Below are 115343 nucleotides of genomic sequence, written 5' to 3'. Positions count from 1 at the left end.
CAACGGAAGTAATCTTCGTTGAGTAGGCGACAAACGGCTCGATGTGCACGGGAACGATCGGCACAAGGTTAGTGCCTCGCTCACGATTATAATCGTTGAGGAATGGACGGTACTGATAATAGTTACCGTCGAGCTCTTTCGAGACGAGCTGCGCGTTAGGCTGTATGTAGTCCGAGAAAACACGGATATCTAGATCCACGCCTTCCTTGGCTACGATCGGCTTGACGAACTCGAGGATCTCAGCGTGCGGCACGGCGGTCGCGCCGATGACGAATTTTGTTCCGGCATGCGCTGTCGTTACTGCTGCGACAGTTGAAAGCGCCGCCGTCAGAAGCGTCCAAATCTTCATTGGTCCCCACCTGTTATGACAAATGCACGTTGTGCTGATCGCTCTCATTAAAGGTGAATGGCGATCACCGGTAACGATCGAGCAAGTCAAGCCGCTATGGCTCGGCGTTATGGTTCAGCCGTTAGGGGGCGGCAACGAACTAAAAAATCTAACCAAATCAGCCTGCGTGATAATAGAAACGATGAAACGCGCTCACTTTATTCGAAGCCAGGTGCTCGCGACGCTTGTTTCCGTGTTTGGATTCATCGGAAAAATATGAAAGCCTAGAGCGCTCGGGCCTTTGAGGCGATCAATCGAACCCTATTCCGTCCACATTGTTAAGCCGTCGGCGCCTGACATGTCTCCGATAGGCATCGTCGACTACAAACTTTTCCGTAGATATCCAATCGAGAATAGGCGCTGGTCCTGGCGCGAATGTCGATTCGGATTCCTGTGTACGGGCCGATCAAGTTTCCGATAAATTCCAGCTATAACTCGGCATCGCTCAAATTCGAAGGAGCAACTGGCACCGCAAGGAAAAAAACTTGACCGCTCAAGATCGACGCCGGACTGTACTCTTACGCCTCGCTATTGCAGCCGTATTACTAAGCGCGGCCGTGGGCAAAGCCCAGTCGCTTGAAATTTTCGATCGAGCGAAATTTCGGCAACCTCGCCATTTCAATCGCTCGTTTCTGAGTTTTTTTTCGAAGGACGCCGTAACGACAAACGTAACTTGATGCGGGATAACGGCCCCTCAAAGTTCCGATATTGGCGTTCTCGGCTTTGCAAAAGCACAGCATCAATCTACCACCTTTACGCCCTAGTCGACTTTCAGCTGAAAAAACGAGAAATGGCCGAAAAGAGCGGAAAAGTGAAAACGCAAGGCCTTTACTGCCAAATTTATTCAGGACTCGGTGCTCGTCGACGGATTGTTCGATGATATCAACGACGAGGCGCGTGGTGTTCTGTACGTGTGACTTCTGTGCTGAGGTCTTTGATTTTGGCGTGGATTCGATATCAGCGATCGACATTTGTATGACTCCAGGATAGGCGGCGTCCCAATTGACGCTTCCAGTACCCGAAGCCCCGCGGCGCGAGGTGATTCCTTAGTTTTCAGCAAGCCAACGTGTCGGCTGCCGATATCCCAGACCAATGCGTGCTTTCCGGCTGAAGTCCAGACTCGTTTTCGCTGCGGCGGCTAACTTCGAAATATCGGTTAATCGCTCTGTCAGCGAGTTAGTGATTTAACTCGGATCATCAGCGGCTGAAGACGAGTGTTTAAGTTTTCGGATTATTGAGATGGACTCCGCAGCCCGCGTTAGGTAGCGAACAGCTAATCTGGGAACAATAGTCGGACAAAATGGAGGCAAAGCGTGCGGGATCTCCCTTAGCCAATTGTGCAAGGCCAAGATATTGTCGCGAAGGTGAAATTTGGGAAATGCTGCTTGTATGCATCCAACATTGGCCGGCACAGACCATGAGTATGAATACCCCCTCTATGGCGGGGTGAACCTCTACCTTTCGGATCGCTTTACGCGCGAGCATGGCATCACCGTAGATCGCGATCGGTATTTCGTTGACGAGTCATGGCGATACAACAGCGGTGACGCCCTCGGCCCCTTCTCGCGGCCAGACTTCATCGGCATCACGATGCACCGCCTTAAGTATCTAAACACGTCAATCCTTGAGCTGCACGCTTTCCAGGTCAAACGCTTCCGTACCGACGTGAAGAACTCCCTCATCGGTGCTCTCGAGGCGAGTTACTATCAAAAGTGGGCTCATTATTCCTATTTGGTGATGCACTACCCCTCTGATGAACGCGAAAAGGCGAGCTTCTACGATGTTGTCGCAGAGTGCACCAAGCACGGGGTTGGCTTTGTCGTTTTCGATCACGCCGACCACTTGGATTCTTTTCACGTGTACCTGAGACCGGTCGTCTCCAACCCCTATGGGCCCAACACCGAGAGGTTCATTGTGAATCGCGTGACCGAAGGTGGCCGCCAGGTCATTGAAGGATGGCACAGAGCATGAAGGTCATCGTATCGGCCAACAGCAAGGGTGGCGTCGGCAAGACCACAGCGGCAGTCCTAATGGCAGAAGGTTTGGCAACTTTCAACGGACAGCGCGTGCTGTGCATTGACCTCGATCCCCAAGCTAATATGACGACAGTTCTGATGGCCGAGGATCTGCGCGAAAAGCTCCGGAAGAACAACCACACCATCGATCAGTACTTTCTTGGAGCGATCAACGCCAATCACGCTACTCTCAAGGACTTCATCGCCCGGCCCACCGGCCACCTTTCACTTGGTAAGGTCAGAAACCCTGGACACGTACACGCTGTACCTTCTGCCACCCGCGTGATCGACACTGACCGCGCGATCGTACGCCGCTGCGCGGACCTTGGCCGCGAGCTGTCCTCGGTACGTGCAGATTTGCTTAAGCGCCTCAAGGCCGATTTAGAAGCGCTGAGCGGACAATACGAGGTGGTTATCTTCGACACGCCGCCGGCCATGAATATCTTCACCGAGGTGGCTCTCCTCGCCGCCGATTACGTATTCTTACCCGTCGTGCCCGAGGACCTATCGACCATTGGCTTCCGGGAGTTTGTCGGCCGCGTCCACAGCAACAACCTGCTGTCACCGGCCGCCAAGCAAAACCTCGTCATCATGTTGAGCAAATATCAGAAGAAATGGCTGAGCCACGGCAAGACCATCGATAAGATCAATGGCTACGCAGCAGCCCTCAACAAGGATTTCGGCGTGCGCTTCCGGTTGCTCGACAGTGAGATCACCCATCATGAGGCATTCGCCCAAGCGTCGGAGTTCAGGGGTAAGTCACCGACGTTCGATACGAAGTACGGGAAGGCTAAAGCCAACGCGAAGGCCGTTGCCAAAGCAGTATGGACAGCGATCAATTGAGGGGAGCATGAACAAGGAACCCACCGACGTCACCAACGAAGTACTGCGCCTTGTCGGCGAGATCATTACGGAGAAGCCGCAAGTGGCGAAAGCGTTCGCTGAACGACTCGCGGGGTTACTCAACAAGCCAACCATCAAACCGTTTGAGATGTTTGGGAGGGAGGGTGAGGCTGCCACCCGCAAGAACCTCGGGAAGCTGACCAACGACCAGCTTTTCTCGATCATCTATGCGTACGATTTTGACGCGGATACCATCCCGCTCAAGAGCGCAAAGAAGCCGGCGCTCATTGAACATGTCGTCAGCCATTTAAAAGCGAGCTTCAGAGAAAACCGGCAGTTGGTAGAGGGATGATTTGCGATGGTGCCATAGAATTTTGCTTCAAAGTCTGCACCATCTATGTGAACTCTCAGTCGATACTACTATAAGTCGGTGACCTCGGCGCACGCCTAACAATCAGAGTCGCTCGATGTTGTAGCCCTCGAGCTCGTGCTTGCGTGGCCATGACTGGCCATACGACATTGATGTAGCCTTCAGCGACACGATAGGGCTACGCCTTTGACTTTGGAGTTGCTGAATTCGATGCGAGCCCCAATCTTCGGTAGCCGCTTAGGAAGCGAGAACGGCAAATGACAAAACCGGAAGAAAACATGCTGGAGACAGAGCTCAAAAAGAAGCCCAGCATCGAACATCTGGCGTGGGCCATTGAGCAACGTAAAGAAGTTCAGTTGACTATGCTGGCTCTCTACCAGTTCGTCCAAACGCATAAGGCCGAGCACCTCACAATTGAGTATCTCAGCTTTACGGCCATGCATCGCAAACAATCGGTGAAGTATCTTTCTTAATTCCAAATAAGTGACGTTTCGGCGTGTGGTTGTTTACGACTTCGATCGCCACCGTCTCACGTTTTGGCGATTCGCAAGTTCGGGCTTGCGATAACTCGGTCCTCCGACATTGACACGCAAAAAACCCTCCTGTGCGCGCACGCTTGACCGGACATAAAGAGGATAGGTGAGATCCCTTCTCGGCCTCTCGTACGCGCCGAGTTCCGCCTTTGAGGTGATAGCCTACGCGATGGTTTCGGTCCCGGATCTTTGTCTTTCAGGTGGGACAACCACGCCTGCTGCAAGCCATTTCTAGAGACCCATTTTTTTTCGAGTCTCCACAAAGTCGTCACCTGAGTGCAAGTAGTGGTCTGGCCTATCCTGAAGGTCAATGCCACTCAGATAGAGAATTGCATCCCAAATTTTTCTCTCATGAGCTTGCCCCCATCTGCAAAGTTCTATCATCGTTGGCCATCATTACACGGACAGCAATTTCGCAATATCTTCACGGGATTCGGACCCACTACATAGAGCTTCAAATTTCTGCTGTACGTCCTCCAATGTTACCTTCATATCATCATTTCCCAATGTAATTATAATCCGCATCAAATTGGTAATGAACCTTCGCGCGCTCAGAAATTACGGGCCGAAGTCTTTTTGACTAGTGGCTTTCGTGCATGCACTTTGCGTGATCTGCCAAAACTTCGATGACACGGCACTCGTTGAGTTCTCCGTGGCCACAGCCATCGATCATGCGCTTAAGCTCTTTTTGCAAAGCTCTGAGGCTGCGTAAGCGCCGCTCCACTTCTTCCAATCTTTCTCGCGCGAGAGCGTCAGCCGTATCGCAAGGTTGCTTGGGATTATCCTGAAGCTTTAACAGCGCACGTATCGCATCAAGTTCAAACCCGAGTTCGCGACAATGGCGAATGAAAGCCAGGCGTCGGAGATCTTCGTTGGCGAACAGGCGACGATTGGCATGGGTCCGCGCGGGACGCGGCAACAGCCCGATTTCCTCGTAAAATCGAATAGTCGGGACTTTGACTCCGCTTAGCTTGGCGGCTTCTCCGATGGACACCTCATTCATTTCAATTTGCTCCTCTAGGTACTAGAGCATGTAGCAGTGACGCGTGAGCGGTCAAGGTGCCGAGTTCCGGCAAGAGCAATAGGGGGCAGGAAGTGTCGTTAACTACGGCGATATTGATCTCACTTATTCCGGTAACGGCGGCTGTAGTTGGTTGCTTTGCCGCCGCTTGGTACCGCCCGGGCCCGTTGATTTCGAGCGCGATCCAACATTTCGCGGCCGGTGTTGTGTTTGCGGCGGCTGCGGGAGAGGTCTTGCCCGAACTCAAGCACGCTTCCTCGGTGTGGTCGATTGCGATAGGCGGCAGCATCGGCATTGCGGTCATGTTGGCGATCGAAGATTTGGGGAAGCGCGTGAACGGCCCAGCAAGCATCACCGCGCTTGTCGCTCTTGATTTCCTCATCGATGGTCTCGTGCTCGGACTTGGGTTTGCCGGCAGCACAAAAGTCGGCGTCCTACTGACAGTCGCACTCACACTTGAAGTTCTATTTCTCGGATTGTCGCTCACACTCAAGCTTGGGCAGCAAAAAGTTACGCCCATTGCCATCGTTGCGACCGTAGCCGCTGTCGGCATGCTGCTTCCCGTGGGGACAATCGCCGCCGGAGTGGTCGCAAAATTTTCTCCGGTCATGCTCAGCGGCTTTTTTGCGTTCGCACTCGTGTCTCTGCTTTACCTTGTGACGGAGGAGCTGTTGGTTGAGGCGCATGAAAGCGGCGACGCGCCTTGGGTGACGGCGATGTTTTTCGCGGGTTTTCTGCTTCTCCTCGTTCTAGACGGGCTTATGGGGTGAGCGTCACCGTCGACAAGGTCGCGCATTCACATCGCAGCCCCAGTTTCCGGTTCCGCCGTTGGTGCAGTTGATGCTCTTGGTTCCAGAGCGAGCCCAACTGGTCCACGCCGCACCGTATTCAAAATCCACGAAGTCAGCCCAGGATTGGATAGCGGCGCGGGTGGCCAATGCTTTTGAGGCCATTCCCGAACTCGACCCATAATGGAAATGATCGATCATGCAGATGAGACCGCGTTCGCGGTGTTGCGCGTGGAGATCGGACACTTCCTGAGCCACGCTTGTTGATGCCGTAAGCAATAGCAATGATGCGATCGTCATGCCTCGATATATCATATCAAAAACTCCCAAATCAGCCCAAGTGACCCGCAATAAGGGAGTGAAGAAAATCAGTTGTCGACTAAAATTCGCAACAACCAAAGCTTTTTCGGCCGACGCGTTGCAAAGAAAAAAAAGCGCCTCTTGCTCCTCTAGTCGCTTGAGGAGCTACCGTCGCAAACAGCGTGCGCTGCAGTCATGACGGCCCGGCTTACCCAACCCAAAAAAAACCGAAACATATGGCTCACGATCACGATCACGATCACGATCACGATCATCACGGCTTTAATGGCCACGACCATCCCCATGGCGATCGCCACGCCGATGACCACAGTCACGGTGGCCACGCGCACGTTCACGCACCCAAAGACTTTGGCTGGGCGTTTGCGGTGGGCACGGCACTGAACGTCGGCATCGTTGTGCTGGAGGCGTCTTTTGGCTTTTGGTCGAACTCGATGGCCCTCTTGGCGGATGCTGGTCACAACTTGAGCGATGTGTTTGGGCTGCTGTTGGCATGGGGCGCGAGCGCGCTCGTAAGGAGAAAGCCGACTGCCCGCTTCACTTATGGATTGGGCGCCTCGTCCATCCTAGCGGCACTAGCGAACGGGATTTTGCTGTTGGTCGCGACGGGAGCAATCGCATGGGAGGCGATTGAACGCTTGAGTGCGCCTCAGCCGGTGGCAGGTTTCACCGTGATGATTGTCGCTGCGATCGGCATTCTCGGAAATGGTTTCACCGCTTGGCTGTTCACCTCAGGACGTCACGATGACATCAACGTGCGTGGAGCTTTCCTGCATATGGCGGGCGACGCGGCCATCTCACTTGGTGTGGTGATTGCGGGCGGTCTAACCCTGTATACCGGTTGGCTTGTGCTTGACCCGATCGTGAGCCTTGTGATTGCAGTGCTCATCGTGTGGAACACGTGGGGTTTGCTCAAAGACTCCTTGATTATGGCGATGCAAGCTGTCCCCCCGGGCATTAATACCGATGAGGTTCGCCAATGCCTCGAAAAAATGCCGGGAGTGGCACGGCTCCATGACTTGCATATTTGGGCAATGAGCACGACCACCATCGCGCTCACATGCCATTTGGTAATGCCCGAGGGGCATCCAGGAGATGCCTTCCTGGTGGAGGTTTCCCGCACGCTGAAGAACAAATTCAAGATCGCTCACTCCACGTTTCAAATCGAAGTTTCGGAAAATGCCGATTGCGAACTCAGGCCAGATGACGTCGTTTAAGGCGTGGCGCGAGGGCAACGAAAGGTTCGCCACTTGCTTATGAAAGAGCCGGAGGGCCGTGGCGAAGTCATTTTTTTAGGTCAAGCTAGGACAAATATGTTTATATGCTGACATGCTGAGTAAGCTTCTCAGATATGTGGTCACCGTATCGGTCCTGCTAGCGACGACGATTGCAGGCTTACCGCTTGTCGTTTGTGTAAGCGAAGCTCACGGCGCGGCAATCGAAGTTGATCGGACTCACCATTGCACCGATAAAACGTCGGCAGGCCATGCCATCTTATTCAGGAAGGTTGAGACGTCCGCTCGGTCGGTGCCGTGCCGCGATTATCGACTGGAGCGGGACGTCTACTTCGACCAGATCCGCGAAATTGAGTCTGCTGCAACCATTGACGCCTCCGGAAGCGACGTTCCTTATCTCACCGCCGCGGACGTTTCGCTCCCTCTCGGGGGGATCAACTTAGCTTCGATTTCGCCTCGTCCATTCGCAAGCGAGTTGCGCACGAGCTTAAGCGACCTGCGCACGATCGTTCTCCAGATTTAGATCTCCGCCAGCTTTAGATCATGGCTGAGCTTTGAGCCCTGGGCTCGAGGCTGAGCTAGGCTTTGCTTGGGGGATTTGATGGATGCCAGTTCAGACTGGTCGTTGGAGACAACGTGCGATGGCGCTTGCCCTTCTAGGTGCGTCGGGCTGCTCGAATGAGCCAACCCTGCTCACGACTGGATCTGCGATGGTTTTGGCAACGGACCGAGATTTGCCAAGGCGCCCTTGGGTGCCGCCGGCGAATGCACCTCCTGGAAAGCCGGGGAAACCCCTTGCCTCCCGCGCTCTCTCACTGCGAGAGGCAGTAGCGCGCGCCGTCGAATACAGTCCTGCAGTCAAAGCTGCATACTCCGAGATCGACGCTCGGATGGCAGACGCTGCTCAAGCTTCTTACAAGCCCAATCCCCAGCTTTCGGTTGAAGTCGAGAATTTTGGTGGCAGCCAAAGCAAAGCGGCATTTGACCAGGCAGAAACCACTGTAGGCCTAAGCCAAGTCATCGAACTCGGCGACAAGAGAGTTAAACGATTGGCGGCCGCTCGGCTTGAAGCTTCGCTCGCAGGTTGGGATTACGAAATGGCGCGCGTCTTGGCTGCCAGCCGGGTAGCCGACGCTTTTGTCGACGTGTTGGCGGCGAAAGAACGATTGGCCGTCCTAGAGGACTTCGCGCGCATCGCGGAAGTTGTTCGCAGCGGTGTCGACGAGCGCGTTCGCGGAGGTAAAGCCAGCGCGATTGATCTCGATCGCGCGGTCGTCGGCACGGCGAGGGCAAAGGCCCTGGCAGACTCGGAGCGGCTGAAATTTGAGGCCGCCCGCGCAAAGCTTGCCGCTCTTTGGGGCGCCGAGAAACCGGATTTTCAGACGGCGACGGGCCGCTTGGGCCAGAACAGGCGCGTGCCAACGCTCTTCGCCGTTCGCGCGTTGTTGGACGGCAATCCTCAATTGGCGCGGTGGTCCGATGAGCTGAACCGCCGCAACGCGGCATTGTCGTTGGAAAGATCCAAGGGAGTGCCGGACCTGACAGTCGGCGCCGGCGTAAGACAGCTCAACGACGACAACGCCACGGCGTTGGTTGCCTCCGTATCGGTCCCGCTTAAGGTATTTGATGGCAATCAAGGGGCCATTGCCGCCGCAGAACGCCGCGCCGCCAAAGCCAATTTTGAGGCGGATGCTGTGCGCAACGAACTCGTTAGCTCGCTCGTCGAGACGCTTGGAGAACTCGCTGCCTCCAATGCTCAAGTCACGGCTTTCGAGAGCAGGGTTCTACCCGCGGCTCAATCGGCATTTGACCGGACGCGGATCGGTTACGACGAAGGAAAATTTGATTTCCTGAACGTTCTCGATACGCAGCGCTCTCTCTTTGAAGTGCGCCTTGATCTCGTCAACGCCCGCGCGAACTACGAGAAAGCGCGTGTCAAAGTCGAGGCGTTGATTGGCCGAGATCTCACGACGTTTGAGAACTCGGCTCCCTCTCACTCAAAACCCGAAGGACGTTGATCCGCTGTGCACCGCTTTCTGAGCATATTTGTCGTCGCTTTATCGTTCGGAACGAGTGGTCTCGACGCCGAAGAGCAAGCCGGCGCGCAGCCGAAAGAAGTGAAACTATCCGCCGCGCAGGCCGAACTGATCGGTCTTGAGACCGCCTACGCCAAGAAGACGACATTGGCTCGCGAGATTTGGCTCAATGGGGAAGTCACGGCCGACCAAGATCGGACCCTTCAGGTCCTGCCAAGAGCCGGCGGAGTCGTGGTGGAGGTCAAGAAGGCGCTCGGCGACGAGGTTCGGACCAACGACGTTCTCGCCTTTATTGAAAGTCAGGAAATTTCATCATCATCGGCAGCCTATCTCGTGGCGAAGTCAAAGGCGTCACTCGCGCAACGTCAGCTCGAGCGCCACGAAACCCTCTGGAAAAAGAACGTCATCGCGGAGGAGGAATATCTCATTTCACAACAAGGCGCAGCGGAAGCGCAAGCGCAACTCCGAGCGGCCGCGCAAAAACTGGCATTGCTGGGAATCGATGCGGCGACTGTGGACAATTCGGCGCCTCCTTCAGTTTCGACGCGTGTTCCGGTGCTTGCGCCGATGAGCGGCACGATCATCGAGAAGAAGATCGCCGTGGGTGACCAAGTGACCGACCAGACGCCCCTGTTTCGCCTAGCGGATCTCGAAAAGGTGTGGGTGATTGCAAGCGCGTTCGAGCAAGACATGGGTCAACTCGCTGTGGGGTTGCCTGCAACGGTCGTTTTGCGCGCTTACCCGGACCGGAAGTTTCAGGGGCGTGTGACATGGGTTTCCCAGGTCGTCGACGAGCGTACCCGCACGTTGGCTATTCGCGTCGAGTTAGACAATAGCGATAAGCTGTTGCGGCCCGGCAGCTTCGCCAGGGTGCTGATCAAAGTCCCGATGCGGGAGGCATCGGTGAGTATTCCCCCCAACGCCGTCCAACGCCACAACCAGGAGCAGATCGTATTCGTAGACGCGGGCGGCGGCGTTTACAAATTGCGATCGGTCAAGACGAACCTGAAAACGCCGAACGAAGTGGAAATCGTCTCTGGACTTGCCGCTGGCGAGAAAGTCGTCACCGATGGGAGCTTCATGCTGAAATCTGAACTCGAGAAATCGAGCTTCGGCGGAGAGTGAGGCGGCATGATCAATAACATCATTGCAGCTGCACTCTCCCAGCGTGTTTTGGTCGTTCTCGCGGCTTTGTCTTTGTCGGCTTATGGCACCTACTCCATCCAGAAACTCAATCTGGATGCGTTTCCTGACGTTACCAATATCCAGGTCCAGGTAAATACGGTGGCGCCTGGCCTCGCCGCGGTTGAAGTGGAAAAGCTGATCACTTTTCCCATCGAAACGGTGATGAGTGGCCTGCCCGGACTTCAACAGGTGCGGTCGATTTCAAAAACAGGATTGTCCGTTATCACGATCGTGTTCAACGACAACGTGGACACTTATTTCGCGCGGCAGCTTGTCAGTGAGCGGCTTTCGACCGCCAAGGAGAGGATACCGAACGGCCTCGGCGCGCCTGAGCTCGGACCGATTACGACGGGACTGGGTCAGGTATACAAATACATCCTAACGAGTTCGACGCTCGACGCGATGGAGCTGAGGGCGATCAATGATTGGATCGTGAAGTTTCAACTTCGTACCGTACCCGGTGTAACGGATGTCCTGAGCTTTGGCGGTTCGGTGCGACAGTACCAGGTCAACGTCAACCCCGATCGGTTGATCAGTTATGGACTGTCGATAAACGACGTGAAGACCGCCATTCAGGCCAACAATGCCAACGCAGGCGGCTGGTACATCGAAGGTTCTCAGGAACAGCTCGTCGTTAGAGGAGAAGGCCTGGTTCGTGGCGGTCGAGATGGCATTACAGATATCGGCGACGTCGTTCTGAAATCGGTCGATGGCGTGCCGGTCTATGTGCGCGACGTTGCGGAAGTCGAATTCGGGAGCGAGATACGCCAAGGCGCCGTGTCCATGAATGGGAACGGCGAAGTTGTGATGGGCGTGATCCTGCAGTTGAAGGGCGCCAACACCAAGAACGTCATCGAGAAGCTGCGAAAAAAAATAGCGATCGTTCAGAAATCTTTGCCAGAAGGAGTAAAGATCGAGTCCGTCTATGACCAGGCTGATCTTATCGAAAAGGCCGTTGCTACGGTCACGAAGGCGCTCAGCGAAGCGGCCATTTTGATAATCGTGGTGCTGTTTTTATTCCTGTGGAACGTCCGCTCCGCCCTCGTCGTGCTGTGCTCCATCCCACTCTCCATGCTCGTCGCCATTATCATGATGCGGTGGTTCGGGCTATCGGCGAACCTCCAGTCCCTGGGCGGGTTGGCTATCGGAATTGGTATGATGGTCGATGGCTCGCTGGTCATGATCGAAAATATCATGCGGCATCTCGCCGAGCCAAATCGCGGAAATAGCACGATCACCTCACGTGTACTGCACGCAGCGGAAGAAGTAGGCGAGCCGATTTTTTTCGCTGTCCTCATCATCGTCGTCGTCTTTCTTCCGCTTTTCACGCTTGAGGGTGTCGAGGGCAAGCTGTTCAGTCCCATGGCATTTGTCGTGGCATTCGCCATGCTGGGATCGCTCCTTGTCGCCTTGACCATCGTGCCGGTGCTCGCATCTTTGGTATTCAGGGGACAACTGTCAGAGGAAGACAGCTTTGTCGTTCGAGGCGCCAAAGCCATTTATGAGCCTGTTTTGAACTTTGCCCTTCGTCGGAAGATTTTCGTCGTCGGAGCAGCGCTGGCTTCTTTAGTGGCGACCGGCGTCATCATCCCTCGCCTCGGCAGTGAATTCGTACCTGAGCTCGATGAAGGCACATTGAGTGTTCGTGTTACCGCAAATCCCAGCATCTCGATTGAAGAGGCGCTAAGAATCGCTGGACGCGTCGAGAAAAGGCTTCGCGCTTATCCCGAGGTCAAATACGCGATTAGTCAAATCGGTCGGCCGGAATTGGGTGGCGATCCGGAAGCGCTCAACAACAACGAGATTTGGGTTGGGCTTAAGCCCCAATCGGAATGGACCACGGCCCATACCCGTAGCGAGCTCATCGATGTTCTGACCAAAGACCTTTCGGAATATCCAGGCATCGCCATCAATTTTTCACAGCCGATTGCGACGCGGGTCGATGAGCTTCTTTCCGGCGTCAAAGCGCAACTTGCCGTTAAACTCTTCGGCGACGACTTGAAAGTTCTTGAGCTAAAAGGCCAAGAAATCGAGAAAATTGTCGCCTCGATCCAAGGCGCGGCCGATGTTCAGACGGAACAGATCAGCGGCGAAGCTCAGGTCGTAGTTAAGGCGAACAGGGATGAAATAGCCAGATACGGGCTCAACGTCGCGGACGTCATGGAACTCGTATCGTTGGCGGTAGGCGGTGAGGCAGTGACCGATGTACTCGATGGTCAGCGCCGCTTTTCGATCTACCTCCGTGTTGCAAAGGAGTTCCGCTCCAGCACCGACGAAATTGGCAAGCTCTGGGTGGCGAATAAGGAGGGGGCGCACGTACAGCTATCGCAAGTCGCGGACATCGGCCTTATCGAAGGGTCTCCAACTGTTAGCAGAGAAGATGCTCAACGCCGCATCGTCATTCAGGCAAACGTTCGCGGTCGGGACCTTGGCGGCTTCGTCGCGGAAGCACAGAAGCTTGTCGAGGCTAAAGTCGATCTGCCGTCGGGATATTATGTGACTTGGGGCGGTCAATTTGAAAATCAGCAGCGCGCGCAGCGCACCCTGATGATCGTCGTGCCGATCTGTTTGGGGCTTATTTTCGCGCTTCTATTCTTTTCCTTTGGTTCGGTGCGAAACGCACTGCTTATCATTTTGAATGTCCCGTTCGCCCTCGTGGGCGGGGTGTTCGCCCTCTGGGGATCTGGTCAATTTCTGAGCGTCCCGTCATCGGTCGGATTTATCGCGCTGTTCGGCGTGGCCGTATTAAACGGCGTGGTGATGGTCTCGTATTTCAATCAGCTCTTGGCCGAAGGATACAAGCTGGAGGAGGCCGTAAGAAAGGGCGCCATGCTCCGTCTCCGGCCGGTATTGATGACAGCGACCGTGGCAAGTCTCGGCCTTATCCCGCTTCTATTGGCAACCGGTATTGGATCGGAGGTCCAACGCCCGCTCGCCACCGTAGTTGTTGGTGGGTTGCTTACCTCGACGTTGCTTACCCTGATTGTTCTTCCGGTTCTTTACACGTGGTTCCCTGCGCGAGGGCGTGAGCTCGCGCGCGCGGAAGCCGCGAGCCATGGATACGGTTCGATCCACGACAAAAAAGAAGGAGAACACCGTCATGCTTCGAGCTGATACTCTTAGTGGGGCACTTCTTGCTTTAATCGCTCTGCAGCCAGGCGCCGCGCTTGCCTCAACGTCCAGTAAAACCCCGACGGTCCAATCAGATGCGCAGGACGATGAGCGGGCACAGATTCTCGCCAATAATGCAAACATCGCGTATGAAACGGGCGACTACGCGAAAGCCGTGCAGCTCTACACGGAACTATTGCGGGTGAAGCCCGTAGACGCACGTGTCCTCCACAATAGGGGGAATAGCTACTCAAAGATCGCCGATTGGGAACACGCTCTTAGCGATTACACCTCGGCGTTGCTTCTCGTCCCTCATTTAGTGCCTGCGCTCGTCAATCGTGCAGGCGTCTATGACCGTTTGGGACGTCTGGATGAGGCATTGGCCGACTATGAAGCGGCAGCGCGACTGAGTCCGAGGGATGGCTTCATAGCTTATCACAAGGGCGTCATCCTTATGGGCCTTGGCCGCCGCGCTTCGGCCGCGCAAATTTTCGATCACATCATCAGTTCCTCACCTACATTCGCCTCTGCGCATGTCGAGCGGGGCTTCCTCTATCTCGCGGAGGGCTCAACCAAGGATGCGGAGAACGAATTTAGGGCGGCTCTTTTGTATGAGCCGGGGAATGCGCGTGCTGAAGACGGACTAATACAGCTACGCCTAAATGCTGTTGGCGCTTCAGACCAGTCGCGGGAAAAGGTTCATGACCAAGTCGTAGGGGAACTTATCGAGACACTCGACCGAACATGTTTCTCAAACGGCGAGGATGCCGGGGCGCTACTGGAAGTTACGCGCGGAACATCGTGGAAAGAATCCCCTCCCCAAGTAGGCGGTGTGGTGAGGATTTGGACAGGCTCAACGCCATTTGGCAGCGGAAGACTTGCGTTCGTGCGAACGGTGGACAGCGCATCCTCGGTGTGTTCACTCAGCGCAGACGGCGTAACGCCTCACCTTTTCGAGGACTTCCGTGCAAAATTCAGCCGCCGGTACCGCCCGACGCCTGTGGCGGAACCCGGCGGAGATACGCCGTCTGTTGCGCAGTACCAGATCGCGCATCGTGCCAACTGCAACGTGAAGGTCATCCTTCTTCAATCGTCGGCTGACGTCAACCGGCTGACCGTGAGGCTGAAGCACGCGCCCGCGTATTCGCGGGAAATGTGAAAAAGGGAAGCAAAAATGACAATGGCCCACCGACAGGGCGTCGCAGCGGCGATCCCACTGTTGAGTTCGACGACTTTCTCCATTGCGGTTGCCACGCAGTATACGCCGCCAGTGCCATCCATAGAAATGGAGCGCCGATTGAGGCCGGTTGATGCGCGCAACAACCGCCACGGCCGGAACATCAGTACGAAGGTATACTGCCTAAAAAGAGATCGGCTGCTGAAGAGTTGGCTGCCCCTTATCGACACGCCCGGCCCGGGGTTGATCGCACAAAGCCGCCGGCATCTCGAATGTCTTTCTGATCAATCTTGATTGATCCATGCGAGGCCTCCGCCGACGACCTCGCAGCAATTGAGCACAGCTAATTTATTTACTAGAGCGTTTCAGCCTTAGGCGGAATCTGAGGATTCCCAAATTAGTCGCTATCTGATTCAACATGCATGCTGGAGAGGGGGCCAGCATGCATGGCGAAGCCTTACTCGAACGATCTCAGGAAGCGGGTGGCGAAAACGATCGCCGCGGGCGAGACGTGCCGGGTGATCGCGGCCCAATATGAGGTTGCCCCGTCGACGGTGGTGAAATGGTCGAAGCGGCTGAAGGAGACGGGCAGCCCGGCTCCGGCCAAGTTCGGCGGCCACAAGAAATGCAGCCTCGAGCCGCACCGTGACTTCGTGCTGGCGCAGGTCGAGGAGGTTCCTCACCTGACGCTGCACAAGCTCAAGGACATGCTCGCCGACCAGGGCATTGCCGTATCGCACGATACGGTCTGGCGCTTCCTCAAGCGCGAGGGCCGCTCGTTCAAAAAAACCGCATACGCCAGTGAGCAGCACCGCGTCGACGTTGCGCGCAAGCGCCAGCGCGGTTTTTTTTGAAGTTCAAGCGCTCGCGATGCCCAAAGCTCCACACCGCGCCGTAGCTGACGACGATGCCGCGCTTCTTGAGTTCCGCGGCCAGCGCCCTCAGCGAGATCTCCGGGATCTGCTCGATACGCTCAAGGATATAGGCGCGCTGTCCGGCGAGCAGAACCGGCCGCTTGCCACCCATCGGGTTGGGGGCGGCGCTGCCCGTGGCGCGATGGCGTTGCGACCACTTCACGACGCTGGCCACGCTGACGCCGAACGTCTCGGCCACGGCGCGGCACGATTGACCGCTTTCGACGGCGGCGACGACACGCTCTCTGAGGTCGAGGGAGTAGGGTCGAACCATGGGGGCTGGCCTCCGCTCCAGCCCTCATCGTGAATCATATTCGCGACCCCTTCGGAATCCCCCACGATTCAATCAAAGACGATCATGCTCTAAAGGGGCTTTGCTCCGGACGGCCGCTGGCGCACGCTGACCTTCCTCGCCGCCCTCAGGGCCGCTGCACTCACCGCGCCCTGTGTCATCCGATGGGCCGATCAACGGCGTCATCTTCCGCAGCTATGTCGAGCAGATGCTGGTGCCGGAGCTGCGCCCCGGCGACATCGTCGTGCTCGACAATCTCGGCTCTCATCGGGCGCAAGTTATCCGTCAGGCCGTGCGTGCCGCCGGCGCCAAGCTCGCCTACCTGCCCCCCTACTCGCCCGACCTCAACCCCATCGAGCAGGTCTTCGCCAAGGTGAAGCACTGGCTGCGCATGGCCGAGGCGCGAACCATCGAGGCGCTCCACGAGCACGTTGGTAAGCTCGTTGCCGCCATTGGAGCGCACGAATGCGCAAACAATCTCAGCAACGCTGGATATGCTTCCAGCTAATCCTGAAAGGCTCTAGAACGGTAAAGAACGTTGTTTCTGTCGATGGGGGTGTACATGTCACGATCTCAAAAGCGGGCTCTTCAAAACGCAGCAACTCTGCCATTCTCATGTCTGATATCGGTTGGCTCGTTCGACGGATGGGGATCGATCAAGGCGAAAGGGCAACAATCCACACCGGCAGAGTTGCCTCCCGTCTCCATCGAAGTGAGCAAAGAGGAAAGCAAGCCAACAAAAAAAAGGTCGAGTGCTTCTCAGCGCACCCAACTGAAGAACTCCGTCTGCAGTTTGGAGCGGAAGCTCATGCGCTATCTTTTCTTTTCGATCGCGCCCGTTATCGCGACGACAGGCGCTCTTTTTATCAGCCCCGCGGCTAGGGGTGGAGACGATTCGAAAGACCCATCGGTCAGCGTCGCCGCTAAACAGGTGCGTAAACAGGGCTACCCTTGCGGAACGGGCATCAGCGCCGACAAGGACCAGCGCCACCCTAAGCTAAAAGGCGGCTGGATCCTTAAATGTGACAACGCGATATACCACGTGCATCTGGTACCGCGGCGCCGCGCAGAGGTCGAGCGCGTTGATTGACCAGACGGAGGTCATGGACGGGAGACCGTCCGCCTAGGTTTGCGACATCTGCGATCGTCAAAATTTGCAGTGCTCTTTCGGTCACCGAAAAAGAGGCTCTGGCGTGAGTTCCTCAGACGCGCTTCTCCTAAATCGGAACACCCACAGTGCGATCCCGATATGCAAGAAGGCGAAGCGCGTTCAAGACCACGACCAGCGTTGACCCTTCATGCATCGCAACGGCTTCGCCGATCCCAAGTCCCAGAATCGTCGAAGGAACCAGCAACCCAACCATCCCCAGGCTGATGAACACATTCTGTAGGATGACCTTACGGGTGCGGCGGCTCAATCCCACCGCGAATGGCAGATGGGTGAGATCGTCGGCCATGAGTGCCACGTCAGCTGTCTCCAATGCGACGTCGGAACCTGCCGCACCCATCGCTATGCCCACGGTGGCGTTCGCCATAGCAGGTGCGTCGTTCACGCCGTCACCGACCATGGCGACTTTCGCTTCCTGCCTTAACTTTTGAATGGCCTTGACCTTATCCTCGGGCATCAGGTCGCCCCAGGCTTCGTCCAAGCCCACTTCCCTGGCAATAGCTTCGGCAACTTTCCCGTGGTCGCCTGAAATCATGATCAAGCGGGTGATCCCGAGCGACCGCAGCCTATCGAGCGCTTCACGCGCTCCTGTGCGCGGCGTGTCCATCAGACCGATCGCTCCAAGGTCCCGATCGGCCCGACGCACGGCCATCGTCGTGCGACCGGACTGGCGAAGCCGTTCGATCGCTTCAGCAACCTCTTTGCTCAGCGCAGGGATGCCTTCTGATCCGAACATCTCAGCCTTGCCGATCCAGACCGGATCGCCAGCAAGCATTGCCTTGACGCCGCGTCCGGTAAGACTCTGCAGGTCGTTCGCCGGGGTTAAATTCCGGTTACCGAGAGCAGCACGGCCATCGCGGGCAATCGCCGCCGCAAGCGGATGATCGCTAAGAGATTCCACGGCGATGGCAACAGCCAGCAGCTCATCCTTCGCAACTCCATCTACGGTGACGATATCCGTGATGCGCGGGCGCCCTGCCGTTAATGTGCCGGTCTTATCGAACGCAATGGCATTCAATGAACCGAGATTCTCGAGCGGCGCGCCGCCCTTGATCAGCACGCCGCCGCGGGCCGCGCGCGCGACGCCCGAAAGCACCGCGCTTGGAGTCGCGATCGCGAGCGCGCAAGGGCTTGCCGCCACAAGTACCGCCATGGAGCGGTAAAAGCTATCGCGGAACGGCTCATCGATCACCACCCAGGCGAATAGCAAGACAACGGCGAGCAACAGGACCGCGGGAACGAATACACGCTCGAATTTGTCCGTGAATCGTTGGGTAGGCGACTTCTGTGTTTCGGCCTCGCTCACCATCTTCACCACTTTGGCTAACGCCGTGTCCGAAGAGCGGCGAGTAACCTCGATCTCGATGGCGCCCCCGCCGTTTATCGTCCCCGCAAATACACGGGAGTTGGCTTCTACGGTTTCTGGCCGAGACCGCGCTGTTGCGGCGTCGTCGACCGCGCGCTTGTCGACGGGAATGCTTTCACCTGTCACTGGTGCCTGGTTGACGCTTGTGACACCCCTTATCAGAAAGCCGTCGGCGGGAAGCCGCTCGTTGGGGCGAACAAGCACGACATCTCCGACTGCAAGTTCCTCGACCGAAATTTCGCGTATGTCTCCGTCTCGGCGAACGGTGGCGGTACGCGGCGCGAGCTCGGCAAGAGCTTCGATGGCGCGCTTTGCACGCCCCATCGCATAGTGTTCAAGCGCATGACCGAGGCTGAACAGGAAGAGGAGCAGCGCTCCTTCGGCAAAGGCGCCGAGAGCCGCCGCGCCGGCTGCCGCAACCAGCATGAGCGTGTCGATCTCGAACCGCTTGAGACGCAGATTATCGATTGCCTCACGAATCGTGAAGAAGCCGCCGAAGAAATAAGCCGCCAGAAAGAACACCATGGGCAACCACGCCGGTGCCGAAGCCGACAGTTTGCCGATCAAATAGCCGCTAGCGAGGAGGACACCGCAAGCCAGTGAAAATAACAGCTCGGCATTTTCACCGAGCACGCCGCCGTGCGAATGGCCGTGATCGTTCTCTTCGCCGGTCTCATGCCGATCTTCCCACTGGCTGCGGTTAACACCAGTTTGGACCCGATTGGCTTGGTTGGACTTCGCGAGTGAACTCCTCGAAGATTTTCGTGGCCCGACTCCCATCTGGGAAAGGGCTTCCAATATGGCAGGCTCGGAGCCGACCATACGGTCGAACTCGACGCGCACGACGCCCGATGCGGAAGCCTCTACCTCGAGCACCCCTGGTAGTGTTTGCAGGCGCTTCTCGATAGTGCGCGCGCGGCGCTCATGGGCGATACCGTCGACTTGCCAGAACGCGTGCCCGAAGCGTTCGGTGATCGCGGCACCAGATGCCTGGATGATCTCGCGGATACGCGCCAGCGACACGAGACTGGGATCATAATGGGCGCACAGCCTCGCAGGCGTTGAACCCTGGCCTCCAAGAACGTGGACTTTTTCAATACCTGATCTCCCATCCAAATCTGCAATCAGACGGCGGATGCATGCATCGGACGCGTCGGTCACCTCGGGCAGGACCAGCGGAACATCGAGTTCGGTCTTCTCTGTCATCAGAAATTCCAGTCAATGAAGGAAGGGATCTGTTGAAGTCGGCGACGGCCTGCGGTCAGCACATTTCGCTTGTGGCGCGGTATGGAGGGGGCATCGTCGGTACAACGCGGATACCTCACGATGCCCCTTCCGTTAATTACTTCTTGTCGTGACCGTGTTTTTCGTCCTTGTGATCTTCACCGCCATGTCCGGAAGCTTCGAACTTAGCTCCGTCAATTTTGGAACATTGGTCTTTCGTCATATCCTTGTAACCCTGTTTCTCGCAGTTAGCATCACCGCCACAGACATTCGCGCCAGAGCAATGTCCGTGCTCCTCTGCAGCGAGAACCGGCGAGCCAAGCATACCCATGCTTACGGCAGCCACAGCAGTCAGCGAAATGATCGATCTCATATTAGTCTCCTAGAATTGTTGTTACCCTCTGGGCCCCAATGGCCCTAACCGAGTGAGCTTGAATTCAGGTGATTGTGCTCTGGCTCCTTTCCTGTTTGTGGCTGCCGCGTTCAAGGATTGCGGCACCGTCCCAGCTTGCGTTGGCGCGACGGCAGCCACGTCTTCTTTGCTGCCCGCAGAAAAATGTTCTGAGAGTCCCGCGGGCTTTCGAGGCCATGCGGTCAGCGTCAGGACCAACCGTCATCGATCGACGGTCACGAATTTCCGAGGGCAGTGCTGGAGATCTGGCGCGTTCAAGAGCGCATGGCGCGGCAGCGGGTTCGACCGCGGTTACGCGCCAACTCGCTTGGATTTAAATCCGGAGAACGACTGTATATCGTGCAGAAACACGCGGGTCGGTTCGGATTAGGCGGATTGCCCTTGTCGGAACCGAAGAAAAGAGAGGTGAGACAAGAGAGGGCTTGGAAATCGCAACGTGCTGCTGGAGCGCGGGCACGGGAATCAGCTGCATTTTGCCCAACGGAGGCATAAAAGCCGAATCCACAAGGCTCGTGTCGGCGCAGCCGTTGTCATCGGCGACTTGGACCGCCTGCTCTACGCCCGATACGCCGGACGCAGAGTGATAAGCCGCCTTGTGTCCTCCGTGGGCGACGCCCTCGACTACGAACTCGAGCGCTTGATGCCTAACGGCGTCATTGCAAAGTCGCACTGACATCGCTGCCAGAGCCAAGGTCGGCACTGAGGCAATCAGAAGTAAAACAGCGATTAGGCGGCGGGCCTGCGTCATGCTTGGAACCTGACGTATCAATTCACGCGCATCGTTTCATCCAATATCGTGTCGGTTGTTTGGCACTATCATCGTTTCACAGAATTGGTGTCGAATGAGCAACATGGATTTCGTTGAGCGTTAAGCAGCCCCTATGATATAATCGAGCGGCTGTCACAAATGATAAATTCAGAATTGGGGATTTCTAAACGCTGCGGCAGTTGGGTAGTTGCATTCGATAAACCTTCGCGACCTGCGTCACCCCGTCGGCTGATTTATCGCAACCGCCGAGCGGTTTTCGTCTTGACTTTAACACCATCCGAAAACACCTTAGAGCCTATGATTGGCGCGACAGGGACCATGGTAAAGTTCGTACGCGGCTCGCGCATATTGGGCGGGTCGGATAACGCACGAGCAGACATGTTAACCTCGTTGGGCCGGTTTCTAAGGATGTTTCTGGCGGCGATAATCTTATTTTCTTGTGCGCCGGTGTCCGCATCACACGTAAAATCGCACTTCGCTTCGGATAGTGATCAGGCGCAAGTGACTATGGCAGAGGTTTCTTTCGCAAATTCCTCTGCGCAACCCAGCCCGGACGATGGTGCGATGCCGATGGGCGGACTGGGACACCATTATTTTTGCGGTGGCCCTTGCCTTGAGGCGTTTCCGGCGCGGTCTTCTTATGAGTCCGCGTATTCGGACGGAATGCGTGTCCGCTATCCGGCTTACCTTGATGCCCTTGCCCCGATGTTTGAGCCCACTCCGCTTCGCGAACCGCCGCGAGCAGCCGTTAGCGCATAAGCGTTTCTCCCGGGTGGTCTATCTTGGCCGCGGGACAGAATTGTCATCCTCCTGAAACTGAAATCGGACGCGCATAAGGCGGCGCACTATCCGACATGGATTGTCCTATCATGAATCGACTTAGTTGGGCGGCCGGCGGTCTCATCGTCGGCACGTTGGCGGGGGCGTATTTTTTTCATAAAGATACGCCCGGAATTAAAGACCTTCTCGGCCTCGCTTCTAAAGCCGAAACGGCTCATTCCGCGAAAGACGAGGATGACGGGCACGATCACTCCGAAAAGGCGGAGGCAACGCCGCACGCCGCGGAGAAAGGTGCCGCTCAGCCGACGGAGGAAAGTGAAAAGCTCGTGATGGCCAGCGAGCAAATCGATCGGTCGAAAATCGCGATCGAAGACGTGAAGGCCGGTCTGATAAGCAAGCGTCTTCGTGTGCCTGGAACCGTCATACCGGACCGGAATCGCGTGGGACGGGTACCGTCGAAAGTCGTTGGCACGGTAGTCGAGCTTAAAAAGGGTCTGGGCGATCCGGTCAAAGCGGGTGAGGTCATTGCGATCCTCGACAGTCGCGAGGTCGCGGATGCAAAAAGTGAATTCATTGCGGCGCTTGTAAATTTCAACCTGCAGGAAACGCTTTACCAGCGCGAAAAGACGCTTTGGGAAAAGCAGGTCTCCTCGGAACAGCGGCTTCTGCGGGCGGACGCGACCTTCAAAGAGGCGCAAGTCCGCCGCGATGTGGCGAAACAAAAGCTTTCGGCGTTGGGCGTCAGCGATGAAGATATCTTGAAGCTCGCGGATGCCGGCCAAGCCGCAACGGGACTTCAGCGCTACGAGATTAAAGCTCCGATTGGCGGCCGTATCGTCGATCAGCTCGTCTATATCGGCACACCGATGGGTGGTGAAGGCCAGGCCCACGAACTGTATGCTATTGCCGACCTCTCCAAAGTCTGGGTTGAGCTGACGGTATCGCCTCAGGATCTTCCGCAAATCAAAGAGGGTCAGAAGCTCGTAATAGGCGATGCTGTTAAGTCCGAAGGGACGATCATCTTCACCAATCCGGTCCTGAATCAGGATACGAGCTCCGCACGCGTGATCGCTTCGGTCGAAAACCCGGATAGTGTCTGGCGTCCCGGATCATTCGTGACGGCGGACATTGCTGTGGCGGAATCGAAGGCCGATCTCGTCATTCCAAAATCCGCACTTCAGACCATTGAAGGCGGCACGCGCGTTTTCGTCCGCACCCCAGAGGGATTTGAGTCGCGGCAGGTCACCATTGGCAACGATGACGGGGAACGCGTGGAGGTGACCTCAGGCCTTAAGGCCGGCGAGCCGATCGCAACGTCGAATACATTTTTGCTTAAAGCCGAGCTCGGGAAATCCGAGGCCGAGCATGGCCATTAATTAGTTTAGGAACCTGAAATGATTGCTCGGATACTCTCTTTCTCGGTGCATCAGCGCTGGCTCGTTGTCATGCTGACGTTTGCGGCGGCGGCATACGGAATCTATTCGTTGAACAGGCTGCCGATCGATGCCGTTCCCGACATTACGAACAACCAGGTCCAGATCAACACGATCGCGCCGTCGCTCTCACCAGTCGACATCGAAAAGCAGGTAACGTTCCCTATCGAGACCGCTCTTGCCGGCATTTCCGGTCTTGAATACACGCGTTCGCTGTCGCGCAATGGCTTCTCACAGGTCACTGCGGTTTTTTCGGAAAAGACCGACATCTATTTCGCCCGGCAACAGGTTGGCGAGCGCTTGCGTCAAGCCGAGAAGAATCTCCCGGACGATGTAGCTCCCAAGCTCGGTCCGATTTCTACGGGACTTGGCGAGATCTACATGTGGACGGTGCAGTATGCACCGGCATCTTCTGCTGAAGTTGCAAACGGCAAACCCGGTCCGCAAGGCGACGGCAGCTACCTCACTCCAGAGGGACAACGGCTGACGACAGACATCGAACGTGCCGCGTATCTGCGAACCGTCCAGGATTGGATCATTCGCCCTCAGATGATCACGGTGCCGGGAATTGCCGGCATCGACGTGATAGGCGGCTTCGAGAAGCAGTATTTGGTTCAGCCGGATCCCGCGCGCCTCACGGCATTGAACCTATCTTTCGGCGATGTGGCTCTGGCCCTTCAGCAAAACAACGTCAACAGGGGTGCTGGGTACGTCGAGAAAAACGGCGAAGGCTTCGCAGTCTTGAGTACCGGCCGGTTGATGACGCTGGAGCAGATTGCGAACGTCGTCATAACTACGCGGGGCGGCATCGCTATTCGCATCAAGGATGTCGCGACGGTGGGCATCGGCCGCGAGATCCGAACGGGCAGCGCCAGCGAAAATGGCCAAGAAGTCGTTGTAGGAACGGCACTCATGCTGATCGGTGGCAATAGCCGCACCGTATCCGCAGCCGTTGACGCTAAAATGCAGGAGATACGACGCAGCCTTCCGCCGGGTGTTGAGGCGCAAACAGTTCTCAATCGCACACTTTTGGTCGATGCGACGGTCGCGACCGTTAGCAAGAACCTTGCCGAGGGTGCGCTATTGGTCATCGTGGTGCTGTTCCTCCTGCTCGGAAACTTCCGCGCCGCCCTGATCACGGCTTTCGTCATCCCACTCGCGATGCTCTTGACGATGACAGGGATGGTTCAAGCCAAAATCAGCGCCAATCTGATGAGTCTCGGTGCACTCGATTTCGGTCTCATCGTGGATGGCGCGGTCATCATTGCGGAGAACACGCTCCGAAGAATAGCGGAGCATCAGCATGAAATCGGGCGCAAGCTGAAATTGGAGGAGCGTCTAAGAACGGTCATCGAATCAGCTGAGGAAATGATCAAGCCGTCCGTCTATGGGCAAGCGATTATTATTCTTGTCTACGTTCCTCTGCTTACTTTCACGGGGGTCGAAGGCAAAATGTTCGAGCCGATGGCTCTGACTGTCATTATCGCGTTGGTTGCCGCGTTTGCGCTCTCGATAACTTTTGTTCCGGCCGCAATCGCCATCGCACTTTCCGGGCGCGTCGAGGAAAAGGAGAATTTGTTCGTCCGCTTTTTCAAGCGCATTTACGAGCCGGCTCTTCGAATGGCGCTAATTCGGCCATTGGCTTTCATCTTCGGCGCAGTTGTACTGCTGGTTCTGGCCGGCTCACTCTTTTCCAAACTTGGTCAGGAATTCATTCCGACACTCGACGAAAAGAATCTCGCGATGCAGGCGATTCGCATACCGAGTACGTCTCTCTCGCAATCACAGCAGATGCAAATCGAGCTTGAAAAGGTTATAAGCGGGTTCGGAGAGGTCGCATTCATATTTTCGAAAACGGGCACGGCGGAGGTAGCCTCCGATCCCATGCCGCCCAATGCCTCCGACACTTTTATTATTCTGAAGCCGACAAAAGAGTGGCCGGACCCCACCCTCGGGAAGGATGCACTTGTTGCGAAAATCCAAGCAGCAATCGAGAAGCAGCCAGGTAATAACCTCGTGTTTTCGCAACCCATTCAGATGCGGTTCAACGAGCTTCTAGCAGGCGCCCGCGGAGATCTCGCCGTTAAAATCTTCGGCGAGGAATTTGAGCCGATGCTGCGGGTCGCCAACCAGGTCGCGTCCATCTTACGGAGCACGCCGGGCGCCACCGATGTCAGTGTCGAGCAGGCGTCGGGACTTCCATTTCTTTCAATCAAGATCAATCAGGACGAAATCGCCCGACTGGGCCTTAGCGTTCTGGCCGTTCAGGATGTGATCGGAGCCGCGATCGGTGGTCGTGAAGCCGGTGTGGTGTTCGAAGGGGATCGCCGCTATCCGATCATCGTCCGCCTGCCCGACGGCATGCGAGAGGATCTGGAGAAGCTCAAGCATCTGCCGGTATCTTTGCCGCCCGATCGTAACGGCAAGACATCGTCCGTCTTGTTAGAGCAAGTGGCCAGCTTCGAATTCACTGAAGGTCCCAACCAAATCAGCCGCGAGAATGGCAAAAGGCGCGTTATCGTGACGGCCAACATTCGTGGACGCGACATAGCTTCTGTCGTGACCGAGGCCCAGCAGAAAGTGGCGAACCAAATCCAATTGCCGCCGGGGAATTATATTTCCTGGGGCGGCCAATTCGAGAATCTCGCCGCTGCACAGAAACGCATGATGATCGTTGTGCCAGCGTGTTTCTTCTTGATCTTTCTGCTGCTCTATTCGGCACTCGGATCCCCTCGCGATGCACTGCTGGTTTTCTCAGCCGTCCCGCTCGCTTTGACCGGCGGAATCATAGCCTTGTGGCTGCGCGGTATGCCGTTCTCGGTATCGGCGGCAGTTGGCTTCATTGCCCTGTCAGGCGTCGCAGTCCTCAACGGTCTCGTGATGATGACGAGCATCAATCAGCTCGTGGAACAAGGGGTCGAGCGCAGCAAGGCGATATACGCGGGTGCCGTCACTCGGCTCCGGCCGGTCGTGATGACAGCACTCGTCGCCTCGCTCGGCTTCGTTCCCATGGCCCTTTCGACCGGGACTGGAGCGGAAGTCCAGAAGCCCCTCGCGACGGTTGTCATCGGCGGCTTGGTCAGTGCTACCATACTTACGCTCCTCGTCCTGCCGGCGTTGTGCAGCAGGTTCGGAAGCAAACCTGCCGTGATGAAAGAACGCGCCGCAGAAATACCGCCGTTAGAGTCGTCTCCGGAAGTGACATGATCATGGGCAAGTCAAAACATGACCTGCGCGAGCCGCGAGCGAAATCGATGCGGAGCCAGGCCCGCAATGGAAATGGATGGCTATTCCGTCTCGTGGCGGGCCTCATGCTCGCCGTCATGCTGCCGGCGTCGGTATTCGCCGCGCCGCTGCGTTATTGCGTGGGACAAAACGGCCATCGCGGTCTCGAATTCGTTCACGCCAAGGAGTGCTCGCACGCGGACGCAGAAGCGAAGAGCTGTGCTCGGCTTATCGACGTCGAATTTGGTGCTCTTGTTCTTGGTTCGCACTGTCAAGATAGAGTTCTCCTTCCAGAGGCCGCCAAACCGGAAGCATGTAGCATTACAGGGCCGGGCGCAGAGCCTTCCGGGGCCGCGCCGGAGCGTCTACAGGTTCAATCCAATCCGAGAAAATGGACGAAGTGGTCACCTCGACAATCGGTAGCGCATGTCCGGCACCTCGATCCTCGTCTTGTTTCACTAAAGACTGTTGTGCTCCTGAACTAGGATAGCACCAACGAAGTACCAGCCGCGCCTACTGGGCTCAAAAGTTATCGCGGCTCAGTAGAGCTTCCACCCATCACATCGAGTCGGAGATACGGCACATTCTTCAAGAAGGACACCGCAGATGCGTACGATCCTTTCCTCCCACCTTCTCCCTCGCTCCGTGGCGACCGTTGCGGTCCTCGGAATGAGTCTCGTTCCACTAGCGGCGCAGAGCGCACAAGGCGTCGCGGCGGCAAGCTCGTCTGGCAACCTGGTCGTTGCCGATGCTCATTCCTATCGCCACTGCCACAATATCTTTACGAGAACGTATTGCCATAAAGCCGATCGGCTCCCTCAGAATTGGCCTCCGAATACCGACACGCCCCACCGTGGGAAACGCGGAACCGACATGCAAAAGGAATGTCCAGAGGGCTCAACGCGGTGTGGTTCGAACGTCCGCTCCAGCAAAGGATAAGTGAGCGATGAGCAAAGCACAAAGCGAAGTGGTGAGGTTTGGCGCCAATTCCAAACGATCAGCATTCAAGTTTGGAAAACAACCATCATTGGCGATTCGGACCCCATACTCAGCACGACGCAGATAGGCCGAATTGCAGAATCGCTCGTTGCTTCGACACTAATGTTGGCATCTGGTGGACGCTTATCACCATTCACGGCGCTGTCGGATGATTGCGGCGTAGATCTCGTCGTTCTTGACAAACTCACGTCGCGCACGCTCTGCATCCAGATGAAGTGCCGGAGTGAGAACGATCGAAGGCGCGCTGCGCAATTCGGGGTACGAAAGGCGTCCTTTCGCGGTGACGCGCAGCCTTATTTACTTGCTTTCCCGTTTAACCCGGAGAAACCAGCTCTGACGCGCTCGTGGTTCATACCAATGGCCCGCGTCCCCTATGTTGCAGTCAAAAAGAAGGATCGATATGCGATATCACCTTCAACCGCCACGGGCTCCAAGGATCGCTGCAGCAAATACAGACAAGATCAGGTCAGCGATCTTGTCAGCGCTATTTTTGAAGCGCTCGAAGGAAGAACTCAGGTCGTAGACTCGGGGATGCCGTGACCGCTTTAGTGTTTATCGGTTTTGGCACGATCTCGGTTACGCAATAGGTGCGCTTTCGGCTGGCCTGATAGCCGACCGGTTTGGCTTCAGCGCAGCGATCCTCACAATTTCTGCGGTCACCTTCCTCTCCGGGTTGATCGCAGCCCTCGTGATGCAAGAAAAACGCGCTCTGCCGTGACCATGATACGGGGATCCGATGCGTTGGGCATTGTGTTACTTGGACCGCGTTTCCGTATTTTATTTTCCTCGGACGTTGTACGGCCCGGCGGACCTACGCTCACTCGACCAGTTCGGTTACGACGTTCGCTGCAATCAGCTCCTTGGGGCTCGGATACCAAGCGCTTTCGACCGGCGTCGCGAGCATTCGCTGTATGAATGGCTCAGGCACATTCGCGGTCCGATAAACCGACAACACTTTTTCGGTGCCTGCTGCAATCGAGTTGCCCGCTTCGCCACCGACCGCGTGGAAGCCCAACTTCGCGCCCTTCTGCAGATACCTGTTGTTGCCTGCGAGGAACGGTATGAGGCACGCGCTTGCACACTGCTCCGTTGTATAGGTATCGAGCCCGCGCGACTTGATCACGTTGTAGAGGCGCGTACCGACGCCGACATGGCCGCCCGGACTGTTCAAGATAAACATTTGAATGCCGGGATTAGCTGAGAGTTCACGCGACACGGCATCGAGAACACCCCACGCGAGATATCCCGAGATGACGAGATTCTCATCCTCGATCGTAACCGAGTAGCCGTTCTGGCCAATCCGATCTTGATCCGTCGCCTCGAGATAGAGCGATGACATACCCTTAGGGATCGCACTCAGCATCAATAGCCCGCCGATGCAGACGATGACCGCCACCGAGCGCGCGATCCAGCGGCTGATCCACCAGCGCTGCGGCGCTTTCGTGCGCGCACTCGCCCGCCATGTGCCGACCAGCTGCCAGATCGCAACACTTCCGATCAGCATTGTTACGATCACGCCCTGCATCATGCGCGAGACAGGCGTATCCTGCAGCGACCATTGTGTCAGCCACAGTGTGGCAACGACATAGACCGATATCGTCAGCGCCAGCGTCCACCCGAGAAGACTCAACCAGAATGGGGCTTCGCCCTTCCAATGCCGTCCGATGAAGGCCGGCGGGAAACTCCACCGCGACCGGTCAGCGCTTAAGCTCTCCAGCATCGTTGAGTTCCCCCATAAGGCTCGGCATCGGTCACAATAATGTCTGCGGCGCCACGCGCGTCGTGATAGCCGACAACACTCCATAGATCGCAATTGCTGTCAAAACGCCAGAATAGATCGTCACATAAATCAGTGTACGATTTATATTCCGCCCAATTCGTCAGCCCGTTATGGATACTAGGGATAGGTTTTTGAGGCCGTCCGCGAAATCGCGCCTGGAGAACCTGAGTTGGGGGAAATAGAACTCGTTGATGGACGCAAAAAACGAATAAGACGTGCCGAAACTAAACCTCAGCCGGAAGAATTTCGGCCAACATTTGGTTTCATGTAGCTGCCGTAGAGCAGATACTCGGCATTTATCGGGGTGAACATGCAGACTTCGAACGCACCGTCCATCGTCAACGAAGCCACCGAAATCACGGGCGAAGCCGCAACGCACGGAACGGGCAATTGGCTGGCGGTTCTGATATCGGGATTGGCGTTGACGGGGTCTGCCGTATCTTTGTGGGAGACCACACTGAGACAGCCGGAAATCAAGCTCTATGTTTCGGAAAACATTCAGTATACGCGCGATCCCTACGGCCCTTTTGAGGTCCTGGCCGTTCCCGTCACCATAACCAATAGCGGAGCGCGCGATGGGGCTGTTCTCTCTCTTCAACTTGAAGCGAAGAACTCAGCAACCGGCCAAACAGAAAAATTCAAGAGCAGCTATGTTGCTGACGCCCAGTATTTCGGCAGCCGGGACGACGTTGCGGAGCGGCTGAAGCGTCCCAAAAGTCCATTTGCGCCGATCTCCGTGTCGGGCCGCAGCGCCTTCACCGGCACGATATTATTTTATCGTTCGGCCTCGGGCGGGAAAAATCTCATCGAACCCGCCTCGAAACTCGACATGACGATTTCCGTCACGCTACCCGCCGAGAGCGGATGGCTCGACAAAGCCCTGGCTACCGATCCGCCTGCCGTCACCGTCAAAGCCGACGTGCCAACATTCTTCCCCGGCGCCCTGCTGAGCGGAGACAACGCGCCTCTGCAAGTAACATCGGGCGCGTTCTAGAGATTGATGCGGCCAGACTGCTCCGCTGCCAACGGTTCTCTCCTATTCGACTTTCACACCACGATCAGGGCACCAAGGAAAATCCGTCATGAACATTCTGACGTGTACCGCCGCGGCCTTTCTCTTGGTCCTCGTAGGATTGCAACCGGCGACGACCCAGGCTGGTGACATTTCCGAGGCGGGAAAGCGGCTCGCCGAAAAGCTCGACAGCTTTGAAGTCGAGAAGCATTGGCCTGCCGGCCAACACATCAATTGGGAGACTGGTGTCCCAACCGGGGTGCCGGAAACGACCCCGGGCAAGCATACGCACTGCAGTGCCTTCGTAGCATCAGCGGCGAAGCAATTGGGTGTCTACATTCTCCGACCACCTGAACACGGTCAAAAGCTTCTTGCCAATGCCCAGAGCGAATGGCTCGCGGGTGAAGGGCCGGCACAAGGCTGGCGTCAGCTCAAAGATGGGTTCGAGGCTCAGAACGCTGCCAATGCCGGCGAGTTCGTCGTCGCCTCCTATCACAATCATCACGACGATAAGCCAGGCCACATTGCGATCGTTCGGCCCAGCGCCAAGAGCACCGAAGCAATTGCAGAAGAAGGCCCCGACGTTGTCCAGGCCGGCGAACACAATTACAATGTCGTCAGTACCAAGAAGGGTTTTGCCGGCCATCCGGCAGCGTGGCGCGACAATGAAATCGAGTATTTCGCGCACCGTCGCGAGTGAAGCAGCAGATCTCGACGGCATCGTCACGGCCGCTTCGGTCAGTTCAAAGTCGCCGAACCCGCCCGGGAAGTTTTTCCCGATTTCTCAGAGACTTTTTCCTGACTCGCCTCGATAGTATCAATTCTACAACACTTGAATTCGGAACGACTTCTACGAATCACCGGGAATATTGACCTAATATACTCAAGAACTTTTCCTGCTTTTGGGAACAAGAGTCGCGATTGCCGGGTCACTGCTGAGGCAATGGTCCGAGCGATATGTGTCCGGGAGCAGGGGGTTGTTGATGTCCACGCGCATGGTCACCATGGCGCCGGGAGTGGCGCTTGCATGCGTCATGTTCGGAGCGTCCGCCGTTCTGGCTCAAGATACTGGCGGCGCAACGACAACCGCAAATCCTCCAAGCGGCCAGGCATCCCCCGCACAAGCACCATCGACCGACACACCGGCCTCGCAATCGACACCACCGGGCCAAACCGCCGCTCCGGGTACGACGTTGCCGAATGTGGAAGTGATTCAGCAACAACCGAAAGCTCAACCCAAGCCAGTCAAGCAGGCCGCCAAACCAAAGAAAGAGCCGGCCACGCCAGCGCCTCCGCCGAGCCCGGCCGCTATCGAAGCGGCTGAGCCATCTCAGATAAAGATGTCCCCGGTTGCTGGAAGCGAAATTCCGCTCGAAAAAGTCCCGAACGGGGTCGCCAGCACGACGGCTGCGGATATTCAACGCACTGGCGCGGTGACCGCCCAGGACGTTTTGCAATCACGCGTGCCTGGGGTGATCGTCAGCGATTTGCAGGGCAACGAGTTTCAAACCGATGTGCAGTATCGTGGATTTTCATCCTCGCCTGTCAACGGTGTGCCCCAAGGCTTAGCCGTCTATCAAAACGGCGTCCGCATCAACGAGGCGTTCGGCGACATCGTCAATTGGGATTTCCTGCCATCGAACGCCGTCTCCAGCATGACGGTGATGGGCAGCAACCCCGTGTTCGGATTGAACGCCATCGGCGGTGCGATCAGCGTCGACATGCGAGACGGCTTCAATTTCCAGGGCGCGGAATTTGACGTTCGCGGCGGTTCGTTCGGGCGCATCCAAGGTTCGGGAGCGGCCGGCGCACAAAGCGGCAACTGGGCCATGTTCATTGCGGCCGAGGACATCAATGACAACGGCTGGCGCCAATTTTCACCCTCCGAAGTTCACCGCATGTACGCCGACCTTGGGTTCAAGAATCGCGAGGCCGAGTTCCACATCAATTTCACGGGCGCTGATAACTTCGTCGGCGCTGTATCGGCTACGCCCGTCCAGTTGCTCGATGAAGGCTGGAATCGCGTCTATACCAATCCACAGACCACTCAGAACGCCATGGAGATGGTCTCGATCAATGGCTCGGTGAAGGCAACGAATACGCTCACGTTCTCCGGCGTTACGTACTACCGCCATTTCCAGCAAGCTCGTACCGACGGCAATATTTTGGAGGTGGAGGAGTGCGGCAACCTCCTTTGTCTTGATGGCGAACCGTTGACCTCAGCAAGCGGTACCGTCCCTTCGTCCGCCGACGGCGGCGCTCCGCTCGGATCAATAGATCGAACATCTCAAAATGCCGACAGTTTCGGCGGGTCGCTGCAGGCTGTCGAGAAGGCAAAGCTTTTCGACCACAACAACCAGTTCCTGATTGGCGGCAGCATCGATTACGGTCGCGTCGCGTATGGTGCAAGGAGCAGCCTCGGGGCAATCGGGCCGGATTTCACCGTCTCGCCGCTCGGCATCGATCTGACTGGGCCGAATGATATTTCGCCGCGCAGCTTGACGACGACCAACAATTATTACGGCCTCTATTTCACCGACACTTTCGACGTCACTGATCGGCTCAGCCTGACTGTCGGCGGACGCTATAACTACGCAAGAGTGACGTTGGAAGACAAAACCGGCGACGATCCGTTCTTGAACGGGTCGCATACGTATCAGCGCTTCAACCCAATGGGCGGGCTAACCTACCAGCTGTCAAAAGGGCTGACCTTTTATACCAGCTATGCCGAGGCCAACCGCGCACCGACGCCGGCAGAGCTTGCGTGCGCCGACCCTGACAATCCCTGTCTCATTGAGAGCTTCCTCACCGGCGATCCTCCACTGAAACAGGTGGTGTCGCGTACCGGTGAAATCGGATTCCGCGGCGAAACGTCGAACGTTCTGAAGAGCGACAAGATCGACTGGAGCTTCGGATTCTTCAGAACGCTCAATCAGGACGATATCATTAGCGTTGCCTCCCCGACATCCGGGCGTGGCTACTTCAAAAATGCGGGCGACACGCTACGCCAGGGCATTGAAGCTTCGATCAGCTACCAGACGCAGCGTTTGTTCCTCTATGCAAACTATGCCTTCATCGATCCGACATTCCAATCGTCGCTGGAACTCGCATCACCGAACAATCCGTCAGACGACGTGGTGCCTTGCTCAGGCGATCCGGCAGAGAACTGCATCAATGTGCGTCCGGGCGACAGGATCCCGGGCATACCTCGCCACCGCTTCAAGGCAGGGTTTGATTATTGGCTGACGCCAAAATGGAAATTCGGTTCGGATCTCGTCGCGGCAAGCGATCAGGTCTTCTTCGGTGACGAGTCAAACCTGAACAAACCTCTCGCAGGATACGGGCAGGTCAACCTTCACACGTCATACGACATCACCAATCACATCCAGATTTACGGGTTGATCAACAATCTCTTCGACCATCACTACGGAACGTTCGGAAATTATTTCAACACGGCGGAAGGCTCCGAAGCGTCTCTCGGTACGATCGATTTCACCGACGCGCGAACCATCGTCCCCGCGATGCCATTTGCGGCTTACGGAGGCATGAAGTTCAAGTTTTAGGGGCGGTGCTATGGTGCGAAAGTGGGCAATCCCGCGCGTCAGGTTTGTTGAGAAACCGAATCCCAGACGGGCTCCTGCCAAAGCCGCACCCCGCCGGTAATGCCGGCATCGTTCGACGCGATGTGGACGTTCGGCGGCAAATCGCGGGCTTCGACGTGAACCGAGTTTCCGCCACCAAGATACAGAACGTCGAAATGAATGAGTGACGAGACCACATCTACCATATGGCGAACGCGGCTGTTCCATTTCTCGCGGCCATGAGCTTTCCGAGCGGCCTCACCGACATACTCATTGTACGTTTCATCCTTGTGTATCGGGTGATGAGCAAGTTCGAGATGCGGCGTGAGCCGTCCGTTGGAGAATATCGCACTCCCAATGCCGGTCCCCAAAGTCAGCACGACTTCCAAACCCTTTCCGGTGATGATGCCAAGTCCCTGCACTTCGGCGTCGTTGAGAACCCGTGCCGGCTTGCCGAAGCGCTCCGATAGAGCTTGCGCAAGAGCGTAGTTTGACCAGCCCGGTCCGTCGAAATGCGGCGCCGTCAGGATATGTCCGTCGCGAACTACACCTGGAAAGCCTGCAGAGATCCTGTCGCTTGGCGGCAGCGGTGCGACCAGTCTCTCGAGCGCCGCCAAAAGAGTTTCAGGCTGACACGGATGGGGCGTATCGATGCGAACTCTTGGCGCAATCATTCGACCGGCGCTGTCCAAAACCGATGCCTTGAGTCCGGTTCCTCCGATATCGATTGCAAGCGTGAGGGGACCGCTCGCCTCGGCGCGGCTCCCATCAATTTTGGGTGCGTTCATGCAAATCGCGTGCTCCGGCGGCCCTCTCGTCGGCAACGACCCGCAGTTCTCCGAGAGGCTTGAAATGCACGGCGGGTAGCGTTTCATCGTGGCGGCGAAACCGGTCGAGCACCTTATTTTTTCCCTCGCCCGCGACGAGGAACGCGGTGTTTGCGCTGTTCTCGAGAGCAGGATAGGTCAGCGTGATGCGTGTCTCCGCTTTGACGCCGGAGACAGCGACGACCCATTTCTCTCGCTCCTGCAGTGCATCTGTTCCGGGAAAGAGCGATGCCAAGTGGCCGCCCTCGCCGAGACCGAGGAGCGTTACATAAAACAGCCGTCGCATCGTCTCGCCGCGGGTCGCTTCATGGAATGACTTCAGTTCCTGCTCATATCGCTGTGCGGATTCTTCCGGAGTGAGACCCTCCGTGGGAATTGGATGAATGTTGGCCGCCGGGATCGGCACCCTCGAGAGCAAGGCGTTATTTGTCATCCGATAGTTGCTCAGCGGATCGTCGTGAGGCACGAAGCGCTCGTCGCCCCAGAAAAAATGTGTTCGCGACCATGGAAAACGATCCCGGTAAGGCGCTCCGGCCAGTCGCCCATAAAGCTTTCGCGGTGTATTCCCACCAGACAAACAGATGGCAACCGTGCCCGAAGTTCCAGCGGCTAGGCCGAGCAGCCAGTCGGCAACCTGCTTCGAGAGCGCGTCGGCATCCGCGACGGTCTCATATTTTATCTTCGGAAATTCAGTCACGAACCTGCATTCCTGTTGAGCAACGAAACACCAGAACTCGGCATGTCTCTTTGCCGCGAAGCCGATTACTGAACTCCTGTTTGAGCCAAGACATATCGGCTCACAGCTTTGGCGAACCCTTCGTTTTCGTTGCTGTCAGTGACCGCGTCCGCCTTGATCTTGACGTCGTCGCTTGCCTGGCCCATCGCGATCGAATAGCCGCTTTCATTGAACATAGGGATGTCATTGGGCATGTTGCCGATCGTTGCGATCTCTGCCGCCGGAATCCCGAGAAGCCTCGATAACGTTTTGACCACGCTGCCCTTGTTGGCTTCAGAAGGCGTGATGTCGAGATAATAGGGCTGAGAATGCGCAACGCTGGCGTCTCGCCCCAAATCATGTGCCAAAGCGCGTTCGGTATCCGTGATGAGCTTCGGATTGTCGGACACGCCGACTATTTTGGCGCAGTGCGAAAGGTGATCGGCAGTAAAGGATCTGACGACTTTCGGTCCGAATTTCACGGTGTTCGTCTCGCGTTCGACGTGCGGAGCGCGGCTGTCCCGGATCAGCCATTCGTCCTCTGTGTAAACCCAGACGTCTGTTCCCCGGTCCATGAGAAATTGAAGCGTATGCGCAGCCACCTTGGGCGGGAGAAGATGGGCTTCGATCACCGAGAGATCTGGCTTCACGAAGATGCCGCCGTTGAACGCAGCTATTGGCGTGCGAATCGCGAGAGGCGCGACGAGCATGGCCATTCCGCGCGGCGGACGACCGCTCGTTATCGCGAAGGTGATGCCCGCATCATCGAGATCGCGAACAGCATGCTTGGCCGCTTCCGTCAGGACCTTCTCGGTTGTCACGAGAGTGCCGTCGACATCGGCAAGCAGCAGACGTATGGCGCGGTTCCCACTCATTTGTTGCATTTCGCTGGTTGATCGATCGGACGCCAGGCGCGATTGCCATCGCGTGTCAACAACTCGTCGGCCGCAACAGGGCCATTGCTGCCTGATGGATAGGTGGGAATATCTGCTGGCTTCTTGCTCCACTCATCGAGCACAGGCTGGACGATGCGCCAGCTGTCCTCAATCATGTCCGCGCGCATGAAGAGCGTTTGATCGCCGATCATCACGTCATAGAGCAACGTCTCGTACCCGACGTTCGGCTCCTTCGAAAACCAATCGTTGTAGCAAAAATCCATTTTGACCGCTGCGAGATCGACGACAGGTCCGCGGCGCTTGACTTCAAATTGCAGAGAAATGCTTTCCTCCGGTGCGATGCTCAACACCAACCAATTAGGGCGCAGCGCGTCGACAAGCGTATTCTGGAAAGCCGTATAAGGCGCCGGCTTGAAGCAAATGGCGATCTCCGTATTGCGCGCAACCAGATGCTTTCCCGTGCGAATGAAGAAGGGAACGCCCGCCCACCGCCAATTGTCGATCTCGACCTTCAGTGCGGCGTATGTTTCGACATTCGACTGCGGTGCAACGTTCGGCTCCTGACGATATCCCTGTACCGGCTTGCCGAGCACTTTGCCGGCGGTGTATTGGCCGCGCACCGGACATTTGGGATCGATCGCGGGGATGGCAGCAAGGACGTCAGCCTTCATATTGCGAATGGAAGCCGCGTCGAAGCCCACAGGCGGTTCCATGGCCACCATCGACAACAGTGAGAATGCGTGGTTCGGAATCATATCGCGAAGCGCACCAGTCGCTTCGTAAAAGGCGCCGCGTTTCTCAACGCCCAACGTCTCGGCCGCCGTGATCTGCACGTGATCAATGCGGTCGCGGTTCCAGATCGGCTCGAAGATCCCATTGCCGAAGCGGAAGGCCATAATGCTTTGAACGGTATCTTTTCCGAGGAAGTGATCGATCCGGTAGATCTGGTCCTCCTGCAAAGTTCTGCGGATGCGCGTGTTGAGCCGGCGCGCCGAGTCGAGGCTATGGCCGAAAGGTTTTTCGATAACGACCCGGCGCCAACGGCGTTGTTTGCCGTCACGATCCTCGGACTGCTCCGCGAGCCCAGCCTTGCCGAGCTGATCCACCGTCGGTCCGAATAGTTGATCCGCCACTGCGAGGTAGAAAATCGCGTTCCCGTGGGTGCGGAGGTTTTTTTCGACCCTATCGAGTTCGCGACGAAGGCCGGCATACATCTCCGGATCGTTCAGATCACCCTGCAAGTATGAGATGGACTGCGAGAGGCGCTTCCATGCCGCCTCATCGACACGATCGATTTCGAACTCTCCTGCGGAATCCCCGACAAAATGCTTGAGCATGTCGTAGAGTTCGTCGCGCCAGCTTTCTGCTGTAATTTCCTTTCGCGCCACGCCTATCAAGGCGAATTGCGCAGGGAGCAGTCCAGTCCGAGCCAAATTATACAGCGCCGGGACGATCAACCGCTTCGTCAGGTCACCCGAGGCGCCGAAAATCACCATCGCACACGGATCAGCCGGCTTCGGCTTGCGATACTGCGGGCACTTTATCAGTGCTGAGGTTTGAGAAGGCCGGACGAGCGTATCGACTGTCATTTTCTACTCTGCTGCGTTTTGTGCAGTTGCATGACCTTCCGGTGCATGAACTCCGGGCTCGCCGCCTTCGATGTGTCCGCCAAATCCGAGACGCATGGCCGACAGCATTTTCTCGGCGAAGGTGTGCTCCTGCCGCGACCGGAAACGCGTGTAGAGCGCGCTCGAAAGAACTTCGGCCGGCACCGCCTGTTCGATTGCCGCCTCTATGGTCCAGCGGCCTTCGCCGGAGTCCTCGACGAATCCCGAAAAGCTTTTGAGTTGCGGATCCTTCGCCAGAGCGGCTGCGCTGAGGTCCAAAAGCCAGGAGGATATGACGCTGCCACGACGCCAAACTTCCGCGATATCCGGAATGTTCAGCGTGAACCGTTCCTCTTCGGGCAGTTCGGCCGAGTCCTTGCTGCGCAGGATATCGAAACCTTCGGCGTAGGCCTGCATCAGCCCGTATTCGATGCCGTTGTGGATCATCTTGACGAAATGCCCGGCGCCCGCGGGCCCAGTGTGGACGTAGCCGCGCTCGGCGCGCTGATCGTATTTGGCTCGGCCAGGGGTCTTCGGGATGTCGCCCAATCCAGGAGCGAGCGCTGCAAAGATTGGATCGAGGTGCTCGACGGCTTCGTTCGGACCGCCGATCATAAGGCAATAGCCACGATCCAAGCCCCAAACGCCACCGGACGTCCCGCAGTCCACATAATGGACGCCGAGTTCAGCCAATCGCTTCGCGCGCCTGATATCGTCCTTATAAAATGAATTGCCGCCATCGATGATGATGTCGCCGGCCGCGAGAATCCGCGCGAAATTCTCGACCGTCTCTTCCGTGATCCGCCCGGCCGGCAACATGATCCAGACAGCACGTGGCTTGCCGGTCAGCGCGGTGACAACGCCCTCAAGCGATGCTGCCGCCTTAGCGCCCACCTGCGCGAGCGCGTCCCGCGCTTTGGAGTCGACATCGTATACGACGCAGCGATGGCCAGCCTTCATCAGCCGGCGTGCGATATTGCCGCCCATGCGGCCGAGGCCAATAACGCCGATCTCCATGACCGCAAACTCCATTTGGCTCGCCGGGGTCAGGCTAGCGCGTCGGCGACCGCTCGCTCCAACTCCGCCAGTCCGGCATCGACATCTTTCAGATGAATTCGCAAGGCGCGCCGGCCCCGCTCGACGAGAACATCGAGATCGCCCTGCGCCTGCGCGGCCTTCACGACGCCGAAGCTCAAACGGTGCCCCGGTATCTCGATATCGTCCGGGTCATCGCTCGTAATTTGCATGAAAACGCCGGTATTCGGTCCGCCTTTGTAAGCCTGGCCTGTCGAATGCTGAAAGCGCGGACCAAAGCCAAGGCAGGTTGCAGCATGCGTTTTGTCGCGAATGCTTTCACGCATCGCGCTCATCGTTCTCGTGTGGGCGTTGTTGCGCTCGATATAGGCGAGAATGGCAACGTAATCGTTCGGTTCTACGCGGTCGAAATAGCTCTTCAATATGCCTTGAAGGGTATTGTGGCGGCCGAGCGCAGACGCATTAAGCGGATCCGCATAGACAGCAATTCCATTCTCGCGAAAAAGCGGATGCTCGACCACCAGCTCCCGTGTTTTCTCGTACGCGGTGGTCAACGCCGCCGTCTTGACCTTGCTCGCCTCGACGTCCGGTTGATCGAACGGATTGATACCGATAACCGCGCCGGCGACTGCGGTCGCGATCTCCCAGCGGAAGAATTCCTGTCCGAGATGCCAGATGTCTTTAACCGTGATCCGTGCAACGGGATGGCCGGCCCCTTCCAATGCCGAAATCGCCTCGCGCTGATAACTATCAGCCATTCCCTCGAGCTCGACGTAAACGAAAAACCGATCTGCGCTGTACTTGTCCGGTGTGCCTAGCGGCTCGTCCGTGAGCGGGATAAGCCCTCGTCCGTCTTTGCCGGTACTCTCGGCGAGCAGCTGTTCGAGCCATGCACCAAGATCATCGATCTTGGGTGACGCGACGATCGTCACCTTGTTGCAGCCGAATGAGGCGGCGGCAACGCCGAGCGCAATGCCAAGTTCGACGCCGGGATTCTCGGAAGGCGGAACATCAGGACCGCACGATCGCTCCATGACCGATGCTGTTTCAAGCAGGCGCTTGATATCTACGCCCATGAGAGCGGCCGGAACGAGCCCGAAATTCGATAGCACCGAATAGCGGCCGCCGATGCCCGGCAAGCCATAAAAGATGTGACGGAAGCCTGATCGCTTCGCGCGTTTCTCGAGCGAGGAGCCCGGATCCGTCACAGCGACGAAATGCGATCCAGCATGCTCCCTGCCGATCGCCGCGCTGACGCGTGCAAAGAAATAATCGAGGAGAATATTGGGCTCGACAGTGCTCCCCGACTTCGACGAAACGATGAAGATCGTCTTGTCCAACTGCACCGCTTCTTCGATCGTGTGGATTTGCGCGGGATCCGTGCTGTCCAACACATGCAGAAGCGGCCATCCCGATTGGCGGCCAAACGTCTCGGCGATCACCTCGGGTCCAAGACTGGACCCGCCCATGCCGAGAAGAACCGCATCACTGAAACCTGCTCGTCTCACGTTGTTCGCGAAGACCTCGAGTGCGCCGACGTCTCGAAGCTCCCGATCGACAATCTGCAGCCAGCCGACCCATTTTTCTTCGCCCTTGTTGGTCCAAAGCGCGGCGTCGCCGGACCAAAGAGATCTTACAAGGCCCTTCTTGCGCCAAACGTCGCGTTCCCGGTCAATGGCAGCCTGAATCGCGGGAAAGCCCGCGGAGATTTTCTGGCCAATGTGATCGCCATCGAGCAAAGCGAGGCGCCTTCGCGCGATGGCCCCGCAAAGCTGGTCGAAGGCGTCGGCGAACTGCTGCACTCCATCGACAACGAGCTGATCCGTAATATCCTTGAGCGAAATCCCTTGTTTGTCGAGCGTCGCAAGAACAGAACGGGCATCGGCGATACGATCTTCGATGGCGTCCGCCTTTGCATCTCCATGATCGCGGAACGCATCCATCGTCGCGGGCGGCATCGTGTCGACCGTATCGCGTCCGATCAAAGCCTCGACGTAAAGAGTGTCTTTGTACGCGGGATTTTTCGTACTCGTCGAAGCCCATAGCAAACGCTGGGTTTTGGCTCCGGCTCCTGCAAGCCGGTGCCAACGCTCGCTTAAGAAAATCGACTTGTATCGTTCGAACGCGAGCTTCGCATTGGCGATCGCCACTTTGCCGCGCAATGCATCTGCGATTTTTCTGTCCGCGAGAGCGTCCAATTTCTTGTCCGCCGCGGTATCGATGCGACTGACAAAAAAGCTTGCAACACTCGCGATGCGCGATACGTCGCCGCCGGTCTTGGAAAAGTCTTCGAGGCCCGCAATGAAAGCGTCGGACACCCTCTCGTAGACGGCGATCGAGAAAAGCAGCGTGATATTGATATTGAGGCCAGCGCCGATCAACTTGCGTATGGCAGGGATTCCGGCGGGTGTGCCGGGGACCTTCACCATCAAATTCGGGCGGTCGACCGCGGCCCAAAGCCTCTTCGCTTCAGCAACGGTCGCCTCGGTATCGTTAGCAATATAGGGCGAGCATTCGAGGCTAACATAGCCGTCCCGCCCGCCGGTCTGATCGTACACGGTGCGAAATACATCCGCCGCGTCCCGAATATCGGCCAGCGCCAAATGCTCGTAGATGTCAATGACGCGATGATCGCCGCGCGCCTGGAATTTCTTCAGCGCATCGGCATACTCATCGGTCTCGGCGATGGCCTTTTCAAAAATCGATGGATTCGACGTGATACCTTTCAGGCCATCACGTTCGACGAGCGAACGAAGTTTTCCGCTCGTGATGAGGTCGCGCTTCAGATCATCCAACCAGATCGATTGGCCGAAGCTTTCGAGTTGTTTCAGCCGGTTCACTTCGCGCCCCCCTCAATCAGCGCCAACTGGTGTTTGGCTGCGGCGACAACGGCTTCTGCGGTGAAGCCAAAATTACGCATTGTATCCTTCACCGGAGCCGACGCTCCGAACGTACGCATTCCGATCCGCGCGCCATCAGGGCCGACATACCGATCCCACCCGATCACCGATCCTGCTTCGACGGAAACACGCGCCTTGACACTTCTCGGCAAGACGCTCTCGCGATACGCGTCATCCTGTTCTTCGAACAGCTCCCAAGACGGCATGCTGACGAGCCGCGCTGCAACGCCCTTTCGCTTCAACTCTTCGAACGCTTCTGCGCAGATCGAGACCTCGCTTCCGGTGCCAATCAGGATCACCGCGGGTGTGCCCTGCTTGGCGTCCGCCATCACATAGGCACCGCGTGCAACGCCATTCGCGGACGCGTACGTCTTGCGATCGAAGGTCGGCAGGGGTTGGCGGCTAAGAGCGAGACAGGCGGGGTGCTTCTTCAGCTGCATCACGCGCCAGGCCTCGACCGTTTCATTCGCATCGGCAGGTCGCAATGTGACGAGCCCCGGAATGCCGCGCAAAGCCAGGAGCTGTTCGATGGGCTGATGCGTCGGACCATCTTCGCCTAGCCCGATCGAGTCGTGCGTGAAGACGAATATCGCCGGGACCTCCATCAACGCGCTCAAGCGAATGGCCGCTTTCATGTAGTCTGAAAAATTGAGGAAGGTGGACCCGTAAGCTCGCAAACCGCTCAGCACGAGCCCGTTGACGATGGCGCCCATCGCATGTTCGCGAATGCCAAAATGCAAATTCCGCGCGCTGTAGTTGTTTGCCTCGACGTCGCCGCCGCCCTCGATGTTGGTTTTCGTCGAGGGAGCAAGGTCGGCAGCGCCGCCGATGAGGAGTGGATCATGCGCAGCGATCGCGTTTAATGCCTTGGCTCCAGAGGCGCGTGTTGCCAGGCCTTTTGCGTCGGCAGGAAAGCTCGGGAGATCCGCATCCCATCCTTGCGGTAAGCCCATGGATTCGAGCAGGTCGTATTCCGCAGAGAGCTCGGAATACTTGGTTCTGAAGTCTTTGAGAATTTTGTTCCAAGCTTGCCAGGCTTGTTTGCCGCGCGCCCCGATACCCGTCTCGAAATGCTTCGTTACACCATCCGGGACAAGGAACGTCGCATCCTCTGGCCAACCGTAGCTGCGTTTTGCCAGACGAACTTCTTCCTCGCCTAGCGGTTCGCCATGCGCCGCGCTGGTATCGTGCTTGTGCGGAGCGCCGTAGCCAATATGGCTGTCGACGATAATCAACGACGGAACATCGGGCGTCTCGCGGAATTTCGTCAGCGCCTGCGCAAGCCTTTCGGTGTCGTTAACATCGCCTACGCGGTCGACGTTCCAACCGTAGCTCAGAAAGCGGGCGCCGACGTTTTCGCTAAAAGCGAGATCCGTGTGGCCCTCGATGGTCACGCGATTGTTGTCATAGATCCAGCAAAGATTGCCGAGCATCAGATGACCGGCGAGCGAGGCTGCTTCGCTCGCGACGCCTTCCATCATATCGCCGTCGCCGCAGACCGTGAAAACATCGTAGTCGAATATGGTGAGGCCGGGCTTATTGAACTTCTTCGCCAACCACTTCCCCGCGAGAGCCATGCCCACACTCATGCCGCAGCCCTGCCCTAGCGGCCCCGTCGTCGCTTCGACGCCGGTCGTGCGGCCATACTCCGGGTGTCCCGGACATTTGCTGTCGAGCTGGCGGAAGGCTTTTATATCTTCCAACGTGACGGCTAAGCCGTCCGGTCTACCTCCTTTGGCGTCGCGCTCTTTCACTCCTGCGAGATGCAGAATAGCGTAGAGAAGCATCGAGGCGTGGCCGTTCGATAAAACAAAGCGATCCCGATTGGGCCAACCTGGATTGTCGGGATCGAAGCGCAGAAAGCGCTGCCAAAGAGTATAAACGAGGGGCGCCAGAGCCATTGGCGTGCCGGGATGACCGGAGTTCGCCTTTTGCACGGCGTCCATGGATAACGTGCGGATCGTATTGATGCACACATCATCGATATTAAGTTCAAATGGCGAAACTTGTGGTTTTGTTGCGGTGCCGCGGCTCATTGGGCAGATCCAGAAGACTATTCGTCGAATGGCGGCAGCTGGAGCAGGCTGAAAAACAGACCTTACGAACAGGGCCGGCACGACAGCCGCCACATTGATCGACGTCTAGGGGGGAAACGGATCGGGGCTCAACTCGTTCCAGACGTGGCGGCTTTCTAAAAGCCACAACCTCTCTCGCTGGCTTCTTCGATGTCGTTCAAAGTACAGGTCGGTCCGGCCCAAATTGCCATTCATCAGGGGCAGACGGTTTTCGTCACGCGTCCCGATGGCCAAGTGAAATCTCCCGGCAACCACGGACTCTATTTCCGCGATACCCGGCTCATCAGTACGTGGGCGATCTACGTAAACGGCGAGAAATGGGATCTGCTGAACGGCGGCGCCGTGGCGTCTCACGCCGCTCGCATCCACGCGACGAACCCGAGCTTCATGACCGAAGACGGACCCATCGCGGCCCGCACGCTGGGTTTACTCATCGGCCGTCATATCGAAGGAGGAATGCACGAAGACATCTACGTCTCCAACAATGGACTCGGAGCCGTCCGCTTCAACTTGGAAATCGCCATTCGCGCGGATTTCGCCGACATATTCGAAGTGAAAGCCAACGCTGTCGTTCGTCGCGGCTCTATAACGACGACGTGGTCGCCGCAGAGACAGATGGTCCACGACAGTTACCGGAATAGAGATTTCCATCGCGAAATTATCGTGCGAGCGGACGCCGGCGACGGTGAACATGCCGTCTACGCCAATGGCCGGCTGACTTTCGAGATCGCCTTAAAGCCGGGCGACGTTTGGCATCGCTGTCTGTACTACGAATTCATTGACGGGAAGGAACGCATTCTTGCGCCGCGCGGGTGCATCGACACAAGCAGCGAGGCGCGCCACTCCCAGAAAATTTCTGAATGGCAAACCACAGTTCTCAAGATCGTGACCAGCAACGAGGAGTTCTACCGAAACTTCAATCAAGGCGTACTCGATATGGCAGCGCTGCGGTTGCCGCTCAAGGGAACAAGCGGAATGGTATTTGTTCCCGCAGCGGGTTTGCCTTGGTTCCTGACTTTATTCGGCCGCGATACATTGATCGCTTCGTTGCAGACCATGATCGTCTATCCCGAATTCGCAGAAGGAACGCTCGACGTCTTGGCGCAGTACCAAGCGCATGAACGTGATGATTATCGCGACGCGGAACCGGGGAAAATTCTGCACGAACTTCGCTACGGAGAGCTGGCCCATTTTCGCCAAATTCCGCATACGCCGTATTATGGCACGGCCGACGCTACGCCGCTATATCTCGTGGCACTGCATGCCGCCTGGCGGGCGAGTGGTGACGCGGATCTTATCGAGCGACTTCTTCCCACCGCAGAAGCCTGCCTCGACTGGATCGATAAATACGGTGATCGCGACGGCGATGGATTTCAGGAATACCAGACGCGCTCATCCGCCGGTTACGAAAACATGAGCTGGAAGGACGCCGGTAATTCGATTGTTTATCCCGACGGGACTCTGGTCGAGGGACCCAAGGCACTCTGCGAATTGCAGGGCTACGTTTACGATGCATGGCTTCGGATGGCCGAGATCTACGAAGCATTCGACAATGGCCGGCGCGCCGGCGTCTTGCGCCGGAAGGCGCACCGCCTGTTCCAAAAGTTCAACGAAGATTTCTGGGATGAGGAGTTGGGCTTCTATGCCCTGGCGCTCGACGGCGAAAAGAAGAAGGTCCTGACGGTCGCTTCCAACGTGGGACACTGTCTCTGGTCGGGCATCATCGCGCCGGAGCGAGCAGAGCAGGTCGTAAAACGTTTGATGCGCAAGGACATGCTTTCGGGCTGGGGCATCCGCACGCTATCGGCGGATCATCCATCGTTTAACCCATATGATTACCAGACGGGCGCTGTCTGGCCGCACGATAATTCCCTCATCGCGCTCGGCATGAAGCGATATGGCTTTCCGCGCGAAGCCGCCCTGGTCGCCCGGGAAGTGAGCGGCGCGGCGAGTCATTTCCTTTTGAACCAACTTCCGGAGCTTTATGGTGGACTGCAGCGCGAGGAGGATGGCTTCGCGGTTCAATATCTCGGCGCCAATGTCCCGCAAGCCTGGGCGGCGGGCACGCCGTTTCTGCTGCTTCAAGCGCTATTAGGACTGCAGCAGGACGCTCCTCGCGGCAAAATTTACGTCGATCCCGTCCTGCCCGATTGGTTGCCCGATATCACGCTGAAGGACTTGCGGCTCGGGCGAGCGCGGTTCGATATCCACTTCTGGCGAGATGGAAGAGAAACCCAGTTCGAGGTTCTCAAGGGGAATGCCGCAGCCGTCGAAAAGGCCGCGCTCGCCACACTCGCGTCCGTCGGAGGTGTGGAACATGTCCCAACCTGATGCCCTGTGGATAGAAGATTACGCGCTGATCAGCGACTGCGAATCTGCCGCTTTGGTCGGACGCAATGGTTCGATCGATTGGCTTTGCTGGCCGCGTTTCGACTCCAGTGCGTGCTTTGCCGCTCTCTTGGGAAATCCCGAGCACGGACGATGGCTCATCGCGCCGAAAGCACCTGCCAAGCGGATCACACGCCGGTATATCGACAGCTCTCAGGTTCTCGTCACGACATTCGAAACGGCGTGTGGGACCGCAGAACTCATAGATTTCATGCCGCCGCACGACGAGAGCGCGGATCTGGTCCGCATCGTCCGCGGTGTCGAAGGGAATGTCCCCCTGCATATGGAGTTCATTGTTCGCTTCGAGTATGGCGCCTTTGTCCCGTGGGTCGAACGTTTCGACGAGAGTCTCCGTGCGATCGCCGGCCCCGACATGGTCATTCTGCGAGCGCCGGTGGATTTGCGTGGAGAGGAGCTAACGACAGTCGCAGACTTTCACGTTTCTGCAGGTGAAAATGTGCCCTTCGTTTTGAGCTACGGTCCCTCACAGCGCAAGCCGCCCGATGGGGTGGACCCTGAGGGCGCACTCAAAAGCACGGAAGCATATTGGCGTGCCTGGTCAAGTCGCTGCGTTTCCGCAGGACTTGGACACCCCTCGTCAAACGCTCGCTCACCGTATTGAAAGGCTTAACCTATGCTCCAACCGGCGGCATCGTCGCTGCCCCTACGACATCACTGCCGGAGCAAGAGGGCGGCGTCCGGAACTGGGACTATCGGTTCTGCTGGTTGCGCGACGCGACGTTGACACTGCTCGCTCTCGGAAGCGCCGGCTACTACGAAGAAGCGCGCGACTGGCGCGATTGGCTTGTTCGGGCCATCGCAGGCAGCCCGGATCAACTTCAGATCATGTACGGGATCAATGGCAAGCGTCGTCTGCAGGAATGGGAGGTCGAATGGCTGCCTGGCTTCCGGGGCACACGCCCTGTCCGAGTCGGAAACGCCGCCGCTACTCAACTCCAACTCGACGTTTACGGCGAGATCACCGATGCCATCTACCAAGCCCGTGCGCACGGATTACCCCCTGCGGATCGTTGGCACGCAATCTCTCTCGCGCTCCTTGATCACCTCGAAACGGCCTGGCGCCAGCCCGACGAAGGGATTTGGGAAGTGCGAGGGCCCCGACAGCATTTCGTGCATTCGAAAGTCCTCGCATGGGTCGCGTTCGATCGTATGGTGAGGTGGGCCGAGGCGCACGGCGAAGAGGCACCTCTGGATCGATGGCGCGCGTTGCGCGACGAAATTCACAACGACGTCTGTTGCAACGGCTTCGACACCGAACTGAACAGTTTTGTGCAGGCCTATGGCTCGAAGTTTCTCGACGCGAGCCTGTTGTTACTTCCGATCGTCGGCTTCTTGCCGCCGTCCGACCCGCGAATAGAGGGCACTGTCGAAGCGATCGAACGCCGTCTTCTACGCAACGGATTGATCTACCGCTACGCGACGACCGAGACTGAAGATGGCTTGCCACCCGGTGAAGGCGCGTTCCTCGCGTGCAGCTTCTGGTTTGTAGACAATCTTGTCATGCAGGGCCGCGTCGACGAGGGGGAAGCAATGTTCGAACGTCTCGTGGCACTCTGCAATGATGTCGGACTTCTCGCCGAGGAATATGATCCCGTCTCGAAGCATCAGATGGGCAATTTTCCGCAAGCCTTCAGCCACGTCTCCCTCATCAATTCCGCCTATAATCTCACGCTCTACAAAGGCATGTCCGAAGAATGTGCGGACTGGAACTCACGACGAGCGACAATGCGACGTGGCCGCACATCGACCGGCCGTTGAAAGTTTCACTCACAATACGCTGGGAACTTTCTCAATTGCGATGGGGCCGCGTCGAGTTAGGATAGACGCTCGTATCGCGGGGACGCTAGGGTCACAAATCTCGGCACGAGCTCACGACACCCGGGGGGAATAGTTCGATGGATACCGGAAAATTGGCGGGCAACGCATCACCATGATCGAGAACCCGGTTCCCTGGCCGAATGGGGCTCGATGCGCGGTCGCCCTGACGTTCGATATCGACTCCGAAAGCCCGCTGCACCTAGAACATCGCAATCGCGTTCCCGATCTCGTGGCGACCACTTCCTGGATGCGTTACGACGAAATTGCCGTGCCTCGTATCCTGCGCCTTTATCGCGATCTCGGATTGAAGCAGACCTTCTTCTATCCGGCGTGGTGCATGAAGACCTATCCGCATCTCGTCGAGCAGATCCTCGCGGACGGTCACGAAATCGGCCATCACGGCTACATCCACGAGAACTACAATCAGCTGCCGCGCGAGGAGCAGGAGGCGTTCTTCGTACGAGCGCTGGAGACCATGGTCAGCATCACGGGGCAGAAGCCGCGCGGGTTTCGCGCGCCCATTTATAATTTCTCACGCTACACGGCGGAGATGCTCGTCCGGCATGGTTTCGAATATGACGCCTCGCTGATGACCGACGATGTGCCTCATCTTGTGGATGCCGCCGGCGGCTCGTTCGTGGAGATTCCATCTCATTGGTCGCTCGACGATTGGCCGCAATACGTCCACGCGACGGACTTCGGCTATCAGATGACGATACGGTCACCGGACGAAGCGTGTGCGGTCTACATGGCCGATTTCGAAGCGGCGTATCGCTACGGCGGACTTTGGGTCGGCGTTTGGCATCCATGGGTCAGCGGCCGTCCTGCGCGTCTCGATGGCATTGCGCGGATGGTGGAGACTATGCAGGCGCGCGGCAACGTCTGGTTTGCGCGGCTGGACGAGATTGCTGCCCACGTCAGGAAAGTCACTGAAGAAGGCAGCTATCAGCCCCGTCGCATTCGGCTTCCCTACTACGAGGAAGGTCTGCCGGAGAGCGAGTTTCCACGCCTGTAGGGACGTGTCTATCTTGAAGCGACGCCGGATGGGCGGCGGAGGTAGCGCGCGCGGCTAGCGAATAATGTGGCCGCCGTCGATTACGAGATCGCTGCCTGTCACGTACTTCGATTCATCCGAAGCGAGATAGAGAATGCCATCCGCGATGTCGCTGGCTTCGCCGATTCCCAGCGGACAAATGCGGCCCCATTCGCTTTCGACGGCGCTGGTATCCGGCAAGCCGCGATCTGCCGTCACCGCGGCGATCTCGCGCTCCAGCATCGGAGTCATCACCACACCCGGATGAACCGCGTTGACACGAATATTGTATTTCCTATCGGCGCAGTAGAGAGCTGCAGCCTTCGTGAAATGCCGCGATGCTGCTTTGGACGCGCAATAGGCGGCGTTCAATCCGTCCGCGACCATCGAGTACGTCGAGCACACGTTGATGATCGAGCCGCCGCGATCCTTCATGCTCTCGACTGCAACGCGGGTTCCGATGAAGGTGCCCTCGGCATTGACGCTGAACACCCGGCGCCAGTCGTCGAGCGTCGTCTCCTCCAATCCTCGCGTAAGCTGGATGCCGGCGTTGTTCACCAGAATATTCGGCGGTCCGAAACGCTGCATCGTCGCATTGATGATCAGGCGCCAATTGGCTTCGCTCGCAACGTCGTGCTGTTCAAAATGGACGGTGCCGAAACGCGCCAGTTCCCTCGCGGCGGCCTCTCCCGAGACCGTATCACAATCGGTCATCATCACCGAGGCGCCCTCGCGCGCGAAGACTTTTGCCGTCGCGAGGCCTATTCCTGCCGCCGCACCCGTTACGATTGCGACCTTACCGCTCAACCGGTCCAAAGCGTCTCTCCCCCATCAACCAATGAAACTGCCACGATCGACGCCGAAGCATTGGCCGGTGATATCCGCGGCCGCCTCCGAAGCCAGAAAAAGGTACATCGGCGCAATTGTCGTTGTCGGCATGACGCCCGGTATCGGCTGACCGCGCAGATGGCTTTCAATCACTGCTTCTACCGAGGCGCCGGTTACTGCCGCCTCGTCTCGGATGGTCCACATCGCGCCTTCCGTCTCAACCAAGCCTGGGCAAACGGCGTTGACAATGATGCCTTCGCGGCCGAGCTCCATGGCGAGTGATCGCATGAAACCCACAACGGCGTGCTTCGAGGCGGCATAGCCAGAATATCCCGCAGCGCCCGTTCGACCCCATATTGAAGCAGTAATGATGATGGAGCCACCTCGGGGAATACGCGGAAGCGCTTCGCGCGTGACGTAGTAGGTGCCCATGACGTTCACATCGATAACTTTGCGGAATTCGGCATCGACTTTGTCATTGGCCGCCGAAATTGGCGTCGCCGGCTGATATCCGGCGTTGTTGATGACGACGTCAAAGCGTTCGATACCGGCGAGCGACGTTCGCACCTGCTCCTGATCGGAGATATCGCATTGGAGTGCCCGGACCGGCCGCCCGAAGCGCTTCTCGAGATCTGCACCTGCGCGGTGAATGCCGTCGTTCTCTGCGAGTATGCAAATGTCCGCGCCAGCGTCTGCGAATGCTTCAGCGACTGCCAAACCAATGCCCTGGCTTGCTCCGGTGATCAGGACTGACTTTCCTTCGAAGGCGAATTTGACCATTCGTCAGCCTCTGTAGCGCGTGAGTTTGAACGCAATGACGCTGAGCCCAAGCGTCAGGACGAGCACCAGCGTGCCGAGCGCGTTGATTGTCGGGTCCAGGTGCGTTCGCAGCATTCCCCAGATCAAGGTGGGTAGCGTCATCCCGCCGCCGATCGTGAAGAACGTGATGACGAAATCGTCGAGCGAGATTGCCATCGCGAGAAGCGTCGCGCCGATGAGGCTCGGGGCGATCAGCGGCAGCGTTATCGTGCAGAAAATCTGCAGCGACGAGGCTCCAAGATCGCGGGCGCTGTCGATGAGGGAGCGGTCGAACGAGGTCAGGCGCGCGTAGATGATCAGGAGAACGAACGGCTGGGTGAAGATGAGGTGACTCGGGATGACGGTGCCGAGCCCTAAGGGGATGCGGGTCGCAGAAAACGCCGTGGCGAGCGCCAAGGCAAGCACGAGCGGCGGCAGCATCACGGGAAGCGAGATCAATTGGACGCCCAATCGCGACACCTTCCGATCGATGGCGGTAAAGCCGAAGGCGGCCGCTGTTCCGAGTACCGCCGACAACATACCCACGCAGGACGTTACGATCGCGCTGTTGCGAAGCGCGGCCAGGAAGTCGTCTCCCGCAAAGAGCTCGCGATACCATTGCAGCGTGGGATTTCCGAAGGGTAGCGTCGCGTGCGGGTTCTCACCGAACGAGAACGCGACAACCAACGCGAGCGGCGCGACGAGAAAAGCCGCCGATAAGATCCCAAATGTCCACCAACAGGCAGTGCGCAGGGTCATGTCGCGCACGCCTTCAATATGCGGCGGTAAAGCAGCGAGACCAGCGCTACGACGAACAACGTCATTAGAAGCGTGGCAAACGCGAGGGCTGCGCCGACTGGCGCGTTCATGCGGTTGACGAACTGGCTTTGAATGAAGTTTCCGATCATGAACGTATCCGTTCCGCCGACCAGTTGCGGCGTGACGTAATCCCCGGCGCTGACGAAAAACGCGAGCGCGAACGCGGTTAGAATGCCCCGCTCACACTGGGGCAGGATCACGTCGATCAAAATTCTCGAAGGGCGCGCGCCGAGATCGCGCGCTGCTTCTATCGGCGCATCGTCGACGCCCCGAAGCGCTGCATTGATCGGCAGGAGTGCGTAGGGCAGCAGGAAGTGCACGAGCGTTATGACGACCGCGAAAGGGCTATAGAGAAACCACGAGATCGGCTCGGAGATGAGCCCGGCTGCAAGCAATGCCTGATTGATGATGCCGGTTGAACCCAGCAGCCCCTTCCACGCGTAGATTTTGACAAGATAACCGCCAAACAGGGTGGTCAACGCGATAAACAGCAGGACGTTTCCGAAGCGGCCTGCGTGAAAGCGGATCATGTAGGCCATCGCGAACGCGAAAACCGTCGTCACGACACCAACAAGCGCAGCGAGAACCAAGGTGAAAACGATAGCATGGCGATATTCGCCGGCTGCGAGAAGATAATTGTCGAAACTCGCATCGGTCACGAGTTTGTACTGGCGAACTCTCCAGAAGCTCACGACCAAGAGATAGAGGATCGGCGCGAAGAAAAATCCCGTCCAGACAAGGAAGGACGGAGCAACGGCTGCCACATCTCGCGACCGTATGCTGCTCATGACTGTTCCAGAATGTGGCAGGCATCGCGCGACCAAGACGCAAATATTCGCTTGCCACTTTCGATCGGGTCGCTGTGCCATGCCTGACGAGACCGATGCACCGTGAGCATATCGCCCGTCTCGGCCGCAACGATCAGCTTCACATGGTCGCCCATGAAGACGGCGTCGGTGAGTTGTCCGTATAGCGAGATGTCGGCCGCCGGCTTGACCTCAACCAAGCTTATGTCATCGGGTCTGATCATCATCGCGACTGTGCCATCGGGCCCGGACGATGGAATGATATTGCCCGCCAAGAGGCAGCTTCCGGATTGCCGCGTTAGTGAAAGGATGTTGCTTTCGCCGACGAAGCCCGCAACGAAGGCGTTCGAGGGGCGCTGATAGATGTCTTCCGGTGTTCCCTCTTGAACGATCCGCCCCGCGTTCATCACGGCGACGCGGTTGGCCAGCGCAATCGCCTCACCCTGGTCATGCGTCACGCAGATGAAGGTGCCGCCGATCTCGCGATGAAGATTCCGCAATTCGATTTGCATGGACTTGCGGAGTTGTAGATCGAGTGCGGCCAGCGGCTCGTCCAGCAGAAGAACGCTCGGCTTCATGACGAGTGCGCGCGCCAGCGCGACGCGCTGTTGCTGACCGCCGGAAAGCGCGCGCGGCAGACGGTCGGAGAGCCCAGAAATGTGCATCATTTCGAGTATCTCGCCCACGGCCTGGCTCAGCTTCTCAGCCGGAGTGCGCGCGATCTTCAGGCCATAGGCAACATTCTGCCGCACAGTCATGTGGGGAAAGAGCCCGTATCCTTGAAACACCATATTCGTTGGCCGTTGCTCGGGACCCAGGTCCGTCACATCCGCGCCGTTGATCTCGACCCTTCCCTGGTCGGAACGAAGAAAGCCGCCGATGACGCGAAGAAGTGTGGTCTTGCCGCAACCTGAAGGCCCAAGCAGCGCCACGAAATCTCCGCGAGCGACCGACAGATCGAGCGGATGAAGCGCCGCTTGGGTGCCGAAGGACTTGGAAATTCCAGTTAGTCGCAATAGCGGCGTGTGCTCACTTGCGGACAACATCAACTCTTGAGCACCTTCTCCCATGCTTCCTGATAATTGTCCCAGATAGCCAAGTCGCCGTTGCTCTCGAGCGGATACATCGGAACAATCATCGTCTTTTGGGCCAGATAGTCGTCAAGATGGTCGTAGTCGTAAATGGCTTTGTTCGCCGCGTCCGTCGCCTGCATGGCTTCATCGGTTACAACCGGCATCGAGTTCGCGGTCGCACCGGCGAGCTGTCCGTCCTTCGATAGAGCATTGTTGATGAAGCGATGCGCCTCATCGACGTGAGCGGCGCCCTTGCCGATGGCATACCCCTCGATGAAGCCCATGCTCTTTTCCTTGGGATAGGCGACCTTGATCTTCGCGGCTTCGCCGACCCAGGTCGGTACGGGCTCCCAACCCTGACTGATGACCACTTCCTTGCTCGACAGAAGCTGAACCAGATCGCCATAACTTGGCGCTATCGTGCGCAAGTGATTGCGCTTGAGATCGATCAGCAGATCGGTGACCTTTGTCAGCTCGGCTTTCGTCATCCGGTTCGGCTGCTCGATGCCCGCGACGCGCGCCCAGGCAAAGATGTTGCCGACGTAGTCTGCGGTGATCGCACATTTTCCTTTGTATTCAGGCTTAAGCATGTCCGTCCACGACGTCGGCGTGGCCGCGAGATCGGCGTTGTAGAGCATGCAGATCGAGCCATAGGTCATCGGCACCGCGTACCAATGGTCCTTCACCTTCATGTTCGGCTCGCAGTAGCGGAGGATCGTGGCGTTGATCTTCGAAAAGTTCGGAATCTTGGCGAGATCGATCGGCTCCAGCATTCCCTGCTCGGCGAGAAAGCCATCGTGAATGAAGTAGGGCGTACAGATGTCGAGTTGTGACGATCCGAGCCGCAGCTTTGCGATGACCTCGTCGGCGCTCGATATGAACGTCTTTTGCAAGGTCAAACCATCGGACTTGCCGAAATCGCCTGCAGCCAGAAACGAATCGTAGCCTTCCCAACCGAGGTACTTGAGCGCGGTCGCGGCGGATGCCGTGCCGCTACGCAACCCTGCCGCTCCCACAAGCCCAAGACCAGCAGCGCCTTTCAGCAACTGGCGGCGATCGAGAGAGACGTATTGCAGAACGCGCGTTACACCATCAGGCTTTGCAGTATCCGACTTCATCCGTCCCCCCTCGTCAAAAAGATTTTCGAAGATCCTTGCGTTAGACTTGCGTGCTTGTTTGCGCCGTCCTCATTCCGGTAGCCGTCTCAGCTCGTGGCACGAACAGTGGACGCCGCCACCGCCGAGCGCGAACATGTCATAGTCGACCGCGAACACCTCGAAGCCTTCGTCCTTCAGGCGCGCATTGACGTTGAGATTATGTGCCATCGAGAGCACGCGCTTGTTGCCCAAGCTGACGAGATTGCCGCCGAGCTGGACGCAGTCAGCGTATTCGACGCGGATGGATTTGATCCCGTGCTTCGATTTGATGAAGTCGAGGGCGTATGCCGGTAGTGCGTCTTCGCAGATCAGCGCGAGGCCTTTCTCGAGCATTACGACAACGGCATCCATATGCACGAACTGGTGCGGGATCGGCACGACGAAGACTTCCCATCCTTTATCTCTTATCCAGCCCGCGACCTGCTCAGCGCCTTCCTTGGTCGAGCGGCTACCGGAGTATCCAAGAAGAGCGACGCCCGGCTTCAGGATGACGAAATCGCCGCCTTCGAAGTGACCGGCCGTGACCCATTTCCAAATTGGAACGCCGGCGTTGCGATAGAATTCGGAGACCACGGCATAGTCCCGGCGGCGCGGCGGCGTCTGGATGCTTGCGACGACGGCGCCCCATGGCGTCATGAAGCTTGAATCGCGGGTAAATACGCTCGCCTTCAGGCCCTCGTCGGCTTCAACGAAGTGACAGCGGACGCCATTGGCCTCGTAGATGTCGACCATCTGACGGTGCTGACGCATGGCCTTCTGCTTGTCGAAGACGTAGCCCATGCGCTCCTGGTTTTCCTGGGCCACATCTGAAATCGCGTTGAGCTTGGTCCATTCGAAATAGTCGGGTTTTCCGAGCAGGACATCGGTGAGAACGCCGGTTTGCGCAGTGATGCCCCACTGGAGTTGCGCGTCGCCGCTGTTGGCCCCCTGCTCTTTCGTCAACGTCTCATTCAACTGACCGTCTGCTGGCATTGTCCCGTCCCATCGGCGTTTCTTCACGCCCAGGCTAAATGCAAATGAACTTGCTGCAATTGAGAAAAATATCCGTCCTGTGTAAACTGAATTTACAATGGGCCATCTGCAGGGAAACTATGCAGGCACATTTCGTCGATGCCCGGAGAATAGGCAGATGAAGAGATCGCGACTGCCCCTCCACGCTTTCCGAGCTTTCGAGGCCGCTGCGCAATTCAAGAGCCTCACTTTGGCCGCCGACGAACTTGGCGTAACGCACGCAGCGATCAGTCATCACATCAGAGGCCTTGAAGACCAACTTGGGGTCGTTCTCTTCGATCGCACGACGCGCCCGATGAAGCTCACCGACGCAGGCGACCGCCTTCTGGAGGCGGTTCAAGCCGGATTTGATCGCATCTCCGGCGCCATCGCAGAGTTCAGAGGCCAAGAGTTCGAGGGCAATCTTGTTATCGTGAGCGTGCCGGGTCTCGGCGCGAATTGGCTGGCGGAACTCATTGGCGAGTTCATCCTCATGTTTCCGCGGGTCAAGATAAGGATGATGACGAACCCCTGGCATCAACCGAGCCCAATCGAGCATCCGGATATTGCGATTTCATACGGTAGCGCGGAGCAGGCGGGACGGCGCGTGACGCTGCTCGGGCAGTCCGATTTTTTTCCGGTCTGCAGTCCGCGGCTCTCCATCGCGCATCAGAAGAATGTGCGGCCGAAGGATCTGCTTGATTACACCATCATCCACGAGCACAACACCGATACGTGGACTCGCTGGTTCATCAGCTGCGGTGTCGCCATCCCAAGCCTGATGAGAGGCATATATTTCGATGGCGCTCACCTGACGATCCAGGCCGCCCGCGCGGGAGCCGGGATCGCCATGGGGGATATGCTGACGATCGGCACCGATCTCAGAGAAGGCCGTTTGGTTCGATTGACGAACCAAACCGTTCCAATGGCGCATCCCTATTACGTCACGACACCGCCGATCGAGCGGCTCAAACCGGCGGCCAAGGCCTTCGAGGCATTCATTCTCGAGCACTACAAGAAGTTCGAATTAGGCCAGGGCTGAAGGCCTCAACCGCGGAAGGGATGCTGCGCGATCTCCTCAGCTCTTTCCAGATTCGCGTGCGCGGCGGAGAGCTGCGGCGAGTGCCGATTCTCCCTCGGGAACTTTCGTGCTCGACACTGGTGTGTTTGAGCGACGGACATCGGAACGGGGATCGCGCGGGGGCGAGTGAGTCTCGATTGCTCCGGACTTCATCGTGAGCGCCACGCGCTTGCGGTCGACGTCGACGTCTTTCACGCGAACCTTCACCACGTCGCCTGCTTTGACCACCTCGCGCGGATCCTTCACGAACTTGTCGGCGAGTTCCGATATGTGGACCAGCCCGTCTTGATGCACGCCAACATCGACGAAGGCGCCGAACGCCGTCACATTCGTCACCACACCCTCGAGCATCATGCCTGGTCGCAAATCCGCGATTTTCTCGACGCCCTCCTTGAACTCGGCGGTCTTGAACTCGGGACGGGGATCGCGGCCGGGTTTTTCGAGCTCGGCCAGAATGTCCACAACGGTCGGCGTACCGAAGCGCTCGTCGGCGAACTGCTTGGGGTTCAGAGACTTCAGAAAGGCGCTGTCGCCAATCATCGCCTTGATCGGCCGCTTCATCTCTTTTGCGATGCGCTCGACAACCTCGTAAGCCTCCGGGTGAACCGCGGAAGCATCGAGCGGGTTGGCACCATTCGCGATGCGCAAGAAGCCAGCCGCCTGCTCGTAGGCTTTCGGCCCGAGGCGCGCGACTTTTTTGATTTCCGTACGTCTCTTGAAGGCGCCGTTCTCGTTCCGGTGCAAGACGATATTGCTTGCGATCGTTGCGTTCAGTCCGGCAACGCGCGCCAACAGCGGCGCCGACGCCATATTGATATCGACACCAACGGAGTTCACGCAATCCTCGACCACGGCATCGAGTGAACGCGCAAGCTCGGTCTGGTTGACGTCGTGCTGATATTGGCCAACGCCGATGGCTTTCGGTTCGATTTTCACGAGTTCCGCCAACGGATCCTGCAAACGGCGTGCGATCGACACGGCGCCGCGCAGAGAAACATCGAGGTTCGGAAACTCTTGTGCACCGATCTCGGATGCGGAATAGACGGACGCGCCCGCTTCCGAGACCATCACTTTCGTGAGCTTGAGGTCTGGCATTTTCTTCATCAAGTCGCCGGCAAGCTTGTCCGTTTCACGGCTCGCGGTTCCATTGCCGATGGCGATGATATCGACCTTATGTTTCATGCTGAGCGCGGCCAGAGTAGCCAGTGCGCCGTTCCAATCGTTGCGCGGCTCGTGGGGATAGACGGTTGTGGTCTCGAGAACCTTGCCGGTCTGATCGACGACGGCGACCTTGACGCCGGTGCGTATGCCGGGATCAAGCCCCATCGTCACGCGCGCTCCACCGGGCGCCGCCAGCAAGAGATCCTTGAGGTTCGTTTTGAAAACGCCGATGGCGGCAGTGTCGGAGTCTTCCTTTATGCGCGCCAAAAGATCGGCGGCAAGCGAGCCATGCAATCGGGTTTTCCAGGCGAGCTTGGCCGTTTCGATCAGCCATTTGTCGGCTGCGCGATTACGCTCGGCAATGTTGAACGCCGTCATGATTTTTGCTTCGGCGGGATGCGGCTGTCCCGGCTCCAATTCGACATCGAGATCGAGGTCGAGAAATCCTTCGTTGCGGCCACGCAAAAGTGCCAAGGCGCGATGCGACGGGATTTGGCGGGCCGCCTGACGAAAATCGAAGTAATCGGAAAATTTGGCCCCTTCGGTTTCTTTGCCTTTCAGCACTTTCGACGTGACAAGCCCTGTCGACCAAAGCCACTGGCGCAAATCGCCGACGAGCTTGGCGTTCTCAGTCATCCGCTCGATGAGAATGAAACGCGCGCCATCCAGCGCCGTCTTGGCATCGCTCACGCCCTTATCGGCAGCGACGAACTTTTCTGCCTCTCTCGATGGATCGAGCGACGGATTGGCGATCAGCGCGCCGGCCAGAGGTTCAAGTCCGGCTTCGCGCGCGATTTGAGCTTTTGTTCGCCGCTTGGGTTTGAACGGTGCGTAGAGGTCTTCCAGTTCGACCTTGGTATCGGCCGCGCGGAGTGCTCGTTCGAGTTCCGGCGTGAGCTTGCCTTGTTCGGTCATGCTCTTGAGCACCGCAGCGCGCCGGCCTTCGAGTTCGGTCAGGTATCCAAGGCGCTCTTCGAGCTTGCGCAACTGCGTATCATCGAGGCCGCCGGTCTTCTCTTTGCGATAACGTGCGATGAACGGCACAGTCGCGCCATCGCCGAGGAGTTCGACGGCGGCCGTTACTTGGCTAACCTGAACGTTAAGCTCTTTGGCGATGCGGGTGTTGATCGAGTCCAAGCGATATCCTCTAGTGCAGTTTGGTTCTGACGATGATCGGCTGGAAGGCGGAACAAGAAGCGCCCGCCCCAGCGGTGGCCGATGGAAAAAAGTTATAGCATCCGATCGCTCTCATCAAAGCAGGCAAGTGACTTCTTGCGGCCTTGGCGCGCTCTTCCCGGCATCTAGCGCGGGCGATCCTTCGGCGCGTCATCCCCAAGCAAAAGCCTGGAAGAGCTTGTTGCGGATGCGGAGGCTTCGGGCGTCATCGCGCGCGCCCCGAATGTGGAGCAAGACGTTTCGTGCGATCAAAGAAATTTTCTTACGGCTCGCACGGCCTTCAACATTCTTTCGATGCGGCTCCTCGAAATATGCGATCGCCGTCAAAAGCCTTTGTCGAGTTGCATCTTCGAGCAAGCAAAGTCCAGATCGCAGCTCGCCGCACTGCGATGCTTCCACTGAATTCGCAGAAAAGGCCGTTTAGACGATGTGGAATATTCTTGTTACGGCCCATAGGATAACGACAACGGCGAGGACGCCCAGCCAAATGTTTTCGCGCCGGACAAACGCCGCAAGGACCAGCGCAACGCACGCAAGGATCGCGATGATGTCGATTGCTTCGAAATAGGCGGTGAAAAATGTCATGTGAGATTCGCCGCGTTAGCCCATGGATAATTGCATTTACTGCGCATACCCGATTGTCCGCAAGGCGCGACGGTACGCTCATCCACCATCGTGAGGCGATTGATCAAGCTGTGCCACGACGTCATCCATCGGGAGACCGAAATTCGTGAAAATGACGGCGGGCGGATTTGGGGCCACTCATGCGTACCGCTAGCTGGGCTCGCCGACGCTTTGAAGGGCTAACAGCCGGCGAATGTAATCTTCGACCGCGTCGGGTTCGTACGGCTTTGCAAGATGGGGCCCCTCTTCGCAGAGCTTGCCCGCCGCCTTCGCAGCGGTTTTCGGAGAACCTGCCAAAACGACTTTTATCTCCGGACGGTTTTTCCGAGCCCATTGAGAAAGACCAAACGCGTCGATGGCGCCAGGCACGTCGACGTCGCTGAACAGAACGTCAACCGACGAATGGTGTTGCAGAACGAGCAGCGCCTCATCGCTGCTCGCGGCTTCAATTACCCGGTAACCGCAATCGCGCAGGTAAGTCGCGATCGGCATCCGGACCAGCACGGCATCATCCACGATCAATACCGTTGCGAGGCTTGGGTTTTTGGCATCAGGTTTCACGCATCTTTAACGACTGCGCGAATCGCCGTGTTCCGCTTGAGGTAGCAATTGCCGCACGCGACGCACCAGTTCATTGACGCGAACCGGCTTCGTGAAGCCGCCGTCGAACTCCATGAAATTTTCGGCATATAACTCTGCAGAGACGAGTACGATTTTGACTTCCGGAAATTTGGTGCGGATCCAACGGCCAAGAGCCACGCCGTCAAAGTTTCCCGGCATGCGTATATCCGTCAGCACGAGCCCAATATCATCACGGCTCGTCAACACAGTCATCGCTTCACGGCTGTCGGTTGCTTCGACGACCACATATCCAGCGGCCCGCAATTCCTCTGCCAAGTGCAGGCGAATAAGGATCTCATCCTCCACAACGAGTATCGAACTCTGTGTGAGGCCCTCACCCTTTCCTGCAGGTGCCAGTTCGATTGCCGTTCTCCCACGCGCGTAACGCTAAACGGCGTGGCGCCAGATCAGTTCCCGTGAATGGTTTGCGCCATGAATTAAACCAAGCTGCTCCGTATACGCAATATTGTTGCTCCATGCGCAATTGTGCCTGAGGACGATATAACGGGCTGGCAATTCGATCATTGCCGCATGATGCGCCGCATATCGAATACGCGCTGGAATGCCTCGCCGATCAAGACGCGGATGCGATCCATCAGATCCTTGCCACGTTCGCTCTTGACGAAATCCAGAGCTTCAGACGGCTTGCCTGCTTTGGACGCGCTAATGGTCTCCGCTAATTCCCGTAAAAGGCCGCCCGAACATCTTTGAGGCGTTGCCCGATATCCCCGATGGCGATCTCGTATGGCTTGAGATAGCGATCTTCGCTCGTCAGCAAATATCCGCGCTGACCCGTTTCAGCGTCCGCGTGGAACCAATTCCATGATCCTTTGTTGCCCTTGGGGGTGGGCCGTGAGGCTGCAGCCTATTTCGCGTAGTCCCGGCCGAAGGAGCCGATGCGACACCCTGAGGATTTAACCATTATGAGTGAGTGCGAACAGGACGACGCCCGGAAGGCGTATTTATTCGTCAATTCGGCTCGCACACTGATCGCCGTGACGCTGGATCGCGAGGGGCGAAACTTACCGCATCCCACAATTTGCCGATGGAATTTCAGAGGTGAATTCCCATTGGGCATACAGGAAGTGACGCCCTTCGGAGTAGACCCGGAACCGATACTTCGCGGAGTTACCGCGAATGGCTATTTCGTCTGGCCGGTTGAAAATTTGCAGCCGTTTGGAACATCCCAGTGAGTATGACCGTGAGTTTGAGTAATTTGAGTAACCGGCGTCTTCCGCGAAAGCGGTCAGAGTTCGTGCTCGCTGACGAGCGTCAGAAGCACTGGATCGAGATCTTCAAAGATCGCGTGACCGAACCTCTGAAGGAAGTCCTGCAAGAAGATATGGATTGGATGACGTCTCGGCCGATCCTCGAGCGGCTCAACCGCTTGCACGATGTCGAGCAGGCGCACAGAGGCGATACCCGTCGCGATATCATCCGTCCTTCGACCCGAAGACCAGGATCCAGCAAATAATTGCACCCGCTATCGACTGCAGGGCGAGAATAATTTCAAGCGGCAAGAGGTTCGGCGTCATGGCGGCTTTCCTTTTTCCGTTCCTGAAAAAAACGGCATGGTCGTCATGTCAGTTCCTGCTTTGCCAAAACGTCGTTGTGGATAAGCACTGAGTGTTTCGAAGCTTCCAAAGATAAGTCAGAATAAAAAAACGTGCGGCCGAAAAATCGGCCGCACGCCTTTCATTCACGCCTCGATTGATCTTATGCGCGTCGCACCAGTCCCACAACGAAGAGAAGGATCAGCGATCCGACAACGGCGGCTACGATGTTCCCGGCTGTCGATTCCGTATAAAGCCCCATGCTTTGCGCGAGAATGCCGGCGACACCGGCGCCGAGAATGCCGACGATGATATTGCCGATCAATCCGAAGCCATACCCCTTGACGAGAAGACCCGCGAGCCAACCCGCGATTGCACCGATAACTATCCAGGCAAGAATCGATTCTGGGGCAAGCATGTGATCCTCCGTGAGGTGAGCTGTTCCCGATAAGCCTTCGTCAATGCCTTGACGCGTCATTAAGTTCCACGACGCAGGGAACCGGACGCTGACGCGCGGCGTATTAGTCGTCCGCCGGAGGGTGCTGACGCGTGCAGAATTCGGCAAAAACAGGGAAATAGTCCACACGCGGCGCGCTGAACTGTCGTCAAATCAGCTCGTGAACGCTGAATTGCTTCTCCGCGTCGGTCCAAACGCGATTGGCCTTCCAGCCGGCGCTCTCGGCAAGATCACGGAACTCCCGAACCGTATACTTATATGAATTCTCAGTATGGATGCTTTCGCCGGGCGCGAAATGAAACGGACGGCCGCAAGCGATGATGTCCTGCGCGCAATCCGTCACGAGATGCATTTCGATGCGGCCTGCACGAGGATTATAGAGAGCCTTATGGCGGAACGCTTCCGGATCGAACGTGCCGCCGAGTTCGCGATTGATGCGCACGAGCAGGTTCAAATTGAAGTCGGCGGTGACACCGGCCGCGTCGTTGTAGGCGCGAATAAGGACGCTCGGATCTTTCTTCAAATCGACGCCGATGATCAGCCGTCCGCTCTGTCCCAGAACTTTCCTGAAGTTCGACAGCAGGCCTACCGCTTCCTTTGGCGACAGGTTTCCTATGGTCGATCCCGGAAAAAATCCCGTTATGCGCGAATTCGCAAACTCCTCTGGCAGCGTCACCAGCTTCGAAAAATCGGCAACGATCGGCCGGATTTCCAGTGCGGGATAGCGATCCACCAGTCGAGCGGCGGCGTCAGCCAACGCCGCCTCGGAAACATCGAGCGGAACATAGACGACCCGATCAGCGACGCGATCGAGGAGGATCTCGGTCTTGATGCTCGAGCCTGAACCAAATTCGAGAAGTACGTCGCCGGTAGAAAATCCCGCAACGATCTCCGAGGCACATGCTTCGAGGATTCCGATCTCGGTCCGCGTCGGGTAATATTCAGGAAGCTGCGTGATTTCCTCAAACAGGCTGCTACCGCGCGCGTCATAAAAATAGCGGCACGGAAGTGTTTTCGGCGTTCGCGACAATCCTTCGATGACGCTCAGCCCGAAATCGTCAGAGATCGCCGTATCGCTCGCCGGCAACCTTTCAAGCGTTGGCATGTGACGCATTACTCACCCTCCGCCGCGAGGCGCAAGCCGAGGAACTGCCAGCGCTGATGGGGATAAAAGAAGTTGCGATACGTCGCGCGCGAATGACCGGACGGCGTGGCACACGACGACCCGCGCAGGACATGCTGTCCAACCATGAATTTTCCGTTGTATTCGCCTATCGCACCCGCCGGCGGCCGATACCCCGGATAGGGAAGATATGCGCTTGCCGTCCATTGCCAGACCTGGCCAAATAGCTGCTTCGGCCCGGCACCCTGCGAGGCATCGCTTCTTTGTGGTCGCAGCACGTCGGGCGATTTCGCCGTGTGCTTGGATGTCGAGTTGGCCGCGACTTCCCATTCGAATTCCGTCGGCAAACGTTTGCCGGCCCACCGCGCGAACGCATCAGCCTCGTAATAGGAGATGTGCGTAACGGGCTCGGCGCGCACGACGGGAAGCAACCCCTGGAGCGACATCTGTGACCAGCCGCCGTCTGTTCTCTCCCAATAGAGCGGGCTTTCCCAACCCTCGCGATTGATTGCCGACCAGCCGTCCGCCAGCCACAACGTTGGCGTCGCGTAGCCGCCGTCTTCCATGAATGCGAGCCATTCGGCGTTGGTCACCAACCTATTCGCGAGCTTGAACGGCTGCACCAATGCGTCGTGCGACGGCAGCTCGTTGTCCCATGAATAGCCTTCGCCGGAATGACCTATTCCTACGATACCGCCCGTGAATTGTGTCCAGCTCAGCGGTGTTGGTTCGGCGGTATCGAGCCCCACGGGTTGCGCCTGATAGGCGGGGCGCAACGGATTAGATGAAAAGAGCGCAAGAATATCGGTGAGCAGCAGTTCTTGATGTTGCTGCTCGTGGTTGATGCCGATTTCAACGAGCCGGTTGACTTCATCACGATCGATATCTTCTCGCGCGAGAAGACGGCGAAGACCATCGTCGACGTACTCACGATAAGCGAAGACTCTCTCCGACGTTGGCCGCGTCAGCATCCCGCGCTTGGGACGCGGATGGCGCGGCCCTAGCGTTTCGTAATAAGAGTTAAAGCAGTAATTGAAGTTGTCGTCGAAGACCTGGTAATCGGCCAAGTGCGGCCTTAAAACGAAATTCTCGAAAAACCAAGTTACATGCGCCAAATGCCATTTGGTGGGACTAACATCGTCGGACGCTTGCACCACCATATCTTCAGCCGACAGCGGTTCGGCGAGGCGAAGAGAGTGTTGCCGCGTCTCGAACAGACGAGCTTCCAGCGCTTCGCTGACGGGCGCACTAGTCTCGCCATCAGATTGCGAAAACGAGACGTTGCCTTGGTTCGGGGGAGCCTTACCGGCCGCAGGATGTTCCAAACGAAATTCTCTGGATTTCTAACCCGCGCCGCCGCGCGCAGACCGCTGAGACCAAACCGTCAAACGCCATTCTATCCTGGATGGTTCCCTAACCCGCTGCAATAGCGAACAGACGTAGCGGCTTCATTTCTTGGCCGCTGCATTACTCCCATGTTTCGTCTCGGCTTTTTCGTGCTTTTCGCCGTATTTCATGCCCTCGAGCTTGATGCCATCGGGGTCGAGAAAGAAAACTGCATAGTAATCGTCGTAATACTCATCGGCAGGATCCACGATCGTGACGTCATGCTTCTTCAAGTATGTTTGGAGATCGTCGACGTCCTTTCTGTTGCGCAGCTGGAACGCGTAGTGGTGCAGCCCTACGTCGCCGGTTCTGTGCTTGTGCTTTCGTCCTACGGCGTCGGCTTGGGAAATCCAATATCGTGTTTTCCCGTTCGTCCAGCCAATCGAGTCGTCGTATTCGTCCAATACTTCGAATTCGAGAAATTCAAAGAGCCCGCTGTAGAAGGCCTTCGATTTCGAGAAATCGCTCACGCGGACGGAAATATGGTCGATGCCAACGACACGCGACATAGGTGCTTAGATCCTTTCGAGTACGCGGATCCGATCTGGTGAATCCGGCCCGCCTCAATCGATCTGCAAACCCTTCCGCCACGGCGTGGTTCCGCGGCAACGCCGGGAATACGCCCGGCTTTTTAGTTGCGACCCCGATAAATCGCATCGAGCTCCCGCGCCATATCATCGAAGGTACGTTGCGGGCGAATATTGCGGCGGAGCTTACGGAGCTCGCCCGGTGCGGCGAGAACGTACTCAATTGTCTTCGCTAGCTCCGTTGCGTTTCCGGGCGAGAATAACAACCCATCGACTGTGTCGCGAATTCGCTCCGATATGCCGCCCAGGCGACTGCCGATCACCGGAAGTCCCGCGGCCATAGCCTCATAGACGGCTAGCGGCCCCGTCTCCAGGCACACCGACGGCACCAGGCAGGCGTCATGCGTAACGAGCTCGTGGAGCATTTGCTCCGCAGCAACAACCCGCGGCGCGAGCAGTCTTTTGTCTCCCGTAAATGGCCCGAACAGGCGCCTTCCGTAATCAGAGTCCCAGCCCGATCCAAGCAGTGAGATAGATACTGGCGCCTGTTTATCAATTTGTTTCAAGGCGCCGAGAATCGTCTCTACTCCCTTGACGTCGCTGCATCGCCCCGCGAACACCAACCGCAAAGGCCGCGCATCATTGAATGCTTCGCAAATGTGGTCACCGGCCGCGACAGGCTCTTGCGAGACTCCCATCTCGACGAACGCCATTTTATCGTCGGGCACGCCGTTCCGGCGAAGGACGTCAGCGATCCACCGTGACTGGATGTGGAAGACATCTATCAACTCGATCGCCGATTGAAACGAAGCGATAAAAGCTTTTGTCATCGAACGCGATGAGATGAGGCGACCGATGATGGACTCGTCGCCCCCACTGCCCTCTCCGACTTCGATTCGCGCGAGAAGCTCTGCAAGTTTCACCGGCATGCCGCGATTTGCCAGACGGCAGCGCGTGCAGCGAGCAATCTCAAGGCGTCCGTCGCAGGGCGAGAACCCGTTCTCGAGCAACGCGGTTTGCGGGCAGGAAATGCCTCCGGTGTGGTAGGTTACGATTGTTCGAGCTCCGATCGCCTTCGCGGCCTCGAGGTGCAACATGCCGGCCGCGAGACCGAGGGTATGGAAGTGCACGACGGCGGGCATTGTCTCGGCAAATAATTCGCGCACTCCAGGCGCGGCGTTCGGGCGGCGCGCATAATAAGCTTTTCGGTCCGTCCCCAGAACTGGCGGCAGCACGCGCATGTCCAGCGTTGAGGTATTTCGCTCAGGCGGCACGATAGGAAGTGACGGGGCCGCACAATCTCCGTTCGCTTGATTGAGGACAACGATCGGCTTCCAACCGAGATTGGCCTGGCGCCTCGCCAGCGCGCGCACGAACGTATTCGAGCCTCCGCCACCCGTGACGCTCGAAGCTCCGACCAAGTGAAGACATGTCTGAACGCCGGAGATAGACGGCCGTTCGATGGCGAGGACGTTCAACGTTACCCCGGATCTACGCGGCGCTAAGCCGGGTTTTCGGACGCTACGTTTCGCAGTGCCGACCGCACGGGCTTGTGCTGCACGGAACCATGCGCACGAACGCTCTGCACCGTTCGATAGATTTGCCTCTGATCGCTTGTCATCAATCCGGGCAAGCGCAGCGCCGCGAGCAGCGACAGAAACGTTTCTCGTGTCAGTCTGAGAAGCAGAACGTGCTTGGCTATACGAGCACAGCCAACAGCCGCCGCGCGCGACGGAGCTTCGAAAGCCGCGATGATCTTCGTGTATTGACCGGTGACTGCAAACCCCTCTTCGAAGCTTGCGAAAAGGCGTTTCGCATAAGCTGTCGTCAGCCGCGACGGCGCGATGGCATGCTTGAACCGCAGTCTTTCGCTGAAAATCAATTTGTATCCGGCGCAGGCCACACAAGCGGATATCTCAATATCTTCTCCCGACAGCAGCTTCTCGCCTTTCCGCCCGCTCAGCACGGGAAACCCTGGTAGCGTGTATAGATACGCGATGAGATCTCGCCGCGTGACGAGGCCGGCACCCCAAAGGGCATCAACCTGTCTTTCCGTTTCCGGTTCATCGGGCAGATGCGCAATTCTCGATATCGGAACGCCGACTGCGAATCCCCAGGAGAAGGTATAAAACCAGGGCGGCAGGCCATCCGGGTTCGCCGGAGTCGAGCAGCCGCCTGCCGCCCCGATTGTGGGATCCTGCATGATCCTCACAGCGTTGATCAGGTAGTCTTCGGCGAGCCAATTATCGTCGTCACAGAACAGTATGACGTCAAACGACGCGGCACGCGTTCCAGCGCGGCGCGCGTACGACAAGCCGGCCTGCGATTCCCTGATGATTGTGAAAGCGAAGCGGACGTTTCCGCAATCGTTCCAGGCGGCCTTCGCACGCGCCTCCGTGTCGTCGCTCGAATTATTGTCGACGAGAATGATCTCGACCGGAAATTCCGCTTTGCATCGCGCGAGCGCCTGGATCGTTGGCGGAATACGCTCCGCGCTATTGTGCGCGCAAATAACGACGGAGATGCCGTTCGACACTTCGGTTCCTATCAGGCGATGCGGCCCTCGTACATCAGCGAATTGGCAGCCGCATTCCGAAGCGTTTGCCTACGGATCGGTTGAGCAGGCGCAAATAATGAGACGGGTGATACTTGCCTTGAGAGAGATCCAGATGCCGCTTCGCGATGGGCGAGTCGGGAAAATCCATATGTGATGTCATTTCGGGATGAATGAGGTGCTGGATGCGCGGCTCCTTGCCTGCGTATCCGGGATCGAAGCGCGCGGAAAAGATATTCTGCCGGTACCAAGGCTCGATCATGCTGTCGTTCCAGATCATAGGACGCACATCGTCCCGGCACGCGAAGCCACGCTCGTTGAATAGGGCTTGCCAGTATGTCGGCCAACGGCAATTCACATGATGCTCACCGTGCTGGCCCGGTGCTGCAGCGGAGAAGAATATAACCTCTCCGTGCGTGCAGAGAGTCCGCACCAGCGTAGCCGCCCATTCCTCGTGAAGATGCTCCGCAACTTCGAGACAAAGCACGACGTCGAAACGTCTTCCAAGCCACACCGGTTCGCGTAAGTCAAAGACCCTGATGCGACTGGCTTCGACATGAAGATCTGCCAAATTCGCCGCAACGCCGTCGATACCTAGCACATCATCGATGCCCATCTCGCGCGCGGCACGCAGCCAGTTTCCAACCCCTGCACCAACATCCAGAAGGCTCGAGAATTCGTTCACGGATAGAAGATACGCCAGCGCATGCCTCGCGCCGGAAAGCGAATGCAGGTTGTTCTGGTGGTTGTATGGAATGTCTCTCATGGGAGGATCTCGACGGGATATGATGGTGGGAAAATTCTCACGGCTCAAGCAGCGGGAAGCACGGACGCCGCTTCGGCCGTGCCCCATTCCGCTGGCCAATCAAGGTGACCCACTGCGGATACCGGCGGGCGTAGGACGTGCGCGTCTTCCTCTCCGATGACGAAACTCAAAACATCGATCCTGGCGTCATAGTCCTCGTGCCAATCGCCGAGCCATGCCGACAGGGAATACCGGCCGGAGCGAATTGGTAATCGGCGTGCTTCGCATCGCAGAACTCCGTGCGTGAGGCCTTTGACGATCTTTACGCTTGGATGAAACCGGCTGTTGGAGCCCCAGACGGGCTCGCCGGTATCGGCTCGCAGCACAAGGCCGCCGACTGCGGTGTGCAGCGGCCGGGGCGACACAAAATGGATGTCGACGATCAAGTCGCGTGCGACGAGCGCCTCGCTACTCACCTCGATCGCCGAGATCGCGGGCCGCCCTTTATTCTCATCAAACGAAATCGAATGAGCAGCATCACTCGCACTGACGTATCGCTTGATGACAGCATCGACTGAACTGTCGCATTCGACACGGCCGGTTCTGAGGAGAATGCTTCGGGTACACAGAGCTTTGACTGCTGCGAGGTTGTGGCTGACGAAGATGACTGTTCTCCCTTGTCCCGCGACATCCTTCATCTTGCCGAGACATTTCCTCTGAAATTCGGCGTCGCCAACCGCCAGCACTTCATCGACAACGAGAATTTCCGGCTCCAGGTGGGCCGCGACAGCGAAAGCCAAGCGCACATACATGCCACTGGAGTAGCGCTTCACCGGCGTGTCGAGGAATTTCTCGACTTCCGCGAACGCTACGATTTCATCGAACTTTCGTTCGATCTCGGCGCGCCTCATGCCGAGGATGGCGCCATTGAGGAAGATGTTTTCTCGCCCGGTCAGTTCGGGATGAAAGCCTGTGCCGACTTCCAGCAGGCTCGCGATGCGCCCCTTGATTTCAACCCTGCCGCTCGTCGGTGCTGTAATGCGTGACAGCACCTTCAGAAGCGTCGATTTTCCCGCTCCGTTGCGGCCGATGACCCCGACGACATCGCCGCGCTTGAGCTCGAACGAGACATCCTTCAGCGCCCAGAATTCCTCTATTTCATCACCTGAAATGAGCTGACGGCCCCGCGCAACGTCAACTGCCGTGCGCAAAAATCGCGTTGTCGTGCGCGCCACCACATCACGCAGCGAGCTGTAACGCTCGCGCGGGGCGTGGTGTCCGATGACGTAACGCTTGCCGAGGTGTTCGGCGCGTATGACGACGTCTCTCCTCAACGGAACGAAGCCTTACACGAGATCCGCGAATGCACGTTCGGCGCCGCGAAAGTATCTGAGCCCGTACCACATCATAAAAGCCGTAACGCCGAGGCTCGCCAAAAAACCCGGGATGTAGAGCTGGCTCTCGCCTCCGAGAAGGCTCCAACGAAATCCATCAATAACGCCGACGACCGGGTTGAGACTGTAAAGGAACCGCATATCCGCGGGGATGATCTCGCTCGAGAAGCCCACTGGCGAAACGTAGAGGCCAAACTGGATCGCAAAGGGGATCGCATACCGGACGTCACGGTATTTGACGTTCAGCGCTGTGATGAAGAGCGCCGGTCCAAGGCTCGCCACGACGGCAAACGCAATAAACGCGGGAAGAAACACAATGTGCCAGCCCGGTACAAACTCATACCACGCCATCAAGCCAAAAAGGATTGCGAGGTTGATCATGAAATCGACGAGCGCGACGACACCTGCGGACACCGGCACGATCAGGCGCGGGAAATAGACCTTACTGATCAGGCTGGCGTTGCTTATGAGGCTGTTCGAAGCTTCGCTCAGAATGCTCGAAAACAGGAACCACGGAAGCATGCCGGCGAACACGAGGATGGGATACGGCACATCCCCGTCGCTCGGAAGTTTCGCGAGCTTGCCGAACACGATTGTGAAGATGATCATCGTCACCAGCGGCCGGACGATTGCCCAGGCGACACCCATGACCGTCTGTTTGTAGCGCACCGCGACGTCGCGCCAGGCAAGGATGGCAAACAGCTCGCGATAATGCCAAAGGTCGGACCAGTAATTCCGCTCGGTCCGCGATGCTTCGAGGACAAGAACGCGGGTTTGCTCAGATTGTGAAATAGGACAATCCACTCGCTATCAGCTTGCGATGTTTGGTGAGCACAGACCGCGGTTTTCTGTCTGCCGGCGGGCAGACGATTCCGTCACGTTCATATTTGGCTAGGGAGAAAATCTTCCGAACAACGGGTGAAACATGTTCACCCGCTTTCAGGTCAGCGGCTATTCAACCGCAGATACGAACAATTCTTCATTCGTTCATAGCGCTTGTCGCAGACAACAACCTCTGCGGTCAACCATATTTTGATGCCACCTGTGGACACTCGATCCGCCGGCCCGTCACCGGTTTCAACTTCTGATATGCGAGAATGGCTTCGCTGAACGGCCGTCAGACGGACAAGATCGGCCTTTAAAATAAATTATACGCTGTACACTGAACGTTGGCAAGAATCCGTCAACCCTGCTGAGTAATACCTCTGCAACGATTTATTTCGCGGTCTATTGCTTTCAGAAGCACATCGCATTTTTTGCTAATTTACAGCCCAATCGAGCATTTCTTTAATCAGGAAACTCACCACGTGGCGGCCGACGGTCATAAAGACAATGGCAGCGACACCGTACGGCGGCTTCGCGAGCTGCGCTTTGCGCGACCGGCGGAATCCAGCGAATTCCATACCGAGCAGCGCGACTTTCCTGTTTTTCTCAGCGCCTCTACCGATGATGCACAAGCTGATCCACCAGCCGATGTTGCCCCGGCGCCCGTCACAGCTGGCTCGACCTTTGCCAAAATCTTCGACGGTTGGAGTGTCGACGCTTGGAGAGATCATCTAAGCCAACGCTTCGCCGGACTTTCGTTCGAGCGGTGGCGCCCAAAAAATGCGGAGCTCGCCGCGCGGGTCGCGCTTATTTTTCTATTGGTTCCGCTCGCATTCGCATTCGCGCCAAACCGATTGCCTCGTACGGCGAAAATCGAGCCACCCAATTTCATATTGGAAGATCGCCTGAGCTTTGCCGAGGGCTTGCGGCAACAGTTGGCGTTGCAGACCGTCTCTTTTCACCCGAACCGCGAAGACTTCTCCGCGGTAACAGCTGAGGCAGCGACGACCGAAGCACCGCCGGCCGCTTACGCTGGTTCGGACACTCCTTCGCCGGCGGCCCCCGAGACGGCGGCGGAAACTGCGACGCAAGCAAGCAGCACCGCGTTGCCCGCGATCGTGATGGACGAAAGACGCTGGAGTCTGCCGTTCAACAGTCAGGATTACGCAATCGCCGATTTGCCCGACAGCCCGCAGGCGTCGTTCAAGACGAATGTCGAGTTTGCGAGCTTTCCGGAAGGGTTCGGCGGCATTGCTGCTCAGAACGATGATCCGGCCGTCGGTCCTCTCGTCCAGACCAAGCGTCCCGCTGAAAGCCGGAAAAGCAGGGTCCTTGCCTATTCCCGGCGTGCTCCCCGGATCAATCGGCCGGCGCCGGTTGTTGTCGAAACAGTGATCGTCGAGCAGGAGAAGCCTGCACTTCCTCCGCTGCTCTTTTTCCTGGGTAATCCACCGCCGCCAGAGGAGCCTGTTCTTCAAGCGGAGAAGCCGCCCAAAAGCGAACCGTGGTTGCCACAATCGCTTCAGGATATCATCGGGAAGCAGTACTGAGGCCTTCGCGCGCGATAGGAGCAGCCTCAGTTCCGAGAAGCTCTATCGATTTCAACATCGCTTGGTTTTCCGTTGACGCGGAGCTCATCTGGAACGTGAATCGCGACACGCCGCCGAGATCGGCGCTCGCTTCGATCATCTTCTGCGCAACTGTTTCTGGATCGCCAACCAGGAATGCGCCGCCGGGACCGCACATGGCATCAAACTGAGCGCGCGTGACCGGCGGCCATCCTCGCTCGCGTCCGATTCGGGTGAACATGTGTGACCACCCGGGAAAGAATGTGTCTCTTGCCTCGGCCGAACTCTTGGCGACGAAACCGAGAGCATGAACTCCCACTCTTTGGCGCTCTTCTGGATGACCGGCGCGGCGCCACGCCTCGCGATAGAGATCGACAAGCGGGCGGAAACGGCGAAATTCGCCGCCGATTATTGCAACCATCAAGGGCAACCCGAGGAGACCGGCACGAACGAAGGATTGCCTCGTGCCGCCGACACCCAGCCACACGGGAAGTTCGGATTGATATGGCCTCGGATAGATGCCCTGTCCGGTAAGTTCGGGGCGGAATTTTCCCGACCAATGCACTTGCGTGTTGGCGCGTATCTGCAGCAGCAGTTCGAGCTTCTCGACGAACAACGCATCGTAATCGTCGAAGCGCAACCCGAATAAGGGATAGGCTTCGCCGAACGAACCCCGGCCAACGACCAGCTCGGCGCGGCCTTTTGAAATCAGATCGAGCGTTGCGAACTCTTGAAAAACACGCACCGGATCGGCCGCGCTTAAGACCGTGACGGCGCTCGTCAGCCGGATGGTTTTGGTTCGCGTTGCGGCGGCGCTTAGGATAACGGCTGGCGCTGAATCGAGAAACTCGGGCCGATGGTGCTCGCCGATGCCGAATACGTCGAGCCCAGCCCGGTCGGCCGTTTCGATTTCTTCAATGAGATTGGCGATCCGGCCGGCAGGCGACAGTGTCTCATCCGCGGTGCCCGGCATAATTGCCGCAAAACTGTCGATGCCAACTTCCAAGCCGTCTCCTGTCATCTCTCGTTGCTGGAAAAGATCATGTCGAGTTGTGTTTCAAACATCTCACCGATATCGACCGGATTGGATTTATCCAGAAATTTATTGATGACGATACCTGCCCAAATAGGAGCCAAAAGAAAATGAGGATTCTTGACGAGGCGATCGTCGACGAGTTCTCCCGACTTTTTGGCCGAAAGCGCGAGACGCTTGATCTTCTGCACGAGCGGATCGATCACATCGCGGCGATAAATTTCGACGAGCGCCGGAAATCTCGCGCCCTCCGCAATCACGACGCTGGCGATGTCGGCGCGGCTCTTCTTTTCGATGTTGTGAATGGACGGGACTAGTGTCCGCCGCAAGAACGCTTCGACGCCCTCGCCGGCCGCCTTCTTCGAATCGTCAACATCGATGTGCGCGTGGACGATTTCCTGCTGAACCACAGCCGAGAAGAGCGCCTCCTTGGCTTCGAAGTAGCGATAGATCAGTCCTTTCGCGACGCCCGCGCGCTTTGCAACACTTTCTATCGTGGCATCGGCAAAACCTTTTTCGAGGAACTCCGCCAGTGCCGCATCGACAATCGTCTGCCGCGTTTGGGCCGTTTTCTCGGGGCTCGTGCCGCGGCGGCGAACGACCGGCGCACGGCGGCCAGCCGGACGCGTCTCCTGTTGTGCAGCCTTCTGCATGTGACCTCATGTTCCGCCCGCGCGAGCCTTGGCCGCCGAGCCCTTCGTTTTGCGATTATGACCCATGCATTGGATGCATGCTGAGCGTCATTGCGCACCTTGACAAAAGTGACTGCACGGTCATTTATATGCAACAGACGAAATATTCAAGATCTAACTTTAAGCCGCGAGGTATGCCCTTCGGTTTCTAGGAACTTCGATGGGCTTGCCCACACCACAACAATGGCTGTTCTCCATCAAGACGTTCGCGGCCGCCGTGCTGGCGCTGCTGATCAGTCTTTGGATTGCGCTCCCGAACCCCTACTGGGCCGTTGCCACTGTCTATATCGCGTCCAATCCGCTATCGGGCGCGACGCGATCGAAGGCCATCTTTCGCGTTCTCGGAACGGTGATTGGCGCGACCGCGGCCGTCGTCATGGTTCCCAACCTCGCAAACGCACCGGTCTTGCTCGTGCTCGGCATGGCCATCTGGACAACGGTTTGTCTCTATATTTCTCTGCTCGATCGCACGCCGAGAAGCTACGTGTTCTTGCTCGCCGGCTATACCGCCGCGCTGATCGGCTTTCCGACAGTCGATGCTCCCGACACTATTTTTGATGTGGCGCTGTCGCGTGCGGAGGAAATCATCCTTGGCATCGTCTGCGCCGCCGTGGTTTCGAGCGTCGTGTTTCCTCGGCCTGTCGTTACGGCCGTCGCTCAAAGACTGAAGTCCTGGCTGATGAGCGCCGACGCCAGTTCGCGCGATTCCCTCGAAGCGAAGTCTGGATCTGAAGCCGATGCCCATCGCCTGCGCCTCGCAGCCGATACGGGAGAAATCGAAAATCTCGCGAGCCATCTCAACTACGATGCGGGGGGACATCCGGAACTGCCGCGCCTCATCCAAGAAATTCGGCCGCGAATGCTGATGCTGCTCCCAATATTGTCATCCATTTCCGACGGGATGCGCGAGCTTGCTTCGCTCGGCGGTGCATCACGTGCGGTACATGCTCTTATCGAGCGCACGGAGCGTTGGCTGACACCGGAGCATTCGGCCACGCCGCAGGATGTCGACGTTCTTCGCAAGGATATCGATGCGCGCATTGAGGGCCACCCGGCTTCACGGACGTGGCGAGACCTCATCGAGCTCACGCTCCTGATGCGGCTGCGCGATCTCGTTGCGATCCGCGGCGATTGTCAGCACGTGATGGCTGCCATGGAAGGGAACACCGAGCCTCGTCCGAACGATTTCGCTTACCGGATTGCAGATCTTGCCAATCCAGTGCGCCATCGCGACCGCGGCTTGGCGCTCGCTTCCGCCATCGTCAGCTTCGCGACCATCATCGTGTGCTGCACTTTCTGGATCTTGCTTGCATGGCCGGAAGGCGGAGCGGCAGCCATGATGGCCGCCGTCGCGGGAGCACTGTTTGCGGCTCAGGACAATCCGGTGCCGTCCATTGTGGCCTTCGCCAAGTGGGCCGTGATCGCCGCGATCTCAGCTGGCGTATACGTGTTCGGCATTCTTCCGCACGTGCACAACTTCGAAACACTTGTTCTGGTGTTGGCGCCGGCGCTTTTGACGACGGGGTTGTTCATATCAAAGCCCGAAACGTTGCTGATCGGTCTTTCGCTGGGCATCAATTTCATGGCGACGCTCGGTCTCCAGGTTACCTTCAACGTCGATGCCGCCGCATTCATAAATTTGAGCATCGCAACGACGTCCGGTGTCGGTCTTGCGGCTGTCATGACATCGCTGTTGCGCGCAGTCGGTGCTGAATTGAGCATTCGACGCCTCGCAAAGGCGAACAGGGCGACGCTCTCGGAGATCGCAAATTCCAAAGACTCTTCCGATGATGGGCGTTTGACGGGACTGATGCTCGACCGGCTAGTACTCTTGGCGCCGCGCGCGAAGGCCGCCGGTCACATGCTCCCCGATGCGATCGGTCAATTGCGGCAAGGCTTCAATATCGTCGACCTTCGGCGTGCGCGCTCAGATCTCACGACGTATTCGCGACGCAGAGTCGATGCCGTTCTCATCAGGCTGAAGCGGCACTACCGCGGCGGCCATGAGGCTCAGGGGTCGGATCTTCTGCTGACCGCGATTAACGGCGCCCTCGCGGCCGTGCGCAACGAGCAGGGCACTTCCGCGCGTAAGGCGCTCCTTGGACTTGTCGGCTTGAGGCGCAGTCTCTTCCCGCGAGTTTTGCCGCCGCCCGACTTGCCGGATGCGCCCGAATTTTTGGAGGCTGCCGAATGAACCCAGAGATCAGCATCTTCGGTGTCTTCGTGCCGTCCATTCTTGTTTGCGCCATCGTTGCCTATTTGGGGATGGCCGTCCTCTCACGCTGCCTGCGCTACGCCGGTGTCTACCGCTTCGTCTGGCATCAATCGCTTTTCAATCTTGCTGTTTTTGTTTGCCTGCTCGGCCTGAGCGTTCTGCTTCTTACGAAGGATTACTAATGACTTCCCTATTGGCCAAACTCGGCCGCTTGATCGCAACACTCGTGATTGTTGGGTTCGCCATATTCATCGGATGGCGGCTTTGGGTCCATTATGAACTCGAGCCGTGGACCCGCGACGGACGCGTCCGAGCCGATATCATTGAGATTGCCCCCGACGTATCCGGCCTCGTCACCGAAGTTCTCGTGCGTGACAACCAAGCCGTGAAAAAGGGAGACATTCTCTTCCGCATCGACCGCGACCGTTTTGAGCTGGCACTGCGACAGGCCGAAGCCAATGTCGAGGGCGAGAAGGCGACGCTCGACGCTGCCCAAAAGGATCTCGTGCGTTACCACAACATGAGCAACATCGCGGTAAGCCAGCAGAAGGTCGAACAGGTGACCGCAATCGAAGCCAAAGCCGAAGCGGACCTGCATCGCGCAGAGGCTGACCGAGACGTGGCGAAGCTCAATCTCGAGCGGTCCGAAGTTCGCGCGTCGGTCAACGGTCCGATTACGAACTTCGATTTGAAGCCCGGCAATTACGTTACCGCCGGCAAGGGCGTCGCTGCGCTCATCGATCAGGACTCTCTGCACGTCGACGGCTATTTCGAAGAAACGAAATTGCCGCTCATCCGCGTGGGCAACCGGGCGACGGTCCATATGATGGGTGAAGATCGGGACATCATCGGCCACGTCGAAAGCATCGCAGGCGGTATTGAAGATCGCGACAGAACCGATGGCACGAACCTGCTCGCCAACGTCAATCCGACCTTCAGCTGGGTGCGTCTCGCGCAGCGTATTCCTGTGCGGATCGCACTCGACCATATTCCGGAAGGGTTGCGGCTCGTGGCTGGCCGCACGGCGACAGTGGTTATCAATCCCTAACCAATCGGCTGAAAAGGTTCGGCGCAACGACGCGTAATCTCGTCAGACCGGCCGTCGTCATTCCGCCGCCTCATCGTCCAATATATCGTGAAAAGCCGAAGGGCCCATATCGATGTAGACTGACAGTGTGTGAAAGGAATGCTGATATGGCCGCTCACCCGCAAATCGCCTCGGACTTCATCGGACTCATTCGGCGCGCATATCTTTCGAGGCGGCGCTTTATGACGGCGTCTGCGGCGGCCGCTGCGGGCTACACGCTTGCGGCCGGCCCTGTGCGCGCGAACCCCATCACGACCAGCTCGGCAGGACTAGATACCGGAATTGCAAAAATCGACACGGCGGACGGCGTTATGCCGGCCTATTATGCGAAACCTGCGGGCGCGCATAATCCGCCCATTGTTCTGGTCGCGATGGAGGTCTTCGGTCTTCATGAGTATATCAAGGACGTAGCGCGGCGGCTTGCCAAGCTCGGCGCTTTTGCCGTCGCTCCGGACTATTACTTCAGGCTCGGCGACTTGACGAAGATCAGCGACACCAAAGACCTGATGCCGCTCGTCAATTCGAAGCCCGATGCACAGCTTATCTCCGATTTGGATGCAGCCGTCCGCTGGGCCAAAGCCCAAGGCGGGGACGCAGAGAAGCTCGGCATTTTAGGATTTTGCCGTGGCGGCCGCACCGTGTGGGTTTATTCCGCCACCAATCCGGACGTGAAGGCAGGGGTGGCATTCTACGGTTCCCTCGTCGACCCCGCCGGGCAAAAAGGGCTGTGGCCCAAGAGTCCGATCGAGCTGGCTTCCGAGATGAAGGCGCCGGTCTTGGGCCTTTACGGGGGCGACGATCAGGGAATCCCGCCGGAGCAAGTGGATATGATGAAGGCTGCGTTAGCGGCTGCGGGCAAAACCGCCGAATTCAAAATCTATCCGGGCGCGCCCCATGGTTTTCATGCTGATTACCGTCCCAGTTACCATGAGGCGGCCGCCAAGGATGCGTGGATACAGGCTGAAAATTGGTTCAAGCGATGGAAGGTTCTGCCCTGAACCCTTTCATTTGAAATGGTGGTGCACTGCCGGAACTTAGAAGTCCGGTCCCGGTTTTTCGAGATAGAGGCACAAACTGATGAGGTCAGACATGTGCGACTATTCTCTAGAGATGTTTCAGAGCAGGCCGGCCCGACGGGGCGAAGAGTACATCAGCAATAAGTTCCCGAGCGGTACCGTGGGTTTTGTAGCCCGCGGTGATCAGTCGGTCGCTATTTGCATGGCGTGCGACATGGAACTCCAACTTTCCGGCATTTCCTCGTTCATTCAAGAGCATGCAGACGTATCGGACCGGGAACTGACGACGTTCACGCAGGTGGACGGTCCATTCCACCGGGACGCCGTCCGCTTCAGTAATGGCCGGGTGATAACGCTTCAGGCCCTCGGACCAGGCGTCGTGGCGCGTGTTTGCGATACGCAAATCGAGCGTCCGCTGACATTGCCCACGAGCGAAACAGCCGAGAAGGAGGAAGCCCTCGTCTAGAAATAGGCTCCAGGCTTCAACAAGAATTACCGAGAGCACCCGAGCCATTCGGGTGCTCTCGTCGTTTCTGGTTTAGGTTCGGTGTACGGAGATGGCCGTATTTGCTTAAACGCGGCCAGCCCCGTTTGAGGGCGTATTTGCCGGCCGACAGTCCTGACGTCAGCGGAAAAAGAACGGAATGACGTACGCGAGTTGCGTTGGCGACAGGCCGGAAGGCGGTTCGCCGAATGGGGCTGCCCGGCGCACGGCATCCAGCGCAACTTCATCGAGCTTGGCGCTGCCCGACGATTCCGAAAGTCTGACGTATCTCAATTCGCCCGACGCATCGATGCCGAACGACACGCGAACCGTCCCGCGTAAACCGTTCCCGGACGGTTTGTTGCGCTCCACTTGTGCGCGGACGCCAGCAGCGTAGCTCAGAGCGTTACCAGCGCTGGCGGAAACGCGGCCATCGACAGCGGCATGGGCCGTGCTCGACCGCGACGCCGAGCTGCCCGCGACCTGCTGATGCGATTGAGCCTGCTCGATCTTGCGCTCTTTTTCGACCTTCTCTTCCCGCTTGGCCTTTGCGGCGGCGTCCTCTTTGGTCTCGATCTCTTCGGGCGCTTCTTCGACCGGGTTTTCAGAGATCTCTTCGGCCTTGATGGCGCTGGACGCGTCAGGCTCGCCGCCGCCGCGCAGAACCGGCAACGGCTCTTCTGTCGGCGCGAGTGCCGACGGCGTCACGTCGGCGACCTTGATCGGCTTCGGCGGGGGCTGGTCGGTGAGAGGCGTTTCCTTAATTTCCGTCAGTTCCTGAGGCGCGGATTCCGCCGCTTGCACGCTTCCGGCCTGGGAGTCTGCAGAAGCCGCGGACGCCATATCGACCTCGTGGGAAGAGATCGACTCGAGAACGATCGATTGGGTGGTGGAGAGACTGAACGTATCGGACTTGCTCGACAGCGTACCGAACTGCTCGCCTGCGTCGCCCGACATGACCGACGCAATCGCTGCCGCGTGGACGGCTGCGGAAACGATGATTGTGGCCATCAGGATCTTGCGCGACTCGCGTTGCGCAGGCTGGGGTTCGACCGGCGCTTTTGCCACTGCTACCGGTGCACGATCCTGTGCCCTCCGCTCGTTGCCTGCGGCCTTGTCGAAAGCAAACGGGACGACGTTGCCTTGTGTGGGCCAAGGTTCGAACGCGCGGGGTTGGAAGTCCGACGAGCGCGTTTCTCGCGGCCGACGATCGTGGCGTTCAAGGAACGTCAATTTCGCTCGTCTCCCTGGTGAACCCTGCTTTGTGCGAAACACCGGCAGAGCAGAACCCCGCCGGTGAGTAGTTTCTCGATGTCGTTCAACGACCGATCAGAACTGCGCCTTGGCCGTCAGGAAGAAGGTGCGGCCCATTCCTGAAGCGTTGCAGCCCGGAAGATTCGAGCCGTAGCAGTTCGGGCCATCGAAGAATGGCGTGCTCAGCGCGCCTGTGTATTCTTTGTCGAAGACGTTGTTGATGTTGAACCCAACCTCCAACGTCTCGGTGACTTTGTAGCTCGAGAAGAAATCTACGAGCGTGTACCCAGGCATGAATTGGCTGGCGTAAAAGCCTCCGACATTTTGCGTGCCGACGTCGCTTTCGGAGAAGTAAGAGATCCGGCCACCAAGAGTCACCCTTTGGTCGAGCAGGCGCACGCCGCCTGAAGCGACAACCGTGTGCTCGGGAAGGTAGCTATGAGCGCCGAGGCCATCCGTTTGTGCCGGCAGATCGGTATGTGTGTAGGTATAGCTGAGACCCGCGAAGACATAGCCGGCATCGTATGTTCCCTGCAGTTCGACACCCTGAACAGTCGAATTGCCGGGCGTATTGCAGAAGTACATCTGGCCGCCCGTCGTGGCGCATGCGGCGACGTAGTCTTCGACGTCCATCTGATAATAATCGACCTTCATGCGGAAGGCGTCGGTGGGCGTGAAAATTCCGTCCTGCTTGATGTTGGCGCCGACTTCGATGCCCCGCTGGCTTTCCGGACCAAGAAACGGATTGGGCACGAACGAAATTCTTCCGCCGCCGCCCGGATGGTTGCCGCCGATGAACAGCTCCGCAGCGGTCGGCGAGCGCATGGTCTCGGAATAGGTGATGTAAGGCTGCAGCCAATCGGTGACCTGCGCAGCGAGCGTCACCTTCGGGTCGAAGGCTCCGCCGTCTTTATCCACTTTGTAGGGGCCAGGATCGACGCCGGGGGGCAATGGGACCGCGGGTGCAGTGCCGCTGCCATTGATACCGTACATATCGTACTTCAGACCGACGATCAGATCGAAGATGCCCTTCGAGAAGGTCGTTTCGGAGAATACGGCGCTCTTTGATTTGTAGCCCGACGGATTGACGCCGCCAGCCGCCGCAGGCTGAAAGCGATTGTAGGCTTCGACGTTATCGCCGAAGAATTCGTAGCCGTACTCCGACTTCACGCGAATGCCGCCAAGATAGAAGCGCGAGATATTCGAGATATCCATGCCAAGACCCGTATCTTCGATAACGCGGCCCCAGGCAGTCCCCTTCGGCGGGGTTCCGACGGTCGGCGTGGCATCCGCCCCGTACTTCATCGCAACGTCGTTGTAGTAACCGTTGAGCCTGAAATCGATCAGGTCGTTGCCTTTCGGATTGTACGCGTACTTGGCCGTGTAGGTTTGCTGGCGAACATTCTGATTATACGAGTTGGCGAAGAAGTCGTTGTCGTAGATCACGCCGCCGAAACGCAACGTCTGATCATCGGTGGGCCGCAGGTTCACTTTGAACAGGCCTGACGTGAGGTCCTGGCCTGTTTCCGGAATTACTACTCCGTCGCCATTTTTGTAGTTGCCTGGGTCGCGATGGCTGATGGCAGCAGCAATGCCGATGCCGCGCGTTTGTGCTGCGGCTGCAGCCGTTTCGGAGAAGCCGACATTATTGCTTCCCCAGGTGGTCGTTACAAAGCCGCCGACATTCTGGCCCGGCCGGAGGATGTCTTGGACGTCGAGCGTCCGGAGATTTGCAACGCCTGCAAGCGCGCCGGTTCCACCAGCGGTCGTCACGGCGCCGCGCGCGATGTCCATGCCCGCGACAAGACCCGGATCGATATAAGTGAAGCCCTGTGCTTCGTGGCCGGTGAATCCGAAGTTCTGCTGCACGCCGTCAATCAACGTATTCACGCGGCCGGATCCTTCGAAGCCGCGAATGTTGACAGCCATACCGGCATTCTGCGGGTTCATTCGCGTGAACGTGCCCGGCTGGGAGCGGAGTGCGTTATTGAGATCCGTTCCGCCGTATGTGTTCAGGTCGCTTGACGTTACGACGCTGATTCCAGCTGGCGTATTGTAGGGAACGTCTGACGGCGCGACGCCTGCGCCCTCGCTGGCGGCCGGCGGCGGAGCAACAGACTCCGACTGAGCAGCCTGAACGGGCTTCGGCTTTGGCTTGCTTTTCGGCGCGCTGGCTTTCTTCGCTTGAGCGCCCTGGACATTGATGCCCGGCAACTGCGTTTCCTGCGCGAATGCCGTGCCAGCCAGCGTCAGCGCTGCGGCCGATGCCGTGAGCGCGAGAGCGGCTTTACCGAATGATCCGCGCGCGTGAGACGGCCCGGACGCCCCGACACGTATTGATCTCGAACTGATTACATCAAACCCACGCACAGCCATCGCCATAGTCCCCCATGTTTCCCAATTGTTACGGGCTGGCTGGCTGGGCGCTGTTTGCGCTCAAGGCGGGCTTGCCTCCTCCCCTTGCGGAACCTCCCCCCGGGAGGCGCACACAATGAAGACCCGGCCTCAGACCGGGATGATGCACATTATTAAAGTGTACGACGTTAGTCAACAAATGACGAAAACGCCGGTTTCTATAGGAAATTTCGACTTTCTGGTATCCCGCGAAACCGGCTTGGTGGCGCTCCTGCCGACTCAGAAGCCGGTGGAGACGGTTGTAGATCGGCTAGTCCTGATGGCCTTCGGTCGGGAGAGATAGATGGCGCGGTGCGCGTGCATCTACGCTTTGCAAGGATCTGAACGTCTCTCTTTCGGTCGTCCGTAAGAAGTAATTAAATCAAATCCTCAGCATAACGTTATCCATTTGCATTTACCGTATGCGGTGCATCATCCAAATGGATCGCGTGGCCCATGTCGTCGAATCCCTTCCCTGGCAAAGCAGTTAGCTCCCGGTCTCCAAGGCTGCTCGTGTCAGCGTTGCCCGAGTCGCCGGACGTTGCTGAACTCGAAGCGGCGCGGGAGAGCGAGTTCACGACGGACGTCCAAATCGCCTATCTCGAATCCGTCGCAAAAAACTGGCGGAACGGCAGCCCGAGCGAACATCCGGAACCCAGCGTCACGCCGGTTGCCGAACCCGCCGAGAAGCCCGCGAAGGCCGCCAGAACCGTTTCGTTGCCAGCCAATTTCCGGCCCGCGACAATCATCAAATCTCTCGTGGCGATCGCTCTCGCGTTGGGACTTGGCTGGCTGCCAGTTCAGCGCTTACTCGCAACGACAAGCACCGAAGCGGTCGTCAATGCACGGGTGATAACGCTCAGGGCCCCGATCGAGGGCGAGGTCAGCATGGCGGACGCCGACACCGATGTCGGCAGCATGTTCCGTGTCGATCAAAACATTCTCGTCGTCCGCAATCCGCGGGCCGACTCCTCGCACCTTGCGAACCTGATGAGAGATCGCAACCAACTCAGAACGACGATCGGCGCGCTCGAAGGAAAGAAGCAGCTTCTCCTTGCCAGCCTCAATGAACTCTCGCTGCAGCAGGAGCGCTTTCGCATCGGGCGCATCGAACAGCTCGAGCAACGGTTACGCCAGGCGGACACGGATATGGCGGCCGCAGAGGCGCAGCATTCCGTTGCGTCGGATGCGCTGAAGAGAGCCGAAACCTTGCGCAAGACAGACGCCGTGAGCCAGGCATTTCTCGATAAGGCCGCCGGCGACGCCCGTGTCGCGGAGCAGACGGTCAAAGGACACGCCGAGCGCCTCAAGGGCATGCTCGTCGAACTCGAAGCCGCGAAGAAGGGAACGTACGTCGGCGACAGCTATAACGATACGCCTCAATCCGCACAGCGGAAGATGGAAGTTTCGCTCGAGCTGTCCGACGTGCAGGCGCGTCTCGTCGGCACCAGGGCCGAGCTCGAAAGCCTCGACGCGGAACTCGTCAAGGAACAAGGGCGCCGCGACGAACTTGCGAAAGTCGAGATCCGCTCAACCGTAAACGGGCGCGTGTGGGAAATGCTGACTGCGCCGGGCGAACACGTCAATGCCGGTCAGGATCTCGTGAAGCTTCTCGATTGCGGAAGCGCGCTGGTGACGGCGAGCGTCAGCGAAACCGCCTATCAAAGACTGGCTGTCGGACAGACGGCGACATTCAAACCGCGAGACGGGGGAGAAGAGCTGACGGGCACGCTCGTCAGCTTGAACGGTCTCGCAGCCGTCGCATCCAACAGCGCGATCCAGCAAAATGCGCTCAGTCGCGAACCCTATCACGTCACCTTGCGCTTCCCGGATCTCCTGAAGCACGCCGACTGCCGCATCGGGCGGTCGGGGCTCGTGCAATTCGACACCGCCAGCGCGGCTGCCTTCTCCGGCATGCATTGAGCGGGCGCCGGCATGACGTCCGCTTCAGGAATGAGCTATCTCGATGCGTTGATGCCGGCATTGATCATCGGCTTGCTTGCGGCGGCGATACTTCCGTGGGTCAACCGAAACAATACGGTAGTCAGAACTGTCGCCATCGTCATCTGCGTCGGCCTCGGCTGGCGGTACATGACGTGGCGGATGTTCAACACCATCCCTTCCGTGAGCAATCCGGTCGACTTCATGGTCGGCTTCCTCTTCACGGCCGTCGAAGCCATCACCATGGTCGGCGCCACGGCATCGCAGATCTTCCTGACACGCACGCGCAACCGCACCGCAGAAGCCAACCGGAACGTTCCGAAGTTGCTCGCCCTGCCGAAGCTGCCGAAAGTCGACGTTCTCATCTGCACCTATAACGAAGACGAGAACATTCTCGAGCGCACGATCATCGGAACGCTGGCGATCAACTATCCGAACTTCCGGGTGTGGGTTTGCGACGACGGGCGCAGGCCGTGGCTACAGGCGCTTTGTGAGCGCCATAACGTCGGTTATCTGACGCGGAACGACAACGCGCACGCGAAGGCCGGCAACATCAACGCGGCATTGAAGAAGCTTGCCGCGCTCGACGAGAAACCGGATTTCATCTCGATCCTTGATGCCGATTTCGTGCCGCTCCCCGAATTTCTTACACGGGGGCTGTCTCTCGCGCTCGACTCCACCGTGGGTGTCGTGCAGACGCCGCAGCACTTCTTCAATCCAGATCCCATCCAAAGCAATCTGGCATTGACCCGCGTGTGGCCGGACGAGCAACGCTTCTTCTTCGATATCGTCATGGCGTCGAAGGACGCCTGGGGTGCCGCATTCTGCTGCGGAACGTCATCGATCATCAGGTTCGACGCGCTGCAAAGCATTGGCGGTTTCCCGACCGATTCCGTGACCGAAGATTATCTCGTGTCGCTGCGCCTGCGTGAGAAAGGTTTCGGCACGGTCTATTTGAACGAAGTGCTTTCGCTCGGTCTCGCGCCAGAAGGGCTTGCGGAGTACACCGGTCAGCGCGCCCGTTGGTGCCTCGGCTTCGTGCAGATCTGCCGTGGCCCAAGCGGTCCGTTGAAAATCGGGAACGGGCTTCCTTTCGTCGATCGCATTATGCTCTGCGAGACGTTCTTGCACTGGTCGGCGACCCATCTATTTCGCGTGCTCAGCGTCATCGTGCCGGCGCTCTACCTGCTACTCGGGATCGAAGCGGTTCACGCCAACGTCATCGATGCGATCTGGTATCTCGCACCGTTTCTTGCCGCGCAAATTGGTATTTTCCTATGGCTGACCGACGGGCGCGTGATTCCGCTGATGTCAGATCTCTATCAAATGCTGTGCTCGACCGAAGTCTTGAAGGGCGTCGTATCCGGACTTCTGAGACCGAAGGGTCAGAAGTTCAAAGTGACCGCCAAGGGGGGCGATCGAAGCAAGCAATTCATTCAATGGCCGCTTCTTCGAATATTCGGTGTTTTGCTCGCCTTGACCGCAATCGGAATTGCCAATGCCTTTCTTATCGATCCATCTCGGCCGCTCGCTGAATCCAGCGCCATCGCGCTGTTCTGGAGCTGGTACAATATCATCGTCCTCACTCTCTGCTGCTACGTTTGCAGCGAACAGCAGCAGCGACGCAACGGCGAGCGGTTCGATGTTCGAGTGCCGGTGACGATAAGCGCCGGCGGAGTTTCGTACGAATTCTACGCTTCGGACGTTTCAGTCAGCGGCATCCATCTTGTCGGAGAACCGCCCTTACGTATCGGAAGTCCCGTTCGCGTGCGCTTTGCGGACGTTTCGATCGACGCCTGCATCCGACGGAAGACGGAGCACGGATTCGGTCTCGAGTTCGAGAATTCCGCACAGTCGAAAGCGCATCTTCTGAGGTTCATTTTTTCCGGCCGAACCTCCACGTCGGTTGGCAAGATCAAACCTCATCTCGTTGCGACAGCATTAGCCGCACGCATTCTTCGATGAATATCCGCGGCCTCAGAGCTTTGAATAAAAAAGCTCAAATGCGAGGCATGCTGACCAGCAATTAAAAGTCACGTTGCTTAAACTCACGTCGCGCGTTTGCGGTGCACTCGCGCTAAGTGCATGATTTTATTGATTATGCATGCTGCTGTGCAGCATGATTTTGCGCACCGCATCATCGAATTCATGTTTCGTCATACGAAAAAATGTTGACGACGAGCCGCCTCCCTGCGTCACTAAATGTCGCAGCAAGTAACCCACTCTAAGGGGCGAGCGGACGTCGAGCCGATCCCGGCATTGATCGCATCAATGCTTCGATCGGCAAATTGCGATCGACAAGCGCCCCAACGCTAAAAGGAGGGAAAATGCAAAAGTTGAATACCGATCCTCGCATCGCCGGCAAATTCTCCGGTGACCGCGCATGGTCACTGGTTGCGGTTGCCGTTCTGTGGGCGCTCTACGCCTTCGTCTTCGTTGAAGTGAAAGACTACCTGGGCGACCCGCAGGTTGTTTGGACGCTCGCAGTCTTTGGCGGGCTCGTCCTTCTATTCAATACCGCCGCCATCTTGGCGATGGTCGCGCATCTCAGTGAGGAGCGTGAAGAAATCTACGGGCTAGATCTGCACTACATCGATCTAGCGAAGAAAAAATCTTACAGCTGATAGGTGGGAACCGTGGAAAAGCCTCATTACGAACCTCCAAAACAATCTGCTTTCGGGCAGCTTTTCGACAGTCTCTTCCTACTCGTACTCGTGTTCGCCGCTCTCTTCACTCCTCTCTACCTGAAGCTCGCCGGCGGCGGCAAAGTCGATGTTACGGTTGCCGACAAGTCGACGTGGGCCGGACTCGGCCAGAATGCAGTGCAATCTGCACAATGGGAAAAGCTCGGCTTTCATCCGGACACCGCTGCTCCGCTCATCACGTCAAGATTTGATTACAGCTTCAGCCCGCTTGAACTCGCCATCACTGCAATCGTCGTGATCGGCTATTTCATGCTGCTGTTTGCGTTCTCGAAGAGAGAATACATCGAAGTCATCGAAGAACGTTTCGGCAAAAAGTGAGTCTCCTAAATGGATAATTGGCAACTCCTCGAATACGGGGCCTGGGCCCTGTCGATCTTGCTTGGTCTCTACATGCTCTTCGATACGATCAAGACCAATCGTGCATACAGTGAAGACCTTCTGACTTCCTCCAAGGAAGGCGAAACCGATGATGCGCTCGTCATCGACCCACCACATCAAGGGGGACATAAGTGACTCAAACAACTGCTGTTCACGGAGAGAAAATTTCTCTTCTCCGCGTGCTGGGCCCCGCGCATGTGTGGGCACTAGGCGTCGGTATCGTGCTCGTCGGCGAGTACATGGGGTGGAACTTCGCCGTCGGCAAGGGCGGCGCCATCGCCGCTCTTATCGCCTGCTGGGCTGCAGGCCTTCTTTACACCTGCGTCGCCATGATCGACTCGGAAGTGACGTCCACCGTCGCTGCCGCTGGCGGTCAATATGCGCAGTCGAAACACATCATCGGACCGTTGATGGCGTTCAACGTCGGCCTCTACCTCGTGTTCGCATACACGATGCTTGAAGCCGCGAATGCCATCACGCTCGGCTATCTCGTCCAAACAGTGGGACAAATGGCCGGATTCGCGGAAGCTCACGACAAGCCGTTCATCGTCTTGACTATCGTGTTTTTGGCCTGGCTCAACTACCGGGGCGTCTACGCGACCTTGACGGTGAACCTGATCCTCACCGCCATTGCGTTCATCGCCGTCGTCATCCTGTTCATGGGTGTGAAGCCGTGGTCCACCGAGTTGCTCAACCATAAGGAAATCCTGAACGGACTCCCATATGGCTGGATCGGCGTCCTGGCATCACTGCACTTCGGTCTCTGGTACTATCTGGGTATCGAAGGAACGTGTCAGGCGGCCGAAGAAGTCCGGTCACCGGCACGATCTCTGCCGCTCGGAACGATGACCGGCATTATGACGCTGCTCATCGCCGCAACGATGACGTGGTACCTCTGCTCAGGCTTGATGCCGTGGGAATACCTCGGCCAAGCAACGACGCCGCTATTCGATGCCGCACGGCTGACGAACTCGACGCCGTTGATGGTGCTGCTCTTCATCGGCACGATGTTCTCGACGCTGGCTTCGGCTAACGGCTGCATCAACGACGCATCGCGAGCATGGTTCTCGATGGGTCGCGACCGGTACCTGCCGACCTGGTTCGGCGCCGTGCATCCGAAGAACAGGACGCCATTCCGGGCGATCGTGTTCCTCGTGCCTGTGGCGTTGATCTTCGCGTACTTCGCGCCGCTTGATCAGGTGATCACATTCTCGATCCTGTCAGGTCTGCTCGAATACACGTACATGTCGATCCAGGTGATCTTCTTCCGGCGGATGTGGCCGCTTGACTCGATCAAGCGCGGATACGTGCATCCGTTCCATCCGCTGCCGGCTCTTGTGCTACTGGCTATCTGCTCCACGACGTACTTCGCAGTGTTCCTCGGGTATGGCACCCAGCTCGTCGCGATGATGGTGTTCTTCATCGTCGCTTCGCTCTGGTTCCATTTCCACCGCTACAAGTACGTTCGCCGCGGCGACCAGTTCACGATGAACTGGCCGCGGCCGGTAGGTTACTGAGGTCCCAAGGTGGCGCATCTTCGCGATGCGCCACCTCTTTTTCGAGTGAGAACCATTCATGCCTCCTGAACTCGCTGCTTTGCTGTTGGCCGCGGCAGTTTCAATTCTCGTCCTGTTCGGTCGCCGCGAGGCGCGAGTGGCCGCAGCCGCCCGTCATTCCATGCTCGATCCTTCCCTGAACGTTCTCGAAACGCCGAAGGTCGAAATCGACCCTTGCGGCTTTCCGAAGATGGAAGGGAAATTTCGCGGACGCTCGTTCCGCGTCTCGCTCGTTCCCGACACACTGACGTTTCGCCGCTTGCCGCAGCTTTGGCTCGACGTCACCTTGAAGCGCAAACTGCCAGTCGAGGGGAGCGTCGCAATCCTCGTCCGACAATCGGGCGCGGACTATTTTTCGCTAACCGACCACTTCAACGAACGGCTGGCGCCGCCTGAAAACTTTCCGGACGTGTGCCTTATCAGGGGCGATGGCCCGGGCGCCCGTCACGTTCTCGATCGGATCGCGCCTTACGTGGCGACCCTTCTTCGCGACCCCCATTTCAAGGAAATCGCCGTCACCCCGCGCGGCGTCCGCATCATGCGCCAGCTTGCGGAAGGCAAGCGCGGCGCCCATCTCATTCTCCGGCAAATCGTCTTCGAAGGCGCGCAACTCGACCCTGAAGGGCTTGAGGACATCATCGCGGCGGTGCTCGAAATCGAGTACCTCCTTCTCAACGTCAAGCTGGAGTCTGCCGCATGAATGCACTGCAAGTCGAGCGCAAGCCGATGAACCCCTATCTGGTTCTCGCTCTCGCCATCGTGCTCCCCGGCATGGGACACGTCGCAATTGGCCAACAGCAGCGCGGATTTATGTTCGCGATGTTTACGCTGCTGCTGGCGCTCATCACCTGGCAGATCGCCCCGCCGGACAGGTCGATAATCGGGCGATTCGCATTGGGGCTATTCGTCTGGGCGCTTTCGATACCGGACGCCTACAAGCTCGCGCGGGTCCAATACGAACAGTGGAAATCGAAGGGGTTCCGGGGCTAAATATGGGGCTCCGGCAATGGAGCCTACCCCGTGCCTCATAGTCTCCGCGCTTTGGCAACCACGGCCTTTATCGCTGCTTCCTGCTGCATTGGCTCAGCCAGCAATGCACTCGCAAAAGTGCGCGTCTGTCAGGAACAGGAGCAACATTATGCTCAGATAGAGCAGGCAGCCGGACCGCTGGAAATCAACGCTGCACTTGCCGCTGCGGCCGACAAAGGCTGTATCCAACTCGCTCGTAGACTGCTCGACGATGGCGCTTCGCTCGCGTCACGCGATCGCTCCGGCGCGATGCCGCTCACGCACGCGGCAAGGACCGGGCATACGGATATTGTGGAGCTCTTCCTCGCACACGGCGCGGATATCAATGCCCGCGATCTTGATGGAGGAACCGCACTCTTTGCGGCTTCAGAGAACGACAATCCTTCCGCCGTGCAAGCTCTCGTCGCGCATGGTGCGGACGTGAACCTTCCCGGTCGAACGGGTCTGACGCCGATCGCAGCAGCATCGTTTGCCGGTAATGCGCGAGTCATCCGGCTGCTGCTCGACGAAGGCGCCGATCCCAAAAAAGCCGATGCGACCGGCAAGGCGCCGATATGCTACGCGGTTGCCCGCGGCTTCCCTCCCGTCGTGAATTTGCTTCTCGATCATGCCGTCGACGTCAACGCCCGATACGGCAACGATCTAACGGCTCTGATGTGGGCCGCAGGGCATGAAGATGCGGCGGGCTCGAACGACGTAGCGGACGTACTCGCGATTCTGATCGATCACGGCGCACGCATCAACGAGAAGGACAACCGCGGGCGCACGGCGTTGATGATCGCGGCGTCGCTCGGACACGAGAAGGCCGTCGACGTTCTCCTCGCTCGCGGCGCGGACAAGACGTTGCGCGACTCCACCGGAAAGACTGCGGCCGACCTCGCCGCCAGCGATGCTCTGCGCAGGAAACTCGCAGTCAGCTAGCGGTATCACTCACTGTTGACCGCCGACGACCTGAAGGCTCGCAAGATACTCAGCGAGGGGTTTGATGTCGGACGGCTGCACTGCTTTCATGAGATCCGACATGCCGGGATTATTGGCGCGTGATCCGTCGCGAAATGCAGTCATGGTATTGAACAGATATTCGGACTGCTGGCCGGCAAGTCGCGCCGTCGTACCGTCACCTTGAAATTGATCGAGATGGCACGAGGTGCAGCCAACCGAGCCGATGACTGTCAGCGCCGCCTTCGCCGCATCCTTCGGTGGTGACGGCTGGCCGAGGATTGGCCACTTCAGGCCAGCGAAGTGAGCGGCCAAAGCCTTGAAATCAGCCTTCTCGAGGCTTGCGACGACGGCAGACATTTGATCGCTCTTCCGCGCGCCGCTCTTGAAGTCGCGCAGCTGGATGTAGAGGTAGCCCTCATTCTGTCCCCAAATGATGGGCGTGGTTTTCGCTTGGGGGACGCCGTTCTCGCCGTGACAACCCGCGCAGGTCTGAGCGTTTTCCTCGACGCTCGCGGCTGACACTGCCGTTGGAACAAGCGGGAATGCCGCAACGATGCCGGCAATCGCGATTTGGGCCGATCGCATCGCACTCATCATTTCTGATCTCCGGTTGACCGGTCTGGTCATGCATTTGAACGGATGCTCGGCAGGGATCCTATGCGGTCCTTCCGAGCCATCCACGTTCGATCAGTCAAGCGTGAAGGCGATAATATTGTTGCCGCGCTTGAAATCGATCTGCGTGTTTCCGCCGGCGCCGACGACGACGTATTCCTTGCCGTCGATCGCATATGCCGACGGCGGAGCGTTGACACCGGCGCCGGACTGGAACGACCACAGGATCTTGCCGCTTTCGGCGTCGTAGGCGCGGAACCAACCATTCGCCTCGCCGGTGAATACGAGGTCGCCAGCGGTTGCGAGCACGCCTCCCATCATCGGCTGTGGTGTCTGCACCTGCCACTTGATCTTACCGGTGTTGTAGTTAACCGCCGAGACATTGCCGAATTGCTCTTCACCCGGGATCACTTTGAAGGCACCGCCGAGCCAGAGCTTCCCTTCCGGATAGGGACTCGTCTGGACCTGATACGTCATCGGCTGGTGAAGGTTCACGGCGTAGGTAAGATTGAGCCTCTGATTGACCGCCATTGGTGACCATTCGACGCCGCCGTTTGCTCCGGGCAGCATCCGCGCACCCTTGGGAGTCGGAAGTGTCCAGAAGTTCTCCTGAGCCACCATCACATCCGAGATTCGGATAATGCCGCAGTCGTCGCGTTTGTTGACGTAGACGTATCCCGTCTTTCCGGCGTGGACTACGCCCGGTACGGTTTTGCCATCCTTGTCTTTGACGTCGATCAGAATGGGCGGACTAACAGAATCGAGATCCCAAACGTCGTGGGGGATGTACTGGAAGTGACAAACGTATTTGCCGGTATCGAGGTCGAGCGCGACAAGCGAGTCCGTATAGAGATTGTCGCCAGGCCGTTTCGAACCGTCGAGATCAGGTGACGGGTTGCCGACCACAAAGTAGATCCGGTTCAACTTGAGATCGACAGCCGGATTCTGCCAGACCCCGCCTCCGAGCGTTTTGTATGGATCGCCGGTCTTTGCGAGTTGCGCTTTTTCAGCCGCGATGTCGCGATGCATATCGTGGCCGCTCGCATCCTTTGTCGCCCAAACGCCAACCGAATCTTCCGGGACCGTATCGAAATTCCAGACCAGCTTGCCGGTGTTGGCGTCATACGCGCGGAAAAAGCCGCGGATACCGTATTCACCGCCGTTCGTGCCGATCAAGATCTTGCCGTTGACGGCCGATGGCGCCATTGTTTCGCTGTAGCCCAATTCCGGATCCGCGATCTCCGTCTCCCAGACGAGGCTGCCGGTTTTTGCATCGAGGGCAACGAGCTTGGCGTCGAGCGTTGCGAAATAGACTTTGTCGCCAAGCACCGCGACGCCGCGATTGTTTGGGCCGCAGCAGTACGTCGTGATCGGGCCCATCTTGTGCTTGTAGTGCCAGTATTCCTCGCCAGTCTTGGCATTGAGCGCATAGACGTGATCGAACGACGTCGTGACGTACATGACTTCGCCGACGATGATCGGCGATGTCTCGAGCGACTCTCTCACGTCCATCTGGAAGATCCATGCCGGGCGAAGCTTCGAGACGTTCGAGGCATTGATCTGTTTGCCCGGATAGAAGCGGGTCTGCTCGTAATTGGCGTTCGTATGCAGGAACTGTTTTGCGTCGCTTCCGGCATTCGTCAGCATTTCCTGAGTGACGGTTGGAGCAGGTGCCGCTGGTTTTGCCTTCTCGGTCTTGTGGTGTTCGATTTCCTGGGCGGATGCGGGCAATGCAGAAAATGCAAGCAACGCCGTCAGGGCCGCCGCACGCGCGTGGCTACTTTTCATCCTGACCATATTGTCCTCGCTTAACTTGGGCGCTCAGTTCGCGCGTCGACACCAGAATTCAGGGAGACGAGAGCGGTGCCGGCAATTTGCACATGACGATTAGTGCACGCGCCGGTTTTTCCCGACAATCGGGTATGAAACCCTAGAGTATCGGGAATCTTATCGAGACCTATATTCCGGGACACATGGCGCCGATGACTGTCTGTGTGCGGATAACTCAGCGTTAAAATAGACGCTTGAATTCTTGGCGACCGCGCAGTTCCCACACCGCGCAACGCTCAATTTTTGATTGCTCTTACCGTCCACCGCAGCCCGTTGGAACTCAGCTCCACGACACTCAATGGCCCGATATCTATATGCCAAAACGATTCCGGCCCTGCCTTGATCGCTGCGAGGAGTGCAGCTCGAATGACTGCCGGATGCGTAATTGCGATAACATTTTCCTGTCGCGGCAACACGTCATTCAGCCAATTTGCAGATCGCGCGATGAGGTCGCCGACTGTTTCGCCGCCGTGCGGGGCAGCGCCCGGATCAGAAAGCCAGCTTTCGAGAGCCTCCGGCTCGGCGCTTGCAATGCTATTCAGCGTGCGACCGGCCCAGCGACCGAGATCCAGGTCACGCAGCCCTTCGTCGATCGCGGCCTCGAATCCGAGCGCGGTTGCCGTTTCGATCGCCCTGGCGGCCGGGCTCGTCAGGACGACCCTCGAACGGGGCATCGCCTTTGCGAGAGCCGCGGCATCTCGCCTCCCGAATTCGTCAATGCCCTCATCAAGGGGAAAAGCGGCCGCCCTGACCGCCGGGGTCGAGGCGTTGGCGATGAATGTCAGGCGAGACTGCATGCTGGCCGAGTGCTTACATTGACAAAATTGTGGCCGGGCTTAAGGTGACCGACGCATCATCATAGGCAGGAAGCCGGTGTGATTCCGGCACGGTCGCGCCACTGTAATTTGGGGACGTTCGTTGCGTCCACCGAAAGTCAGACCCTCCTGTGATTACCGCAAAGCTTAAAACGGGACGCGTAATCCCAAGGAGGCACTTTCTCATGTCACAGTCTGCAATCATCTCCGGCACCTCTGCAGCGCCCATTCCTCTCAAAGAAATTTTGCCCTGGGCCGTCTTTGCCGGGCTGCTGTTCATTCTCGCCATGTACTTCGTGGGTATCGAAGAAGGCGCCATGTCGATCTTCAACAGCATGTATGTGCACGAATTTGTGCACGACGGACGCCATCTGCTCGGCTTCCCCTGCCATTAAGATCGCCGGAGTTTTGCAGTTATGGGACAATTGCTACTGCGCGGCATGCTGGCCGGGCTGATGGCTAGCCTATTGGCATTCGGGTTTGCCAAGATCATCGGAGAGCCGCAGGTCGAGCGCGCCATCGCGCTAGAGGAACAAGGGCATTCTCACACCCATTCGCATTCCGGGGCGGCGGAAGCGCAGGCGGAGCACTCGCACGATGGGAATGCCGAGGCCGCCGATGAGCCCGAGCTCGTCAGCCGCGAGGTGCAGGCGGGCGCCGGACTTCTAGTCGGCGTCGCAGTCTACGGGACGGCGCTTGGCGGCCTTTTCGCCCTTGCTTATGCATTCATCAGCGGCCGCCTTCTTCATCTGCCCCCACGTAGCACCGCGCTCGTGCTCGCAGCGATCGGCTTTCTGGTGCTGTACTTCGTGCCTTACCTCAAGTACCCGGCGAATCCGCCTGCGGTCGGACAAGGCGAGACAATCGGCTATCGCACGCAGCTTTATTTCGCGATGCTTGTCTTTTCGCTCATGGCGCTGGCAATTGCGGTAAGCTTCGGACGGCAGGCGTTCGAAAAGCTCGGCGGCTGGAACGCATCCATCCTCGGGGCTGGCGTTTATCTTGTGCTGGTCGCAATTGCAGCCTACGCGCTGCCGGCGATCAACGAGGTGCCTGAGAAGTATCCTGCAGATCTGCTTTGGAACTTCCGCATCGCGGCGTTGGGTACGCAGGCTATCCTCTGGGCTGCAATAGGATTGCTGTTCGGCTGGCTCGTAGTCGGCAGTCGCGAACGCTTTGCGCGCTGACTTGCGTGCCGACGTTCAGAATGCAAAGCGGGGGCGCGCATAGTTTGCCGCCTCCGTTGCAATTTGATTTTCGTCCCCTCTTCCGATCGAAAGCCGTTTGTCCCTGATGCGTCATTCGCCATGCATTGGCATCTGCAAGCTCGACGATGCCTCGGGTTACTGTCTCGGATGTGGCCGCACCGGCACCGAGATCGGTAATTGGATCTCGATGAGCGAAGGTCAGCGGGACGCGGTTTGGCTGACGTTGCCGAGCCGGCTTTCGGCACTCTCGGTTCGCGTGCGCTTGCTGCCGTGGACACGTGACGAACTCCTCAATTGGGCGCGCGATACCGTCGAGGCGCGGCGCGGGACCTGGTGTACCGGTGCGCCGGGGGCTGTCGCGGAATTTCCTTGCACAAGCGGGCGGACGATAAGCGTTGATCTCGAGCAGGATTCGCTCGTCGCACGCGCGCCGGATGCTTCGTTCCGTCTGCGCGTCAGCGACAAAGTCAGGGCTTTTGCCTTTTCCGAAGGCGGACCGATTGTTCTCGGTCTGCCCAAGGCGCGCGCCGCGATCCGTTCGACGTCGGTGCTTACGCCGCTTGGTTCCGACTCGGATGCGATCGATGCCGAGCACAAAGCGGAGCAGCTTTTCGATTATGGCATCGGCCGGAAGAACAGCCGGTTCTGCGTTCGCACGAGCGACGATGCTCTTCTGTCCGCACTGTCTGATAATGCCGGCCGTCACTGGGCGGATGTGATGAAAGCGATCGGCATGCAGGTCCTTTCCTCCAGCCCGACCCGCGTGGTCGAGAGTGCGGCGGCGCGCATCGAAGTGTTCGCGAAAATTCCTTTGCCGGGCGAGCTGTCTCCGCCCGGAGCACACACGCATCTCCTTCCGGATTTCCTCAAGGGCGGCGAAGAAATCGCCTCGAGCCTTGCGCCCCCGGACTACGCCGCGCCGGTTGCTATATTTTATCCCGACGAAATGCGCGGTTAGAGCGAAGTCGAGATGCGGCCTCCCGGCCGTTCTTGTCCCCAAGTCTGAGGTCGCGCCTCGCGTTGTGTTATTGAGGGGGGTGCGGCGCCGTAGTAGTGACGTTTTTACGGACTAACGGATGCCCCAAAAGAGCAGTGAGGATCTCATGCGCAGCATTGGCCCCGGACTCGCAATCGCCGCCATCACGTTTGCCGCCATTGGGGGATCGTTTTCCACCCAGGCTTCGGCGGACGAGCGCATGCAGTCCTCGTTTACTGCGCTCCTCGGCGAAGGCTTCGAGGTGAAATCCGTGACGCTCATACCTCTCGAGGTCGCCAAGCGGGTGACCGAAAAGGTCAAGACGGACAACGTGGTCGTTACCCTCCAGAACAAAGACGCCGTTGCGGTGTGCTACGTCGCATTCGCGAATTGGGCCTTCATGAACAAGGCCTCGCTCGATTCGGCGACGCTTTGTGAAGTCCGTTCGGCGGCGGTTGCGGAGAGTGCTGCTCCCCCGTCTGCGCCACCAAGCTCGACATCGAACACCGAACCTCCGGCAAGCGCGCCGCCCGCGGCTGAGCAACCGGCTGCAACGACGCCGCCGTCCGGAACTGCGCCTTAAGGCGTGAGTGGAAACCCGCCAGCCACAAAATGTTCATCGTTGCGACTTTTCCGGGTCGTTTATGGGCTCGTTTGCCTTAGTCCGACCACGCCCGATGGGCATATGCCGAAAACACTTCCCTTTCATCAGTGAGAGATCATGAGAAAAGCGAAGACTTCGGGATTGCTCAACGCATCGCTGGCACTGGCGGGCTTCGCGCTGATATTCGCGGTTGCGAGCGAGAGCTTCGCCCACAGCGGCACGCAAGAGGAGCAAGATGCGTGCACACCGGACGTGTTCCGCCTCTGCTCGGCGCAAATTCCCAACGAAGACCGCATCGTCGCGTGTTTGAACCGGCATCTTGCCAAGCTCAGCCCGGCCTGCCGTGCGGTAATGTCGGGAGAGCCGGCATCACGCAAATCGCGCGAGGCACGTTGAGCCCCGCTACTTGAGAAACGACAGTTCTTGCGAGGACGGAACCGTGCGACGCAAAATTCTAATTCCGAACTTGCTCGTCGTCTGCATTGCGGGAGTGCTGATCACCTTCGCTCATTCTCCCGCGGCGTTTGCTCATAGCGGAACAGCTGAAGAGCAATCTGCCTGCACCCCGGACGTGCTCAGCCTTTGTTTCTGGGACATCCCGAGCGAAGACCGCATCGTCGCGTGCCTCAATCGCAATATCAAGAAATTGAGCCCGGCTTGCCGCAAGGTCATCGACGGACCGCCGGACACTGCGGCCGACAAGAAACCCGATAAAACGAAGCGCTAAGCTGTTTCGGACAGGCGCCGCTGTATTGCTTACAGCGAGCGCTCGCGTTTTTCGACGGACCTAGGCGCGACCGCGGACGGCCTTTGCCTTGTTCATTTGGAGGGCGTCGCGGACCGTCTCGACGATGCCTTGGGCCGAGAGCCCCGCACGTTGATACATGACCTCGGGCTTGTCCTGATCCACGAAGACATCCGGCATGACCTTCGAGCGCACCTTGAGCCCGCGATCGAGCAGTCCGTTCTCCGCCAGATAATGCAGAACATGGCTACCGAAACCGCCGACCGAGCCTTCTTCGATCGTCACGAGAACATCGTGATTTTCGGCAAGTTGCCGGATGAGTTCGGTATCGAGGGGCTTCATGAAGCGCGCGTCTGCGACTGTTGCGGAGAGGCCCAGCGCCGCCAGTTGATCGGCTGCTTTCATGGTCTCTTGCAGGCGCGTGCCGAACGAGAGGAGCGCAATCGTCGATCCCTCGCGTAAAACGCGGCCTTTGCCGATTTCGAGCGGGATGCCGACTTCGGGCATCGCGACGCCTGTTCCTTCGCCGCGGGGATAACGGAACGCACTCGGGCGATCGTCGATCGAAGCGGCAGTGGCGACCATGTGCTTCAGCTCGGCCTCGTCGGCTGCCGCCATGATGACCATGTTCGGCAAGCAACCGAGGTAAGCCAGATCGAACGTTCCGGCGTGGGTCGCGCCGTCCGCGCCGACAAACCCCGCGCGATCGATTGCAAATCTCACCGGCAGGCTCTGCAGCGCGACGTCGTGCACGACCTGATCATAGCCACGCTGCAAAAACGTCGAGTAGATCGCGGCAAAAGGCTTCATGCCTTCGGTGGCGAGCCCTGCCGCAAAGGTCACGGCATGCTGCTCGGCAATGCCGACGTCGAACGTCCGATCCGGAAATTCGCGGCCGAAGATATCAAGACCCGTGCCATCGGGCATTGCCGCGGTGATGGCGACGATCTTCTCGTCTTTCTTGGCTTCGGCGATCAAGCTGTCGGCGAAGACGCGCGTATAGGACGGCGCCGACGCTGAGGGCTTCGCCTGCACGCCGGTCACGACGTTGAATTTCGCGACGCCATGATATTTGTCTGCCGAGGCTTCGGCGGGCGCGTAGCCCTTGCCCTTCTGCGTCACGACATGAACGAGGATTGGGCCATCGCCGGCGTCGCGAACGTTTTTCAAGACCGGCAACAGCTGGTTCAGATCGTGGCCATCGATGGGCCCGACGTAATGAAGTCCGAGTTCCTCGAACCAGGCGCCGCCCTGCCAGAGACTGCGCGTATATTCCTCGACGCGCGCGGCGCGACGTTCCCAGCTTTTGGGCAGTCTCTTCGCCAGCTGCTTGGCGATGTCGCGAACGTAAAAGTACGAGTCGCTCGAGGTAATCCGGGCAAGATATGACGACAGCGCGCCCGTCGGCGGGGCGATCGACATGTCGTTGTCGTTCAGGATGACGATAAGCCGTTCGTTGCGAGCGCCCGCGTTGTTCATAGCTTCGTAGGCCATGCCGGCGCTCATGGCGCCGTCGCCTATCACGCAGATGACGTTGTTCGTGCCGCCCGACAATTCGCGCGCAACAGCCATTCCGAGGCCGGCGGAGATCGATGTCGATGAGTGAGCTGCGCCGAACGGATCGTAGTCGCTCTCAGTGCGCTTCGTGAATCCGGAAAGGCCGCCGGGCTGACGCAGCGTCCTCATCCGGCTGCGACGGCCGGTCAGGATTTTATGCGGATACGATTGGTGACTGACGTCCCAGATCAGGCGATCGTTCGGCGTATCGAAAAGATAGTGCAACGCGACCGTCAGCTCGACGACGCCCAGTCCTGCGCCAAGGTGGCCGCCAGTCTGCGATACGGCATCAATGAGTTCCGCGCGGAGTTCTGCGGCGAGCTGCGGAAGTTCTTGTTCCGACAGTTGCCGAAGATCGGCAGGCGTATCCACCTGGTCCAAAAGCGGTGTTTTGGATACCCGAGGTACTACTGCATCCATAGACCGAACTCCCCCCAAACCGTCTCTGCCCGAGTCCACAACCATTCTAAATATGAACCCATGACACGGCGCAAAAAATGGAACATGCGAAACGGATCGGACTCTGCGGGGAAGTGTTGCAGCCAAGCCTCACAAATGGCAAACACCTGCGAGTGTAACGGCTAAATGCCGCCACCGTGTCAACCTAGGAGACGTTCCCGCCGCGGGAGACTCGCCGATGGCGAACGGTATTTGAAATCAATCAGGGGAGGGGCAATGGTCCCGGCCAGAAAATTACGTGTTTTGAGCGCGTCGATCGTCGCTTTGATGACGGCGCTTCTCGCCACACCTCAGTTTGCGCACGCGCAAGCGGCCGATGCGCCGGAGAAAACGATCAACGGACTGAACGCCAAGCTTCTCGATACGATGAAGCAGGCGCAGGCCCTTGGCGTGCAGGGCCGCTATGAAGCGCTCGCGCCAGTTCTGGCCTCAACGTACGACATCGGATCGATGTCCCGCGTGGCAGTCGGCCGAAGCTGGGAGACGTTTCGGCCCGAGCAACAAGCTGCCGTTACAGAAGCATTCGCGCGCATGATGGTCGCGACATACGCGAAACGATTTGACGGTTTTTCGGGCGAAACGTTCGAGATCGCCGAGATCACCGACCGGCCGCCGACCGACAAAATGGTGAAAACCCGGATCGTGCAGAGCAACGGCAAACCTGTCGCGATCAACTACTTGATGCGCAAGACTGGGCCGCAATGGAAGATCGTCGACGTCTATCTCGACGGCACGATCAGCGAGCTCGCAAGCCGCCGCGCGGAGTTCTCGTCGATACTGAATGCGGGCGGACCCGATGCCCTCATCGCCTCGCTCAAGAAGCAAGGCGACAAGCTGTTATCGGGGAGCTGATTTCGCGAATTCGTGGCCGGCCTGATTGCGATCGGGCCGGTCGCACAACATACTTTTGCTTGTTACCCACCTTCGTGCGACGGCTTTTTCGCCCGCCGCTCCACCCAAATGCTTCGAGCGTTCAGCGAGTGGGCTATCCGAAACGGATCAGGCCTCTTCACGTTGTGAAAACGGCGGACCGTATGGCTTCCGCACGGCACGTCCTGCCGGGCAAAGTGCTTGGTGGACTTAGTGCGCCTCGATTGGCGTCGGCGGGCCAACGACAACGATCGAACCGCCATGATCGGAAGCGCTCGACATCTTCGGGACGTCGGTCATCCGTCGTTTTTCGAGCATCGTCGGCGACGAGACGATCGTCATAACCGGCTCGATCGCGTTGGGATCGGGCGGCTTGGGCGTGCCCGTTAAAGCGCTCGTTTCCAAAGCTTCCTGGAGTTCCGCCTGACGCTTCTGGTCCGTCACGCTGCGCAGCATCGAATAGAAGTCGATCGAGCTTTCCTCGAGCGTCTGCATATCTTCGACTTTGCTCAGGTTCGACAGCGGACTGGTCACGCTTCCCGCGAGATTGACACGGCTGGCAAGCGTTGCGGCCTTCGTCGGAATCAAAGCGCCGGCCGGTATTTGCGCGGCAAATTCGACGCCGGTGCCGATTGCGTCTCTGACGTTTGTCGGGCCAATGATCGGCAGCACCAGATAAGCGCTATCCCTGTAGCCCCAGACATACATCGTTTGTCCGAAGTCGCCGGACTGGTGAGTCATGCCTTGCGTTACCGCAACGTCGAACAGGCCGCCGAGACCGAGCGTCGAATTGACGGCGAAACGACCAAATGTCGTCGCGGCAGCCTCGAGCCGGAGCTGCAAGATGTTATTCGCAAACACCATCGGCTCGGAGAGGTTCGTCGTGAACGCGTCGATGCGATCGCGGACGGGCTCAGGCACGTTCTCGTTATAGGACTTGGCGACCGGATACAGGACGTCGTGATTGAAATCCTGGTTGGCCTCGAACACCGAGCGATTGAACTTTTCGTTGGGGTCAGCGATGGCTTTCGGTTCTGAATCGTATTCGGCCGACGCCAGATGCTGTGCGGAAATTGAAGGCGCAGAGGTGCTCGCGCAGGCCGACAGGCCCACACCGACTAAAATACAGCCGACCCAGTTCAGGATGGCAGTGACTTTCAATTCCCGATATTCCCCCATGCTGGCCCCACGGCCGAGCAACCTCAGATCTATCGCAGCCGCATGCAAAACGCTAGCTTACCGACTGATGCCAGTCGGCTTTCCCCCAGGTCAAACCAGAAAGTAACGTCAGAATGACGTCCTGTCTGTGGCTTGTATGCACCCTCGTTGCCTTTATCGGCAGCGCTTACGCCATATTGGCTGCTCTCTTGGTGGCACGATTTGCACACCGGCCCAAGTCGATTTTGGAGCGATCGGAAAATGTCGCGCTGATCAAGCCGCTTTACGGCGCTGAACCAGGTCTTTGCGCCAACCTCGGATCGTTTCTTCAGCAGAACTACCCGGGCGAAGTTAAAATACTATTCGGCGTTCAGAATGCCGCCGACCCGGCGATAGCCGTCGTGCGCAACCTTGAAGAGCAGTTTCCTGCCGCGGATATCGAACTTGTTACATCCTCCCGGAGTGCCGGCGGCAATCCGAAGATCTCTAACGTTCTCAACATTTTTCCCACCGCGCCGCACGACGTTCTAATTCTCAGCGACAGCGATATGCGCGTCGATGATACCTACGTCCGGGATGTCGTCGCCACGTTACAGCAACCCGAAGTTGGACTCGTCACGTGCCTTTATCGCGGATGCGCGATCGGAGGGTTCTGGTCGCGACTCGCGGCCGCAGCAGTCGATCAGCATTTTCTTCCGAGCGTGCTCGTCGGCGTTCAGTTCGGACTCGCGAAGCCATGTTTCGGATCGACGATTGCGATACGCCGGAACACGCTCGCCGAGATCGGAGGATTCGAAGCCTTCGCCAACACGTTGGCCGATGACTACGCGATGGGCGACGCCGTCCGTCGAAAAGGCCTGAAAGTCGCGATAGCGCCTTTCACAGTCGGGCATACTTTTTCGGAAGACTCATTTGCCGCGCTTCTCGCACATGAGCTTCGATGGGCGCGGACGATAAGACTCGTCGACCCAGTCGGTTATGCCGGTTCCGTCATTACTCATCCGCTGCCATTTGCGCTTGCTGCGTTGCCTTTGAGTGGCTTCAACGTCATAGCGTGGATGATCGTTTTGGGAACGCTTGCGTGCCGCCTTTTGGTTCCGTTACAAGTTGAGCGACTGCCCGGTGGGGGAAAGAGTTCGATTTGGTTCACACCTTTGCGCGACTTGTTGAGCTTTGCGGTGTTCGTCGCGAGCTACGCGCCCGGAGCTGTCAGTTGGAGGGGCCGCCGCTACAGCGTCGGCGCCGATGGGACTGTTAAGCCGATATGAAAGGCGCCCACGATGCGCACACTATTTTTGCAGGCTCCTTCATTTGACGGCTTCGACGGCGGAGCAGGATCTCGATATCAGGCACGCCGCGAAATCCAGTCGTTCTGGTATCCAACTTGGCTGGCGCAACCGGCCGCGCTGGTCGAGAATTCCAAGCTCATCGATGCGCCGCCGCATCGTACCAGCCTGCAGGATGTTCTCGCCCAAGTGCGCGATTACGACCTCGCGGTGCTGCACACCTCGACGCCGTCGTTTGATTCCGACGTCAAAGTCATCGAGGCGATGAAGGCGACCAACCCGAACCTCAAGGTTGGTTTGATCGGCGCCAAGGTTGCGGTGCAGTCCAACGAAAGCTTAGTGGACGCGCCGATTGTCGACTTCGTTGCCCGCAATGAGTTCGATTTCACGATCAAGGACGTCGCTGACGGCATGGCGTGGAGTGACATCAAGGGTCTTTCCTACCGCAACGCGCAGGGCGTCATCGTGCACAACGAGGACCGCCCCGTGATGCACGACATGGACACGCTGCCCTTCGTTACGCCGGTCTACAAGCGCGACCTCGTGATGGAAAATTACTTCATCGGCTACCTGAAGCACCCGTACATCTCGTTCTACACGGGGCGTGGCTGCAAGAGCCGCTGCACGTTCTGCCTGTGGCCTCAGACCGTTGGCGGCCATCGCTATCGGACCCGCTCCGTCGGGCACGTCATCGAGGAAGTGAAATACATCCTCAAGGCGTTCCCGCAGATGAAAGAGCTGATGTTCGACGATGATACCTTCACCGACGACCTGCCGCGCGCGGAAGCAATCGCCAGGGAACTCGGCAAGCTCGGCGTCACCTGGTCGTGCAATGCCAAGGCGAACGTGCCGCGCGAGACGCTGAAGGTGCTCAAGGACAACGGCCTGCGTCTGCTGCTCGTCGGTTACGAGAGCGGCAACCAGCAGATCCTGCACAACATCAAGAAGGGCATGCGGGTCGAGGTCGCGGAGAAGTTCACGAAGGACTGCCACGAACTCGGCATCAAGATCCACGGCACCTTCATCCTCGGACTTCCGGGAGAGTCGAAGGAGACGATCGAGGAGACCATCAAGTTCGCGACGCGGATCAACCCCCACACGATCCAGGTCTCGCTCGCGGCGCCCTATCCGGGCACGTTTCTCTACAAGCAGGCGTCCGAGAACGGCTGGCTCGACGTCGACAATGCCGAACTCATCAACGATAACGGCATCCAGATCGCGCCGCTGCACTATCCCGGTCTGTCACACACCGAGATCTTCTCTTCGGTCGAGGACTTCTATCGCAAGTTCTACTTCCGGGTGCCGAAGATTGCTTCGATCGTCGGCGAGATGATAACGCAGCCCGACATGATGAAGCGGCGCCTCCGCGAGGGCGTCGAATTCTTCCAGTTCCTGCGTGAACGCCGCAACGCCGCGTAACGCATCAGTAAAAACAGACAGTGCGAATTAGCATGTGACGCGGCGCCGGAGTTTCCCACCGGCGCCGTCTGTCTTTCGAGACCTCGTCAGCCTTCCTTCTTGTTACGTGGCGGCCCCATCAGGATCGGCTGAAAGAGCACCGCCGCCGCGAGCGTCGTGACGAGCGAGAGTGCAAGCAGCTCACCCATGCTCGACGTTCCGGGATGACTTGAGAAGAACAAGCTGCCGAACGCAACGGCCGTCGTCATGGCGCTGAACATCACTGCGCGCGTCAGCGGCGATGCCAGCAAGCTCGTTTCGCCTTCGCGCCAAGCGAGCACGTAATAGATCTTGAATGCGACGCCGACGCCGAGCAGCACAGGCAGCGCAATGATGTTCGCGAAATTCAGCGGTAGCTTGAGCAGCACGCACAGTTCGAGCGTCACGACGCCGGCGAGCAATAGCGGCACGAGCGTCAGCAGCACGTCCGAGATGCGGCGCAGGGCGACGAACAGGATGATCGTTATCGAAACGAGCGCCAGCAAGCCCGCCTGAATGAACGAGCGCACAACCGTCTTCGCCGATTCCTGAATGAGGATCGGCACGCCGGTTGCTTCGGGCGTAACGGCGAGCACGGCAGACGCAAAGCGGCGGAGGTTTGCGTTGTCGTTTCCGTCGCCCTTCGGCCCGATCTCGACCCGGGCTCGGCCATCGGCCGTTATCCAGTCGGCAATGATCTCAGTCGGCAGATTCTCGAGCGTTACCGGCTCAGCCTTGAGGGCCGCGCGAATTTGCGCGAGACGCAGTTTCAGACCGTCGAGCAGCGCCTTTTCGACCTTTGCCCGCGCGTCAGCCGGCGCGTCCGCGAGTTTGCGAAGCGTCGCCGCCATGTGGGTGGCGAGGGCCGGTGCGCCCGGCAATTTGCTGACGTCCTCAAACGCCTTGGCGGTATCTCGCAGCGTCGTCTGCGTTTCGGCGTCCGTCGGCGTTGCCGCGATTTCGTCGGGCTCGATGGTCGGGCCGAGCAGGTCCGCCGCGTCTCTGATGATGGCCAGCTTTTCGTCCTGATGCTCCGGCACGAAGCTCGCTAGCGTTATCGTATGGCCGACTTCCGGCAGCTTATCGAGCTTTGCTGCCAGCGCTTTCGCGTCGGTGAGGTTCGGCGTCAAGATCTCGATCGTGTTCGGAGCGGTCAAAGGATCGCGCATCAGATCGTTGAAGGTCGAGACCGATTCCACCTTGTTGCTGCGCAAGTTGATCGGATTGAAATCGAACTCGAGCTTGGTCAGAAGCGGCAATCCGGCGACGACGCCGATCGCCGTCAGCGCAAGAATGATGTGGCGGTGGCGCGCCATGAATCGATCTACCGGCGCGAGCGACTGGTAGCCGACGTCGTGCGGCTCGCCTGGAGGATTCAGAACGGAGAGCATCGCCGGCAAGAAAGTGATGCTCGTCAGGAACGCGATAATCATGCCGCTGCCGGCAATGAGGCCAAGCTCGGATACGCCGCGGTAATCGGTCGGCAGAAATGCGTAGAAGCCCGCTGTCGTCGCCGCCGCTGCGAGCGCCAAAGGTTTCCCGGCGTTCTTGCCCGCTGCGATCAACGCGTCGCGGAGACCATGTTTGTTGAAGCGCTCGTGGCGGTATCTGACCGAGAACTGGATGCCGAAATCGACACCGATACCGACGAACAGCACCGCGAACGCTACCGAGATAAGGTTGAGTGCGCCGACGAGGTAGAGACCCAGCGCGCCCGTCATCGCGAGTCCGGAGAAGAGGCTGACGAGAACGGCGAAGATGATGCGACCCGATCTGAGTGCCAGCCAAAGAATGAAAAGAACGGCTGCGATCGTGACGGCCGTATTGATCGCTGCGCCTTCGGCAACGGTCCCGAATTCCTCATCGGCCATCGGCACGGATCCCGTCAGCCGGACCCGCACGCCGTTCTCGGGTGTCAATCCGAGGCGCTTTGCGGTTTCTCGGATCAACGCGGTTGCATCTGCGCCGGGCTGCAAATCGGAATAATCGAGAACGGGCTTCACCTCGAGAAAGCGGCGAAGTTCGGAGGGGTTCGGGCTTCCGCCCGTTAGTAGTTGACCCCAGGAGAATGCCGTTTCCCGGCCCGCCATGAGGTCATCGATGGCGTTGGCGAGCGCGCCGAGCGGCTTGTCGAAATCCGACCACTTGGCACGGTCGTCCTTCACACCCAGAGGGACGAACGAGAGCGCTTTCGCCAATCCGTTGAGCGTCGGATCGGCGGCGAGCGTGCCAAGAACGGGCTGCGCCTTGATCAGGCCTTCGGTGGTCTCCTTGAGCTCCGGCAGCGACAGATAAAGGAGGCCGTTCTTTTCGAAGAAGGGACCGCCGTCACGTCGCCGGACGATTTGGAAAGGATCGGGCTTCGATTCGCTCAGGGCCGCGGCGAGACTGGCTGCGGCTGTTTCGGTCAGCTCCGGAGTTTTACCGTCGATGACTATATCTATCGTGTCGGTGTGCTGGGGAAACGCGTCGTCGAATTGGCGCTCGCGCTGACGCCAATCGAGGTCCGATGAGATGAGCTGACCCGTATCGGTCGTGATGGCGAAATGGTTGACGACGTAGAAAACGGCGCCCGCCCACGCTGCGAGGCCCATCAAAATGGTGGCCCAGCGCAGTCGCACCGAGATGTCGACGATGAAGGAAACGACGCGCTCAATCATGTGCGCGCCGCCGATCGTGTTGGACGGCGTTGGATATCGAGATCGTAATTGGACATTCTAGAACGGACTCATGGTACCCCGGGGGGAGGGATCGTTTCTCTCAACAGGCACCTACGATGTCGAACCTGTCGAGCGCATGAACAGATGACATCTTTCAGTGTGTTGCTTTTGAGACACGACACTTCAACAGCATGAACGGCGCGACGTTGCCTCGGCTGCCTATCGATTGAACTAGCGCATAAAGTCGTGGACGACCATGACCGACACGGCGAACGTCATTAACGGGATGCGTTGATCCATTAGGTCTTTGAGGGCGCGGGATATTGCGCATTCGCAGAACGGGGGTTTCTGCATGAAGGTGATTTTGGCGCAGCCCCGGGGTTTTTGCGCAGGCGTGGTTCGAGCAATCGACATCGTCGAACGCTCGCTCGCGCAGCGTAGCGGACCTGTGTATGTGCGCCACGAAATCGTTCACAACCGTCATGTCGTCAACGATCTCAAAGCCAAGGGCGCCCGCTTCGTCGAAGATCTCGCCGAGGTGCCGAATGGCGCGCTCACGATTTTCAGCGCTCACGGCGTGTCGCATGCCGTCGAAGCCGACGCGCATACGCGCCGCCTCACCGTCGTCGACGCGACCTGCCCTCTCGTGTCCAAGGTTCACAAGCAAGGCCAGCGGTATTTATCGCTCGGCCGGACCGTGATTCTGATCGGACATGCGGGCCACCCAGAAATCGAAGGTACGCTCGGGCGCATTTCCGGGCCCGTTTACCTTGTCGAAAATCGCGATGACGTGGCGAAACTCGATATTCCGGACGACACGCCCGTCGCCTACATCACCCAGACGACATTGAGCGTGGATGACACCCGGGCGACTATCGAGGCGGTGAAAGAACGTTTCACCGACGTAATTGGGCCGGAAACACGCGACATCTGTTACGCGACGCAAAACCGGCAAACGGCCGTTCGCGACCTCTGCCGCCTCGTCGAGGTTCTTCTGGTCGTTGGCGCGAGCAATAGCTCGAACTCGAACAGACTGCGTGAAATCGGCGCCGAATGCGGAATACCAAGCTATCTCGTCGCAGACGGGAGCGAGGTCGACCCGGCATGGCTTGCCGGAGTAAACCTAGTTGGCGTAACAGCAGGGGCTTCGGCGCCTGATGTGCTTGTCGAAGACGTCATCGCCGCCATCGGAAGGGTCTCACCGATCGAGATCGAAATCCTCGATGGCGTCGAAGAGAAAATTACATTCCGCCTGCCGCCTGAATTGCTCGAGGCATCATGATCGGGAATAATGCAGGTTCGAGCGCCGCAAGAAGGAGCCCTGTCGGGTGGGAATTCCATTAAACCAAGCTTTGTCGGTAGGTGCCTACGTCATCGGACAGCACCTCAGAGGGCGCAAACGCTATCCGCTCGTGCTGATGCTCGAGCCGCTCTTCCGCTGCAATCTCGCCTGCGCGGGCTGCGGAAAGATCGACTATCCCGACAAGATCCTCAACCAGCGCATCTCGGTCGCTGATGCGCTGCATTCGATGGACGAATGCGGAGCGCCGGTCGTCGTGCTCGCAGGCGGCGAGCCGCTGCTCCACAAGGAGCTGCCGGAGATCGTCGAAGGCGCGCTCAAGAAGGGCAAGTTCGTCACCGTCTGCACGAACGCGCTGCTGCTCGAGAAGAAAATCCATCTCTACAAGCCGCACAAGAATTTCAACTGGTCGATCCATCTCGACGGCGACAAGGAGATGCACGACAGGTCGGTTTGCCAGAAGGGCGTGTACGATCGCGCTGTTGAGGCGATCAAGGTTGCGAAGGCGAAGGGATTCCGGGTCAACATCAACACGACCTTGTTCAGCGACGCAAAGGCCGAGCAGGTCGCGAAGTTCCTCGATGAAATGAAGAAGCTCGACATCGGCGGCGTAACCATTTCGCCGGGCTATGCCTACGAGCGCGCGCCAGATCAGCAGCACTTCCTCAATCGCACAAAGACGAAGCAGCTCTTTCGCGATATTTTCAAGCTCGGAAAGGGCGGCCGCGCATGGCCGTTCTTCCAGTCGGCTCTGTTCCTCGATTTCCTCGCGGGCAACCAGACCTACCAGTGCACGCCGTGGGGCAATCCCACGCGCACCGTGTTCGGCTGGCAGAAGCCCTGCTATCTCCTCGGCGAAGGTTATACGAAGACCTTCAAGGAGCTGATGGAAAGCACCGACTGGGACAAGTACGGCACCGGCAATTACGAGAAGTGCGCGGATTGCATGGTGCACTCGGGCTTCGAAGCGACAGCCGTCATGGATGCCGTGAAGAAGCCTTGGAAGATCGCGGCCGTCGCGCTTAGAGGCGTCAAAACCGACGGTCCGATGGCGCCTGAGATCCCGCTCGACAAGCAGCGTCCGGCCGAGTTCGTGTTCTCACGGCACGTCGAGAACAAGCTAGCGGAGATCAGCGAAGCCGAGGCCCGGGCCAAGAAGCCGGTGGCAGCGGAATAATCCGCGCATCGCCCGGCGCGTTGCATTGGCGGTCAGCAGCAGGCTCGGAAGCTGACCCGGCCGAACCATCAACGACTTGAGGACGGCGGCAATGTCCGGCGTCCCATCGGGCTTCAGGCCGTTGACGGCCGCCGGCGGAAGCCGTTGCTTCGATGTATCGGCGATCACCCTGAGAACCGCGAACGGCAATTGATGCTCGGCGGCCAGACGCGCAACGATGTGGCTTTCCATATCGGCCGCGAAGGCGCCGGTCGCCATGTAGAGTTTCTGCTTATCGCCCGGTTCGGAGATGACCGCTTTGGCGCCGACGATTGCCCCGGACTCGGCGTTCGGCACCGCTTCGAAGAGACGATCGCTCCAGCGTTCGTCCGCCATGTAGGGCGTCCCGCCGCTGACGACGGACGTGCCGACGACTATCGTTCCGGACGCGAGGCCAGGCCTCAGGCCTCCGGCAATCCCGAAGCTGATGAGGCCGCGGATGCCGCCATTGGCGATGGACCGCTCGATCAGCGATGCGAGGCGCTGCTCATCGCCGCCACCGGCCAAAGCTTTCACGAACCCGGATCGTTGCGCGACCCGTGCTTCAGCTCTCAGCCCCGTTGCTGCGACTACGACCCCCCTCATCCCCTCACATCGTCCCCCGGATTATCCCCTCAACTTATCCTATCTTCTCACATTCCGACCATAACTGATCGGGTATTTGAGGCTTTTAGATTGCGATAGCGCGCCAAAGCCCACATCGGGAAGAATTTCGGGTACCCGTGGTAGCGAAGATAGAAGACGCGTGGAAAGCCGGTCGCTGTGAAGCGCTTCTCGGCCCAGAAACCGTCCGTTCCTTGCGTCGCGGCGAGGTAGGCGATGCCCTTCTGGACAGAGGGATTGTCGACCTCACCGGCCGCCATCAGCGCCAACAGCGCCCATGACGTTTGCGAGGCGGTGCTCGGTGCCGGGGTATAGCCCTTGTAATCGAGGCTATAGCTTTCGCCGTCCTCGCCCCAGCCGCCGTCGCTGTTCTGGATTGAAAGCAGCCAAGCGACAGCCTTGCGGACGACGCTCGATGCCGGGTCGACGCCCGCGGCGTTGAGAGCGCACAACACCGACCACGTACCGTAGATGTAATTCATTCCCCAGCGGCCGTACCAGCTGCCGTCTTTCTCCTGCGTCCGTTCGAGATAGGCGACCGCGTTATCGAGAACATAGCTTTGACCACGGCGCTCGCCGAGTTGTGCCAACATTGAAATGCAGCGCGCGGCGACGTCGGCAGTCGGCGGGTCGAGCAACGCGCCATGATCGGAAAACGGAATCTGATTGAGGTATTCGTAGTTGTTGTCGGCGTCGAAGGCGCCCCAGCCGCCGTTCTTGCTCTGCATGCCAACGATCCACTCGCGGCCACGCGAAATAGACTCGCGATAGGCTTCCGCGTTTGGCAACACGCGGCCCTGAGCGCGATCCATCGCCATCACGACCACGGCCGTGTCGTCGGTATCGGGATAGTGGGGATTTGCGTACTGGAACGCCCAGCCGCCTGGACGAATGCCCGGACGGCTCGCCGCCCAATCGCCGACGGTGTCGAGCACCTGCAACGGCTTCAGCCATTCGAGTGCGCGCGTGGCTGCCGCTTCGGCCTGCAGGTCGCCGACTTCCATAAGTGCATGCGTCGAAAGCGCGGTATCCCAGACTGGCGACAGGCATGGCTGACAGTAGGCCTCGTCATCCTTGACGATCAGCAGCTTTTCGATCGAGCCGCGCGCGGTGCGGTAGTTGGGATGATCGCGGGAATATCCGAGCGCATCATAGACCAGCAGCGAGTTGACCATCGCGGGGAAGATCGCGCCCAAGCCATCTTCGCCATTCAGCCGCTCGTCGACGAACGCGACAGCCTTGTCGATGGAGCGCTTGCGTAGCGACTTTGGAAAATACGGCTCGAAGAACCGCAGCACGCGATCTATTGCGCCGAATATTTCCGACCACGGCGATTTTTGATGCGGGCCTTTCGGCCAGACTTTGACGTCCTCCGGCGGGATCGTGAAAAGCTCGGGGATCCCGACGCCTTTCGGGTTCCGTGCCCTTGGCTTCAAAGCGTTCAGCACCGTCAGCGGCACCACCACGGTGCGGGCCCAGTAGGAGATCTTGTCGAGGTGGAACGGGAACCATCGCGGCAACACCATGATCTCGACGGGCATCACCGGAACGCCGGTCCAAGGTATGGCGCCGAACAGCGCGAGCAGGTTGCGCGTGAATACGTTGGCGTGTGAGGCGCCGCCTTGCGAGAGAATCCAACCGCGCGCCTTCTTCATGTACGGCTCTTCGGTGCCGACACCGATCATCTTCAGCGCGTAATAGGCTTTGACGCTCGCGCTGATATTCGACGCGCCGTCATGAAAAAGCGGCCAGCCGCCGTTCTCGGACTGGATGCGGCGGAGATAGTTGGCGATCTTGGCTTCGAGAGCGGCGTCCACCGGCTCGGCAAGATAGTGGCGCATCAGAACGTATTCTGCGGGGATCGTCGCGTCCGCCTCGAGTTCGAAAACGAAATGACCGTCGTCCCGCTGCAGCGCCAGCAGCGCCTTTTTGGCGGAGGTGATCGCGTTTTCGATGTCGGGCGTCGCAATTTCGCGCATCGCGCTATCGGATGGCAGGCGAGCGGAATGCGTCGCAGAGTCGAAATTCATAGATGCTCTCCCAGAAGTTCGAGCGTCCTATCAGAAGTGCGCCGAGGCCGCCAGTTTGGCGGCCGCTTCCCCCGACCTTATCGCGCCTTCAATCGTGGCCGGAAGTCCGGTGTCTGTCCAATCACCCGCGAGAAGCACGTTTTTCCAACGTGTTTGCGCTTTCGGCCGCAGGGCGTTCTGTCCCGGTGTTGCGGCGAAAGTCGCGCGCCGTTCCTTCACGATCTGCCAGCGCGGAAGTTCCGCTTCCAGGCGCGCAATTTTCGCAACCTCAGCCCAGATCTGGCGTGCAAGAGGTTCTCTCTCGGCCTCATTGTAGCGATCTGCGGCGCTGACGGTGACGGACAGCCGGTTCTCAAATGCGAACAACCATTCCGTCGTCGCGTTGACGACGCCGGTGATCTTCGGAATTCCTGCCGGCGGCGCGACGGCAAAATGAGCATTCAATATCGAACGGTATTCGGTCGGCGCGACCAAATCCTGTATCAGGGTGCGCGCTACCCAGCCGGGCACGGCGAGGATGACATCGTCGGTGCTCTTCAGTTCGACGGCGCCGTCCGCGAACTGCAGCGTGCGCGCACGCCCGTCCGAGAATTCAATCGCCCGCAACGGATGGTCAAACCGGACTTCGGCCCCGCGCTTCCCGAGAAACTGAAGGGCAGGATCGACCAGAGCCGGTCCCAGTCCGTTGGCTGCGAACAACGGGCGGCAGGCTTTGCCACCTCGCCCGAGGGTTTCGCGAATGATCGTGCCGGCGAGCTTTGCCGAGCCTTCGGACGGATCGCAGTTCAGAGCCGCGACCAACACCGGATTCATGAGACGAGCGAAGACCAACGATCCGGTATCCACTCGCTGGGCGATCGTATCAGTGGCCTTTGCATGGAGCAGACTTCCAAGGCCAACGTAATCGAGGGCGTGCGTGCCGGGTACGCGACGGCCTTTCGAAAAAATCCACCACGGCAGCGGCCCGTCGTTCGGCCTCAGCGTCCATCGCTCCCCGGACGTGAAATCGCAAAATGCGAACTCGGCGTGCTGCGGGTCGTCGAGCAGATGCCTGCCGCCGATCGTATTCAGATAGCCAAGCGCGCTCGCGTTGCCCGATAGGAGCAGATGATTGCCATTATCGATCGTCAGTCCGAGTGCTGACTCGAAATACGAGCGGCAGCGTCCGCCGGCGTGGCGTGCAAGCTCGTGGACGACGACCTTGCGTCCCCGTCCGACAAGCGTGACCGCCGCCGAAAGACCGGCAAGACCGGCCCCGACAATGTGAACAGTGCCGTCGCTCATTTAAAAAATGCCGTCACGCAGAACCGCCCAGAGGACGGTGCGCTTCGAACGGCGCACATCGACGCGCGGCGCGTCCCATCCTCTTGCGATCAGCTTCTCGAGAATGCCCCGATAGACCGTTGCCATCATGCGTGGCGATCTCACGGTTCGCCGCGATGAGCGCGCCATGATGGCTTCCGACCTGTCGTAATATTTCCGCGCCTTCTCGGCGACGCCGCGGCACACGCGATCGAGACGCGGATCGACGAGAATATCGGCGATCGAAAGGTCTCCGAGGCCGCACTCGCGCAAAGCTTCCTTAGGGAGATAAAGGCGGCCCATGCTCGCGTCTTCATCGATGTCGCGCAGGATGTTCGTCAGCTGGAGTGCGCGGCCAAGGTTATGGGAAAGCTCAATGCCCGGCGTTTCCTCCATGCCGAAAATCCGCACCGACAATCTGCCGACTGCGGAGGCGGCGCGGTCGCAATAGAGATCGAGAACCTTCCATTCAGGCGCGCGAAGGTCACGGACGATATCCATCTCCATGCCGTCGATGACGGCGATGAAGTCTTCCTTCAGAAGACCGTATTGCGCAATCGGCCCTGCGAGATCGCGCGTGCGCGATGTCCGGTTGCCCGTTGCGTAGAGCTGTTCGATGTCTTCGCGATATTGCACGAGGTCAGCGAGGCGCACTTCGCTCGACCCGCCGTTATCGGCGACGTCGTCGACGGCCCTGCAGAACGCATAGACGTGGTACATCGCCTCGCGCTGCGCGCGCGGCAGAACGCGCATCGCCGCGTAAAACGAGCTGCTAGCCGCGGCCGGCGCTTCTTCTGCAACCAGGGTATCGACTTCAGCGCTCATGCGGCATCATCCTTGACGACTTCGTAAACGCCGAGCGTGTGAAGGCGCGACCCGCAACAGTGGCGGCAGCCGTGCGTGCAGCAATCACGGCGGCGTATGGTTTTGAAAGGTGGACGGACTCCGAGAGCGGATCGCGCGTCTTCAGGAGCCCGATCAGCTTGCGCGCGAGCGCGACGATGACCGACGTTTCGACCGCAAGGCGCAAGTCCGTGACGCTCGACGGCAATAGCGCCGCTTCTGGAAGCATCGTCTCGGTCTTTGCGGCCAACGACTGCAGGCAAGCCCGCAGCTCCGGAGACGCCTTCGGCTCGCCGAGATCCCGAACGCCGAGCCCGCGGGCAGAAAGATCGTCGAGCGGAATGTAGACCCGATCGATCTTGCGATAGTCCTTACCGCAATCCTGGAGATGATTGATTATCTGCAAGGCCGTGCACAATGCATCCGAGTGCTGCCATGTGGACTTCGGTTCGCCGTGGACATCGAGGACGAACCGGCCGACCGGCATTGCCGAGTAGCGGCAATAGTCGAGAAGCTCGTCCCACGTGCCGTACCGGTTCTTCGTGACATC

General features: G+C 58.2%; 98 protein-coding genes, 5 pseudogenes and 1 riboswitch (2 of these 104 cut by a window edge). Of the genes and pseudogenes, 51 read left to right on the top strand and 52 right to left on the bottom strand.

The genetic code is table 11. From position 1 onward, the window contains the following. Positions 1-349, bottom strand: the start of a protein-coding gene (locus K2Q04_RS01560) for a MetQ/NlpA family ABC transporter substrate-binding protein (protein WP_291158302.1). Its footprint begins 461 nt before the window's first position; the window shows 349 of its 810 coding nt (coding positions 1-349); the start codon lies at positions 347-349; its stop codon lies beyond the left edge, outside the window. 584 nt (positions 350-933) lie between these two features. Next, positions 934-1359, bottom strand: coding sequence for a hypothetical protein (locus K2Q04_RS01555; protein WP_291158299.1), 426 nt, complete (start codon positions 1357-1359; stop codon positions 934-936). A 418-nt stretch (positions 1360-1777) separates the two neighbouring features. Here K2Q04_RS01555 and K2Q04_RS01550 point away from each other — a divergent pair, with 418 nt between their 5' ends. From K2Q04_RS01550 to K2Q04_RS01535, 4 genes are all read left to right on the top strand, one after another. After that, on the top strand, positions 1778-2359 hold the full coding sequence (locus tag K2Q04_RS01550) for a hypothetical protein (RefSeq protein ID WP_291158296.1): 582 nt from the start codon (positions 1778-1780) through the stop codon (positions 2357-2359). Beyond that, positions 2356-3246 carry a ParA family protein gene (locus tag K2Q04_RS01545; RefSeq protein WP_291158294.1) on the top strand — a complete coding sequence of 297 codons (891 nt, stop codon included), beginning with the start codon at positions 2356-2358 and terminating at the stop codon, positions 3244-3246. The genes K2Q04_RS01550 and K2Q04_RS01545 overlap by 4 nt, the downstream gene beginning before the upstream one ends. A 7-nt stretch (positions 3247-3253) precedes the next feature. After that, the gene (locus K2Q04_RS01540) at positions 3254-3598 is read left to right on the top strand and encodes a hypothetical protein (protein ID WP_291158291.1); all 345 of its coding nucleotides are present in this window, start codon (positions 3254-3256) and stop codon (positions 3596-3598) included. 275 nt (positions 3599-3873) lie between these two features. Then, entirely contained in the window at positions 3874-4089 is a 216-nt protein-coding gene (locus K2Q04_RS01535; RefSeq protein ID WP_291158288.1) for a hypothetical protein, read from the top strand. A 640-nt stretch (positions 4090-4729) separates the two neighbouring features. Here K2Q04_RS01535 and K2Q04_RS01530 read toward each other — a convergent pair. Continuing rightward, the gene (locus tag K2Q04_RS01530) at positions 4730-5152 is read right to left on the bottom strand and encodes a helix-turn-helix domain-containing protein (RefSeq protein ID WP_291158285.1); all 423 of its coding nucleotides are present in this window, start codon (positions 5150-5152) and stop codon (positions 4730-4732) included. Positions 5153-5244: 92 nt separating this feature from the next. On the opposite strand from K2Q04_RS01530, the gene K2Q04_RS01525 reads away from it, so the two are divergent. Next, on the top strand, positions 5245-5940 hold the full coding sequence (locus tag K2Q04_RS01525) for a transporter (RefSeq protein WP_291158282.1): 696 nt from the start codon (positions 5245-5247) through the stop codon (positions 5938-5940). Between the two features lie 467 nt (positions 5941-6407). Here K2Q04_RS01525 and K2Q04_RS22145 read toward each other — a convergent pair whose 3' ends face one another. Beyond that, the gene (locus tag K2Q04_RS22145) at positions 6408-6614 is read right to left on the bottom strand and encodes a hypothetical protein (RefSeq protein ID WP_366935729.1); all 207 of its coding nucleotides are present in this window, start codon (positions 6612-6614) and stop codon (positions 6408-6410) included. Between the two features lie 30 nt (positions 6615-6644). Here K2Q04_RS22145 and K2Q04_RS01520 point away from each other — a divergent pair, with 30 nt between their 5' ends. The 6 genes from K2Q04_RS01520 (at position 6645) to K2Q04_RS01495 (ending at position 15874) form a co-directional block, all read left to right on the top strand. Beyond that, positions 6645-7493, top strand: a complete 849-nt coding sequence (locus K2Q04_RS01520) for a cation diffusion facilitator family transporter (protein WP_366935728.1) — start codon at positions 6645-6647, stop codon at positions 7491-7493. Positions 7494-8116: 623 nt separating this feature from the next. Beyond that, entirely contained in the window at positions 8117-9529 is a 1413-nt protein-coding gene (locus tag K2Q04_RS01515; protein ID WP_366935727.1) for a TolC family protein, read from the top strand. Between the two features lie 6 nt (positions 9530-9535). Continuing rightward, positions 9536-10672: an efflux RND transporter periplasmic adaptor subunit gene (locus K2Q04_RS01510; RefSeq protein ID WP_291158277.1), complete on the top strand. Its 1137-nt coding sequence runs from the start codon at positions 9536-9538 to the stop codon at positions 10670-10672. Between the two features lie 6 nt (positions 10673-10678). Continuing rightward, complete coding sequence (locus K2Q04_RS01505) at positions 10679-13846, top strand: CusA/CzcA family heavy metal efflux RND transporter (protein WP_291158274.1); 3168 nt, start codon at positions 10679-10681, stop codon at positions 13844-13846. Beyond that, positions 13833-15002 (top strand): tetratricopeptide repeat protein, encoded by a 1170-nt coding sequence (locus K2Q04_RS01500; RefSeq protein ID WP_291158272.1) that lies wholly within the window; start codon positions 13833-13835, stop codon positions 15000-15002. The genes K2Q04_RS01505 and K2Q04_RS01500 overlap by 14 nt, the downstream gene beginning before the upstream one ends. A gap of 440 nt (positions 15003-15442) precedes the next feature. Then, a complete protein-coding gene (locus K2Q04_RS01495; RefSeq protein ID WP_366935726.1) occupies positions 15443-15874 on the top strand; it encodes a transposase in 432 nt (143 codons plus the stop codon). Here the strand turns inward: K2Q04_RS01495 and K2Q04_RS01490 are convergent. After that, a pseudogene (locus K2Q04_RS01490) lies at positions 15867-16208 on the bottom strand (transposase); the annotation flags it as partial. The gene K2Q04_RS01495 and the pseudogene K2Q04_RS01490 sit on opposite strands and share 8 nt — an antisense overlap. A 93-nt stretch (positions 16209-16301) precedes the next feature. Between K2Q04_RS01490 and K2Q04_RS01485 the strand changes: the two are divergent. Then, positions 16302-16734, top strand: a pseudogene (locus K2Q04_RS01485) (IS630 family transposase); the annotation flags it as partial. A 54-nt stretch (positions 16735-16788) separates the two neighbouring features. After that, positions 16789-17316 (top strand): hypothetical protein, encoded by a 528-nt coding sequence (locus K2Q04_RS01480; protein ID WP_291158266.1) that lies wholly within the window; start codon positions 16789-16791, stop codon positions 17314-17316. Between the two features lie 127 nt (positions 17317-17443). On the opposite strand, the gene K2Q04_RS01475 is transcribed toward K2Q04_RS01480, so the two are convergent. Beyond that, positions 17444-19966: a heavy metal translocating P-type ATPase gene (locus K2Q04_RS01475; RefSeq protein ID WP_291158263.1), complete on the bottom strand. Its 2523-nt coding sequence runs from the start codon at positions 19964-19966 to the stop codon at positions 17444-17446. A 136-nt stretch (positions 19967-20102) separates the two neighbouring features. Then, complete coding sequence (locus K2Q04_RS01470) at positions 20103-20357, bottom strand: hypothetical protein (RefSeq protein ID WP_291158260.1); 255 nt, start codon at positions 20355-20357, stop codon at positions 20103-20105. Positions 20358-22034: 1677 nt separating this feature from the next. Here K2Q04_RS01470 and K2Q04_RS01465 point away from each other — a divergent pair. Beyond that, positions 22035-23321 (top strand): efflux RND transporter periplasmic adaptor subunit, encoded by a 1287-nt coding sequence (locus K2Q04_RS01465; protein WP_291158257.1) that lies wholly within the window; start codon positions 22035-22037, stop codon positions 23319-23321. Positions 23322-23339: 18 nt separating this feature from the next. After that, entirely contained in the window at positions 23340-26585 is a 3246-nt protein-coding gene (locus K2Q04_RS01460; protein WP_291158254.1) for a CusA/CzcA family heavy metal efflux RND transporter, read from the top strand. Positions 26586-26665: 80 nt separating this feature from the next. Here the strand turns inward: K2Q04_RS01460 and K2Q04_RS01455 are convergent, their stop codons facing one another. Next, positions 26666-26878 (bottom strand): hypothetical protein, encoded by a 213-nt coding sequence (locus tag K2Q04_RS01455; RefSeq protein WP_291158250.1) that lies wholly within the window; start codon positions 26876-26878, stop codon positions 26666-26668. 664 nt (positions 26879-27542) lie between these two features. Here K2Q04_RS01455 and K2Q04_RS01450 point away from each other — a divergent pair. Further along, positions 27543-28142 carry a hypothetical protein gene (locus K2Q04_RS01450; protein WP_291158248.1) on the top strand — a complete coding sequence of 200 codons (600 nt, stop codon included), beginning with the start codon at positions 27543-27545 and terminating at the stop codon, positions 28140-28142. A 7-nt stretch (positions 28143-28149) separates the two neighbouring features. Next, a pseudogene (locus tag K2Q04_RS01445) lies at positions 28150-28320 on the top strand (MFS transporter); the annotation flags it as partial. Positions 28321-28419: 99 nt separating this feature from the next. On the opposite strand, the gene K2Q04_RS01440 reads toward K2Q04_RS01445, so the two are convergent. Then, positions 28420-29322 carry a hypothetical protein gene (locus K2Q04_RS01440; RefSeq protein ID WP_291158245.1) on the bottom strand — a complete coding sequence of 301 codons (903 nt, stop codon included), beginning with the start codon at positions 29320-29322 and terminating at the stop codon, positions 28420-28422. Positions 29323-29692: 370 nt separating this feature from the next. On the opposite strand from K2Q04_RS01440, the gene K2Q04_RS01435 reads away from it, so the two are divergent. The 3 genes from K2Q04_RS01435 to K2Q04_RS01425 all read left to right on the top strand — a co-directional run bounded on the left by K2Q04_RS01435 (position 29693) and on the right by K2Q04_RS01425 (position 33957). Continuing rightward, positions 29693-30376, top strand: coding sequence for a hypothetical protein (locus tag K2Q04_RS01435; protein ID WP_291158242.1), 684 nt, complete (start codon positions 29693-29695; stop codon positions 30374-30376). An 88-nt stretch (positions 30377-30464) separates the two neighbouring features. After that, the gene (locus K2Q04_RS01430; RefSeq protein WP_291158239.1) at positions 30465-31094 is read left to right on the top strand and encodes a hypothetical protein; all 630 of its coding nucleotides are present in this window, start codon (positions 30465-30467) and stop codon (positions 31092-31094) included. 283 nt (positions 31095-31377) lie between these two features. Continuing rightward, positions 31378-33957 carry a TonB-dependent receptor gene (locus tag K2Q04_RS01425; RefSeq protein WP_291158237.1) on the top strand — a complete coding sequence of 860 codons (2580 nt, stop codon included), beginning with the start codon at positions 31378-31380 and terminating at the stop codon, positions 33955-33957. Between the two features lie 38 nt (positions 33958-33995). On the opposite strand, the gene K2Q04_RS01420 is transcribed toward K2Q04_RS01425, so the two are convergent. From K2Q04_RS01420 to tkt, 7 genes are all read right to left on the bottom strand, one after another. Then, positions 33996-34763, bottom strand: coding sequence for an ROK family protein (locus tag K2Q04_RS01420; protein ID WP_291158234.1), 768 nt, complete (start codon positions 34761-34763; stop codon positions 33996-33998). Continuing rightward, entirely contained in the window at positions 34744-35499 is a 756-nt protein-coding gene (gene pgl / locus K2Q04_RS01415; protein ID WP_291158231.1) for a 6-phosphogluconolactonase, read from the bottom strand. Before pgl ends, K2Q04_RS01420 begins: the two co-directional genes overlap by 20 nt. A gap of 65 nt (positions 35500-35564) precedes the next feature. Next, entirely contained in the window at positions 35565-36392 is an 828-nt protein-coding gene (locus K2Q04_RS01410; RefSeq protein ID WP_291158229.1) for a Cof-type HAD-IIB family hydrolase, read from the bottom strand. Beyond that, positions 36389-37909, bottom strand: coding sequence for a glucose-6-phosphate dehydrogenase (gene zwf, locus K2Q04_RS01405; protein WP_291159097.1), 1521 nt, complete (start codon positions 37907-37909; stop codon positions 36389-36391). The genes K2Q04_RS01410 and zwf overlap by 4 nt, the downstream gene beginning before the upstream one ends. A gap of 96 nt (positions 37910-38005) precedes the next feature. After that, a complete protein-coding gene (gene gnd / locus K2Q04_RS01400; protein WP_291159095.1) occupies positions 38006-39037 on the bottom strand; it encodes a phosphogluconate dehydrogenase (NAD(+)-dependent, decarboxylating) in 1032 nt (343 codons plus the stop codon). A 29-nt stretch (positions 39038-39066) separates the two neighbouring features. Next, a complete protein-coding gene (locus tag K2Q04_RS01395) occupies positions 39067-41895 on the bottom strand; it encodes a bifunctional transaldolase/phosoglucose isomerase (RefSeq protein ID WP_291158226.1) in 2829 nt (942 codons plus the stop codon). After that, positions 41892-43991, bottom strand: coding sequence for a transketolase (tkt, locus tag K2Q04_RS01390; protein WP_291158224.1), 2100 nt, complete (start codon positions 43989-43991; stop codon positions 41892-41894). Before tkt ends, K2Q04_RS01395 begins: the two co-directional genes overlap by 4 nt. A 189-nt stretch (positions 43992-44180) precedes the next feature. On the opposite strand from tkt, the gene K2Q04_RS01385 reads away from it, so the two are divergent. The 3 genes and pseudogenes from K2Q04_RS01385 (at position 44181) to K2Q04_RS01375 (ending at position 49272) form a co-directional block, all read left to right on the top strand. Further along, positions 44181-46361 (top strand): glycogen debranching N-terminal domain-containing protein, encoded by a 2181-nt coding sequence (locus tag K2Q04_RS01385; protein ID WP_291158222.1) that lies wholly within the window; start codon positions 44181-44183, stop codon positions 46359-46361. Continuing rightward, positions 46348-48197, top strand: a pseudogene (locus tag K2Q04_RS01380) (glycoside hydrolase family 15 protein). Before K2Q04_RS01385 ends, K2Q04_RS01380 begins: the two are co-directional and overlap by 14 nt. Before the next feature lie 172 nt (positions 48198-48369). Then, positions 48370-49272 (top strand): polysaccharide deacetylase, encoded by a 903-nt coding sequence (locus K2Q04_RS01375; protein ID WP_291158220.1) that lies wholly within the window; start codon positions 48370-48372, stop codon positions 49270-49272. A 54-nt stretch (positions 49273-49326) separates the two neighbouring features. Here K2Q04_RS01375 and K2Q04_RS01370 read toward each other — a convergent pair whose 3' ends face one another. The 7 genes from K2Q04_RS01370 to K2Q04_RS01340 form a co-directional block, all read right to left on the bottom strand. Next, complete coding sequence (locus K2Q04_RS01370; protein WP_291158218.1) at positions 49327-50106, bottom strand: glucose 1-dehydrogenase; 780 nt, start codon at positions 50104-50106, stop codon at positions 49327-49329. Between the two features lie 15 nt (positions 50107-50121). Continuing rightward, positions 50122-50898, bottom strand: a complete 777-nt coding sequence (locus K2Q04_RS01365) for an SDR family NAD(P)-dependent oxidoreductase (RefSeq protein ID WP_291158216.1) — start codon at positions 50896-50898, stop codon at positions 50122-50124. Positions 50899-50901: 3 nt separating this feature from the next. Further along, a complete protein-coding gene (locus K2Q04_RS01360; protein WP_291158213.1) occupies positions 50902-51675 on the bottom strand; it encodes an ABC transporter permease in 774 nt (257 codons plus the stop codon). Further along, on the bottom strand, positions 51672-52523 hold the full coding sequence (locus K2Q04_RS01355) for an ABC transporter permease (RefSeq protein WP_291158210.1): 852 nt from the start codon (positions 52521-52523) through the stop codon (positions 51672-51674). Before K2Q04_RS01355 ends, K2Q04_RS01360 begins: the two co-directional genes overlap by 4 nt. Continuing rightward, positions 52520-53587, bottom strand: a complete 1068-nt coding sequence (locus tag K2Q04_RS01350; RefSeq protein WP_291158207.1) for an ABC transporter ATP-binding protein — start codon at positions 53585-53587, stop codon at positions 52520-52522. Before K2Q04_RS01350 ends, K2Q04_RS01355 begins: the two co-directional genes overlap by 4 nt. Beyond that, positions 53587-54732: an extracellular solute-binding protein gene (locus tag K2Q04_RS01345; RefSeq protein WP_291158205.1), complete on the bottom strand. Its 1146-nt coding sequence runs from the start codon at positions 54730-54732 to the stop codon at positions 53587-53589. The genes K2Q04_RS01350 and K2Q04_RS01345 overlap by 1 nt, the downstream gene beginning before the upstream one ends. Before the next feature lie 69 nt (positions 54733-54801). Further along, positions 54802-55743 carry a dimethylarginine dimethylaminohydrolase family protein gene (locus K2Q04_RS01340; RefSeq protein WP_291158202.1) on the bottom strand — a complete coding sequence of 314 codons (942 nt, stop codon included), beginning with the start codon at positions 55741-55743 and terminating at the stop codon, positions 54802-54804. A 157-nt stretch (positions 55744-55900) separates the two neighbouring features. Here K2Q04_RS01340 and K2Q04_RS01335 point away from each other — a divergent pair, with 157 nt between their 5' ends. Beyond that, positions 55901-56803, top strand: coding sequence for a LysR substrate-binding domain-containing protein (locus tag K2Q04_RS01335; RefSeq protein WP_291158200.1), 903 nt, complete (start codon positions 55901-55903; stop codon positions 56801-56803). A 36-nt stretch (positions 56804-56839) separates the two neighbouring features. Here the strand turns inward: K2Q04_RS01335 and K2Q04_RS01330 are convergent, their stop codons facing one another. From K2Q04_RS01330 to K2Q04_RS22140, 5 genes and pseudogenes are all read right to left on the bottom strand, one after another. Beyond that, entirely contained in the window at positions 56840-59140 is a 2301-nt protein-coding gene (locus tag K2Q04_RS01330) for a Tex family protein (RefSeq protein WP_291158198.1), read from the bottom strand. A 459-nt stretch (positions 59141-59599) separates the two neighbouring features. Next, positions 59600-59764, bottom strand: a complete 165-nt coding sequence (locus K2Q04_RS01325) for a hypothetical protein (protein ID WP_291158195.1) — start codon at positions 59762-59764, stop codon at positions 59600-59602. A gap of 189 nt (positions 59765-59953) precedes the next feature. After that, the gene (locus K2Q04_RS01320) at positions 59954-60364 is read right to left on the bottom strand and encodes a response regulator (protein WP_291158192.1); all 411 of its coding nucleotides are present in this window, start codon (positions 60362-60364) and stop codon (positions 59954-59956) included. 6 nt (positions 60365-60370) lie between these two features. Continuing rightward, positions 60371-60730: a response regulator gene (locus K2Q04_RS01315; RefSeq protein ID WP_291158191.1), complete on the bottom strand. Its 360-nt coding sequence runs from the start codon at positions 60728-60730 to the stop codon at positions 60371-60373. A 370-nt stretch (positions 60731-61100) separates the two neighbouring features. Next, positions 61101-61220: pseudogene (locus K2Q04_RS22140) on the bottom strand (CHASE3 domain-containing protein); the annotation flags it as partial. 393 nt (positions 61221-61613) lie between these two features. Between K2Q04_RS22140 and K2Q04_RS01310 the strand changes: the two are divergent. Next, complete coding sequence (locus tag K2Q04_RS01310; protein WP_291158188.1) at positions 61614-61898, top strand: hypothetical protein; 285 nt, start codon at positions 61614-61616, stop codon at positions 61896-61898. 242 nt (positions 61899-62140) lie between these two features. Here K2Q04_RS01310 and K2Q04_RS01305 read toward each other — a convergent pair whose 3' ends face one another. The 9 genes from K2Q04_RS01305 to K2Q04_RS01265 form a co-directional block, all read right to left on the bottom strand. After that, positions 62141-62395, bottom strand: a complete 255-nt coding sequence (locus K2Q04_RS01305; protein WP_291158186.1) for a GlsB/YeaQ/YmgE family stress response membrane protein — start codon at positions 62393-62395, stop codon at positions 62141-62143. 187 nt (positions 62396-62582) lie between these two features. After that, positions 62583-63548 carry an L-histidine N(alpha)-methyltransferase gene (gene egtD / locus K2Q04_RS01300; protein ID WP_291158183.1) on the bottom strand — a complete coding sequence of 322 codons (966 nt, stop codon included), beginning with the start codon at positions 63546-63548 and terminating at the stop codon, positions 62583-62585. After that, complete coding sequence (egtB, locus tag K2Q04_RS01295; protein WP_291159092.1) at positions 63548-64786, bottom strand: ergothioneine biosynthesis protein EgtB; 1239 nt, start codon at positions 64784-64786, stop codon at positions 63548-63550. Before egtB ends, egtD begins: the two co-directional genes overlap by 1 nt. A gap of 219 nt (positions 64787-65005) precedes the next feature. Beyond that, positions 65006-65452: a VOC family protein gene (locus tag K2Q04_RS01290; protein ID WP_291158181.1), complete on the bottom strand. Its 447-nt coding sequence runs from the start codon at positions 65450-65452 to the stop codon at positions 65006-65008. A gap of 122 nt (positions 65453-65574) precedes the next feature. Continuing rightward, the gene (locus K2Q04_RS01285; protein WP_291158178.1) at positions 65575-66948 is read right to left on the bottom strand and encodes a glycosyltransferase; all 1374 of its coding nucleotides are present in this window, start codon (positions 66946-66948) and stop codon (positions 65575-65577) included. 23 nt (positions 66949-66971) lie between these two features. Next, positions 66972-68006: a glycosyltransferase gene (locus tag K2Q04_RS01280; RefSeq protein WP_291158175.1), complete on the bottom strand. Its 1035-nt coding sequence runs from the start codon at positions 68004-68006 to the stop codon at positions 66972-66974. A gap of 34 nt (positions 68007-68040) precedes the next feature. Then, complete coding sequence (locus K2Q04_RS01275; RefSeq protein WP_291158172.1) at positions 68041-68790, bottom strand: methyltransferase domain-containing protein; 750 nt, start codon at positions 68788-68790, stop codon at positions 68041-68043. Positions 68791-68834: 44 nt separating this feature from the next. Beyond that, positions 68835-70103 carry an ABC transporter ATP-binding protein gene (locus K2Q04_RS01270; RefSeq protein WP_291158167.1) on the bottom strand — a complete coding sequence of 423 codons (1269 nt, stop codon included), beginning with the start codon at positions 70101-70103 and terminating at the stop codon, positions 68835-68837. Positions 70104-70115: 12 nt separating this feature from the next. After that, positions 70116-70967: an ABC transporter permease gene (locus tag K2Q04_RS01265; RefSeq protein ID WP_291158161.1), complete on the bottom strand. Its 852-nt coding sequence runs from the start codon at positions 70965-70967 to the stop codon at positions 70116-70118. A 503-nt stretch (positions 70968-71470) separates the two neighbouring features. On the opposite strand from K2Q04_RS01265, the gene K2Q04_RS01260 reads away from it, so the two are divergent. Beyond that, positions 71471-72538 carry a hypothetical protein gene (locus tag K2Q04_RS01260; RefSeq protein WP_291158157.1) on the top strand — a complete coding sequence of 356 codons (1068 nt, stop codon included), beginning with the start codon at positions 71471-71473 and terminating at the stop codon, positions 72536-72538. Here the strand turns inward: K2Q04_RS01260 and K2Q04_RS01255 are convergent. Together K2Q04_RS01255 and K2Q04_RS01250 are read right to left on the bottom strand one after the other, a co-directional pair. After that, complete coding sequence (locus K2Q04_RS01255) at positions 72519-73562, bottom strand: LLM class flavin-dependent oxidoreductase (RefSeq protein ID WP_291158154.1); 1044 nt, start codon at positions 73560-73562, stop codon at positions 72519-72521. The genes K2Q04_RS01260 and K2Q04_RS01255 overlap by 20 nt on opposite strands. An 11-nt stretch (positions 73563-73573) precedes the next feature. Beyond that, positions 73574-74242, bottom strand: coding sequence for a TetR/AcrR family transcriptional regulator (locus K2Q04_RS01250; RefSeq protein ID WP_291158151.1), 669 nt, complete (start codon positions 74240-74242; stop codon positions 73574-73576). 199 nt (positions 74243-74441) lie between these two features. Here K2Q04_RS01250 and K2Q04_RS01245 point away from each other — a divergent pair, with 199 nt between their 5' ends. The 5 genes from K2Q04_RS01245 (at position 74442) to K2Q04_RS01225 (ending at position 79065) form a co-directional block, all read left to right on the top strand. Further along, on the top strand, positions 74442-76475 hold the full coding sequence (locus tag K2Q04_RS01245; protein WP_291158148.1) for an FUSC family protein: 2034 nt from the start codon (positions 74442-74444) through the stop codon (positions 76473-76475). Beyond that, positions 76472-76678: a DUF1656 domain-containing protein gene (locus K2Q04_RS01240; protein WP_291158145.1), complete on the top strand. Its 207-nt coding sequence runs from the start codon at positions 76472-76474 to the stop codon at positions 76676-76678. The genes K2Q04_RS01245 and K2Q04_RS01240 overlap by 4 nt, the downstream gene beginning before the upstream one ends. After that, positions 76678-77544: an HlyD family secretion protein gene (locus K2Q04_RS01235; protein WP_291158142.1), complete on the top strand. Its 867-nt coding sequence runs from the start codon at positions 76678-76680 to the stop codon at positions 77542-77544. Before K2Q04_RS01240 ends, K2Q04_RS01235 begins: the two co-directional genes overlap by 1 nt. 146 nt (positions 77545-77690) lie before the next feature. Beyond that, positions 77691-78581 carry a dienelactone hydrolase family protein gene (locus tag K2Q04_RS01230; protein WP_291158139.1) on the top strand — a complete coding sequence of 297 codons (891 nt, stop codon included), beginning with the start codon at positions 77691-77693 and terminating at the stop codon, positions 78579-78581. 91 nt (positions 78582-78672) lie between these two features. Further along, positions 78673-79065, top strand: a complete 393-nt coding sequence (locus K2Q04_RS01225; RefSeq protein ID WP_291158136.1) for a hypothetical protein — start codon at positions 78673-78675, stop codon at positions 79063-79065. A 159-nt stretch (positions 79066-79224) separates the two neighbouring features. Here the strand turns inward: K2Q04_RS01225 and K2Q04_RS01220 are convergent, their stop codons facing one another. Then, entirely contained in the window at positions 79225-80094 is an 870-nt protein-coding gene (locus K2Q04_RS01220; RefSeq protein WP_291158133.1) for a TonB family protein, read from the bottom strand. Positions 80095-80412: 318 nt separating this feature from the next. Continuing rightward, entirely contained in the window at positions 80413-82713 is a 2301-nt protein-coding gene (locus K2Q04_RS01215; RefSeq protein WP_291158130.1) for a TonB-dependent receptor, read from the bottom strand. Positions 82714-83244: 531 nt separating this feature from the next. Between K2Q04_RS01215 and K2Q04_RS01210 the strand changes: the two genes are divergently transcribed. From K2Q04_RS01210 to K2Q04_RS01170, 9 genes are all read left to right on the top strand, one after another. Next, positions 83245-84654: an HlyD family efflux transporter periplasmic adaptor subunit gene (locus tag K2Q04_RS01210; protein WP_291158127.1), complete on the top strand. Its 1410-nt coding sequence runs from the start codon at positions 83245-83247 to the stop codon at positions 84652-84654. Between the two features lie 12 nt (positions 84655-84666). Continuing rightward, entirely contained in the window at positions 84667-86637 is a 1971-nt protein-coding gene (locus K2Q04_RS01205) for a glycosyltransferase (RefSeq protein ID WP_291158124.1), read from the top strand. A gap of 362 nt (positions 86638-86999) precedes the next feature. Beyond that, on the top strand, positions 87000-87296 hold the full coding sequence (locus K2Q04_RS01200) for a hypothetical protein (protein ID WP_291158121.1): 297 nt from the start codon (positions 87000-87002) through the stop codon (positions 87294-87296). Positions 87297-87308: 12 nt separating this feature from the next. Beyond that, positions 87309-87695, top strand: coding sequence for a hypothetical protein (locus K2Q04_RS01195; protein WP_291158118.1), 387 nt, complete (start codon positions 87309-87311; stop codon positions 87693-87695). A 9-nt stretch (positions 87696-87704) separates the two neighbouring features. Further along, positions 87705-87890: a hypothetical protein gene (locus K2Q04_RS01190; protein ID WP_291158115.1), complete on the top strand. Its 186-nt coding sequence runs from the start codon at positions 87705-87707 to the stop codon at positions 87888-87890. Further along, a complete protein-coding gene (locus K2Q04_RS01185) occupies positions 87887-89272 on the top strand; it encodes an APC family permease (RefSeq protein ID WP_291158112.1) in 1386 nt (461 codons plus the stop codon). Before K2Q04_RS01190 ends, K2Q04_RS01185 begins: the two co-directional genes overlap by 4 nt. A 58-nt stretch (positions 89273-89330) precedes the next feature. Continuing rightward, positions 89331-90011, top strand: a complete 681-nt coding sequence (locus K2Q04_RS01180) for a hypothetical protein (protein ID WP_291158109.1) — start codon at positions 89331-89333, stop codon at positions 90009-90011. Next, positions 90008-90301 carry a hypothetical protein gene (locus K2Q04_RS01175; RefSeq protein ID WP_291158106.1) on the top strand — a complete coding sequence of 98 codons (294 nt, stop codon included), beginning with the start codon at positions 90008-90010 and terminating at the stop codon, positions 90299-90301. The genes K2Q04_RS01180 and K2Q04_RS01175 overlap by 4 nt, the downstream gene beginning before the upstream one ends. 30 nt (positions 90302-90331) lie before the next feature. Next, positions 90332-91261, top strand: a complete 930-nt coding sequence (locus K2Q04_RS01170; RefSeq protein ID WP_291158103.1) for an ankyrin repeat domain-containing protein — start codon at positions 90332-90334, stop codon at positions 91259-91261. Positions 91262-91270: 9 nt separating this feature from the next. Here the strand turns inward: K2Q04_RS01170 and K2Q04_RS01165 are convergent, their stop codons facing one another. The 3 genes from K2Q04_RS01165 to K2Q04_RS01155 all read right to left on the bottom strand — a co-directional run bounded on the left by K2Q04_RS01165 (position 91271) and on the right by K2Q04_RS01155 (position 94521). After that, positions 91271-91879 (bottom strand): cytochrome c4, encoded by a 609-nt coding sequence (locus K2Q04_RS01165; RefSeq protein ID WP_291158100.1) that lies wholly within the window; start codon positions 91877-91879, stop codon positions 91271-91273. Between the two features lie 90 nt (positions 91880-91969). Then, the gene (locus tag K2Q04_RS01160; protein ID WP_291158096.1) at positions 91970-93691 is read right to left on the bottom strand and encodes a PQQ-binding-like beta-propeller repeat protein; all 1722 of its coding nucleotides are present in this window, start codon (positions 93689-93691) and stop codon (positions 91970-91972) included. A gap of 269 nt (positions 93692-93960) precedes the next feature. Beyond that, positions 93961-94521: a histidine phosphatase family protein gene (locus K2Q04_RS01155; RefSeq protein ID WP_291158093.1), complete on the bottom strand. Its 561-nt coding sequence runs from the start codon at positions 94519-94521 to the stop codon at positions 93961-93963. A gap of 24 nt (positions 94522-94545) precedes the next feature. Further along, a riboswitch (cobalamin riboswitch) is annotated at positions 94546-94687 on the top strand. A gap of 37 nt (positions 94688-94724) precedes the next feature. Here K2Q04_RS01155 and K2Q04_RS01150 point away from each other — a divergent pair. The 6 genes from K2Q04_RS01150 to K2Q04_RS01125 all read left to right on the top strand — a co-directional run bounded on the left by K2Q04_RS01150 (position 94725) and on the right by K2Q04_RS01125 (position 98054). After that, complete coding sequence (locus K2Q04_RS01150; RefSeq protein WP_291158090.1) at positions 94725-94934, top strand: CbtB domain-containing protein; 210 nt, start codon at positions 94725-94727, stop codon at positions 94932-94934. Between the two features lie 21 nt (positions 94935-94955). Next, positions 94956-95726, top strand: a complete 771-nt coding sequence (locus K2Q04_RS01145) for a CbtA family protein (protein WP_291158086.1) — start codon at positions 94956-94958, stop codon at positions 95724-95726. Between the two features lie 106 nt (positions 95727-95832). Then, the gene (locus K2Q04_RS01140; RefSeq protein ID WP_291158083.1) at positions 95833-96705 is read left to right on the top strand and encodes a DUF1289 domain-containing protein; all 873 of its coding nucleotides are present in this window, start codon (positions 95833-95835) and stop codon (positions 96703-96705) included. A gap of 145 nt (positions 96706-96850) precedes the next feature. Next, on the top strand, positions 96851-97306 hold the full coding sequence (locus tag K2Q04_RS01135) for a hypothetical protein (RefSeq protein WP_291158081.1): 456 nt from the start codon (positions 96851-96853) through the stop codon (positions 97304-97306). 138 nt (positions 97307-97444) lie between these two features. Then, positions 97445-97723 (top strand): hypothetical protein, encoded by a 279-nt coding sequence (locus tag K2Q04_RS01130; RefSeq protein WP_291158078.1) that lies wholly within the window; start codon positions 97445-97447, stop codon positions 97721-97723. 43 nt (positions 97724-97766) lie between these two features. After that, positions 97767-98054, top strand: a complete 288-nt coding sequence (locus K2Q04_RS01125) for a hypothetical protein (protein ID WP_291158075.1) — start codon at positions 97767-97769, stop codon at positions 98052-98054. 60 nt (positions 98055-98114) lie between these two features. On the opposite strand, the gene dxs is transcribed toward K2Q04_RS01125, so the two are convergent. After that, positions 98115-100049 carry a 1-deoxy-D-xylulose-5-phosphate synthase gene (gene dxs, locus K2Q04_RS01120; RefSeq protein WP_291158074.1) on the bottom strand — a complete coding sequence of 645 codons (1935 nt, stop codon included), beginning with the start codon at positions 100047-100049 and terminating at the stop codon, positions 98115-98117. 255 nt (positions 100050-100304) lie between these two features. Between dxs and K2Q04_RS01115 the strand changes: the two genes are divergently transcribed. Then, complete coding sequence (locus K2Q04_RS01115; RefSeq protein ID WP_291158072.1) at positions 100305-100940, top strand: ABC transporter substrate-binding protein; 636 nt, start codon at positions 100305-100307, stop codon at positions 100938-100940. Between the two features lie 228 nt (positions 100941-101168). On the opposite strand, the gene K2Q04_RS01110 is transcribed toward K2Q04_RS01115, so the two are convergent. Then, complete coding sequence (locus K2Q04_RS01110) at positions 101169-102119, bottom strand: VacJ family lipoprotein (RefSeq protein WP_291158070.1); 951 nt, start codon at positions 102117-102119, stop codon at positions 101169-101171. A gap of 131 nt (positions 102120-102250) precedes the next feature. On the opposite strand from K2Q04_RS01110, the gene hpnI reads away from it, so the two are divergent. Continuing rightward, positions 102251-103384 (top strand): bacteriohopanetetrol glucosamine biosynthesis glycosyltransferase HpnI, encoded by a 1134-nt coding sequence (gene hpnI, locus K2Q04_RS01105; protein WP_291158068.1) that lies wholly within the window; start codon positions 102251-102253, stop codon positions 103382-103384. A gap of 12 nt (positions 103385-103396) precedes the next feature. Next, positions 103397-104821: a hopanoid biosynthesis associated radical SAM protein HpnJ gene (gene hpnJ, locus K2Q04_RS01100; protein WP_291158065.1), complete on the top strand. Its 1425-nt coding sequence runs from the start codon at positions 103397-103399 to the stop codon at positions 104819-104821. A gap of 86 nt (positions 104822-104907) precedes the next feature. On the opposite strand, the gene K2Q04_RS01095 is transcribed toward hpnJ, so the two are convergent. Beyond that, complete coding sequence (locus tag K2Q04_RS01095) at positions 104908-107499, bottom strand: MMPL family transporter (RefSeq protein WP_291158063.1); 2592 nt, start codon at positions 107497-107499, stop codon at positions 104908-104910. A gap of 352 nt (positions 107500-107851) precedes the next feature. On the opposite strand from K2Q04_RS01095, the gene ispH reads away from it, so the two are divergent. Continuing rightward, positions 107852-108781 (top strand): 4-hydroxy-3-methylbut-2-enyl diphosphate reductase, encoded by a 930-nt coding sequence (gene ispH / locus K2Q04_RS01090; protein ID WP_291158060.1) that lies wholly within the window; start codon positions 107852-107854, stop codon positions 108779-108781. Between the two features lie 46 nt (positions 108782-108827). Then, on the top strand, positions 108828-109976 hold the full coding sequence (hpnH, locus tag K2Q04_RS01085; protein WP_291158058.1) for an adenosyl-hopene transferase HpnH: 1149 nt from the start codon (positions 108828-108830) through the stop codon (positions 109974-109976). On the opposite strand, the gene K2Q04_RS01080 is transcribed toward hpnH, so the two are convergent. The 5 genes in view from K2Q04_RS01080 to hpnC are tightly spaced (at most 47 nt apart) and all read right to left on the bottom strand, a layout consistent with a single transcriptional unit that may run on beyond the window. Further along, complete coding sequence (locus K2Q04_RS01080) at positions 109920-110600, bottom strand: phosphorylase (protein ID WP_291158055.1); 681 nt, start codon at positions 110598-110600, stop codon at positions 109920-109922. The genes hpnH and K2Q04_RS01080 overlap by 57 nt on opposite strands. A 47-nt stretch (positions 110601-110647) precedes the next feature. Next, positions 110648-112648, bottom strand: a complete 2001-nt coding sequence (gene shc, locus K2Q04_RS01075) for a squalene--hopene cyclase (RefSeq protein WP_291158054.1) — start codon at positions 112646-112648, stop codon at positions 110648-110650. A 30-nt stretch (positions 112649-112678) separates the two neighbouring features. After that, positions 112679-113932, bottom strand: coding sequence for a hydroxysqualene dehydroxylase HpnE (hpnE, locus tag K2Q04_RS01070; protein WP_291158052.1), 1254 nt, complete (start codon positions 113930-113932; stop codon positions 112679-112681). After that, on the bottom strand, positions 113933-114775 hold the full coding sequence (hpnD, locus tag K2Q04_RS01065; RefSeq protein WP_291158050.1) for a presqualene diphosphate synthase HpnD: 843 nt from the start codon (positions 114773-114775) through the stop codon (positions 113933-113935). Then, positions 114765-115343 carry the 3' portion of a squalene synthase HpnC gene (gene hpnC / locus K2Q04_RS01060; RefSeq protein WP_291158048.1) on the bottom strand. 312 nt of this gene lie beyond the right edge of the window, so 579 of the gene's 891 nt are visible here — the last part of the coding sequence; its start codon lies off the right edge, out of view; its stop codon occupies positions 114765-114767. Before hpnC ends, hpnD begins: the two co-directional genes overlap by 11 nt.

The sequence above is a fragment of the Hyphomicrobium sp. genome (genome assembly GCF_019753045.1).
Lineage (GTDB): Bacteria > Pseudomonadota > Alphaproteobacteria > Rhizobiales > Hyphomicrobiaceae > Hyphomicrobium_B.
Note: the sequence above shows the minus strand (reverse complement) of the source record. Positions and strands in the feature narration are given on the sequence as shown.

Coding starts and splice junctions, on each gene's coding strand:
- K2Q04_RS01205 (WP_291158124.1), top strand. CDS start 84,667: ATGACGTCCGCTTCAGGAATGAGCTATCTCGATGCGTTGATGCCGGCA.
- K2Q04_RS01435 (WP_291158242.1), top strand. CDS start 29,693: ATGCAGACTTCGAACGCACCGTCCATCGTCAACGAAGCCACCGAAATC.
- K2Q04_RS01345 (WP_291158205.1), bottom strand. CDS start 54,732: ATGAAGTCGGATACTGCAAAGCCTGATGGTGTAACGCGCGTTCTGCAA.
- K2Q04_RS01145 (WP_291158086.1), top strand. CDS start 94,956: ATGGGACAATTGCTACTGCGCGGCATGCTGGCCGGGCTGATGGCTAGC.
- K2Q04_RS01430 (WP_291158239.1), top strand. CDS start 30,465: ATGAACATTCTGACGTGTACCGCCGCGGCCTTTCTCTTGGTCCTCGTA.
- ispH (WP_291158060.1), top strand. CDS start 107,852: ATGAAGGTGATTTTGGCGCAGCCCCGGGGTTTTTGCGCAGGCGTGGTT.
- K2Q04_RS01200 (WP_291158121.1), top strand. CDS start 87,000: ATGCAAAAGTTGAATACCGATCCTCGCATCGCCGGCAAATTCTCCGGT.
- K2Q04_RS01475 (WP_291158263.1), bottom strand. CDS start 19,966: ATGACAGAGAAGACCGAACTCGATGTTCCGCTGGTCCTGCCCGAGGTG.
- K2Q04_RS01495 (WP_366935726.1), top strand. CDS start 15,443: ATGCTGGAGAGGGGGCCAGCATGCATGGCGAAGCCTTACTCGAACGAT.
- K2Q04_RS01160 (WP_291158096.1), bottom strand. CDS start 93,691: ATGGTCAGGATGAAAAGTAGCCACGCGCGTGCGGCGGCCCTGACGGCG.
- hpnJ (WP_291158065.1), top strand. CDS start 103,397: ATGCGCACACTATTTTTGCAGGCTCCTTCATTTGACGGCTTCGACGGC.
- K2Q04_RS01340 (WP_291158202.1), bottom strand. CDS start 55,743: ATGCCAGCAGACGGTCAGTTGAATGAGACGTTGACGAAAGAGCAGGGG.
- gnd (WP_291159095.1), bottom strand. CDS start 39,037: ATGGAGATCGGCGTTATTGGCCTCGGCCGCATGGGCGGCAATATCGCA.
- K2Q04_RS01275 (WP_291158172.1), bottom strand. CDS start 68,790: ATGAGAGACATTCCATACAACCACCAGAACAACCTGCATTCGCTTTCC.
- K2Q04_RS01155 (WP_291158093.1), bottom strand. CDS start 94,521: ATGCAGTCTCGCCTGACATTCATCGCCAACGCCTCGACCCCGGCGGTC.
- K2Q04_RS01325 (WP_291158195.1), bottom strand. CDS start 59,764: ATGACATTTTTCACCGCCTATTTCGAAGCAATCGACATCATCGCGATC.
- K2Q04_RS01515 (WP_366935727.1), top strand. CDS start 8,117: ATGCCAGTTCAGACTGGTCGTTGGAGACAACGTGCGATGGCGCTTGCC.
- K2Q04_RS01290 (WP_291158181.1), bottom strand. CDS start 65,452: ATGTCGCGTGTCGTTGGCATCGACCATATTTCCGTCCGCGTGAGCGAT.
- dxs (WP_291158074.1), bottom strand. CDS start 100,049: ATGGATGCAGTAGTACCTCGGGTATCCAAAACACCGCTTTTGGACCAG.
- K2Q04_RS01360 (WP_291158213.1), bottom strand. CDS start 51,675: ATGACCCTGCGCACTGCCTGTTGGTGGACATTTGGGATCTTATCGGCG.
- K2Q04_RS01240 (WP_291158145.1), top strand. CDS start 76,472: ATGAACCCAGAGATCAGCATCTTCGGTGTCTTCGTGCCGTCCATTCTT.
- K2Q04_RS01135 (WP_291158081.1), top strand. CDS start 96,851: ATGCGCAGCATTGGCCCCGGACTCGCAATCGCCGCCATCACGTTTGCC.
- K2Q04_RS01130 (WP_291158078.1), top strand. CDS start 97,445: ATGAGAAAAGCGAAGACTTCGGGATTGCTCAACGCATCGCTGGCACTG.
- K2Q04_RS01230 (WP_291158139.1), top strand. CDS start 77,691: ATGGCCGCTCACCCGCAAATCGCCTCGGACTTCATCGGACTCATTCGG.
- K2Q04_RS01480 (WP_291158266.1), top strand. CDS start 16,789: ATGTCACGATCTCAAAAGCGGGCTCTTCAAAACGCAGCAACTCTGCCA.
- K2Q04_RS01140 (WP_291158083.1), top strand. CDS start 95,833: ATGCGTCATTCGCCATGCATTGGCATCTGCAAGCTCGACGATGCCTCG.
- K2Q04_RS01235 (WP_291158142.1), top strand. CDS start 76,678: ATGACTTCCCTATTGGCCAAACTCGGCCGCTTGATCGCAACACTCGTG.
- K2Q04_RS01305 (WP_291158186.1), bottom strand. CDS start 62,395: ATGCTTGCCCCAGAATCGATTCTTGCCTGGATAGTTATCGGTGCAATC.
- K2Q04_RS01150 (WP_291158090.1), top strand. CDS start 94,725: ATGTCACAGTCTGCAATCATCTCCGGCACCTCTGCAGCGCCCATTCCT.
- K2Q04_RS01225 (WP_291158136.1), top strand. CDS start 78,673: ATGTGCGACTATTCTCTAGAGATGTTTCAGAGCAGGCCGGCCCGACGG.
- K2Q04_RS01500 (WP_291158272.1), top strand. CDS start 13,833: ATGCTTCGAGCTGATACTCTTAGTGGGGCACTTCTTGCTTTAATCGCT.
- K2Q04_RS01365 (WP_291158216.1), bottom strand. CDS start 50,898: ATGGTCAAATTCGCCTTCGAAGGAAAGTCAGTCCTGATCACCGGAGCA.
- K2Q04_RS01465 (WP_291158257.1), top strand. CDS start 22,035: ATGAATCGACTTAGTTGGGCGGCCGGCGGTCTCATCGTCGGCACGTTG.
- K2Q04_RS01410 (WP_291158229.1), bottom strand. CDS start 36,392: ATGAGTGGGAACCGCGCCATACGTCTGCTGCTTGCCGATGTCGACGGC.
- K2Q04_RS01530 (WP_291158285.1), bottom strand. CDS start 5,152: ATGAATGAGGTGTCCATCGGAGAAGCCGCCAAGCTAAGCGGAGTCAAA.
- K2Q04_RS01180 (WP_291158109.1), top strand. CDS start 89,331: ATGCCTCCTGAACTCGCTGCTTTGCTGTTGGCCGCGGCAGTTTCAATT.
- hpnE (WP_291158052.1), bottom strand. CDS start 113,932: ATGAGCGACGGCACTGTTCACATTGTCGGGGCCGGTCTTGCCGGTCTT.
- K2Q04_RS01535 (WP_291158288.1), top strand. CDS start 3,874: ATGACAAAACCGGAAGAAAACATGCTGGAGACAGAGCTCAAAAAGAAG.
- K2Q04_RS01470 (WP_291158260.1), bottom strand. CDS start 20,357: ATGAGATCGATCATTTCGCTGACTGCTGTGGCTGCCGTAAGCATGGGT.
- K2Q04_RS01385 (WP_291158222.1), top strand. CDS start 44,181: ATGTCGTTCAAAGTACAGGTCGGTCCGGCCCAAATTGCCATTCATCAG.
- K2Q04_RS01220 (WP_291158133.1), bottom strand. CDS start 80,094: ATGGCCACAATCATCGTTTCCGCAGCCGTCCACGCGGCAGCGATTGCG.
- K2Q04_RS01175 (WP_291158106.1), top strand. CDS start 90,008: ATGAATGCACTGCAAGTCGAGCGCAAGCCGATGAACCCCTATCTGGTT.
- K2Q04_RS01095 (WP_291158063.1), bottom strand. CDS start 107,499: ATGATTGAGCGCGTCGTTTCCTTCATCGTCGACATCTCGGTGCGACTG.
- K2Q04_RS01190 (WP_291158115.1), top strand. CDS start 87,705: ATGGATAATTGGCAACTCCTCGAATACGGGGCCTGGGCCCTGTCGATC.
- K2Q04_RS01215 (WP_291158130.1), bottom strand. CDS start 82,713: ATGGCTGTGCGTGGGTTTGATGTAATCAGTTCGAGATCAATACGTGTC.
- K2Q04_RS01245 (WP_291158148.1), top strand. CDS start 74,442: ATGGGCTTGCCCACACCACAACAATGGCTGTTCTCCATCAAGACGTTC.
- K2Q04_RS01460 (WP_291158254.1), top strand. CDS start 23,340: ATGATTGCTCGGATACTCTCTTTCTCGGTGCATCAGCGCTGGCTCGTT.
- K2Q04_RS01115 (WP_291158072.1), top strand. CDS start 100,305: ATGGTCCCGGCCAGAAAATTACGTGTTTTGAGCGCGTCGATCGTCGCT.
- K2Q04_RS01355 (WP_291158210.1), bottom strand. CDS start 52,523: ATGAGCAGCATACGGTCGCGAGATGTGGCAGCCGTTGCTCCGTCCTTC.
- egtD (WP_291158183.1), bottom strand. CDS start 63,548: ATGCGTCACATGCCAACGCTTGAAAGGTTGCCGGCGAGCGATACGGCG.
- hpnI (WP_291158068.1), top strand. CDS start 102,251: ATGACGTCCTGTCTGTGGCTTGTATGCACCCTCGTTGCCTTTATCGGC.
- K2Q04_RS01165 (WP_291158100.1), bottom strand. CDS start 91,879: ATGATGAGTGCGATGCGATCGGCCCAAATCGCGATTGCCGGCATCGTT.
- tkt (WP_291158224.1), bottom strand. CDS start 43,991: ATGAGCCGCGGCACCGCAACAAAACCACAAGTTTCGCCATTTGAACTT.
- zwf (WP_291159097.1), bottom strand. CDS start 37,909: ATGGTGATTTTCGGCGCCTCGGGTGACCTGACGAAGCGGTTGATCGTC.
- K2Q04_RS01375 (WP_291158220.1), top strand. CDS start 48,370: ATGATCGAGAACCCGGTTCCCTGGCCGAATGGGGCTCGATGCGCGGTC.
- K2Q04_RS01555 (WP_291158299.1), bottom strand. CDS start 1,359: ATGTCGATCGCTGATATCGAATCCACGCCAAAATCAAAGACCTCAGCA.
- K2Q04_RS01505 (WP_291158274.1), top strand. CDS start 10,679: ATGATCAATAACATCATTGCAGCTGCACTCTCCCAGCGTGTTTTGGTC.
- K2Q04_RS01550 (WP_291158296.1), top strand. CDS start 1,778: ATGCATCCAACATTGGCCGGCACAGACCATGAGTATGAATACCCCCTC.
- K2Q04_RS01420 (WP_291158234.1), bottom strand. CDS start 34,763: ATGAACGCACCCAAAATTGATGGGAGCCGCGCCGAGGCGAGCGGTCCC.
- K2Q04_RS01440 (WP_291158245.1), bottom strand. CDS start 29,322: ATGCTGGAGAGCTTAAGCGCTGACCGGTCGCGGTGGAGTTTCCCGCCG.
- K2Q04_RS01080 (WP_291158055.1), bottom strand. CDS start 110,600: ATGAGGGGGGTCGTAGTCGCAGCAACGGGGCTGAGAGCTGAAGCACGG.
- K2Q04_RS01335 (WP_291158200.1), top strand. CDS start 55,901: ATGAAGAGATCGCGACTGCCCCTCCACGCTTTCCGAGCTTTCGAGGCC.
- shc (WP_291158054.1), bottom strand. CDS start 112,648: ATGAATTTCGACTCTGCGACGCATTCCGCTCGCCTGCCATCCGATAGC.
- K2Q04_RS01425 (WP_291158237.1), top strand. CDS start 31,378: ATGTCCACGCGCATGGTCACCATGGCGCCGGGAGTGGCGCTTGCATGC.
- K2Q04_RS01250 (WP_291158151.1), bottom strand. CDS start 74,242: ATGCAGAAGGCTGCACAACAGGAGACGCGTCCGGCTGGCCGCCGTGCG.
- K2Q04_RS01540 (WP_291158291.1), top strand. CDS start 3,254: ATGAACAAGGAACCCACCGACGTCACCAACGAAGTACTGCGCCTTGTC.
- K2Q04_RS01545 (WP_291158294.1), top strand. CDS start 2,356: ATGAAGGTCATCGTATCGGCCAACAGCAAGGGTGGCGTCGGCAAGACC.
- K2Q04_RS01350 (WP_291158207.1), bottom strand. CDS start 53,587: ATGTTGTCCGCAAGTGAGCACACGCCGCTATTGCGACTAACTGGAATT.
- hpnD (WP_291158050.1), bottom strand. CDS start 114,775: ATGAGCGCTGAAGTCGATACCCTGGTTGCAGAAGAAGCGCCGGCCGCG.